General features: G+C 39.6%; 91 protein-coding genes and 3 tRNA genes. 46 read left to right on the top strand and 48 right to left on the bottom strand.

Features of this window, described 5'->3' with window-relative positions; translation table 11 throughout:
* Nucleotides 1-1,241: 1,241 nt before the first annotated feature.
* The 20 genes from ACXAG7_RS16465 to ACXAG7_RS16370 all read left to right on the top strand — a co-directional run bounded on the left by ACXAG7_RS16465 (nucleotide 1,242) and on the right by ACXAG7_RS16370 (nucleotide 27,694).
* A complete protein-coding gene (locus ACXAG7_RS16465) occupies nucleotides 1,242-2,159 on the top strand; it encodes an ABC transporter ATP-binding protein (RefSeq protein ID WP_476667489.1) in 918 nt (305 codons plus the stop codon).
* A gap of 15 nt (nucleotides 2,160-2,174) precedes the next feature.
* Nucleotides 2,175-4,361, top strand: a complete 2,187-nt coding sequence (locus tag ACXAG7_RS16460; RefSeq protein ID WP_476667488.1) for a redoxin family protein — start codon at nucleotides 2,175-2,177, stop codon at nucleotides 4,359-4,361.
* 621 nt (nucleotides 4,362-4,982) lie between these two features.
* On the top strand, nucleotides 4,983-6,767 hold the full coding sequence (locus tag ACXAG7_RS16455; protein ID WP_476667487.1) for a glycosyl hydrolase family 18 protein: 1,785 nt from the start codon (nucleotides 4,983-4,985) through the stop codon (nucleotides 6,765-6,767).
* A gap of 9 nt (nucleotides 6,768-6,776) precedes the next feature.
* Entirely contained in the window at nucleotides 6,777-7,106 is a 330-nt protein-coding gene (locus tag ACXAG7_RS16450) for a hypothetical protein (RefSeq protein WP_476667486.1), read from the top strand.
* 4 nt (nucleotides 7,107-7,110) lie between these two features.
* Complete coding sequence (locus tag ACXAG7_RS16445) at nucleotides 7,111-7,692, top strand: Pvc16 family protein (protein WP_408042705.1); 582 nt, start codon at nucleotides 7,111-7,113, stop codon at nucleotides 7,690-7,692.
* Nucleotides 7,693-7,695: 3 nt separating this feature from the next.
* Nucleotides 7,696-8,724: a hypothetical protein gene (locus tag ACXAG7_RS16440; protein WP_476667485.1), complete on the top strand. Its 1,029-nt coding sequence runs from the start codon at nucleotides 7,696-7,698 to the stop codon at nucleotides 8,722-8,724.
* Between the two features lie 20 nt (nucleotides 8,725-8,744).
* A complete protein-coding gene (locus tag ACXAG7_RS16435; RefSeq protein WP_408042707.1) occupies nucleotides 8,745-10,412 on the top strand; it encodes a phage tail sheath family protein in 1,668 nt (555 codons plus the stop codon).
* A 55-nt stretch (nucleotides 10,413-10,467) separates the two neighbouring features.
* Nucleotides 10,468-10,929: a phage tail protein gene (locus ACXAG7_RS16430; RefSeq protein WP_408042708.1), complete on the top strand. Its 462-nt coding sequence runs from the start codon at nucleotides 10,468-10,470 to the stop codon at nucleotides 10,927-10,929.
* Nucleotides 10,930-10,932: 3 nt separating this feature from the next.
* Complete coding sequence (locus tag ACXAG7_RS16425) at nucleotides 10,933-11,379, top strand: phage tail protein (RefSeq protein WP_408042709.1); 447 nt, start codon at nucleotides 10,933-10,935, stop codon at nucleotides 11,377-11,379.
* Between the two features lie 3 nt (nucleotides 11,380-11,382).
* On the top strand, nucleotides 11,383-11,541 hold the full coding sequence (locus tag ACXAG7_RS16420) for a DUF5908 family protein (RefSeq protein ID WP_408042710.1): 159 nt from the start codon (nucleotides 11,383-11,385) through the stop codon (nucleotides 11,539-11,541).
* The gene (locus ACXAG7_RS16415; RefSeq protein WP_408042711.1) at nucleotides 11,542-12,222 is read left to right on the top strand and encodes a CIS tube protein; all 681 of its coding nucleotides are present in this window, start codon (nucleotides 11,542-11,544) and stop codon (nucleotides 12,220-12,222) included.
* 7 nt (nucleotides 12,223-12,229) lie between these two features.
* The gene (gene vgrG / locus ACXAG7_RS16410; RefSeq protein ID WP_408042712.1) at nucleotides 12,230-14,023 is read left to right on the top strand and encodes a type VI secretion system tip protein VgrG; all 1,794 of its coding nucleotides are present in this window, start codon (nucleotides 12,230-12,232) and stop codon (nucleotides 14,021-14,023) included.
* 3 nt (nucleotides 14,024-14,026) lie between these two features.
* On the top strand, nucleotides 14,027-14,542 hold the full coding sequence (locus tag ACXAG7_RS16405; protein ID WP_476667484.1) for a GPW/gp25 family protein: 516 nt from the start codon (nucleotides 14,027-14,029) through the stop codon (nucleotides 14,540-14,542).
* Nucleotides 14,543-14,557: 15 nt separating this feature from the next.
* Complete coding sequence (locus ACXAG7_RS16400; RefSeq protein ID WP_476667483.1) at nucleotides 14,558-18,232, top strand: hypothetical protein; 3,675 nt, start codon at nucleotides 14,558-14,560, stop codon at nucleotides 18,230-18,232.
* On the top strand, nucleotides 18,222-18,977 hold the full coding sequence (locus ACXAG7_RS16395) for a hypothetical protein (protein ID WP_408042715.1): 756 nt from the start codon (nucleotides 18,222-18,224) through the stop codon (nucleotides 18,975-18,977). The genes ACXAG7_RS16400 and ACXAG7_RS16395 overlap by 11 nt, the downstream gene beginning before the upstream one ends.
* Before the next feature lie 8 nt (nucleotides 18,978-18,985).
* A complete protein-coding gene (locus ACXAG7_RS16390; RefSeq protein ID WP_476667482.1) occupies nucleotides 18,986-21,859 on the top strand; it encodes a hypothetical protein in 2,874 nt (957 codons plus the stop codon).
* Between the two features lie 5 nt (nucleotides 21,860-21,864).
* On the top strand, nucleotides 21,865-25,638 hold the full coding sequence (locus ACXAG7_RS16385; protein WP_476667481.1) for a contractile injection system tape measure protein: 3,774 nt from the start codon (nucleotides 21,865-21,867) through the stop codon (nucleotides 25,636-25,638).
* Nucleotides 25,626-26,975 carry an ATP-binding protein gene (locus ACXAG7_RS16380; protein WP_408042718.1) on the top strand — a complete coding sequence of 450 codons (1,350 nt, stop codon included), beginning with the start codon at nucleotides 25,626-25,628 and terminating at the stop codon, nucleotides 26,973-26,975. Before ACXAG7_RS16385 ends, ACXAG7_RS16380 begins: the two co-directional genes overlap by 13 nt.
* A gap of 15 nt (nucleotides 26,976-26,990) precedes the next feature.
* Complete coding sequence (locus tag ACXAG7_RS16375; protein WP_408042719.1) at nucleotides 26,991-27,380, top strand: DUF4280 domain-containing protein; 390 nt, start codon at nucleotides 26,991-26,993, stop codon at nucleotides 27,378-27,380.
* A 56-nt stretch (nucleotides 27,381-27,436) separates the two neighbouring features.
* Nucleotides 27,437-27,694 carry a hypothetical protein gene (locus ACXAG7_RS16370; protein WP_408042720.1) on the top strand — a complete coding sequence of 86 codons (258 nt, stop codon included), beginning with the start codon at nucleotides 27,437-27,439 and terminating at the stop codon, nucleotides 27,692-27,694.
* Nucleotides 27,695-27,732: 38 nt separating this feature from the next.
* Here the strand turns inward: ACXAG7_RS16370 and ACXAG7_RS16365 are convergent, their stop codons facing one another.
* The 4 genes from ACXAG7_RS16365 to ACXAG7_RS16350 form a co-directional block, all read right to left on the bottom strand.
* A complete protein-coding gene (locus tag ACXAG7_RS16365) occupies nucleotides 27,733-30,081 on the bottom strand; it encodes an eCIS core domain-containing protein (RefSeq protein WP_476667480.1) in 2,349 nt (782 codons plus the stop codon).
* Nucleotides 30,082-30,278: 197 nt separating this feature from the next.
* The gene (locus ACXAG7_RS16360; RefSeq protein WP_476667479.1) at nucleotides 30,279-32,621 is read right to left on the bottom strand and encodes an eCIS core domain-containing protein; all 2,343 of its coding nucleotides are present in this window, start codon (nucleotides 32,619-32,621) and stop codon (nucleotides 30,279-30,281) included.
* Nucleotides 32,622-32,755: 134 nt separating this feature from the next.
* Nucleotides 32,756-33,313, bottom strand: coding sequence for a hypothetical protein (locus tag ACXAG7_RS16355; protein WP_476667478.1), 558 nt, complete (start codon nucleotides 33,311-33,313; stop codon nucleotides 32,756-32,758).
* A gap of 179 nt (nucleotides 33,314-33,492) precedes the next feature.
* Nucleotides 33,493-33,566, bottom strand: a tRNA-Asp gene (locus ACXAG7_RS16350).
* Nucleotides 33,567-33,802: 236 nt separating this feature from the next.
* Between ACXAG7_RS16350 and ACXAG7_RS16345 the strand changes: the two genes are divergently transcribed.
* Together ACXAG7_RS16345 and ACXAG7_RS16340 are read left to right on the top strand one after the other, a co-directional pair.
* Nucleotides 33,803-34,381 (top strand): Crp/Fnr family transcriptional regulator, encoded by a 579-nt coding sequence (locus tag ACXAG7_RS16345; RefSeq protein WP_408042725.1) that lies wholly within the window; start codon nucleotides 33,803-33,805, stop codon nucleotides 34,379-34,381.
* Between the two features lie 103 nt (nucleotides 34,382-34,484).
* Nucleotides 34,485-34,904: a MoaF-related domain-containing protein gene (locus ACXAG7_RS16340; RefSeq protein ID WP_476667477.1), complete on the top strand. Its 420-nt coding sequence runs from the start codon at nucleotides 34,485-34,487 to the stop codon at nucleotides 34,902-34,904.
* A gap of 57 nt (nucleotides 34,905-34,961) precedes the next feature.
* On the opposite strand, the gene ACXAG7_RS16335 is transcribed toward ACXAG7_RS16340, so the two are convergent.
* The 5 genes from ACXAG7_RS16335 to trxA all read right to left on the bottom strand — a co-directional run bounded on the left by ACXAG7_RS16335 (nucleotide 34,962) and on the right by trxA (nucleotide 39,167).
* Nucleotides 34,962-35,035 (bottom strand) — tRNA-Asp (locus tag ACXAG7_RS16335).
* 80 nt (nucleotides 35,036-35,115) lie between these two features.
* A tRNA-Asp gene (locus ACXAG7_RS16330) sits at nucleotides 35,116-35,189 on the bottom strand.
* Between the two features lie 55 nt (nucleotides 35,190-35,244).
* A complete protein-coding gene (locus ACXAG7_RS16325; RefSeq protein ID WP_476667490.1) occupies nucleotides 35,245-36,168 on the bottom strand; it encodes a DUF58 domain-containing protein in 924 nt (307 codons plus the stop codon).
* Between the two features lie 57 nt (nucleotides 36,169-36,225).
* A complete protein-coding gene (locus ACXAG7_RS16320; protein ID WP_476667476.1) occupies nucleotides 36,226-38,763 on the bottom strand; it encodes a M1 family aminopeptidase in 2,538 nt (845 codons plus the stop codon).
* Between the two features lie 86 nt (nucleotides 38,764-38,849).
* Nucleotides 38,850-39,167 (bottom strand): thioredoxin, encoded by a 318-nt coding sequence (trxA, locus tag ACXAG7_RS16315; RefSeq protein ID WP_408042728.1) that lies wholly within the window; start codon nucleotides 39,165-39,167, stop codon nucleotides 38,850-38,852.
* A 297-nt stretch (nucleotides 39,168-39,464) separates the two neighbouring features.
* On the opposite strand from trxA, the gene metK reads away from it, so the two are divergent.
* Together metK and ACXAG7_RS16305 are read left to right on the top strand one after the other, a co-directional pair.
* On the top strand, nucleotides 39,465-40,718 hold the full coding sequence (metK, locus tag ACXAG7_RS16310) for a methionine adenosyltransferase (RefSeq protein WP_408042729.1): 1,254 nt from the start codon (nucleotides 39,465-39,467) through the stop codon (nucleotides 40,716-40,718).
* Nucleotides 40,719-42,091: 1,373 nt separating this feature from the next.
* Entirely contained in the window at nucleotides 42,092-42,457 is a 366-nt protein-coding gene (locus ACXAG7_RS16305; RefSeq protein WP_408042730.1) for a hypothetical protein, read from the top strand.
* Here the strand turns inward: ACXAG7_RS16305 and ACXAG7_RS16300 are convergent, their stop codons facing one another.
* Complete coding sequence (locus tag ACXAG7_RS16300) at nucleotides 42,458-43,435, bottom strand: polyprenyl synthetase family protein (protein ID WP_408042731.1); 978 nt, start codon at nucleotides 43,433-43,435, stop codon at nucleotides 42,458-42,460. It abuts the gene before it with no gap.
* A 64-nt stretch (nucleotides 43,436-43,499) separates the two neighbouring features.
* On the opposite strand from ACXAG7_RS16300, the gene ACXAG7_RS16295 reads away from it, so the two are divergent.
* The gene (locus ACXAG7_RS16295; protein ID WP_476667475.1) at nucleotides 43,500-44,015 is read left to right on the top strand and encodes a hypothetical protein; all 516 of its coding nucleotides are present in this window, start codon (nucleotides 43,500-43,502) and stop codon (nucleotides 44,013-44,015) included.
* A gap of 105 nt (nucleotides 44,016-44,120) precedes the next feature.
* Here the strand turns inward: ACXAG7_RS16295 and ACXAG7_RS16290 are convergent, their stop codons facing one another.
* From ACXAG7_RS16290 to ACXAG7_RS16240, 11 genes are all read right to left on the bottom strand, one after another.
* On the bottom strand, nucleotides 44,121-44,474 hold the full coding sequence (locus ACXAG7_RS16290) for a hypothetical protein (RefSeq protein WP_408042733.1): 354 nt from the start codon (nucleotides 44,472-44,474) through the stop codon (nucleotides 44,121-44,123).
* Nucleotides 44,475-45,512: 1,038 nt separating this feature from the next.
* Entirely contained in the window at nucleotides 45,513-47,174 is a 1,662-nt protein-coding gene (locus tag ACXAG7_RS16285; RefSeq protein ID WP_408042734.1) for a hypothetical protein, read from the bottom strand.
* Nucleotides 47,175-47,526: 352 nt separating this feature from the next.
* The gene (locus tag ACXAG7_RS16280; protein ID WP_476667474.1) at nucleotides 47,527-48,105 is read right to left on the bottom strand and encodes a hypothetical protein; all 579 of its coding nucleotides are present in this window, start codon (nucleotides 48,103-48,105) and stop codon (nucleotides 47,527-47,529) included.
* A 62-nt stretch (nucleotides 48,106-48,167) separates the two neighbouring features.
* Nucleotides 48,168-49,208, bottom strand: a complete 1,041-nt coding sequence (gene rlmN, locus ACXAG7_RS16275) for a dual-specificity RNA methyltransferase RlmN (RefSeq protein WP_408043124.1) — start codon at nucleotides 49,206-49,208, stop codon at nucleotides 48,168-48,170.
* Between the two features lie 100 nt (nucleotides 49,209-49,308).
* Nucleotides 49,309-50,358 (bottom strand): tRNA preQ1(34) S-adenosylmethionine ribosyltransferase-isomerase QueA, encoded by a 1,050-nt coding sequence (queA, locus tag ACXAG7_RS16270; RefSeq protein WP_408042736.1) that lies wholly within the window; start codon nucleotides 50,356-50,358, stop codon nucleotides 49,309-49,311.
* Nucleotides 50,359-50,430: 72 nt separating this feature from the next.
* Nucleotides 50,431-51,657, bottom strand: a complete 1,227-nt coding sequence (locus ACXAG7_RS16265) for a 3-phosphoshikimate 1-carboxyvinyltransferase (protein WP_476667473.1) — start codon at nucleotides 51,655-51,657, stop codon at nucleotides 50,431-50,433.
* Nucleotides 51,658-51,661: 4 nt separating this feature from the next.
* On the bottom strand, nucleotides 51,662-51,910 hold the full coding sequence (locus ACXAG7_RS16260; protein WP_476667472.1) for a hypothetical protein: 249 nt from the start codon (nucleotides 51,908-51,910) through the stop codon (nucleotides 51,662-51,664).
* Nucleotides 51,911-52,237 carry a nucleotide pyrophosphohydrolase gene (locus ACXAG7_RS16255; RefSeq protein WP_408042739.1) on the bottom strand — a complete coding sequence of 109 codons (327 nt, stop codon included), beginning with the start codon at nucleotides 52,235-52,237 and terminating at the stop codon, nucleotides 51,911-51,913.
* Between the two features lie 314 nt (nucleotides 52,238-52,551).
* Nucleotides 52,552-52,929, bottom strand: a complete 378-nt coding sequence (locus ACXAG7_RS16250) for a VOC family protein (protein WP_408042740.1) — start codon at nucleotides 52,927-52,929, stop codon at nucleotides 52,552-52,554.
* 48 nt (nucleotides 52,930-52,977) lie between these two features.
* Nucleotides 52,978-54,504 carry an MFS transporter gene (locus ACXAG7_RS16245; RefSeq protein WP_476667471.1) on the bottom strand — a complete coding sequence of 509 codons (1,527 nt, stop codon included), beginning with the start codon at nucleotides 54,502-54,504 and terminating at the stop codon, nucleotides 52,978-52,980.
* Between the two features lie 333 nt (nucleotides 54,505-54,837).
* Nucleotides 54,838-55,236, bottom strand: coding sequence for a rhodanese-like domain-containing protein (locus tag ACXAG7_RS16240; protein WP_476667470.1), 399 nt, complete (start codon nucleotides 55,234-55,236; stop codon nucleotides 54,838-54,840).
* Between the two features lie 126 nt (nucleotides 55,237-55,362).
* On the opposite strand from ACXAG7_RS16240, the gene ACXAG7_RS16235 reads away from it, so the two are divergent.
* The gene (locus ACXAG7_RS16235) at nucleotides 55,363-56,259 is read left to right on the top strand and encodes a LysR family transcriptional regulator (RefSeq protein ID WP_476667469.1); all 897 of its coding nucleotides are present in this window, start codon (nucleotides 55,363-55,365) and stop codon (nucleotides 56,257-56,259) included.
* A gap of 471 nt (nucleotides 56,260-56,730) precedes the next feature.
* Here the strand turns inward: ACXAG7_RS16235 and ACXAG7_RS16230 are convergent, their stop codons facing one another.
* Genes ACXAG7_RS16230 through ruvC form a run of 3 tightly spaced genes read right to left on the bottom strand, consistent with a single transcriptional unit; the run spans nucleotide 56,731 to nucleotide 59,212 of the window.
* On the bottom strand, nucleotides 56,731-57,480 hold the full coding sequence (locus ACXAG7_RS16230; protein WP_476667468.1) for a cyclase family protein: 750 nt from the start codon (nucleotides 57,478-57,480) through the stop codon (nucleotides 56,731-56,733).
* Nucleotides 57,481-57,493: 13 nt separating this feature from the next.
* A complete protein-coding gene (gene hemW, locus ACXAG7_RS16225) occupies nucleotides 57,494-58,630 on the bottom strand; it encodes a radical SAM family heme chaperone HemW (protein ID WP_476667467.1) in 1,137 nt (378 codons plus the stop codon).
* Between the two features lie 24 nt (nucleotides 58,631-58,654).
* Nucleotides 58,655-59,212: a crossover junction endodeoxyribonuclease RuvC gene (ruvC, locus tag ACXAG7_RS16220; protein ID WP_408042746.1), complete on the bottom strand. Its 558-nt coding sequence runs from the start codon at nucleotides 59,210-59,212 to the stop codon at nucleotides 58,655-58,657.
* 177 nt (nucleotides 59,213-59,389) lie between these two features.
* On the opposite strand from ruvC, the gene ACXAG7_RS16215 reads away from it, so the two are divergent.
* The 10 genes from ACXAG7_RS16215 to ACXAG7_RS16170 all read left to right on the top strand — a co-directional run bounded on the left by ACXAG7_RS16215 (nucleotide 59,390) and on the right by ACXAG7_RS16170 (nucleotide 75,344).
* Entirely contained in the window at nucleotides 59,390-59,875 is a 486-nt protein-coding gene (locus ACXAG7_RS16215) for a hypothetical protein (protein WP_408042747.1), read from the top strand.
* A 91-nt stretch (nucleotides 59,876-59,966) separates the two neighbouring features.
* Entirely contained in the window at nucleotides 59,967-61,703 is a 1,737-nt protein-coding gene (locus ACXAG7_RS16210) for an ATP-binding protein (RefSeq protein WP_476667466.1), read from the top strand.
* A complete protein-coding gene (locus ACXAG7_RS16205) occupies nucleotides 61,696-62,442 on the top strand; it encodes a LytR/AlgR family response regulator transcription factor (protein ID WP_408042749.1) in 747 nt (248 codons plus the stop codon). Before ACXAG7_RS16210 ends, ACXAG7_RS16205 begins: the two co-directional genes overlap by 8 nt.
* 539 nt (nucleotides 62,443-62,981) lie before the next feature.
* Nucleotides 62,982-63,374, top strand: coding sequence for a DUF1842 domain-containing protein (locus ACXAG7_RS16200; protein ID WP_408042750.1), 393 nt, complete (start codon nucleotides 62,982-62,984; stop codon nucleotides 63,372-63,374).
* A 127-nt stretch (nucleotides 63,375-63,501) separates the two neighbouring features.
* Entirely contained in the window at nucleotides 63,502-64,845 is a 1,344-nt protein-coding gene (locus ACXAG7_RS16195) for a sensor histidine kinase (RefSeq protein WP_476667465.1), read from the top strand.
* Nucleotides 64,842-65,582, top strand: a complete 741-nt coding sequence (locus ACXAG7_RS16190) for a LytR/AlgR family response regulator transcription factor (protein WP_476667464.1) — start codon at nucleotides 64,842-64,844, stop codon at nucleotides 65,580-65,582. The genes ACXAG7_RS16195 and ACXAG7_RS16190 overlap by 4 nt, the downstream gene beginning before the upstream one ends.
* 116 nt (nucleotides 65,583-65,698) lie before the next feature.
* On the top strand, nucleotides 65,699-72,589 hold the full coding sequence (locus ACXAG7_RS16185; protein WP_476667463.1) for an InlB B-repeat-containing protein: 6,891 nt from the start codon (nucleotides 65,699-65,701) through the stop codon (nucleotides 72,587-72,589).
* 273 nt (nucleotides 72,590-72,862) lie between these two features.
* Nucleotides 72,863-73,441, top strand: coding sequence for an AidA/PixA family protein (locus ACXAG7_RS16180; protein ID WP_476667462.1), 579 nt, complete (start codon nucleotides 72,863-72,865; stop codon nucleotides 73,439-73,441).
* 12 nt (nucleotides 73,442-73,453) lie between these two features.
* A complete protein-coding gene (locus ACXAG7_RS16175; RefSeq protein ID WP_476667461.1) occupies nucleotides 73,454-73,924 on the top strand; it encodes a hypothetical protein in 471 nt (156 codons plus the stop codon).
* 67 nt (nucleotides 73,925-73,991) lie between these two features.
* Entirely contained in the window at nucleotides 73,992-75,344 is a 1,353-nt protein-coding gene (locus ACXAG7_RS16170) for a beta-1,3-glucanase family protein (RefSeq protein WP_476667460.1), read from the top strand.
* A 49-nt stretch (nucleotides 75,345-75,393) separates the two neighbouring features.
* Here the strand turns inward: ACXAG7_RS16170 and ade are convergent, their stop codons facing one another.
* From ade to ACXAG7_RS16155, 3 genes are all read right to left on the bottom strand, one after another.
* Nucleotides 75,394-77,016 carry an adenine deaminase gene (gene ade / locus ACXAG7_RS16165; RefSeq protein WP_476667459.1) on the bottom strand — a complete coding sequence of 541 codons (1,623 nt, stop codon included), beginning with the start codon at nucleotides 77,014-77,016 and terminating at the stop codon, nucleotides 75,394-75,396.
* Nucleotides 77,017-77,095: 79 nt separating this feature from the next.
* Nucleotides 77,096-78,709 carry a phosphoenolpyruvate carboxykinase (ATP) gene (gene pckA, locus ACXAG7_RS16160; protein ID WP_408042758.1) on the bottom strand — a complete coding sequence of 538 codons (1,614 nt, stop codon included), beginning with the start codon at nucleotides 78,707-78,709 and terminating at the stop codon, nucleotides 77,096-77,098.
* Between the two features lie 81 nt (nucleotides 78,710-78,790).
* Nucleotides 78,791-79,177 (bottom strand): DUF423 domain-containing protein, encoded by a 387-nt coding sequence (locus ACXAG7_RS16155; RefSeq protein WP_408042759.1) that lies wholly within the window; start codon nucleotides 79,175-79,177, stop codon nucleotides 78,791-78,793.
* Between the two features lie 82 nt (nucleotides 79,178-79,259).
* Here ACXAG7_RS16155 and ACXAG7_RS16150 point away from each other — a divergent pair, with 82 nt between their 5' ends.
* Nucleotides 79,260-80,630 carry a saccharopine dehydrogenase family protein gene (locus ACXAG7_RS16150; RefSeq protein ID WP_408042760.1) on the top strand — a complete coding sequence of 457 codons (1,371 nt, stop codon included), beginning with the start codon at nucleotides 79,260-79,262 and terminating at the stop codon, nucleotides 80,628-80,630.
* 27 nt (nucleotides 80,631-80,657) lie between these two features.
* Here ACXAG7_RS16150 and ACXAG7_RS16145 read toward each other — a convergent pair whose 3' ends face one another.
* Both ACXAG7_RS16145 and ACXAG7_RS16140 read right to left on the bottom strand, forming a co-directional pair.
* Complete coding sequence (locus ACXAG7_RS16145; RefSeq protein ID WP_476667458.1) at nucleotides 80,658-81,377, bottom strand: tRNA1(Val) (adenine(37)-N6)-methyltransferase; 720 nt, start codon at nucleotides 81,375-81,377, stop codon at nucleotides 80,658-80,660.
* A complete protein-coding gene (locus tag ACXAG7_RS16140) occupies nucleotides 81,378-81,509 on the bottom strand; it encodes a hypothetical protein (protein ID WP_408042762.1) in 132 nt (43 codons plus the stop codon).
* Between the two features lie 283 nt (nucleotides 81,510-81,792).
* On the opposite strand from ACXAG7_RS16140, the gene ACXAG7_RS16135 reads away from it, so the two are divergent.
* The 3 genes from ACXAG7_RS16135 to ACXAG7_RS16125 are packed head-to-tail and all read left to right on the top strand — an operon-like array spanning nucleotide 81,793 to nucleotide 85,784.
* Nucleotides 81,793-82,308 (top strand): RNA polymerase sigma factor, encoded by a 516-nt coding sequence (locus ACXAG7_RS16135; RefSeq protein WP_408042763.1) that lies wholly within the window; start codon nucleotides 81,793-81,795, stop codon nucleotides 82,306-82,308.
* Between the two features lie 2 nt (nucleotides 82,309-82,310).
* Nucleotides 82,311-83,219, top strand: coding sequence for a FecR family protein (locus ACXAG7_RS16130; RefSeq protein WP_408042764.1), 909 nt, complete (start codon nucleotides 82,311-82,313; stop codon nucleotides 83,217-83,219).
* A gap of 3 nt (nucleotides 83,220-83,222) precedes the next feature.
* On the top strand, nucleotides 83,223-85,784 hold the full coding sequence (locus tag ACXAG7_RS16125; protein WP_476667457.1) for a TonB-dependent receptor: 2,562 nt from the start codon (nucleotides 83,223-83,225) through the stop codon (nucleotides 85,782-85,784).
* On the opposite strand, the gene mnmC2 is transcribed toward ACXAG7_RS16125, so the two are convergent.
* Genes mnmC2 through ACXAG7_RS16110 form a run of 3 tightly spaced genes read right to left on the bottom strand, consistent with a single transcriptional unit; the run spans nucleotide 85,781 to nucleotide 87,373 of the window.
* Nucleotides 85,781-86,446: a tRNA (5-methylaminomethyl-2-thiouridine)(34)-methyltransferase MnmC2 gene (gene mnmC2, locus ACXAG7_RS16120; RefSeq protein ID WP_476667456.1), complete on the bottom strand. Its 666-nt coding sequence runs from the start codon at nucleotides 86,444-86,446 to the stop codon at nucleotides 85,781-85,783. The genes ACXAG7_RS16125 and mnmC2 overlap by 4 nt on opposite strands.
* 1 nt (nucleotide 86,447) lies before the next feature.
* Nucleotides 86,448-86,870: a hypothetical protein gene (locus ACXAG7_RS16115; RefSeq protein WP_476667455.1), complete on the bottom strand. Its 423-nt coding sequence runs from the start codon at nucleotides 86,868-86,870 to the stop codon at nucleotides 86,448-86,450.
* Nucleotides 86,870-87,373 (bottom strand): DUF4920 domain-containing protein, encoded by a 504-nt coding sequence (locus ACXAG7_RS16110; protein WP_476667454.1) that lies wholly within the window; start codon nucleotides 87,371-87,373, stop codon nucleotides 86,870-86,872. The genes ACXAG7_RS16115 and ACXAG7_RS16110 overlap by 1 nt, the downstream gene beginning before the upstream one ends.
* 120 nt (nucleotides 87,374-87,493) lie before the next feature.
* Between ACXAG7_RS16110 and ACXAG7_RS16105 the strand changes: the two genes are divergently transcribed.
* Together ACXAG7_RS16105 and ACXAG7_RS16100 are read left to right on the top strand one after the other, a co-directional pair.
* Entirely contained in the window at nucleotides 87,494-88,543 is a 1,050-nt protein-coding gene (locus tag ACXAG7_RS16105) for a branched-chain amino acid aminotransferase (RefSeq protein ID WP_476667453.1), read from the top strand.
* Nucleotides 88,544-88,594: 51 nt separating this feature from the next.
* Nucleotides 88,595-89,422, top strand: a complete 828-nt coding sequence (locus ACXAG7_RS16100; RefSeq protein WP_476667452.1) for a TlpA family protein disulfide reductase — start codon at nucleotides 88,595-88,597, stop codon at nucleotides 89,420-89,422.
* A 10-nt stretch (nucleotides 89,423-89,432) separates the two neighbouring features.
* Here ACXAG7_RS16100 and ACXAG7_RS16095 read toward each other — a convergent pair whose 3' ends face one another.
* From ACXAG7_RS16095 to ACXAG7_RS16085, 3 genes are read right to left on the bottom strand one after another with little or no spacing between them, the layout of a single operon-like run.
* Nucleotides 89,433-89,819 (bottom strand): pyrophosphohydrolase domain-containing protein, encoded by a 387-nt coding sequence (locus tag ACXAG7_RS16095; RefSeq protein WP_408042771.1) that lies wholly within the window; start codon nucleotides 89,817-89,819, stop codon nucleotides 89,433-89,435.
* A 5-nt stretch (nucleotides 89,820-89,824) separates the two neighbouring features.
* The gene (locus ACXAG7_RS16090; protein ID WP_476667451.1) at nucleotides 89,825-90,517 is read right to left on the bottom strand and encodes an HAD family hydrolase; all 693 of its coding nucleotides are present in this window, start codon (nucleotides 90,515-90,517) and stop codon (nucleotides 89,825-89,827) included.
* Complete coding sequence (locus ACXAG7_RS16085; protein ID WP_476667450.1) at nucleotides 90,517-91,242, bottom strand: SDR family NAD(P)-dependent oxidoreductase; 726 nt, start codon at nucleotides 91,240-91,242, stop codon at nucleotides 90,517-90,519. Before ACXAG7_RS16085 ends, ACXAG7_RS16090 begins: the two co-directional genes overlap by 1 nt.
* Nucleotides 91,243-91,281: 39 nt before the next feature.
* Between ACXAG7_RS16085 and ACXAG7_RS16080 the strand changes: the two genes are divergently transcribed.
* Nucleotides 91,282-91,473 (top strand): hypothetical protein, encoded by a 192-nt coding sequence (locus ACXAG7_RS16080; RefSeq protein ID WP_408042774.1) that lies wholly within the window; start codon nucleotides 91,282-91,284, stop codon nucleotides 91,471-91,473.
* Here ACXAG7_RS16080 and ACXAG7_RS16075 read toward each other — a convergent pair.
* The 3 genes from ACXAG7_RS16075 to ACXAG7_RS16065 all read right to left on the bottom strand — a co-directional run bounded on the left by ACXAG7_RS16075 (nucleotide 91,470) and on the right by ACXAG7_RS16065 (nucleotide 95,118).
* Nucleotides 91,470-92,390 carry an ion channel gene (locus ACXAG7_RS16075; protein WP_476667449.1) on the bottom strand — a complete coding sequence of 307 codons (921 nt, stop codon included), beginning with the start codon at nucleotides 92,388-92,390 and terminating at the stop codon, nucleotides 91,470-91,472. The genes ACXAG7_RS16080 and ACXAG7_RS16075 overlap by 4 nt on opposite strands.
* 80 nt (nucleotides 92,391-92,470) lie before the next feature.
* Nucleotides 92,471-94,504, bottom strand: coding sequence for a dipeptidyl-peptidase 3 family protein (locus ACXAG7_RS16070; protein ID WP_476667448.1), 2,034 nt, complete (start codon nucleotides 94,502-94,504; stop codon nucleotides 92,471-92,473).
* Between the two features lie 50 nt (nucleotides 94,505-94,554).
* Nucleotides 94,555-95,118, bottom strand: a complete 564-nt coding sequence (locus ACXAG7_RS16065) for a DNA-3-methyladenine glycosylase I (RefSeq protein ID WP_476667447.1) — start codon at nucleotides 95,116-95,118, stop codon at nucleotides 94,555-94,557.
* Nucleotides 95,119-95,222: 104 nt separating this feature from the next.
* On the opposite strand from ACXAG7_RS16065, the gene ACXAG7_RS16060 reads away from it, so the two are divergent.
* The 3 genes from ACXAG7_RS16060 to ACXAG7_RS16050 all read left to right on the top strand — a co-directional run bounded on the left by ACXAG7_RS16060 (nucleotide 95,223) and on the right by ACXAG7_RS16050 (nucleotide 98,810).
* A complete protein-coding gene (locus tag ACXAG7_RS16060) occupies nucleotides 95,223-95,633 on the top strand; it encodes a DUF6146 family protein (protein WP_408042778.1) in 411 nt (136 codons plus the stop codon).
* A 48-nt stretch (nucleotides 95,634-95,681) separates the two neighbouring features.
* Nucleotides 95,682-97,427, top strand: a complete 1,746-nt coding sequence (gene sppA / locus ACXAG7_RS16055) for a signal peptide peptidase SppA (RefSeq protein ID WP_476667446.1) — start codon at nucleotides 95,682-95,684, stop codon at nucleotides 97,425-97,427.
* 318 nt (nucleotides 97,428-97,745) lie between these two features.
* Nucleotides 97,746-98,810: a DUF3179 domain-containing protein gene (locus ACXAG7_RS16050; protein ID WP_408042780.1), complete on the top strand. Its 1,065-nt coding sequence runs from the start codon at nucleotides 97,746-97,748 to the stop codon at nucleotides 98,808-98,810.
* 26 nt (nucleotides 98,811-98,836) lie between these two features.
* On the opposite strand, the gene ACXAG7_RS16045 is transcribed toward ACXAG7_RS16050, so the two are convergent.
* The 10 genes from ACXAG7_RS16045 to miaB form a co-directional block, all read right to left on the bottom strand.
* Nucleotides 98,837-101,251: a hypothetical protein gene (locus ACXAG7_RS16045; RefSeq protein ID WP_476667445.1), complete on the bottom strand. Its 2,415-nt coding sequence runs from the start codon at nucleotides 101,249-101,251 to the stop codon at nucleotides 98,837-98,839.
* A 132-nt stretch (nucleotides 101,252-101,383) separates the two neighbouring features.
* Nucleotides 101,384-103,843: a hypothetical protein gene (locus ACXAG7_RS16040; protein ID WP_476667444.1), complete on the bottom strand. Its 2,460-nt coding sequence runs from the start codon at nucleotides 103,841-103,843 to the stop codon at nucleotides 101,384-101,386.
* 179 nt (nucleotides 103,844-104,022) lie between these two features.
* Nucleotides 104,023-106,410: a hypothetical protein gene (locus ACXAG7_RS16035; RefSeq protein ID WP_476667443.1), complete on the bottom strand. Its 2,388-nt coding sequence runs from the start codon at nucleotides 106,408-106,410 to the stop codon at nucleotides 104,023-104,025.
* Between the two features lie 158 nt (nucleotides 106,411-106,568).
* Nucleotides 106,569-108,203, bottom strand: coding sequence for a chaperonin GroEL (gene groL, locus ACXAG7_RS16030; protein WP_476667442.1), 1,635 nt, complete (start codon nucleotides 108,201-108,203; stop codon nucleotides 106,569-106,571).
* A gap of 59 nt (nucleotides 108,204-108,262) precedes the next feature.
* A complete protein-coding gene (locus ACXAG7_RS16025; RefSeq protein WP_408042785.1) occupies nucleotides 108,263-108,538 on the bottom strand; it encodes a co-chaperone GroES in 276 nt (91 codons plus the stop codon).
* Between the two features lie 161 nt (nucleotides 108,539-108,699).
* Nucleotides 108,700-109,038, bottom strand: coding sequence for a preprotein translocase subunit SecG (gene secG, locus ACXAG7_RS16020; RefSeq protein WP_408042786.1), 339 nt, complete (start codon nucleotides 109,036-109,038; stop codon nucleotides 108,700-108,702).
* Nucleotides 109,038-109,766 (bottom strand): hypothetical protein, encoded by a 729-nt coding sequence (locus ACXAG7_RS16015; RefSeq protein WP_476667441.1) that lies wholly within the window; start codon nucleotides 109,764-109,766, stop codon nucleotides 109,038-109,040. The genes secG and ACXAG7_RS16015 overlap by 1 nt, the downstream gene beginning before the upstream one ends.
* An 8-nt stretch (nucleotides 109,767-109,774) precedes the next feature.
* A complete protein-coding gene (locus ACXAG7_RS16010; protein WP_476667440.1) occupies nucleotides 109,775-110,281 on the bottom strand; it encodes an LptE family protein in 507 nt (168 codons plus the stop codon).
* Nucleotides 110,282-110,287: 6 nt separating this feature from the next.
* Entirely contained in the window at nucleotides 110,288-111,517 is a 1,230-nt protein-coding gene (locus ACXAG7_RS16005) for a sigma-54 interaction domain-containing protein (protein WP_408042789.1), read from the bottom strand.
* A gap of 174 nt (nucleotides 111,518-111,691) precedes the next feature.
* Nucleotides 111,692-113,146, bottom strand: coding sequence for a tRNA (N6-isopentenyl adenosine(37)-C2)-methylthiotransferase MiaB (gene miaB / locus ACXAG7_RS16000; RefSeq protein WP_408042791.1), 1,455 nt, complete (start codon nucleotides 113,144-113,146; stop codon nucleotides 111,692-111,694).
* Nucleotides 113,147-113,200 lie beyond the last annotated feature (54 nt).

Genomic DNA, 113,200 nt, shown 5'->3' with positions numbered 1-113,200 from the left:
TCAAGTCCAAACAAGGAAATTACTGCGTACCGCTCGATTTCGAAATTCCATGCTTTTGTGCTTTCGCACCGCAATTACATTTCTTCACGCGCTATTTCTTAGTTTGCACAAATACTTGCCTTCATAAGGCTACAAGCCGAAGATATATCTGCTCCCGCTAAAAAACCTTTCTGGTGGTAATGATTAAAGAAATAGGAATTAATTTAAGAAATAATGTTAGATAGAATACAGCAGAGCTGTTGAGGTTTTGTTTGTTTTATAATTTGTATTGCTTAACAAAAAAAGTTCGTTTAAATACTATTATTTTCATTTTGTCTTAGATACAAAACGAAACAAAAAATCAAGTCCAAACAAGGAAATTACTGCGTACCGCTCGATTTCGAAATTCCATGCTTTTGTGCTTTCGCACCGCAATTACATTTCTTCACGCGTTATTTCTTAGTTTGTACAAATACTTACCTTCATAAGGCTACAAGCCGAAGATATATCTGCTCCCGCTAAAAAACCTTTCTAGTGGTAATGATTAAAGAAATAGGAATTAATTTAAGAAATAATGTTAGATAGAATACAGCAGAGATGTTGTGGTTTTGTTTGTTTTATAACTTGTATTGCTTAACATAAATAAAAGTTCGATTAAACACTATTATTTTCATTTTGTCTTCGATGCAAATCGAAACAAAAAATCAAGTCCAAACAAGGAAATTACTGCGTACCGCTCGATTTCGAAATTCCGTGCTATTGTGCTATCGCACCGCAATTCCATTTCTTCACTCGCTATTTCTTAGTTTGTACAAATACTTATCTTCATAAGGCAACAAGCCGAAGATATATCTGCTCCCACTAGAATCCTTTATGGTGGTAATGACTAAAGAAAAAGGAATTAATTTAAAAAATAATACAAGATAAAGTCACAGCAGAGATGTTGTGATTTCCTGTTTTTGGAAACGAGATGGTTGGTTGTATTTATTAGCATTGCGATTCAGTGAAAAGAAAATTGAATGTTGAGAGTCTTTCTTCGATGCTGCAGGTAAGCGTGAGGAACTCTTTTTTAGTGTAACAAGGAAAGCTATATCTACAAATCGAACAGCTCAAGGCAAAAAACCGATTCATATTCCAAAGGCACTTAGTACATGTCGAGTAAAATCAAGAGGTATTCGATCACTGCCCTTGTTTGGTCGATTATATTTTTTTGATTGATGATTCCATAGCACATTTGCTAGTGAATCCAGAAAAGATAAGTGATGAGTCAGCAGCCTATCGTTGAAATTAAAGACCTAAGTTTTACGTATCCAGGTGCGAAAAGCCCCGTGATCAAAAATGTAAGCATGCGTATCCCGCAAGGTGCTATTTATGGTTTTTTAGGAGTTAATGGTGCAGGGAAATCAACCATGATGCAATTACTAACGGCCAGTTTAATCCCTGAAAAATCAGTAGACTTACAGTTGTTCGGAACTCCCCTCGAGCAGCAAGTACCAGAAGTTTTCAAAAAAATGGGCTGCCTTATAGAGGCCCCAGCATTGTATACTCACCTTACTGCTCGCGAAAATTTACAGGTAGTAGCAAGCTTGAAAGACTCAGCGCCCACAGAGGTGGTAAGTGTCCTGCAGCGGGTAGGACTGGAGGCTAAAGCCGATCAAAAGGTCAGCGAATTTTCTATGGGTATGAAACAGCGGTTGGGAATTGCCATGGCTTTGTTAGGGAGTCCTGAGTTATTAATTCTCGACGAACCTCTCAATAGCCTAGATCCACAAGGGGTCATCGATATCAGAACACTGTTGCGTACCTTGAATGAGGAAGGTGTAACCATTGTGATCTCCAGTCATCTACTCGATGAAATAGAGAAGATATGTACTCATTTGGGCGTACTCGATAAAGGAGCATTAGTTTTTGAAGGATCATTAAACGAGCTACAGCGACAATTTCAGCAACATTTTGACCTGCGTATAGAAACGCAACCCTATGCGTATTGGTACCAATGGATATCCGAGCATTTTCCTGGAATTCCCGTGGAAATTGAAGCGTCAGCATTACTCGTTTCTCCCGCCTCTCAAGAGCAGCAAAATGCTTTACTCATAGCGCTGCTTAAAGCAGGTGCTGTCATAGAGAAACTGACGACACATAAAAGTTTAGAACACCTCTTTTTAAATCTCACGCAATAAGTAGCTACCACCATTATGAATGCAATTACTCAATTTTATAAGGCGTTACAAGCCGAAAAGATAAAAGTTAAAAGAACAGGAATCGTGCTGCTCGCCGTACTTATGGGAGCCTTGTCACCCATCATATTATTTGTATTTCGATGTATGGGCAGTACGAGGTTTATTCCTAAACAGCCACATAACCTGTTTGTGAACTACCTTGAAAACGCGTTGGAGATATTTGCTTATTATTTATTTCCCTTTGCAGTAATCTTGATAGCGAGCCGCTTGGCGTTTTTAGACCACAAGACAAACGGATGGCGCATGCTCGAAAGCTTACCGGTAAAACGCAGCTATTATTATACAGCCAAGTTTACGATACTCGTCTTGAACAATGCAATCATCGTTGCGTGTTTTTTATTGAGTAGTGTGCTCTCTGTATATCTGTTGGCATTACTGAATAAGGTACCTGTAGTAGGGCTATTAGAGTTACCCGTACTGTACGTGTGCGTCTTGTTTTTTAGACTGTGGCTGGGAAGCATATTTTTAGCAGCCTTTCAGTATGGATTGTCAGTGCGCTATTCAAATTTTTTATGGCCTTTGTGTATCGGACTTGTAGGTTTTGGGATAAATGCCTATTTAAATGAAGTGAATCTTGAAGTTAACTGGTTCCCCTATACCGGAATTGCCAATGTGTTTAACCATCCAGAGGGGAGTGCTATCGGACTTGTTTTGACTTATGTTGAATGGATTGCCCTGCTGTTAGGAGGGCTGGGAGTGTATTGGGGAGTATCCCTCTTTGTGGCGAAGTATCGATACACTAAAAAGCTACTAGTGCAAACAGTTGGTGTAATCGTAATGGGTGGCCTGGCGTATACAGTATTGGCCCAACCTAGATATATGGAGAAATATAAAACGACAGTTCTGAAAGGTAGTGTCGTTACAGATGTTCCAGTGACGAAAGTTTGGGTAGTGGAACCCTTCGTAAACGATACCGTTGCAACGATTCCCGTATTGAAGGGAACATTTTCTCATCAATTTAAAAAAGAGTTACCCTTGAGCCGTTATGAATTACACTTTGGTCATCGCCTGCGGGCCAAGTTGTATTTTGGTAGTGAGGATAGCTTGAATGTAAAGGTTTTGGGCAATCGTAATCACGTGAAATTGGCAGTGACAGGGACACGGTTGGCTGAAAATACCTGGAACGGACAAAGAAACTATATGACCTGGCTAGGGTATCGTTTAAAAGATACCGCAAACCTCATGGAACCTGATGAGTTTTTTAGATTGTTACGTTCAGAATGGTCACAGAACTCAGTATTATTGGAGAGGTACAAAACTCCTGATAACTTTAGACTTCGCAACGATTTTAAAGCCTTACAAACGACGTTATTCAAAGCTGAGTACGACGATAAAATTCAGGAATATCAACAGCGATACAAGCTTAAATACCCCAATAAAAATTTGGTGTTTCCAGCGGATTTAAAGAGCCTAAAAGAAGAATTGCCATACAGCAAAGCCATGCTGTTTTCGAGAAGGTATCGGGAGGTTATTAAAGAACAATTACTAAAAAGAGTAGCTGGAGATGAAGATCAGTTAACTAAGTTGATACAGGCTGTTGTCAGCATCAAAGACCGCGCTTTTAAGGAAGCTTACCTGTTTAAAATCTACAGTCAGCAGCTCAATGTGTCGAAAACGACCGATGACGTGGAGCAATGGTTAACCTCCGCTGCAAAAACCATCCATAATACAGTGTTCTTAGAACGATTGACAAATCAGGCTCAAGTGGTGAAGCGTTTAATGAAAGGAGAACCAGCACCCGACTTCAGGGCGGTTGATCGTCAGGGAAACCTTCGGAGCTTACAAGAATTCCAAGGACGTTATGTGCTGATAGATGTTTGGGCAAGTTGGTGTGGTCCTTGTAAACGCGATGCACCCTATTTTGAGAAATATGCAAAACGCTATCAGTCAAAAAAACTTGCTTTTCTTTCGTTGAGTGTTGACCGCAGTAAAACAGATTGGCTTTTAGAAGTTGCCGATAAACCCAAAGAAATCACTCAGTGGCGCGTGGAAAATAAAGATCAGTTCATGCGGCGTTACAACATACAGTCCATTCCGAGGTACTTACTAATAGACCCAAAAGGAAGGATTGTACACTTGCAGTTGCCCAAACCGACGAAGCCCGCATTTGAGTGGATACTCAAAAAGGAACTTGGAATTTGATAAAACAGCACAGCGTGTTTTCGCATTTAATTGGTGAAGACACGTTGTTTTTTGTCCCTTTTGGTTCTGTATGGTGCCTGAAGGAAATAAAATAATCAAAAACTTTTTTCGTTTCTTAAGGTCTAAATAGAGGTGCTGCATGTCTGGAAGCAAGATTCTTACCAAAAAAGAGGCTTGTTTGCTTACAAAAGCATCTAAAATAGAGGGAAATTATTAATAGTACTCCTAACATTGGTAAAGAACCAGTTTGAATTTTTAAGCAGAATGATCAATCTGGTTTACAAAACCAAAATAAAATGAAAATTTATTAATAGAATAATGTTAAAAGGAGAGGGGCGAAAGCTTTGGCCTTATCAAAAAATAAGTATATTTACCTCCAATTATAGATATATAGAATACCCCCGAAAGGATATCGAATACCTATTAAGCTTCAAAAAAGCCTAATAACTTTCCATATAATTCTCAATATCTATACACCTTAAATTAGCAGACATTTTAGCTCTAACCAACAGGTTAGAAGAAACTTGTGTCAATTTGCGATGAGTGGTCGCGAGTTGAGGGTGTATAGTAATGTCCATTTTTTAATGGCTTGAATTGTATAGTAAGTTAAATTGATTTGTAATGAGTTACAAAAGTGCTTTTTTAATGCTTGTCTTCTATTGGAGTGTCGCGATTTCTTCGCAGGCGAGAGTATGGGCTTCCATACCTTTTCAAGATACTCCCAAAGCAACCAAAAAGAAAACGGCAGTAGGCAAGTTTATCTATAGTATCTTTCACCATAACGACTCTGCAAAACAGGCTAGGAAATTTATACATCAGCATCACAAGTTGCTGAAAGACAAGCAATCTTCAACCTTCATTGAAACACTGAGTCCGGTAAAGGCCGTAGCCGCAAATACACCGCATAATTTTCAGTTAAAATACGAAGTATTGGGATGGTACCCTTATTGGGAAAAAGACTATTATAAAAAGCTGAATTTATCACTACTTACGACCGTAGCCTATTTTTCGTACGAGGTAAATCCGAAAACCGGAGACCCCATTAGTGTTCACGATTGGGAAACAACTCCATTTATTGATACGCTCAAAACCAAAGGGAAAAGAGTGTTGTTAACTGTTAGTAATTTTGGGTTGCACAACAATAAGCGCTTTCTAAAAAATACTTCGGCTACCGAAGTGTTGATTGCGAACTTGATTAAATTGCTTAAAAAGCGAGGGGCTCATGGAGTGTGTATCGACTTCGAAGGGGTGTCTAAAAATGAAAAAACAGCGTATACGAACTTTTTGTTAACCCTCTCTAATAGACTCAAACAAGCAGATAAAAATTATCAGATCTACATGACCGTTCCCAATGTCAATTGGAGTGATGCAATTGATTTTAAAGCAATCAATCAGGCTATTGATTGTTTTGTAATTATGGGCTATGATTATTACGGTAAAGAGAGTAAAGTAGCGGGTCCAGTGGCCCCTATGGCAAGTGCGAAAACGTGGGAGCCATTCAACTTGACAACGACGGTTGATTACTATACCAAAAACCTTCCGAGCACGAAAATTTTATTGGCCTTACCTACCTATGGAAGTTTGTGGGAAACCAAAGATCTGAACTTGCAATCGAAGGTGAAAAAGTTTTTGGGGAGCAGGACGTTTAGCTATATCAAAACAAATATTGAAAAAAATGAGGCGGTATATATAGAGCCTATTAGTAAAAGTGCTTACAGCGTATATGCCGTAAAGGGCAAAAAAACAACCTACCGACAGTGTTGGTTTGAAAATGCAACTAGCTATGAGTACAAAACTCAGTTGATAAAAGATAAAAAGCTGCGAGGTCTGGGAATTTGGGCCCTGGGCTATGCAAAAGGATACAGTGATTACTGGGATGTAATTGCGAAACAACTCGGAGGAGTTCCAACGGCAACGACGGCTGGTGGTGGTTTGGCCGCTGGTGGTTTTGCAGGTGTCGGTGGAGGTACTGGAAGCAATGGGTTGGCGAGTAATACAGCCAATGGGGTAAATGCCCAGCAGTCGCCAACGGTAGTTTCCGCTGTGGTAAACACTCTTGGACTCAGAGACCCTAATAGTAAAATAAACAGAGTCGAAAAGAAACTGGTAACCGTAACCAATTATAAAACCATACTGTTATACGTAATGTCATTCGTGATTTTCTTTGCCTGTGTCGGGTTTGTAATTGCCATGTTTTCTGCCAATACAAGAAATAATTTTTTCAATAATGCAGCTTTAAAGAAATACTATGCCGCAACGGTATTGGTTTTGTTGATTGTCGTGTTTCGCATGCAAAATTGGATTACAAATGGAAATGTGCATATGATTATTGGTTTTGTGACCGGAGCCTATGCTTTTTACTTGATCAATAAATACATAGAGGAAAAACAAAAGGATTTACCGTAAATGGAGAAAATGCAGTTAAATACCAAAAGCTTACAGCAGGATACTGGAAAGTTTAAGAAGATTTTAAAAATGGTTCAAAAGACTGTTTCTAAGGAGTTCTTATGGATACTTTTTGTCGTGATTTTGAGTATTCCGTTAGCCTTAATTGTGTCCTATATCATCAGTACCGATGCCAAATGGATCAATGCGCAAGTAGCGAAAGACTTTGAAGAAGTAGCGCAAATAATCAGTACCCAACACCCGCGATTTACGGTGGTGTTTGGCCTTTGTGCTGCCGGAATTTATTTTGCCAGAATGGTAGCGGCCGCGGTTAAAAATATGTTGGAGGATAAAAAATAGAAGTATGCTGGATAAGGTATTAGTGTTTATAAGTGATTTGTTGAATAAGGAACTAAAAATGGCCTTCGGATTAACCGACGATGTGGTTGTGGTAAGCAGTCTTATCAACCTCGACGGAACCATAACTCAAAACATAGAAAACAAAGTCATTTTATCGGTGATCAATCTTGAACAAGAACGCACCGTTAAAACGCAACAAGAATATTTGATGACAGGGTCAGGAGGGTTTAATAGAGTAAATCCACCAGTGTTTTTGAACATGTATTTGTTGGTGTCGGCCAATTATAATGCAGCCAATTATATCGAAGCTCTCAAGATGCTTTCAGCCGTGATCGGAATTTTTCAGACGTCAAAAGTCTTTACTCCAGAAAACAGCCCTGAACTCGACAATTCAATTGAACGATTGATTTTTGAAATATACAATGTGCCCATTCAGGAGTTGAGTCATTTATGGAGTGGTATCGGAGCAAAGTACGTGCCCTCAATGGTGTATAAAGTTCGCATGATAGGAATCCAAAAAGGACAAGTAAAAGGACAAGTGGCGGGTGTAGGACACTTACAGTCAAATACAAAAAAAAGTGAATAGTAAATGAGTAGTATGCAACAACATTGGTTTACACTGAGTTTGGCACATACCTATTTTGCCGAACAACAATGTCGAGTGTTTGAGGTAAAACCCACCCCGAGTACTCTCCGAATTTTAAAAAATTACGGAATACGCTTGCAAATGATAGGGAGCGTTATTCGCCTACACGCTGAGGTACGTCCTAATAGACAAGTATGGGAAGAACTCGCTACCGCGGAGGACCTCTATTTTCAATTGGTAAATACAGATCCAACTTTCGATAATTATACAGAGGTGGTACTTCCTAAAAAAGAAGATACGGTTGCTTATATGACCAATGCTGAGGTTAGCAATCGCCTTCACGAAGTAGATGCGACCATACCTACGTACAACCTGCCTATTTCTCCACTTCGTTTCGGAGTAGAGGTCGACAAAGATGGAGTGAATACCATACAACTAAAGCAGGGAGGACAGGTAGTGTACGAGGTAGTATCATTAAAAAAACAAGGAACGGCACGTGTTGATATTTCGGCGCTTGGGCAAGGGGTATACGAGTTGTGGGTTGACGAGGAAAAAAGACAACAATTTTTTGGAACCACCGATAGTCTAGAGTCCCAAGTATACGGATTGGTTCATATTAATATGAGAAATAGCGTAGAATCGTTAAAAGAAAATGCGATTCCAGAACTAAAAGTACAGTTTCAGGCACGAAAAACCTACCGGGAGTACGTCGTAGTGCTGTCTCCTGAAAAGATGATAGAAATTAAAAACATGGAAGTGGAGGGGACGAGTACCGAATTGTACGGTGAAATAGAAAAAAAAGAAATCATCGAAGGGCAAGGACTAACGGATGTCTTTAGGACTACCCAGCCCGTACCCCTCAGACAAAAGGCAACGGAGCATCCCGTACTAAAAATTCAGTACGTAAATCAATATTCAGATGTAATGTTGGATTTGGATATCAAACTGCCTGTGGCAGATGCTTCTATGGTGATCAATAGAAAGAAAAACAATGAGGATATTTATGTATCTCAAACAATAATTTATGTCTAACCTTTAAAAAAAAAAGACGAATGTCAGTAACAGAAATGAAAACGCCCGGAGTGTACATTCAAGAATTGGATGCATTTGGAAATGCGGTGGTACCTGTACCAACGGCGATTCCAGCATTTATTGGATACACGGCGAAAACCAGTTACAACGGTAAAAACCTGGTGAACAAAGCAGTGAGAATTACTTCATTGGCTGAGTTCAACGCGATTTTCGGAAGCCAGCCACCACAAATTCAATTTGGGGTAACGGTTGCCGGAGCACCTGCAGCGGATGCAAAGCCAGCACCAACCGACAATTCAAAGAAAAAAGGAGGAGATGCCCCTAAGGCAGACCCAGCAGCAGCAAAAGGACCTGCAGCCCCTGCCGATTTCCACATCGGAACAGATGCGTATTCCTTGGCGACAACAACGGTAAACTACCGCTTGTTTAGTGCTATCAAGTTTTTCTACGAAAATGGAGGAGGTACTTGTTATATCGTGTCTACAGGAGCGTATGATTACAGTGCAACGGCATTGACATCAACCAAGCCTTTTACCGATGCCTTAACGGTTTTAGAGAAAGAAACGGAACCAACCATGATTGTGATTCCAGACGCAGTAGAATTAGCCGATACTACGCAAACAGACCTGTCTAAAAAGTACGCTCTTTGCTATTCTTTGCAAAAGGACGCGATTAACCACTGTGGTGAATTAGCAACTCGTGTGGCAATTTTAGACGTACCAGGTGGGTACAGCGAGCCGTTGGTAGGAACTACTAGCGTGGAAGCTTTTAGAGATAATGTAGAGCCAATTTTACCGAAGTTTAACAGCTATGCGGCTACCTATTATCCTTGGTTACACACGACTATCAATCAGTTGACTGATATTTCTTATAAAAACATTGCACCTGCAAGTTATCCTGCAGTTAAAGCAATGCTCAACAAGGAATATCCTAATGTGATTGATCCAAAAACCAAAGCGAGTGTGCCAAATCCGATCAACAAATACATCGATGCGTTGTTTGGAGCGAAACCAGCAACCGATGAGGTAGCTCAAGGAAAGGCCGATACCGTACTTAAAAACTTAAGTGCTTCGTACAAGTTGTTATTAAATCACATGTTAGAGAAGTTAAACTTGATGGCACCGAGTGCTGCGATGGCCGGACTGTATACTGTTGTTGACAACAACGAAGGAGTATGGGTTGCCCCTGCAAACATCGGTGTTCAAGGAGTAATTTCTCCATCAATTAGAATCGATTTAAAAGGTCAGGAAGATCTCAATATGCCTTTAGACGGGAAGTCTATTTGTGCTATCCGTTCATTCCCAGGAAAGGGCGTGTTGGTTTGGGGAGCGAGAACCCTTGACGGAAACTCTAACGATTGGCGTTACATCAACGTACGTAGAACGTTGATTTACATTGAGCAATCGGTAAAAGAGGCTGCCAGTGCGTATGTCTTTGCTCCAAACGACGCAAAAACATGGGTGTCTGTAAAAAGTATGATTAGTAATTTCTTATTGGGCTTGTGGAACCAAGGAGGATTGGTTGGACCGAAACCAGCAGATGCCTTCTCTGTAACTGTAGGTTTGGGGAGTACCATGACCGGTGATGATATTTTGAATGGACGTATGATTGTCGCTGTAAAAGTGGCGGTATCGCATCCTGCAGAATTCATCGAAATTACCTTCCAACAAGAAATGCAGAAAGGATAAAAACTAGTAAATCGAATCTATAAAAGAATAAAATAACCACTAAAACATAACTATTATGGCAGATGACGGATCAGCACAAGGCTCAATATGGCCATTAACTAAATTTTATTTTACAGTTAGTTTAGGCTCTCAAGACAATACCGCTTCGTTTCAAGAAGTATCAGGTTTAGATACCGAAACACAAGTTGTAGAATACCGACATGGTGATAGTAAAACCTTTAGTACGATAAAAATGCCAGGATTGGCGAAATTTAGTAACGTAACACTTAAAAAAGGGGTGTTCGTGAAGGATAACAACTTCTGGAAATGGTATGATGCTATTAAAATGAATACCATTAAAAGAGAAACTGTAGTGATCAAATTATTAGATGAAAAAGGATCACCTACAATGACTTGGACATTAACCAATGCTTGGCCAACAAAAATTACCGCTACCGATTTAAAGTCGGAAGCAAATGAGGTGGCTATAGAAACCTTAGAATTGGCTCACGAAGGCTTGACTATTGCTAATAGTTAACATATGAGTGATTATCCAATACCTGGGTTTTATTTTAGACTCACATTTCCATTGGAATTAGGACTTGCCGATACTTCTTTTAAAGAAGTGTCAGGCATGTCCATGGAAATGGGAATAGAAGAAATCGAAGAAGGCGGGGAAAATCGGTACAAACACCGAGTACCTACCGGAGCTAAATATCAGAATTTGGTGTTGAAACGCGGAGTTACGTCGAGTATCTCTGCTTTGTCTTTATGGTGCCAAGCTACGATTGGTGGCGGTTTGAGCTCTTCTATTATTACCCAAACAGTGATCGTAAGTTTGTTGAATGAAAACAGTTTCCCGATAAAAAACTGGAGTTTTGTCAACGCTTGGCCTGTAAAATGGGAGTTTTCACCATTGAATTCCATGAATAATGAAATATTAATCGAGTCACTTGAATTGTCGTACGATTATTCCATAGTTATATAAAAGATGCCCATAGAAATAAGAGAATTAGTGATTAAGGTGAAGGTGGAAGAAAATAACACACAGCCTACCGAAGCCATCGATATGAATGCCTTGAAGGAAACGGTTGCTAATTTGTGTAAGAAAGAAGTAAAGAGACAGTTGCAAAAACTAAAAGAACGCTAGATGTCAAAAGATCTAATGACCATCACTGCGTATTCCGATAACGAATACTCAAGTCAAACCGGTGACAGTTGTACGGTGCAAATTAATCCTGCATCTTATTCCCACGAACACAGTATTGAATACAACAAGTTTCAGCCTGTGGGGTCGCCTGGTACCTCGGTTTGGTACAAAGGAACACCGCCCGAAAAAGTGTCGTTCGATATCTTTTTCGATGCTACAGGGGCAATCAGTTCAAGTAGTTTGAGTAGTTTGTTGTCAACCAATACACCAGTGGCCGATCAGATAGATAGCTTTAAAAGTACCTGTTTTACGTATAACGGAAGTATCCACGAACCCAATTACCTGCTCCTCTCTTGGGGAACCTTGGTGTTCAAGTGTAAGTTGGTGTCTATGAATATTTCCTATACCCTGTTTCAAAGTGATGGTACTCCCTTGCGAGCAAAGTTGAGCGTGGCTTTTGAAAGTGCTATCTCTGCTGATGATATCGCCGCGGAGGCCGACAATCAGTCCCCTGATTTAACCCATTATATCGAGGTAAAAGAAGGAGATACCTTACCCTTATTGTGTTATAAAATATACGGAGATAGTAGCTACTATACCGAAGTAGCATCGTATAACAAGTTGTTGAATTTTAGAAATTTGGTGCCGGGAACCAAATTGTATTTACCCCCCTTAAAGTAAAGAGTCCATGGCAAGCTCACCCATTATTAGCGGAAATAACCTCGTGTCTTTTACCATTACCTCAGAAGGAGCAGCAATCCCTGAGTCGTACGGTATTATGAGCGCGAGTATTACCCAAGAAATAGATTCGATTGCACAGGCTCAAATTACTGTTCGCGATGGAAACCCGTCGAAACAAATGTTTGAAATTGCCGATGCAACGACCTTCAAAATTGGAAATACCATTGAAATTGCACTGGGATATGCCAATGATACCACCACTATTTTTTCGGGAGAAGTAACCAAACAATCCATAAAAATAGACGAAGGTGGTACAACCTTTCAGGTTACCTGTAAAGACGCTTTGATAAAAGCAGTAAAAAGTAAAAGTAAGGTAGTCTTAACAGATTCCTTAGATAGCGACGCTATCAAACAGATTGCGGGGAATTTAGGAGTGAGTGTAGATATCACCGATACCACCGTAACGAAAGAAAAAATTATACAATATCAGGCCACGGATTGGGATTTTATAGTGAGCAGAGCACAGCGAAACGGAATGGCAGTTGTGACCGATAACGGTTCGTTGAGCATTAGTGAAATATCCGTGGACAGCGAAGCCGTACTCGAATTAGAATACGGTCGTGATATTATGGAGATGGACGTAGAATTAGAGGCTGAAGAACAGCTCAACTCCATCGCTTACAATTCTTGGTCTTTGTCTGATCAGGCTTCTGTGAGTTCAGATGCTACAGAACCCTCGGTAAATGATCAAGGAGATGTGTCCGAGTCTGATTTGGAAGAGGTAATCGATGTCGATGAAACAATTTATACCTCGGTACCCCTTACCCAAGATGAAACTCAAGAATTGTCAGATGCCATGCTTTTGAGGTTGCGCATGTCTAAGTTTCGTGGGAGCATTACCTTTCCGGGGTCGGCAGCAGTAAAACCCAATACCCTGATCACCTTAAAAGGTTTGGGAGAACTGATGGATGGAGACGCCTATGTATCTAGTGTACATCACAATATTACAGGAGGAAAGTGGATTACCGAAGTTCAAATAGGGGTTGTTCCTGAATTTCACAATCAGAAAGTAAAGAGTAATCCTTCGGAACCCCAAATTAAAGATACCTTAATTGATGTAAAAGGATTACAGGTGGGGATCGTACAAGATGTTTATGACGAAGATGGAGGTGAGTTTCGCGTGCAGGTAGAAATTCCTATGCTGAATGATACCACTGAATTTGTTTGGGCACGCTTGGCTTCCTTTTACGCGAGTAATTCCTTTGGAGCCTATTTTTATCCCGAAGTAAACGATGAGGTAATCCTCGGTTTTATCGATGGGAACCCTGCGTATCCGGTAGTGCTAGGAAGTATGTACAGTAGTGCCTTACCACCAGCCGAATCCTTACAGCCAGCTGATAGTAATAACAATCTAAAGGCCTTGTTTACCAGGAGTAATTTACAAATGCAGTTTGACGATGAAAATATTATCATGACTTTCCTAACACCCAACGGAAATACAATGGTGTTAAGTGATCAGGATGAGAGTATTACCATCACCGATCAAAATAGCAATCAAATACTAATGAATGGTGATGGAGTAACGATTACAAGTGCTTCTGCAATGACCATAAAAGCAACCGACGATATGACCATACAGGCCTCGTCTATAACCATGACTGCTGACAATGATATCAGTATCAGTGGTAATGGTATCACAGTTTCTGCTGATGATTCCTTGTCAATGAGCGGGTCGAGTAGTGCCGATTTGAGCAGTAGTGGTGATACGAGTATCAGCGGAAGTACGGTTAATTTAAACTAACATATGAAAGTAAATAATAAAGACACGGAAAAGCACAACCTATTTTTAGGTACCGGTTGGAGTTTTCCTCCAACTTTTCACAAAGAACGCTCTTTGGGCGTTGAAATGGTGTCTAATGAACGAGATATTCAACAATCGTTGCATATTTTGCTCAATACAAAACTCGGTGAACGCATTATGACACCGAGGTATGGGTGTGATATTTATACCTATTTGTTCGATACAATTTCGAATTCACGGGTACATGTGATCACCGAAATGATTCGTACCGCAATCCTCCGATATGAGCCTAGAATTAAACTGATCAAGGTATATGTCGATGAATCGGAGTATTTGGACGGAGTGATTAAGATAAATTTAGATTATAGAATTCCCCATACCAATAACCGCTTTAATTTGGTGTTCCCGTATTATAAAATTGAAGGGACGGATATTCCTAAATTGTTTAAGAAAACCCCAAAGCAACCTACGAGTTTGGCCGAATTAGTAGCGCTGCATAAATCGAAGAATAACCAGTAAGCTCATGGATAGCGAATGATGGAAAGAAGGAAAGGAACCATACAGCGTCGACGAGTTGAGAATCAGTTATTGAATCAGGAATTCAAAATTGATGAACGCTCCTTTGACGATTTGTTAGCGTATATAAGTGACTATGTAGCCTATATTAATTTTTATACCACCGAGAATGTAATCGATGGAAATTGGCGCAGCCTTATTGAGCAAGACCCACTTATCTATATCATAGGTATTGTCAAAGAGCCTATCAGCGACCTGCGTCTTGATGAACAAGACTCCGCAGTGGTAATCCCTGTGATGCTAAATTGGTACTACCGCATTGAAGGCTGGTACCAACAACTCTTGCATTTTGAAGAGCTCGTACTTGCCGATAAAATTAGGAATGTGTTGTACGATGTGTTGGAGCGTAAAAAAGACCTGTTACAAGCGGCGCTGGAAAACCAAGAGCGCAGTAGTGACGAAACCAGTTCTTTTGCTTCTACCTTGCAGTCCTATACCAATCCGGATGGACGTGGAACCGCTTTAGATTTGTCGGAAATGGTGCATACCTTCCGCAAAATGGTCATCTATATTCAAAATTTTACCAGTGCCTACGTAAAGGCGACATTGTTTGATAAAGATAACCATTTGCCTAACAATGCGATGTATATCGCATTTAGCATTTTAGTAAAGAAAATTCAAGATCAGCTCAATACCCTTGGGCAACGTCATCTCGACTTTTATTATAAAGAGGTGTTGAAACAGACTCCGAGTGAAGGTATTGAGACCAAATCAGTGGTTTGTTTTGATCTTATTCCTATATCAAAGGGGGCCTTGATTCCAGAAAAAACCCAACTTTCCGCGGGGAAACTGTTTGGTTGTAAAAAAAATACACTATTTGAAACGGTAAAACCACTGTTGGCAGTGCCTACGGTGATTGAAACGGTTCAGGCCTTCTATCTAAATCAAAGCCCGTTTATAAAAGTAGGAACTCAATACCCTACCATAGCAAATATTGTTAAAAATACCTTTGTCAGCAAAGGAAAACCGCAGGTAGTAGCGAACAGTTCGTTGTTCGGAGCTGATGAAAATTCAATCATAGATTCTGAAATCACAGAGAGCACCACCACGGATATCGGTTTTATGATCGGTTCCCAGGTGTTGTTTTTGGAGGAGGGCCGTCGCCAAATTACCTTGGTGTATCGCTTGGAAAAAGAATCGGCAAAGAACAGTTTGTGGAGGTTGCTACACGAAATGGAAGTCAATCAGGATTTGCCCATGGATATCGTATTTAACGATGTTTTTGAAAAGGCTTTTGACATCGCCTATACCTCGCAAAAAGGTTGGGTGGTACTCGACGATTATTACGTAACTTTTGAGGAAGCGACTGATGAATTTAGGTTGAAGTTTGTACTTGAAAACACAGCGCCCGCAGTAGGATTGTTAGCAGGGGAATCACAGTTTGATTGGCCCATGATTCGTGTGGTGCTCTCAGAGTATGCACCGATTTATGCCTATTCTTATTTGAAGGGAGTGCGTATTGAAGAGCTGCGAATTGATGTGACCGTAGAAGGCATGAAAAACTTATCAGTGTATTCCGATGTTGGAAAGCTACCCTTAACAAAATCCTTCCCAATTTTTGGAAAACACCCCGAAGTGGGGAACCACCTATTGATAGGGAAAAGTGAATTGTTTAAAAAGGAATTGGATGCTCTCGATATCCATATCGAATGGGAGCAAGTACCCGAGGATTACGGTGGATTTGAAACCTATTACCAAGGGTATTCTAAACCCTTTAGCAACAGTTCCTTTTTAGTGAATATCTCAGCCTTGTCCAATGGCTTTTGGATTCCTCAGCTAGAGCACGAGCGCGAAGTCACTACTTTGTTTAGTACCGTTCCGGCAAGAACTCCTGAAGGTTATGAAAGTATTTTACTGAGCAAACATCGTATTTTGAGTTTGCAAAACTTAGCCAAGTATCAGCTGAACAAAGATTTTCGCCTACGCGATCCATTGGTGTATGATATCCATGCCAATGACGGGTTTTTTAAATTGACTTTTTCAGCACCTCAAGAAGGTTTCGGAAAAGATTTGTACAAAGAAGACTATTTGCGCATTGCTACTTTTAATGCACAAAATAACGGACGAGAACCCTTGCCGAACAAGCCTTTTAATCCAAAGGTAAAGCAATTGACCTTGAGTTATCGAGCGAGCGACACGATCTATTTTAACAATTCTTTCGACGGTAGTTCTGATAATTTATTGGGCGCATACATACATATCACACCGTTTGGATTGCAGCAGACGGTGCAAGATAGCAAGGTGTTTAAAGACACGATGTTGTCTAATTTTGAAGGGGAAGGCTATTTGTATTTGAAATTGAAAAAAGTACAACCCGATACGACCATTACTTTGTTTTTTGATTTGGAAAGTAGTGTTGCCAGCCAGTGCGAAACCCCCAATAATATTCGTATCGAATACAAAAAACTCGATCAATGGGTGGCACTGCCCAAAAAGAATGTAGTATCAGACAGCACGGATCAGTTGAGTAAAGCCGGGATTGTGGAGTTATTAGTACCTCATTTTTCAACTGAATTTGCTTCTGATGAAATAGAATTCCGCTTTGTAGCGTTTCACGAAGCATTCCGCTATCCGGTGCTTAAAGGGATTTATCCCAATGCCGTTGAGGTCGTAGGGATTGATTCAGAAGAAACACATATAGGGAAAAAAGTACCTGCCGGAAGCATTCGAAAATTGACTGCTAAAATAGCCGACGTCAAAAAACTTACCCAGCCTCAAGATTCCTTTGGAGGAAAGTTGCCAACCAGTCCCGAACTTTTTTATACGGAAGTAAGCGAGCGATTGCGCCATAAGGATCGAGCTTTGACCATCTGGGATTACGAACATTTGATATTGCAGTACTTCCACGAAGTAATGGCTGTAAAGTGTACAAACTTAAACCAGTTTTTTAAGCCTCAAGCGGGAAAAGTGCGTTTAGTGGTGCTTTCCAACCAGTGGAAACACGATAAGCATCATTATTTTAATGTCAATGAATTGGCTATTATCCATGAATTTATTCGAAAAAAAGCCAATTCGTTTATCAAAATACACGTACAGAATCCAGTAGTAGAGTGGCTGTTGGTGACCTGTATCGTCACCTTTGAAGCAAATGAGCAAGGAGGTTATTTTATCAATGCACTCAATGAAGAACTCAATAAGTACCTCTGCCCAGTAACTCATGACGCAACGACCAATGTTGAAGGTATAGGGGGGACTGTAGTTCCGAGGATGCTCAAGAGTCACCTAGAAAATTTATCCTATATCCAGTCGGTACAAAAGCTGGAAATAGAACAAATAATAAAGAAGGGGATTGATAATTATTCTTTGAAAGTCCACAAAGAAAGTGAGGAAATAAAACCCACAACTCCCTGGTCCATGTTAGTGCCTAAATTGAGGCATAACATTTATTCATCAGCTATTTTAGAAGATGAAACGATTACCGAAATAGAAAGTCAAAATTTCCGTATTGGATTGGATTACATCATTGCCGATGATGCCGAAGAGCCTCAGGAAATTACGTTTTCACCCGATGAAGAAACTCCGCTGGAAGCATTTGATGAAACGGATGAAGAAGTGCGTGAAGAAGCCTTGACCACTATTTTGAATTTTAAATTAAACAAGCATTCAACCAAACAGAAAGACAGTGAAAATTAAGCTACTGAACAGACAAAGTTTAAAGGTATTGTTTACCGCTGGGGCAAGGCCTAAAGAGAGTAATTTCTTTAGCCTAATTGATTCTATGGTAAACAAGGTAGATGATGGTATTTCTAAAACCGAAGAAGACGGATTAATCCTATCTCCCGAAGGTAAAGAATCGGATCGCGTGATTAGCGTATATCAAAATGTAGAAGACGAACTACCCCAGTGGAGTGTATCCTTACAACAAAAAGAAGACCGTTCATTAAGTATAGAGGCGCCGGTGACTAAAAATGATCAAAAGACAGTCATGTCGTTTCAGAAGTCAGGTGAAGTCGGTATCGGTACGCAAAAGCCGCGTACAACACTTGAAGTTGCTGGAGTATTAGGAGCTGAAACTCGTGTCGGAACCTATAAAATAGGACAAGTTAAGGCCGATGGTGAATGGCATAGTATCGTCACTGATTTAGACGGATGTATGGCTTTCGAAATCATGGCTCAAGTGGGTAAGAAAAAAACCGGCCGCTATGCCCTAATGCATGCACATGCACTGAGTACTTTTGGTAAATCACATCATAAAATTCGAAAAACCCAAGCCCACTACGGATGGTTTTGGAATAAAATCGATATACGATTTACGGGGAGTACGTATAATTACAAGCTACAACTTCGTACCCGTTCGAATTACGGCCCCGGACATATGATTAACTATCACATCACCAAACTTTGGGATGCCAATATGGATGCCCTGTTTAACGAATAGTCAGCTGAATGAATAGAAGCACGAAAGGATATATAGCTAAAAAGAAACCGGGTACTAGTTTGTACGAAAATCTGCACCAAGAGGCCTTGGAGTTATTGCAAAAACTCAGTGGTGCGACTTGGACAGATTACAACGAGCACGATCCCGGAGTAACGCTCCTTGAAAACATTGCATATGCAATGACCGAGGTGGCTTATAAAATAGCATTGCCCATTGAAGATATTTTGCATTCTTCTAAGGGAGCAGCGCTAGCATCAGGTGATAATGGCCTGTTTGAAGCAGCGGATATCTTGACCACCAGCCCCGTAACCTTTGAAGATTATCGCAAGCTTTGGATCGATGAAATTCCGAATATTAAAAATGTTTGGATTTATCCCGTTGATAGTTACGAAAAGGAACTCGCCAATATTAAGGGCTTACTCCACGTTTATGTGGAAAAGTATGAATACCACGCCAATCGGAAAAATGAGCAGCGTGAAAATGAGGAGATCAAACAGCAAATGCGATCATTGTATCAGGCAAATAGAAATCTCTGTGAAGACCTATACGCGATTGAGGTGTATAAACCTTTATCTTTAGTCATGGATTTTCATATTACCTTGTCTGATTTAGTTGAGGGAGAGGAAGTGCTGGCGAGTATTATCCATAAAATAAACGATTATCTAGCACCCGAAGTTACCTATCGCTCCTTAGGTCAAATGCAAGAGCAAGGCTATGCTGTCAATACCATTTTTAACGGTCCGTCCTTAAATAATGGTTTTATTGAAGACGCCAGTTTAAAAGATCCTAAAAATTATATCAACATTCCAGAAATCATCAAGCTCATTTCTCGAATTCGTGGAGTGGTCAATATCAGTGATTTTAGCCTGAGCTTTTTAGATCCCGTGGCTAAGAAACAGCACGTAATCCGCGAGAGCCTGCGCATACCCAAAAACATGACGGCTCGGGTATTGTTTCCGAAAACGAATGAACAGTTAGTCTTTGAGAATTCAGGAGTGGTGTTTTACCCCGATTTAGTTCAAACTAAAAAGCAATTGTCCTTTATTCAGGCGTTGGATGCTAGCAAATTTAAAGCGGCTTCTCACGCCGATAATACGATTGATATCCCTACCGGAAGCGCCTTGGATATCGAGGAGTATTTTCCGATACGAAAGCAGTTGCCAGAATTGTACGGAGTAGGAGATCACGGAATTAGCCAAGGCGCGAGTCCTCTGCGGCAAGCGCAAGTACAACAGTTAAAGGCATACCTATTGCCCTTTGATCAGTTGTTGGTGAACTTTTTAGCACAATTGAATAAACTCTACACTTTGTACGATGTTCGCACTGAGGATAAACAAACGTATTTTACCAATACACTTCCAGATGTTGCTGAACTGACCGAATTGTTAATGCCTCAAACTACCGATATGGAGTTGGAGGAATTAGAGCGGTATTGGTCGGTGGTTACGCATGAATTGATGCGTTATTTTGACAGACATGCCTCGTCGCGTTTGCACGCCATTGCCGACCAGTTATTAGCGAGGTACAGTGAGGTATTTCAGGGATATGCACTGGAAAAAATTAACAAGGCTAGCTACCTTGGGTTAATACCTGAAGAGACGTACAAAAACCAAATACTCAAATCGAAAAGACAACTTGTTGCCGAGTACGGAACGCTGAGTTATCAGCGTGCTAAATCGTTTGATTATACTGCTATAAAAACAGCATTGGGCGATCAGGAACAGCGGTACTTAGCAGGGGTGTTTAAAAAAATAGCGATAGCAACGGGCATTGAGTCCTTCGAAATTAAGTCGTTTACCAAAACGGTTATGGACGCAGGGATCCACCTGCATGCCCCTACAGAAGAATTGGCTTTAAAAATTTCAGAAATAACCATCGATACTCCATTAGGTCAGGTCGAAATTGATGAGGTTTCTGTACAGTTTACACATATAGAATTACAGCGCGAATTGCGAGAAGGGATGCATTTTGTGGGAGGTGATGAAGGGGTGTTAAGTACAGTACTCAAGGAGGGTATCAATGTTGAAAATTACAGTATTCAACCCCATCCTCACAAAGAAGGTGCCTATTTGGTATTGCATAGAAGCCGGGTAGGAGCCTATCATGTTGTGCACATCGCCACGAGCAAAGAGGCAGCAGTATCTGCCGTGCATCAGGCCGTAGCATATTTGCTGGAATTAAATAAGAGGTCTGAAGGGTTTTGGATAGTCGAGCACCTTTGGCTATTGCCAGATTTTAAAGCGGAAACCTTTGGCTTTTGCATCGATTTTTCGAAAATCGTTGCCAGTTTTGACCTGGTCTTGAACCAGTATAAAAAAATGAATTTCGCTATGAGAGATGAGCAAATTTCAAAATTATTACACGGAATTCAAGAGGGAACCGTTCAGTTTGAAGGTCTGAAACGAGAGGGCGGTTATGCTTGTTTGGTATTAGACGAAGGAGGAGAGGAGTTGGCCATTTCAGAAAATGTATACCCATCAGTTCCGGCCTTAGAAGAAGCCATTGGAGGACTCGCTAGGGTGCTAAAGAGTACAACTGTCGAAACTGTTGAAGAACTCACGACTTGTTATGTGTATTACGGGGACGAAAAAGTTGATGAAACTTTTTTTTCGTTTACCATGAGTTGGGTACTTCCAGCTTGGCCTGTTCGTTTTCAAAATGATAATTTCCGCAAGGTTTTTGAACACACGGTGTACGAAAGTTTACCCATCCATATCGTATCAGAATTTCATTGGTTGACCTTTGAACGCCTGCAGGCTTTTGAAGAACTGTATTTTCAATGGTCCGATTTGTTTCAACTACAAAGCGAAGATCCCTCGGTTAAAGAGGCTAGGAATTTTTATGCGTTCGAATTGATTAAAATGTTACAAATGTTTGCTTAAAGCTGATGGAGGAAGAAGCGATACATATTATCCGACGACAGCGGTTTGAGCTCGAAATAGGAGATGCAGCTGAAGGACATGCGTATCAGTCGCGTGTCAGCCAGCTACAAGAACACAGCATTCAGCACGTGATACAACGCGTGTTGGATAAGTATCACTCTCCAAAATTTTTAGATGTCTACAATGAAATAGAACTCGATTTAGGCAGTATTTCAGCGGTGAATTTTGAACGTGAGTTAACGTATAAGTTAGAAGAGGCTCTGGCGAGCTTTTTCAAATCAAATGTCTTTGAAAACACACTGCTCAGAGGTACTCGGCAGCCTATACACAAAACACAAGTAGATCGCTTTATCTTTTTTCTGAAAAATGGGTATCTGCAATGGGATGTGCCTTCGGCTACCAACCCGGTGAGTTTATTAAAAGATGCCCTTCGAGATGATGCTGAAACTTTGATAGAGGTGCTGAAAGTAGAAGGAAAGAAAGAACGTATTCGAAAGCGTTTGATATCGCAGTTGCAAGATGAATCTCTAGAAGAAATTGTCATCGCAGTGAAAAGCGAAGAGGCTAGCTTTATCAACCAATCGAGAAGAGATATTATAGGATACCAACAGGAATATCGACTGGTGGAAACCAACCCGGGATATTTTCGCCAAGCTACCTGGGATATCGTGTTGGCCTATATTTTTACGGAGGTTTCTGGTTATGCCAATCAGAAGAACTTTTTGCAATACTTAATTAAGGAAGTTGCAGCGAAGTACAATTTGAGTTATGCGAGTTTATTGCAGAGTTTAGCGGCTGGAGTTCGTAAATCTCAACAAACAAACATCCCAAACTTCGGGAAGCTGGTTTTCCAGTTGGAAGAAGAATTACAGAAAACAACCATATCGACGACGACGAGTGCTAAAAGTTTGGTTAAAACAATAGGGTATTATTTACAGTACCAGTCCTTGCCCAGCAGCAGTAGCCTTTCGGAAGCGACTTTTTGGGCCCAGGTTTCTGAATTAGTACACAAAGATCCGCGGGCTTTTAAGACCGTGTTTTATAAATTTCTTCAAGAGGATAGCGATCATATAACCTTGGTATTGCAGCGCATTTCCAGACAATTATTACGAAAAATAGCAAGGGTGCTTCAAGAGCAGCAAGTACAGCGATTGTTTCAGTTTTTTGAAGAATTACAACAGTATTCACAGCAACTTTCTTTGCTGTCTAAAACGCTACTTGGGGTAGAAGAACAACTTGAGCGAATGAGTTGGGCTGTATTTGCTAAAGAGCAGCAATCCAAACAACCCTTGCTCGCTGCGTTCTTATGGGAATTGGTACAGGATTTTCGAATTGATGAAGATTTCGTGACGATTTTGGAGTTTTACGAACAAAAAAATACCACGAGTGTTCACAGGTGGTTACCTGATTTTATAAAATTACTTCGCAAGCAAAAGGGATTTGAACAACGCGTTCAAAAAACCGTATATAGGCCAGTTGTATTGGAGCTGTCGGAGCAGTTGTATGCGTATTACAAAGCCAAACACAATGTGAGTCAGTTTACATTCTATGAGCAGCTGTTAGCACAGCAATATACTACCTCGAGTTTGAAGTTTGCACGTGCATTTATAGAAGCGTCACGAAAATCGGGAGGAAGCACCGAACGCTTATTACTGCATTGGAGTCTGGAACGTTTGCACGAGCTGGAAAAGAAAGGGGCGGAAGTGGCAGCAGTTTTACAAGAGGTAAAGCGCCTATTGCGTTCCTTGGAGATAACGCCGGTTATGAAAACGGTATTGGAGCGTTTAATAGCCCACTATCCAACAAAGTATGAATCTAAGGGAAAGTTGGTACAAGATAAAAGTACCAATGTTATGTTGCACCTAATTCCCGAGGAAGCCTTTTTGAAATTACACCGTGAAATTGAACAGAGTTTTTATCAAAGATCTGAGGTTCATTTGTACCGTCACCTTCGAAATGTGATTCTCAGCTTTTATCAACAGCACGGGGTACGCTTGCAGTCGATTCGGGTTTTGTTAAATCAAGAAGCCTTTTTAAAACAGGCTAGTACATCGGTAATAGCCTTGATAGAACGCGTGATAGCTCATGAAGAAAAGTTAAAAAATCAAGTTACCAAGCCCTTGAATTACGCTTGGGATATGTTGGTGTTTTTTTCTGAGAAAGGAGGACTTCCTTGGTGGGCAAGAGCAAAGACTCGAGAAGCCTTGCAAACTTGTATGACGGCAATTTTGCAAGAACAACCAAAACAGTTTGTAAAGTTATTTAAAAAATCAAAGTTCCAAAAACAATGGATCGAGCATATGACCTCACAACAATTCCAGTTGTTTTTGTCCGAAATAACACCGATGAACTCAACGCTTATATCGGAGTTGTTTCTCAGTATTCAGGAGTTTGTGTTACGAGAGTTAGCTGGGCTGGTTCCCGTAACATCCACACTGTTGTTTGAGTTGAAAATAAAGCTGTTAAGCAGGTTGGCTAAAAATTCACAGGTGTCAATAGCTACTTTGGTGGATGAATTGTTAATAACTGTGTCTAATGTCCAAGGAATGAGTGTTTTGAAGCTCAGTCACTTATATGTGAGTTGGGTTGTTCAACAGCACGGGTTGTTATCTAACTTGCTGTCTAATAGTGGGTTTGAGTTGTTTTTGAATGCGAGTGAGCGTGCTTTTCATGATGGAAATGAAGGTTATCAACAGTTGTTAATAACGTTGTTAACAAGTGAAGGCGAGTGGGGAGTTGTTAACAATTCGCAGCGTTCTCAACAGTCTTTGGAACGTTTAATTCAATGGAAATCGGAGCGGAAAAAAGATTTTGAAGTATTGATAAGGCATAAGGAGTTTCGAGCATTTGCCATCAACAAGCTTGAGGTGACAGCGCAACATTCTTTGTTGTTAATACTTGTTGATGATCGGAGTAAAAAAGAGTTGGGCTATGTTTATGAGTTGTTTAGAGTGTTTCAGAAAGAGCTGTCTTCAAGTCACTACCAAAGTCTGTGGATGCGCTTTGTAACCTTAGTATTACAGAAGTTAAAGCTGGGACACAGCTCGACGTGGCAGGTAGCTGATTGGGCTTTGTTGCTACAGTCGAGTATGGAAGAATTACCGCGAGAACGCATGGGATGTTTATTGGAGGTTTCTGAGAAATTTGTTGATAAGTATGATTTTTTAAAGCGTTTGTCAAAGCAAATTGTTAATAACGTTAAGAAAAAACATCAGGAGTTGTTTGAGCGAACTACGGAAGCAGTCCCGGTAGTAATAGAAAAGGAAACCATAGAGGGGACAGTATTTGTCGAAAACGCAGGGATGGTGTTATTAGGACCTTATATACCCATGTTATTCGAGCGAATGGGCTTACTGGAAAACAGGGTCTTTAAAGATTACCAGTCCCAACAAAAAGGGATGTATGCATTGCAATATGCGGTACACGGAACAAACAGCCCCGAAGAGCAGGAGTTGCTACTCAATAAACTCGTTTGCGGGGTGCCACTTCAGGAACCTTTGGGGCCAGAAGTAATGTTGACTGTGGATGAAAAAACCTTAATTGATGGGATGTTGCAAGCTATTATTAGCCATTGGAGTATCATAGGAAATACTTCGGTAGAAGGTTTGAGGGTGTCCTTTTTAGCAAGAGAGGGAAGCCTAGTTGAGGAAGAAAAAAAGTTTGTATTAACGGTTGAAAAAAAGTCGTTTGATATGTTGATAGATCAAATTCCATGGACCATAGGTCAATTGCGATTGAATTGGATGGAAAAATATATAGAAGTATTATGGAGAACGTAATGGTGAAACCGCTGACCTTGGCTTTAGATATTGCCTGGTTAGAGTCGGTAATCGATGTCGGAATAGCATTGTATTTTAAAAATGAAAGTCCCTTTAAAGCTGTACAAGAATTGGAAGTTCCGGAAGTACCTGAAGAGGATACTTCGGGCTATGCCGCCATAGTGCGAAAATACGGCGTCAGATTTGAGGAGCGCTTGATATTGGTGATGACCATGGCACGTTATATAAAACCCCAAAGTTTGGATTTGTTTTTGCTTAAAAACAAAACTATTGATGCGGAGTTTTCGGAGTTTGGTGGAGTAAAAGATGCCAATCATCACGGTTTTATTCCCACCCTAGAAACCGTTTGTTTTTTACTAGGAGGAGCGGATGATGTACTTATTAGAATGAACTTTATGCGCGTGATTTACGATACTAGTTTACTGTACAAAGAAGGTGTGCTGGATGCTCATAAGTTCCCTGTTGAGTTGAAAGAACCTTTGCGTTTGTCAGAAGAGTACCTCAGTATGATTATTACGAATAAAAAGTACATACCGAAATACAATTCCAAATTTCCGGCAGAAGAGATCAGTACCAAATTGGAGTGGGATGATTTAATTTTGGAGTCGAGTATCAAAAGTCAATTGCAGGAAGTAAAGGCCTGGTTGCAGCACAGTGCGCTCATTTTAAACGAATGGAAACTCGACAAAACATTAAAGCCAGGATATCGCGTGTTGTTTTACGGTCCACCAGGGACAGGAAAGACTTTAGCGGCCTCTTTGTTGGGAAAGTCTATCGAGGCACCGGTATTTCGCGTAGATTTATCAGCGATAGTTTCGAAGTATATCGGTGAAACTGAAAAGAACCTCGGACAGTTGTTTGACACGGCAGCTTCGAAAGGATGGATTTTATTTTTTGACGAAGCTGATGCCTTGTTTAGTAAGCGTACGGATACGAGTTCGTCGAACGATCGACATGCCAATCAGGAAGTGGCATACTTACTGCAGCGCATTGAGAGTTTTGATGGTTTGGTGGTTTTAGCCACCAATTTACAGACAAATATTGACGAGGCTTTTTTACGTCGCTTTCAAAATACGATCAATTTTAGTAAACCGCGATACAGAGAGCGAAAGCTCTTGTGGCAGAAAATGATTGGAGAGGTGTTTGAAATAGAAGAAGGAATAGCGGTATTGGACAGTATTGCACAAAAATATGAGCTATCGGGAGGAGAGATGATCAATGTCGTCAGGTACTGTGCTATTAAGGCAGCGGAAAGTGGCGCAAAGCGAATTAGTCATAAACACATTATGACAGGAATAAAGCGGGAATACCAAAAATCAAATAAAACGTTTAACTAACTATAAATTATACACATGGCGAATTTAACTTGCAGCGGAGCGAGCATTTCTTGTTCGTACGGAACGGCGACTTCTAGTTTAACCATATTACCCATTAATGAAGTAAACACCGATAAGATGCCAGCGGCAACAGTCAACGATTTTATTCCGTTGTTAAATATTATGTCGTTTGGAGAGTGTTCTTCAGAAACGAATCCGGCCGTGATTGCGGCAACGGCAGCAGCTAGTGGAGTAAAAACTCCAGCACCTTGTGTGCCGGCAACCGTTTCACCCTGGTCACCGGGAATAGAAGATGTATTGATAAACGGAATGAATGCCCTTGACGATGGTAGTACTTGTGATTGTCTTTGGGCTGGTTCGATTTCTTTTAGCAATGCAGGAGAAGAAGATGTCGATATTTCTTAAGTATATTTAGACCATTAAAAACTAACAACTACAGAACCCTTTTATAATTATTGTATATGAAGAAAGTGATGGGAATCATATCCAAGATAACAGAAAATCACTATGTGAATTTACTGATATCAATAGGATTAATAGTCATAGGATTTGAAGAATTGTACAAGCAAGATGTGCTTCATATCGAAATTCATTGGAAGCACGGTATTAGCATCTATGCTATTTTAATGTGTATTCGAGCTATTTATAAAATCATCAAAGGCTTTGTGGAAGCTTATAACCGCTTAACAAAGAAAGAAACGCCTGTAAAAGCTTCTTAAAAGTAAAAAGGATCGTGTTTTTCACGATCCTTTTATTGTTAATGTATGGTATCCAAACCGAGGATATTGTTCGCAAAGTACATGTGGTATTCTGTACTTTTATCTTCTAGTTTTTGAATTCGTTTTTTCGCCAATCTTACTTGTCTACCGTCTCCAGCATTTGCTCGTAAGTGTTGGTCACAAGCTCTGTTTAAATCTTGTGCCATGGCATGTGGAGATGTTGAAGTATGTCGAATGCTTCCGTTGAGGAAATTGTAATCGTGAGCGATGGTATTGAATCCGCTTCTAAGGTAAGCATCTTTCATTTCAATTAAACTTCTAAAAATACGTTGGAAATTTGCAATCACAAATTCGCGTCCTGCATTGAGCTCATTGAACAATTGCAACTTGAGCTCATCAACATAGGCTGAGTACCCCATTTCTTCAACTCCTTTAATACCTGAAGGTATGCGTTCAAAGATGCGTTCTGCTTCAAAGTATAGTTTGGATTTAAGTTCATTATAACGAGCATCGTCAATCTCTTTTTGTAGACGAAGATTTCCTCTACCTCCACCAGCGTCAATATGTTGGTTATAGGTGAAAATAGCTTTTCTTGCAGGGTCTGCCATCATTTCTTTTCTCGCTCCTAAATACATGGTGCTTCCTCCTCCGTATTTTTTTCTCTCTGCCTCTGAGGCGTCATTATAACGACGCATAAAGTCGGCTTTGAAGTCAAAAAAGTCATATCGAGACATGGTATATTGGAAAAAGGCATCATCTTCTTCAAGTCGGTCACCGTGTAAGAAAAATTCCCAAGTATCATCAAATACATTCAGTCCTGAAGCGGCAAAACCTTCTATGGTTACAAAGTCGGTGTCATCGGCAAATATTTTGGTTGAAAAATGGGTGTGATCGTCCGAGTGACTATTCATGAAAAAGCGCATTGAAAACGGCATGGGAGTATCCATGTCTGTTGGTTTTCCCATGGTGGTACCTGCAACAATGTCACAACCTCTCGGAAGTAGTAGTTCACCTCTTCCTTGTTGGGCTAATTGCCTGTTTAAATGTCCCTTGTTTACGAGGTGGGTGCTCGATGTGTCAGGAATATGTTGTAAGAAATTTTGCATTTCACCGGTGGTTTCCATGACCTTTATAAGCAGAGGGTTTACGGATACAAAAGGAAAGGAGTTGGTAAATAGTTGTAAAGCCTGAGCCACATCCGTTTTGTTAGCACCACCTTTAAAATAACGATTGATCACCTGATAGACAAGGATGAATTCACCTTTAACACGTTCAATAGTATCATCTCCTTTATCCGTATATCCTAATTGCGAAAGGCTTTTGCGAATAAATTCCGTTTTCATTTTAAATTCATACACATTTTCTGCCGGTCCTGTATTCGTGGTGAATTCTTGGGTTTTGGCTTCCTTGTCGTATTGAGCTTCAAAATCTGCGTCAAAGGTTTCATTGTTATAAGAGTTTGTCGCATCAAGTTGCGTTCTGTATTGTTTTTTTGCAAGATTGTTTACCAAGGTGTTTCGTATACCCACATCTAAGGCATCCGTATCAATTGCGTTGTCTCCTTGAGTTTTGTGAATAGGCATAACCTTGTAGTACCTCTCGGCGGTATCGTTAAAGCTAATAGATCGAGCTCCTGCATTGGTAAAGCGCAGTAAACTTGCATCTAAATTGTTATTTAAGGCATCAATCATACCCGTATCTCGAATGTATAGCTCGTGGTTGGGGTATCCAAGTCCTACTAAAAAATGCCCGTTGTTAGATTTATTATAAACGGTCCCGGCATCGTCTTGAACTACGCTATAACGCTGAACAGGTTGGGCATTTGAACTGATGCTTTTACGTTGCAAGGGAGCATGAGTATCGGTTCTCATTTGTAGCGCCTTGGCTCCCATTACATCTGCTTCTCTTTCTAAGCCTGCATCATCATTGATAGGAGTTTTTCCTTTGAGCTGAGTGGTTGCTTTGACGCGGCCTTGCTTTTGTTGTACCACGTGCCAAGCTTCGTGAGCCAAGTGTTTTTCTTGCCCAGGAGCTAGGTGGATGTCAGTACCTTGAGCATACGCATGAGCTTGTAACTGGGCAGGTTTCGCCGAGTTGTAATGTACTCGAGTATCACTCATATCCAGTCCTGATAATTGTTCGATGCCAGATTTTAATTGATCGGGTAAGCCAGTATTGTTTATCTGACGTTGTATTGGTGCCGTTGGAATTTGGCGAGCCTTTAATTGCATAGCTCCCATTTTGGGGCTCGAATCAATAGATTCTTGAGTGTCTTGTTGACGTTGGTGAAACTGGTTGTTGCTTTGAAGCTGCACAGTTTGCGCTTGCTTTTTTGAAGGGGGAGCAACAGTGGGTTTCTGCGATTTGGATTCGCGTAATGAACTCATGTTAGCGTAGTTTTTGTTGTCGTAAATAATTGTTTGATAATGTTAAAACGCTTGTAGTACGCTAGGTAGTATACGAGGGGTTTTAACTTTTTGAAGATAAGTAGATTTTTCTAAAAGCGAAAAATCAAGGGGGACTTTTGTATGGAGAAGGCCAAAATAAAAACACCTCCCTAAAGGAAGGGAGGTGATGAAAATGCTTATACTATATGGTTGAGCCCTGTTAAATTATTGGCTAGATACAGGTCTAATTCTTGAAATTTTCTTTTAAGCTGGTTAACTTCGTTTTTGATAAGTGTGGCAGGTCCGTAACTGAGTTTGTTTTTACTGATACGGTTATTACAACCAGTAATCACATCGTCAGCTTTAGCATTAAAGCTCAAAGAACTGTCTTGTATGCTGTATTTTAAATAGTTTTTAGAATCTGCCAATTCGAGCAATCGGAATTCATGATAGCCCATTTTAGCCTTAACTAAGGTAGTAAGTGCTAACTGAAAACTATGGATGGTAGCATTTCTTCCACTATTTAGTACCCCCATCAACTCGGTGTTCATTCTGTTTTTTACCTCGGTATACGGAGTTTCGGTAACCGTTCTGTAACTAGCAGGAATTGCTTCGATAATCCTGTTAGCTTCATTGTACAAGAGCGGTTTTAAGCGGTTTAACTCTTCTAGATCTCTACGGGCTTTGGTTTTGAGCGTTTTTTGTCCTCCACCTGTGGCAATGTGTTCGTTGTAAAAGTCTACGGCTTTTTGGGCAGGATCGGCATCCATTTTTTTAAATACCCCTAATTGCATATAATCTCCTCCCGATCGATCATTCCTGCGTTCTTCCGTGAGGTTGTTGTAGGTATCCATATAGGGTTTCTTGAAATCGAAAAAGTCATAACGTGCCATGGTATAGTCATTAAAGGAATCGACCTCCGTTTCGCGATTTCCATGTAGGAAGAATTCCCATGTATCGTCAAAAATATTGAGTCCAGAGGCTGCAAATCCTTCGATAGTAACAAAGTCCGTATCATCGCCAAAGATCTTGGTAGAGAAGTGTTTGTGGTCATCTCCTTGTGAGCTGTTCATGATAAAACGCATCGAAAAAGGAGTAGGCGTATTTTCATCTGTAGCCTTCCCCATGGTGGTCCCAGCAACAATATCACATCCGCGGGGTAGCAGTAATTCTCCTTGGTCCATTTGAGAAAACTGATGATTTAAATGTCCTTTTTTGACTAAAAAATCGGTTGAGGTATCTGGGATTTTTGGCAAAAAGTCCAGCATTTCTCCTGTCTTATACATGATTTTCTCAATCATAGGGTCTACAGAGAGTATCGGAATTTCATTTTTGAAACTCACGAGAGAAGTATTGACGTCTTTTTTGGTTTTTCCCGTACCTTTCAAGTAACTATTGATAACCGCATAGGTTTTGATATAGGCTTTTTTCGTGTCTTGAATTACATCCGTTTCATCGTGCGTATAGCCCATCTGAGATAAGGACTTTCGAACAAATTCAGCCATCAGTTTAAAACTGTAGATATTCATCGATGAGCCTGGGTCGTTGGTAAACTCAGCTCGCTTGTTTATAAGGTCAAATTGGTCGTTAAATTCAGAGTCTTTGTATTCTTGATCGTCATTGAGATTGTCTTTGTATTGTTTTTTAGCCAAGTTGTTAATGAGCGTATCCTTGATTCCAGTTCCTAAAGAAGCCTCATCAATGCGGTTTGGACCAGCGGTTTTATGGCCTGGGTATACTTTTACGTAGTCTTTGGTTTCGTTGTTAATGGTGATTTGGTGGGTCCCTTTGTTGACAAATTTTATCAAACTGGCATCCAAACGATCGTTGAGTTGCGTAATCATGTCTTCGTTTTGGACGTATAAATCGTGGTTAGGGTAACCGATTCCCACTAAGAAATGCCCGTTGGCCGATTTATTAAAAACTTTTCCATGACTATCCTGAACAACGCTGTAGCGCTGTACGGGTTGGTTTGTGTTTGCGATACTTTTTTGTTGAACGGTAGTTTGTGATGACGCCGTTATATGTAAAGCTTTCGCGCCCATGATGTCAGCTTCGCGTTCTAGACCAGCATCGTCGTTAATCGGCGTTTTTCCTTTTAATTGCGTGGTCGCTTTTACGCGTCCTTGTTTTTGTTGTACCACGTGCCAAGCTTCGTGAGCTAGGTGCTTTTCCTGGCCAGGAGCCAAATGTATATCCGTACCTTGTGCATAGGCATGGGCTTGTAATTGAGCGGGTTTGGCCGAGTTGTAGTGTACTCGTGTATCGCTCATGTCCAGGCCTGATAATTGTTCAATACCAGATTTTAACTGATCGGGAAGTCCGGTGTTGTTTTCTCGACGCTGGACAGTACCCTGCTCAATTTGCTGTGCTTTGAGTTGTACAGCGTTCATGCGAGGGCTGGTAGCAATGGCATTCTCAGAGTCTTGAAGATTTTGATGTTGGGAATGCTGACTTTGCAGCTGTGCTGTTTGTTGTGATTTCTTTTCTTTTGAAGAGGCCGTTGCTGTTTGGCCTTTATTCGCTCTAATGGAACTCATAGTAGGGTTTTCATGTTTTTAGAATGCGTAATTCTCGGTTAGTTTGATTAGGTAAATATATTCTAAATGACTTAAAAAGTCTCACTTTTTTGTTTGAGAGTCTAAAAAAAACACGGTAACAGTACGAGGATGACTCAGTAAATGATACCGACCCCTAATCCTAACGAGAATTGATGTAAAAGAGTAGGGGAACTCGTGGACTGCAATGGGCTGTAATGTAGGTAGGGCGTAAAATAATATTGAAAAGGATAGGAGCTAAATATGGGAGCTTGAAACCCTGTACGGAAGTGCCCAAAATTGCTGCTCAGTTGGTTGGTGCCGATAAGGTAGCTGGCTTGGATATAATAGTTGACCAGTTGTTTTGAGTCAAAATAAAATCGTAGGGAAGTTCCTAAATGTAGGCCTGCATATGGAGGTTTGTGAAATTTTTGATAGTTTATAAATAGCCCTATGGCAGTGTGAGCATTCATTCGGTAATTGATACTAGTACTGGCTTCAACGCTGTAGTTGAAACCTGAAATTTTATCTAGTTTGCCGTTGGTAATGCTATTTGTTACATGACTAGAAGAAAGTTCAAGTGTACTAAACCATTGATTTTTAGGGAGTGTAATGCTGTCCTTGGAAATGGTGTTTCCAAGTAAGGAATTTACTGACAAAAGTAGGGCAGTAAGAAGTGGCTTGAATACTTGCATAGCGGTGATTTTGACACGGTGAAGGTATTCCTAAGTAGGACTCTGGACGCTTCGGATACTCAAATATACCAGGTGAATTGTTCGTTGCAGTGCGCTTTGTAAAAACAGCCAAGTACGATGTAAATTTCGGAGGGAGAACGCATAAAAAAAAAGCTTCTCAAAAAATGAGAAGCTTTTCGCGGTCTGGACGGGACTCGAACCCGCGACCCCATGCGTGACAGGCATGTATTCTAACCAGCTGAACTACCAGACCGTTGCGTTTAGCGGTTGCAAATATAAGGAATGTTTTCGGTTCTGAAGCAATATTTTTAGGCTAATTTTATAGAAAAATCTCTGTTTGTTTATATCTGTCTGAGGGTGAGTTTGTTTACTTTGAAGTTTTTTCTCAGTTAGAATAATGAGGAGTGTCCTGTATTGATTTTTGGCTTTTAAGGTGTGTAAGTTGTCGTTAGCTTGGTTATAAGTGACGTAATTTTGTACCTTGCTTTGATGTCAATAGAAATGTTAGAAAAACACCTTCGGGGTCACTTAGAATTTGAGCCTCGTGTTTTGCGTAAAATCGTATCGAAGTTTCAAGAGAAGAGACTGGCAAAAAAAGAACACTTTGTTCATGCTGGTCAAATCCCAAACTACGAGGGGTATATAACCAAAGGCTTGGTAAGGCAATACGTGCTGGATGAGTCGGGAAAAGAGAGCACCATGTACTTTGCTGTTGCAGATTGGTGGGTGAGTGATATTGATGGTTTTTTATACCAGAAACCGGCTACAACCTATATACAGGCTTTGGAGGATAGTGAGTTACTCGTGATTTCTAAGGAAGATAAAGCAGCTTTGTTTGAAGAGTTTTTGGAGATGGAAAAACTATTTCGAATAATGACCCAAAAATCGCATGCAGCTTTGCAGCAACGGATGGTAGCCAATTTGATAAAGACAGCTGAAGAGCGCTATGTGGATTATATAACCAAGTATCCCCATATTGCAAAGCGATTAACCAACGTACAGCTCGCATCTTATTTGGGAATTTCTCATGAGTTTTTAAGTAAGATTAAAAGCAAACAAGTACGATAGTGTTGATTTCTGCTCCTGATTATCTTTTTCAATTGTTGAACTAGTTCAATGTTTTTCCTCGATCAGCAAACTACTTTTGCAAAGAATTTAATAGTTAGCATCCATGAAAAAAATAATGAGTACGCTTTTATGTGCTGGAGTTCTAATGAGTTCTTGTGTATCAAAGCAGGAGGGAAAGGAATCGAAATCAGTACAAGAGCAAACGGTAAAACCGGTAATTTTGGTAGGAGAAACCTTGAAGTATAATTATGGTGAAGATGTTTACCTCGTTTCGTTTAGGTCAAAAACTAAACTGCATTGGAAATGTTTGGAAGGTAGTGAACAGGGGAAAGAGGCTACAGAAACCTACAAGCTACAGCAAATAGGTACTCATAGGGTATTTATCGCCTGGGTGGAAGCCGACGGTTTGGGTGTGAGTCAGGTACTCGATTTAAAAACTAATAAGGTATACAGTTACTTAAAAATTGATCAGGAATTGGTGGCTTTAGAAGGAATAATCACGAAACCGACTACAGGACAATAACGGATTGAAAAAACATATAAAATGAAAAAAGCTTCTCAAAAATGAGAAGCTTTTTTGCGGTCTGGACGGGACTCGAACCCGCGACCCCATGCGTGACAGGCATGTATTCTAACCAGCTGAACTACCAGACCGTTGCATTTAGCAAATGTAACTTTCGTCACAAAAAATTTAAAATAAAGAAATCGTTTAGAAATTTCTTTGTGAACTTTAGCGGTCTGGACGGGACTCGAACCCGCGACCCCATGCGTGACAGGCATGTATTCTAACCAGCTGAACTACCAGACCGTTGCGCTAAGCGGATGCAAATATATAACTTTATTTTAATTAAAAAAGCATTTTATTATAAAATTTTCCGTCTACTTATGAGATAGGAGGTTAAGATTTCGTTGTATCCTTGACGTATATCTACAGGGATGTAACTAATCTTGTATTGTAAGCATTTGTTTTTTAGTTTGTTGAAATAGTCGTTGATTAGGTTTTGATATTGTTCCTGAACATTTTCGGCGTATAAATTTATTTCCTCACCAGTTTCTACATCGACAAACTTTTTTGGGTTATTGTCAAAAGAGAAGTCCTTTTCCGTAGCACCGTCATAGGTATGAAACAAAATAACTTCGTGTTTGTTGTGTTTTAAATGTCGTAGTGCATCGAATAATTCCTCTTCACTTTTTTCTGTTTGAAACATATCCGTAAAGACAAATATCAAGGAACGTCGATGTATGTTTTCTGCAATTTCATGCAAGTATTCATAAGTATGGGTGGTAGAGGTTGTTGGTTGTGCGAGTAGCCCTTCTAATTGATGAAGTAACATTTTCCTATGTCGCTCACTACCTTTTTCGGGAGCGTAAAACTCGTACGAATCGGAGTAAACACTGAGCCCAACAGCATCTCGTTGCCTTTTTAATAATTCCATTAAACAGGCCGAAGCCACAGCAGAAAAACCTATTTTATTCAAGCTGTCTAAGCGTTGCTGCTTAACCTGAGGATAGTGCATGGAGGCAGAATTATCAATGATGATATGACAGCGTAAATTGGTTTCTTCTTCGTATTTTTTTGTGTATAGTTTTTCTGTTTTAGCAAAAAGCTTCCAGTCGATATGACGGGTACTTTCTCCTTTGTTGTAAAGTTTGTGCTCTGAAAACTCTACAGAAAATCCATGAAATGGACTTTTGTGCATCCCTGTGATAAACCCTTCTACTACTTGCTTGGCAAGTAGGTCTAGATTTTTAATTTCAGCGGATACGGAATGGTTTAACGAAATCATAGTAGCCAAAATAAAAAAAGGTTTAGCAATAGCCAAACCTTTTTGTTGATACTTGTATTAATGTGCTTGTATGCGGTGCAGATTATCACTGACCATAAGGAGTTTTTTGCGTAAACTAGGATTGAGGTCAGGGTGCGATCCAATAAATTTCTCGACTATTTGATGGGCTGCTTCTGAGCGGTAATTACCGATGCTGCCTGCTAACCATCGTTTCGGAAAGAAAATGTCTCCCGTACGTTGAACTTCTTCTAAAAGGTCCAAGCACAATTCTAGGTGCTTTATACTCGATTTTTGGCGTAAGGGGTGGTGAATATGATTTAAAGCCGTCACTACCCACGACTCTTTTTCTCTGTTACTGGCCTCTTGGAAAGATAGCATGAAGTTATCGCGTTCCTTCTCATCTTTTGATAAGGAAGGTAAGAGCCATTCGAATCGTTCTTTTCTGTCCTTATTGTGTATGCGTTCTTTTTGTGCTCGTAATATCTCCTCTGCTTTTGGATGTTCATAAATTGCCAAATTACAGGCAAGATTCATATAGTCCGGCGTAGTTAAGGTCAGGTTTTTAGGAGTGTAATCACCCTTCCATATGTTGTATAATACGGACTTCCCTTTATCGGTATGGCCGATGTTCACGAGTAGGTCATACAGAGTTTTTTGGATGTTTTTCGGTTTTTTTTCATCCATCAATTGTTGGACCGTAGTGGGGAGTGTGTCAAAGGTTTCACGTTCTTTTGGCGTTAGAAAATACCAATACAATTGGTTAATTCTGCCTGTGATGTAGTTTAATATTAACTCATTACGCTCTATTTTCAGTCCGTCAATATAGTACTTCAGTACCTCCGTGATGGCAATGTTTCCGTTGAGGGCATTTTCGTAGAGGTTGATATAGGCATATCCTCTTGCGGTATCGTCTTTTATCGATTTAGGTGCCTTTGTGTTCAAAGGAAACACACCATAGCCCAATCCGTTATAATTATAAATGATATTTTGAGGTTTCGGTAGTCCTATAGCGGCCTGTACTTTGGTTTCTTTAGCCAAAACACTGACGGGAATTTCATGGATGCTATCCTTGTAAACGAGTCCGATAGAAAACTGTTGCGGCCATAATTTTGGGGCTCCATCTTCAGATTTCTGGAATAACTGGAAAGATGTTATGTGCTCGTCTTTATATTCAATATTTTCTGAGAGTATGGGGCGGCTCGCTGAGTTTACCCATACATCACTCCATTGTGATACATTTTTCGGACTTATTTCATCGAAAATTCGGATGAGGTCATTCCAATCTGCATTTTCATTAGCGAAAGTTTTCATGTAGCGTTGAATCCCTTTCTTAAAATGCGCTTCACCAATAAAATGCTCTAATTGGCGCATCATTATGGGAGCTTTGTTATAGATAATTCTCCCGTACAAGGAACCGGCATTTTTCAAATTTTTTAATTTTTGTCTTATGGGGTGTGTTCCTTGGGTGCGATCTTCTGCATAGGCACTTGGATAGTGCGACATCATAAAATGTAAATCGTGGTTGGTATTTGGAAATACGGGGTTCATAATTTTATCAGCCATAAAATTGGCGAACACTTCTTTCATCCAAACATCGTCAAACCAGCGCATGGTTACCAGATTTCCGAACCACATATGTGAGGTTTCGTGGGCTATTAATTTTGCTCTGCGCAACTTTCTTGTTTCCGTGGCATCGGCGTTTAAAAACAATTGATTTTCTCGGTATTGAATGGCTCCAGTATGTTCCATACCACCGTATTGAAATGGTGGTATAGCGGCGAAATCCATTTTTTGAAATGGAAATTCGTATTGGGTATATGTACTTAAAAAATCAAGAGCTTGTTGATGGGTGTCAAAGATAGTTTTTGTACTTGCTGCTATTTTGGATTCATCGGTTTCTCGGTATAAAAAACGCATGGGGAAAGCACCGGGATTATAGGTGGTTTCTTGGAATTTTCCAGCGACAAATGAGAAGAGGTAGGTACTCATCAAATCTGTTTTTGTAAACTTGTGTTCAAGGCTATTACCTTCCATAATGGTGTACTCTTCCTTGGCTCCGCAGAGTACTTTCCAGTCAAAGGGGGCGGTAACATTTAACTGATAATGAGCCTTAATATCTGGTTGGTCAAAACAAGGAAATAGGGTACTTGCTCTGTCAGGTACTAGTAAAGTATATAGGAACTCTTGATTTCTGTTCAATGACAATTCACCTGCTTTGAATCCGATATTGATCATGTTTTCACCGAGGTCCAATGACTCTTTTGGAATGATGATGTGTTGGTTTTCATGAGCGATTGGTACGGGGCTACTGTTTACGACAAGTGCGTGAAGGAAAGAGGGTTTTTCATTAAAATCTAAAACGAGATCGCTGTTTAAGTTATTTACAGTACAGCTAATGGCAAGTGTAGCAGCTATGGGCGCTGTGCGGTCTTCTGGAATGGTAAAACTCAACTCATACAAAACATCGGACACCTGTTTTTTTCTGAGAATTGCTAGTTCATGAGAGACTCCTGATTCTATTTTTTTCCGTTTGGGTTTCGGGTTTTGGCAGGCCATCATCATTGCGATGAAGGAGATAAGGAGAAAATTTCGCATACGAGAAAGGTCAAGGTTCGTTGTTAAAAATAGCAAAAGGTTTGACCGTAGCCAAACCTTTTCAGAATATTATAAAAAATAGTTGCTTATAGCGCAGCATCAATTTTATCGGTATAGGCTTTTTTAGGAGCAGCACCAACTTGTTTGTCTACTACTTCTCCGTTTTTAAAGATCAATACGGTTGGGATGTTACGCACACCGTATTTTGCAGCGAATTCTTGGTTGTTGTCAACGTCAACTTTACCAACAACTGCTTTACCTTCGTACTCAGTGCTGATTTCATCAACGATAGGAGCTACCATTCTACAAGGTCCACACCAAGCTGCCCAAAAATCAACTAAAACAGGTTTGTCTGAGTTTAATACTACTTCTTGAAACGTAGCATCTGTAATTTCTAATGCCATATATCTTATATTTTATTGAGGTTAATTCTCGTTAAGTGTTTTATAGTACAAATGTACACAATTATTTTCCCAATACCGTTTTATAAAAATTAGTTTTTATTATCACAATATCAATTGTTTTTATTTGTTAAGGTTTTTCTAGTGTATAAAATTATCATTATTTTTGCCCTCTGAATTCGAGGAGAAATTTGTTCTGATTGCAACCTCATAAAAAAATGCTAAAGCAGTAGTTAGTACTTCTTTCGGCAGCAATCGGCCCAAGTTTCTTTAATTATAATAAATAAAAAGAAGCAAATTATGCCATATTTTTTTACCTCTGAAAGTGTTTCAGAAGGACATCCAGATAAAGTAGCGGATCAAATTTCAGATGCGCTTATCGATAACTTTTTAGCTTTTGACGCTGAGTCAAAGGTAGCTTGTGAAACGTTAGTTACAACTGGACAGGTGGTGTTGGCTGGTGAAGTGAAGTCTAATACGTACTTAGATGTTCAAAAGATTGCTCGTGACGTAATTAACAGAATTGGTTATACCAAAGGAGAATATATGTTTGACGGAAATTCATGTGGAGTGCTTTCGGCAATTCACGAACAGTCAGACGATATCAACCGTGGTGTTGATAGAAGTTCAAAAGAGGAACAGGGAGCAGGTGATCAGGGAATGATGTTTGGTTATGCAACCAAAGAGACTGAAAACTACATGCCTTTGGCTTTAGATTTATCGCATTTAATTTTAAAGGAGCTTGCGGTATTACGTAGAGAAAACGATGCGATTACTTACTTGCGTCCGGATGCAAAGAGTCAGGTTACTATTGAGTATTCAGACGATAATGTTCCGCAGCGTATTGAGGCGATTGTAGTGTCAACTCAGCACGATGATTTTGGTGATGACGAAGCGATGTTAGCCAAGATTCGCGAGGATATCGTAACGATTTTAATTCCTAGAGTAGTTGCTAAGTTACGTCCGGAAATTCAAGCTTTGTTTAACGATGAAATCAAGTACCACATTAATCCAACAGGAAAGTTTGTAATAGGTGGACCTCATGGAGATACAGGGTTAACTGGTCGAAAAATTATTGTAGATACTTACGGTGGAAAAGGAGCGCACGGAGGTGGAGCTTTTTCAGGAAAAGATCCGAGTAAGGTAGATCGTTCAGCTGCCTATGCTACGCGTCATATTGCAAAGAATTTAGTTGCTGCAGGTGTTGCTGATGAGGTATTGGTACAGGTATCTTATGCTATTGGAGTAGTAGAGCCAATGGGAATTTTTGTAGATACGTATGGAACGTCAAAAGTAGCCCTTAATGATGGTGCTATTGCTGAAAAGGTAGGTCAGATTTTTGACATGCGTCCTCATGCTATTGAGTCGCGATTAAAGTTACGTACTCCAATGTATAGTGAAACAGCTGCTTATGGTCATATGGGACGAACTAATGAAGTGGTAAGTAAAACATTTACACAACCAAATGGTGAGCAAAAAACCATGGAAGTGGAGTTGTTTACTTGGGAGAAGTTAGATTATGTTGATCAGGTAAAAGAGGCTTTCGGATTATAATTTGAAAGTTAGTATAAAAATACAAAGGCCCTCGATATTTCGAGGGCTTTTTTGTTGCTTTTGGGGTTGATAGCTGTTTTGCTACATGGGGAATTTTATGATTGTTTTTAGCTAAAACATTTGGTTTAGCTTCTGTTTTTTTTAAGGATTTGTAATAAATATTGGAATCCAAGAGGCTACCTCGACATAGAGAAAAAGATTGTGACGTATAATAGTATGATTGAAGAGGTAGCCATTACATGGATTTTACAATTAGTGCGTACTATTTTGTGACTTGTTTATAATTTGATAAAGGACTATTGTTTTGTGGATAGGACCTTCAATCCAGTTTACTAATGAACGTAATTTGGATAGAAATGTGGTTATTGCATTGCATTACTTCCATATCCTAACAACAGTATTTTTTTATGATCACTGTAGTTATCTCATTAACTACAATACAACCTACTGACTGAGATAATTTTGGATCCTCATGTTTGCTGTTGTTTCCTAAATGTCCTATTTAGGGGGGTCTTTTTGGGACTCTGATTTTTTAGCTGTCGTATTTAGGGATCACTTTTTTGGGGGGCTATTTTCTAACTATCATGTTTATGGAATACCATTTTTTACTATTATTGCCTAGCTGGCCTATTATGAAATCACTTTTTAGGGGTTGTTCTTTCCTCGCTACCGTATTTTGGATCCCTTTTATGGGGTGCGAGGAGAAGAACCTATTGTTTAGTGGCCTCCATGTATATTTTGTCTTGAAAACATATTTCGCTTTCCATGGCATTGTGTATTTTAAGCCTAATTAGCTTTCTGTGCTGACGTTGCTTTCCATGCTACTGTGTCTTTTATGTTTTGTCTTCCACACTCACTTTGCCCTCTGCGCTGACTTTGTCTTCCAAGCTTATTTTGTTTTCCATGCTTATTTTGTTTTCCATGCTACTGTGTCATTCAAGTATGTTTTGTTTTCCAAGCTTATTTTGCTATCCATGCTATTGTGTCTTTCAAGTATATTTTGCCTTCCACACTCACTTAACCTTCCATGCTGACTTTATCTTCCAAGCTTATTTTGCTTTCCATGCTCATTGTACCAAGCACGCTCATAGTGTCTTCTAGGCCCATTAGGAGTTAATTTGGACTCCTATTTTCTTCGCTCCTTAGTTTTCTTCATCCTTTTTTCTTTGCCCTTTATTTTTTTCGCTCATTATTTTCTTCACCCTTTTTTTCGTCCTTTATTTTGCTCCTTTTTGCTCCTTTTTGCTCCTTTTTGCTCCTTTTTGCTCCTTCTTGCCGCTATTTTCGCCGGGTATTGTAAAGGTGGATAAAAAAGTGTATTCATACAAAATGGATGTTCGGGAATGGGGGATAAAATGAATAAACGGGAGATTATGACGAATAAACGGAAAACTGCGTTTTTTTATGCGCATATTCCCTTTTTCACTGGAAACTGGGGACTTACCTTTGTAAAAAAGAAAGAAAAAATGGAAGAAATAATTTTTAGGGCTTTACAAGGGGAGCATCGATACAGCACTATAGACAACTTTATTCAGAGGTTTTTACAATCGGACACGGAGGGGCGATTCAACTATGAAATGGTAAAAGAGAGTCTTATAAAATTGGTATTGTATCGCTTTATAAAAATAGAGCCAGAAGCGCAACATGACTGTATTATAAAGCGTACAAATTTTTACCAAGCTTTAGACTTAGGTGGGGTGTCTACCTGGTTAGCCTATCGACGTTCGGAGCGTTGTTAACTAGATTTTTCGTTCCACCACATAGTCGATCATTTTCAACAATGAAGACTTATAATCAGAATCTGGAAAATTATTCAAGATAGCGATTGCTTTGTTCTTATAATCGTGCATTTTATTAGTGGTATATTCGAGTCCACCGTTTGCTTTTACGAAGGCGATGACTTCTTTTACGCGTTTTTTATTCTTATTGTGTTTCTTAACAGAATTAATCAGCCAATTCTTATCCTTTTCTGATACGGTATTGAGTGTATAGATTAGTGGCAAGGTCATTTTTTGTTCCTTGATATCTATTCCTGTAGGCTTACCAATTTTCTCTTCGGTATAATCGAACAAATCATCTTTTATTTGAAAAGCGATACCGATATACTCACCAAATTTTCTCATTTGCTGCACTACTTCATTACTAGCTCCTACAGAGGCGGCACCGATACCGCAGCAAGCTGCAATTAAGGTTGCTGTTTTTTGTCGAATAATCTCAAAATAGACTTCTTCTGTGATATCTAATTTTCTAGCCTTTTCAATCTGTAGTAGTTCACCTTCACTCATTTCTCTCACAGCAATAGAAATGAGTTTTAAGATATCAAAATCTTCGTTATCGATCGACAATAAAAGGCCTTTTGACAATAAAAAATCACCTACTAGTACGGCAATCTTATTTTTCCAGAGGGCATTGATAGAGAAAAAGCCTCTTCGGCGGTTACTATCGTCTACCACATCGTCGTGTACTAGGGTTGCTGTATGAATGAGTTCTACAACGGAAGCTCCGCGATAGGTACGCTCATCGAAGCCACCTTCAGAAACCATTTTCGCAACTAAAAATACGAACATGGGACGCATTTGTTTTCCTTTTCTTCGTACGATATAAAAGGTTATACGATTCAATAAGGGGACTTTAGACAACATGGCATCTTTGAATTTAGATTCAAAGAGTTCCATTTCTTTGGCGATGGGAAGTTTTATTTGCTCTACTGGCTTCATAATAGGTTGACAAAAATACGAATACTTTTGAGATTCTTATCTTTGAAAACTAAACAAAATTCCAATGAAACAGATTTTTCTTTTTTTGTGCTTGTTCGTATTTGTGCTGGCCAGTTACGGTCAGGATGCTCTAGTGTTTCCAGATGATTTTTTGGGAATCTATAAAGGGCAGTTGGAAATCACTACTCCTCGGGGGAAACAAAAAATACCCATGGAATTTCATTTACAAGTAACAGACTCATCAGCTGTTTATAACTATGTGTTGGTGTACAATGGTAAACCGAGAAATTACTCTTTAAAAGTTTTAGATAAAGAAAAAAAAGTATTCGAGATAGACGAAAATAATGGTATCGTACTACCTGTGAAATTTGTTGATAATACGCTGTATAGTTTTTTTGAGGTTCAGGGGAATTTTTTAAGTTCTCGCTTGGCTTTTCAGGGAACACAATTAGAATTTGAAATTCTATTCACAGCGATGAAGAACAAAGTTACCACTGGGAAAGGAACAAAAGAGATTCCTTTTGTTTACGGCTATCCTATCAATGTGGTACAGCGAGCCTTGTTAAGGCGACAAAAATAAACAATGACTACAAGAACTGTTATCGATTATAAGGGATAGGTTTGGGCTTATAATTAAGTGATAGCTTAGTGGAGGCTACATGTCTTGCCTATTGGTGGACTATGGCTACAGTTCTTCAGCAATGTAATGGTTTCCTGATTTGTATAAAAGCAATTTTTTACCGCCGTCTAGCTGCTTTTGTACGCATTTGGCGAAACTGATTCCTGACCCTTCACAGAGGATATCCCCTGGAGCCATTTTTGAAGAAAATCCATATTCAAAACCATTGAATTCTTTTGACGAAAGGCTGCCATTGTCATTTTGATCGAGTTCAAAAACATTGGCATCGTTGAGTTTCGCGATTACTTTAGAAATACTGGCTAATGGGACCTCCGAGGGTACTTCTTCTTGACAGCTTATGGTAACTAATAAAAAAGAGATAAACGCGACGGTTACTGTAAATAAGGTTGATTTTTTCATGATGTATTTTTTTTTGTGAATTGAATATCCGATGACGATGGCGAGTCTTTAGTGCTACCGAGCTGTTGACGTATAGCTCCCATACTGTTTTAAAGTCAGTCTACTAGTATACTTTGGCAACTTGTTACCGGTTAACTATGTCATTTCAACCATTTATTGCTGGCGTATTGCCGAACCTTAGCTACTTATGCCCGGTTTACTGAGGTACTTGAATTGTTGATGACTTAGGAAACATGCGAACTACGCTGTTTATAACTGTTTTAAGTCGGGCTTCTAACGCTAGTTAAATGTTAGAATCTAGCCTTGGTCTAAGGGTATAGCCTAATACTAGTTAAATACCATGGCCTAATTTCAGTCGATTGTTAGAACATAGCTCAAGTCAAATGCTATGGCCCAATTCCAGTCAATTGTTAGAACATAACCCAGGTCAAATGCTATGGCCCAATTTCAGTTTAATACTATCACCCAACACCGTTCTACTGCTGTGGCCCAATTCTAGTCAAATGTTAAAACCTAGCCCAGGTCTACTGCTATGACCCAATTCCAGTCAATTGTTAGAACCTAGCCTTGGTTTAATGGTATAGCCTAATACTAGTTAAATAACATGGCTCAATTCCAGTTTAACGTTATCACCCAACACCGGTCTACTGTTGTGGCCCAATTCCAGTTTAACGTTATCACCCAACACCGGTCTACTGTTATGGCCCAATTCCGGTTTAATATTATCACCTAGCACTATTTCAATACTATGGCCTAATTTTAGTCAATTTTTAGGACCTAGCCTTGGTTTAACGCTATCGCCTCGGGTATGAACGAAGGTAAGAAAAATCTGTACCTGAATTAGAGTGTATGTTATTGAATGCTTGTATTAAGAGATAGGTGGGCGTTTGAATGGTTTGGTAGTAATTACAGCAGTACGTTGAATCTAAAAATAGGAATAGATATACAGATATTTATAATACAGGCAAGCACCTTGTAAAAACAAGGTGCTTGTAAAGTACTCAAAAAATACGGATACTTACTTGAGTATGTTGTGAATTAGTATTTTACCTTAAACTTTGATCCACCCCATTTACCGCCGTATTTTGCTCCAGACTCGATTTCGATATCTACTGAGTTTACCACGTTCCACTTCACTTTAAATCCGATACCGTACGAACGAGAATCTCCCTTATTAGAAAAGGCAAAAACGAGCTTATCTAACTTAGTATTTGAAGGAATATCAAAAGTACGACGGGCTATTGCTAAGCGCTTTACGGTTACTGTTTCACCAAATACGCTATAGGCCAATGGTGTGATCTTTTTTGTTTGAGGATCTTGACCAACGAAGGCGATTCCACCTGTTTGGTTTTTATCGAGCTTGATAAAATTCTTCTTCAAAGCATCAGCTGCCATTTTCAACAGTTTGGCGTTTGTTAACTTCACGACCTCTTTACCCATTACATTGATTACGATGGCTTTATTTACCTTTTGTCCAAAGAGGTTTTTTAAATTGACATCGATGTCCAAAAATGGTTTGTTTTGAGCTTTTGCAGGGGTAAGCATAGAACCATTATTACCTGATTGAATTAACTCTTCAAAAGTAGGTTGGTAATTTTTGGTCGTCTTGTTATCTATGTCATACACATTAGAAATGTATTGAATGGTCGACTTAGGTTTGCTTGTAAAGAAGGCAGTAATTTGATTGTAAATTTTGATGACATCTTTTTCTTTGGTATAGAAAAGAGGTACTTCAAACGTTCTTTCTTTTACCTTTAAAACTACTTTTTTGTTCTTTAAATACACGATGTCAGCATCGCGATCAGAGAACCATCCTAACCATGTTTTTTGCTTGAATTTCGCCTGTGCATAAACGTCGGTGAAAAAGTAGAAATCTTCAGCTGCGAATACTGTTCTCAGCTTTTTCTTGCTGTTAAATTTGTACTCACAAGCATAAGATTTTCCGAAGATATTATCAATCCAACCGTCCTTAGTATTTACACATACGTTGTAATGTTCGGTACTTGGGGGAGTCGTTGAAGAGGCTGTAGAGCTTCCGCCTCCTGTATACGATCCGCCACCACCGCCATTACCACAATCGTAATAGGATAATTCTTCGATTCTAATATCATTAGGACCACCGTTGCCACAATCGTCAATAGGGACAATTTTATATTCTGGTAAATTGGCTCTGTTAGGAACGTAATGACCAATTGCAGTTTTGTTGGCCACTAAACGTTGGTTTAACGGAAGCTGTTTTAAAAGTTCACGGTTCTTTTTGTCGGTAAAATAGAGTCCTTGATCCGTGTACTTGTAAATTTTATCACCTACCTGGATTTCTCCTTCTTCGTTTAACAAATTGGCAAACACATCGTTGACAATAAGGTCTTCTTTCGGATAGGTTTTACTGTTTCTACCGGCCAAACGCTCTTGTTTTTTGTAATGTAAGGCCTCTAATCGTTCTTCACTAACGTATCCCGATGGACGCAGTGGTAAAAAACCTTTGTCGTAGTATTTTTCAAATACCTCATTAGGGTCTTTTAGTTCTTTCAACTCTTCATAGGCGGCGGTCATTTCTAATGGAGAATTGAAGCTGATAAGTTTTTCTTTTTCATCGAATTTTAGCTCGACTTCCTGTTCATAGCTCGCTTGAGGTTTTACCCCTTCTTCCTTACATGACATAAGGAACGCTATCATAGCAATTGCTGCTAGTTTTTTCATGTTAAAACAATTTAAATTTATTGATGGCAAAACTAGCTCCCACTATTGATTTAAGGGTAAAGAATGAGCCTGCGTCGTGTTGGATTTATAAATTGAATAGTGGGTACTATACGGGATTTATGAATTGTGTAGTTCAGAAATCGATTTTAATGCGTTGTTTTTTAATTTCTTTGGTGTCTTTATGAGGTTGAAATGAAAATGTAGTACAAACTTTAAACAAAAATGGACGGGGCAATTTTTACAGCTCTTTAAGTTTACAAAGGAGGGTCGTTAAAGGCAAAATAGCGAGGTTGGTGAACAAAAAAAGCGCTCCTTTTTTCAGGAGCGCTCTAGTTTTTTACAAAACTTTTATCTAAAACAAAACGTAGGAAAATTCTAAGCCTATGGCCGGGTGAATTTTACCTAGTTGAAAATGAAAATCGTAGGCATAGCCAATACCGGCGTATACGTTAAATAGCCAGTTTCCGCCTAAACTTCGTTGTAGTCCCCAATGTACTTCGGTAATTAAGGTGTTGTTCGCCGGTTTTTTTTGATCACTATCATCGCGTTGTGCAGTGGTAAGTAAGCTTTGTAAAGCCAAGTAATTTCCGGAATTGTAAGCTATGTTTTTTCCGGCTTTTAGGCGTTTCTCTCTGTTGTAAACGTACTTGGCTTTTGTGCGAAAACGCAGTGGAGGGAAAGATTCAAATGAGAGGGCAGCACCGAGCTCTTTGGAATTTAAGAGTGTGGGGCGCACGTAGTTCCCAGCACCAATACCGATACCTCCTTCTAGTGAGAACGCATCGCTAATGGGCAGCTCATAGCTCGCTTCAAAAGCGAGGATTTGATAACTGATTTTGAATTGTTTTTGGAGCTTAGCGCTCGTTGTTTCTTGTCCCCAAGAGGTAAGTGCTGTGCAAAGCAAGCACATGCTTAAGATGACTTTTTTCATACTGAAATTTTTAAAATTGCGAATATAAAATAAGTCTAGTCGGGAATTACTATTTTTTTGGGTTATGATTTATTTGCTAATTGTCCACAGGCCGCGTCGATATCTTTACCTCTTGATCTACGTACATTTACGACGATGTCGTTCATTTCTAAATTAGAAATATAATTGTTGAGCGCACGTTCAGAAGCTTGTTGGAATTCTCCATCGTCGATAGGATTGTATTCGATGAGATTTACCTTACAAGGAATGTGCTTACAAAATTGAATCAACGCATCGATATCTTCTTTGCGATCGTTAATTCCATTCCACACTACGTATTCATAAGTCACCTTTCGCTTGGTTTTTTCGTACCAATATTTGAGTGAATCTGCTAAGTCGTGTAAGGGAAAGGTACTGTTAAAAGGCATGATGCTGGTTCGGACTTCATCGATTGCTGAGTGCAGTGAAACAGCGAGGTTAAAGCGAACTTCATCGTCAGCCATTTTCTTAATCATTTTAGGTACCCCAGAAGTCGATAAGGTAATTCTTCTGGCGGCCATCCCCAGCCCTTCAGGAGAGGTGATTTTATCAATAGCTTTGATAACGTTTTTGTAATTCATCAACGGTTCTCCCATTCCCATAAACACGATGTTTGAGAGCTTGTGGTTGTGATAATGACGGCTTTGTTTGTCAATGGCAACCACCTGATCGTAAATTTCGTCAGCGTTTAAATTACGCATGCGTTTCAAGCGTGCAGTAGCACAAAATTTACAATCCAAACTACAACCTACCTGGCTCGATACACAGGCTGTTGTACGGGTTTCTGTCGGGATTAGTACCGACTCAACAATCAATCCATCGTGAAGTTTAATGGCATTTTTAATCGTACCATCATTACTGCGTTGCATGGTGTCAACTTCAATGTGGTTGATCACGAAATTCTCATCCAACATCTGACGCGTAGCTTTTGACAAGTTAGTCATGTCATCAAAACTGTGTGCAGCTTTGTGCCATAACCACTCGTAAACTTGATTTCCTCGGAAAGCTTTGTCGTTGTTCCCGACAAAAAAATCACGTAATTGGTCTTTACTTAAGGCGCGTATATCTTTCTTATTGCTCAACAGTATAAAGGAATTAATTAAAAACTTAGAATTGCAAAGGTACTATAAAAAAACTGGTAATCAGTAGTTGATTACCAGTTGTAATTGTATGTCGTATAGTTTGTTAGATGATTAACATCGCGTCACCATACGAGTAGAATTTGTATTTTTCTTTAACGGCTTCCTCATAGGCTTCCATAATGAAATCGTGACCAGCAAATGCTGACACCATCATTAATAAAGTAGATTTTGGCGTGTGGAAGTTTGTAACCATACAGTTAGCAATGCTAAAGTCATAAGGAGGGAAAATGAATTTGTTAGTCCATCCGTTGTATGGGTTTAAGCGCTTGCTAGCAGATACCGATGACTCTACAGTACGCATAACAGTAGTACCAATGGCACATACTTTACGTTTTTGATCAATGGCGTTGTTTACAATATCAACACTGTTTTGAGGAATGATAATTTGCTCCGAATCCATTTTGTGTTTCGATAAATCTTCTACCTCTACAGGGTTAAAGGTACCTAAACCTACGTGTAAGGTCATCTCGGCAAAATCTACACCTTTGATTTCTAAACGTTTCATTAAGTGCTTAGAAAAGTGAAGTCCAGCAGTTGGGGCAGCAACGGCTCCTTCGTGCTTAGCAAAAATAGTTTGGTATCTACTTTCATCTTCTGGTTCTACCTCGCGTTTGATGTATTTTGGCAACGGAGTTTCTCCTAATAAGATTAATTTCTTGCGGAATTCTTCGTAAGATCCATCAAACAAAAAACGAAGCGTTCTACCTCTTGAAGTAGTGTTGTCAATAACTTCAGCAACTAGGCTATCGTCTTCACCGAAAAATAATTTGTTTCCAATTCTGATTTTACGAGCCGGGTCAACCAATACATCCCATAAACGATTTTCAGCGTTTAATTCACGAAGTAAAAATACTTCAATGCGAGCACCTGTTTTTTCCTTGTTACCGTACATACGAGCAGGGAAAACTTTTGTGTTGTTCAACATCATTACATCGCCCTCATCGAAATAATTGATCAAGTCTTTAAAGAGCTTGTGTTCAATTGTTTGCTTTTCGCGGTTTAAAACCATTAAGCGCGCTTCATCTCTGTGCTCTGAAGGATATTCTGCCAACAATTCTTGTGGCAAGTCAAAATCAAAATTTGATAACTTCATATGTGTAATTTTCTAAACGAGGGCAAATATACGATATCGCCCTAGGGGTTGTCAAGCTATTCCGCTTTTATTTTAGTGTTCTTGAATATGCATTCCTATTTTTTTCATATCGTTCCAAAAGTTTCGAAACGATTTAGTGACTACTTCGGCTTCCAATACAGTAAGTGAAGTTTTGAGTGCTAGGGGAGCAAAAGCCATGGCCATACGATGGTCGTTATAGGTAGCAATTGCTACATCAGCTTTAATTTGCCCACTTGCCTTTAGGTGCAAACTGTCATTCGTCACATGAATATCAGCGCCCAGTTTGGTAAGCTCTTCACGCAAGGCCTCTAAACGGTCGGTTTCTTTAATTTTTAAGGTATGTAAACCGGTTAGTTCACAGGCAATTCCTAATCCAAAACAGCTAACAGCAATGGTTTGAGCAATGTCTGGAGCATTTTTTAAATCGAGGACAAGGGGCGTGTTTTTACCCATGTCGGTTTTTGTCAAAATAACGCGATGCTCTTCAAATACTGTGGTCACTCCAAAATGCTGGTAGATACTGGCAAGGCAACTGTCTCCTTGTAAACTCGTTTCATTGTAGGCACTTAGGCTAACGGTTGAGTTGAGTTCACTCAAGGCAATAAGTGAATAGAAATAAGAAGCTGAACTCCAGTCAGATTCTACCACGAGTTGTTTGTCGTCGGTTTGTTGTAAAGGTTTGATATGGATAAATTGGCCTTCAAACGCAGCGTCAATACCGAGTTGGTGGAGGAGCGCTAAGGTCATGTTAATATACGGTACTGAAGTGATGGCTCCCAATAATTCAATGGTCAAGCCAGCCGGTAAACTCGGCGCAATGAGCATCAATGCAGAGATGTATTGACTACTGACATTTCCGTTGATGGCAACGGTACTTTTGTCGAGTTTTGCTCCAGTGATCTTTAAGGGAGGATACCCTTCTTTTTCAATATATTCTATTTGAGCCCCCATTTGGCGTAGCGCATCCACTAGAATTTTAATCGGGCGGTTGTGCATTCGTTCAGAGCCTTGCAGAATTTTTGTCTGACCTTCTTGCGTAGCAAAAAATGCCGTTAAAAATCGCATGGCAGTTCCAGCATGACCGATATCGGCTACGAGATCATTGCCCTTCAAAGCCGCTTGTAAGTGATGTGTATCGTCAGAGTCTGAAAGGTTATCGATAGCTAAATTAGCATAAAGCTGTTGCAAAATCAATAGGCGATTTGATTCACTTTTTGATCCTGAAATTTGGATGTCTGCGTGAATGTTACTCGACGTGGTGTGTAAATCTAAATTCATAGTACTAAGCCATTTTTTTGTTGGTGATCCAAATACTGTAGAAAAAACTAACGACTATTTTCATTGCCCAAAAGCGTTTCCATTTACCGTCCGCAAAGTTGAACTCGTATACAGCTTGAAAATCTCCCGAGAAAATATCGCTGGCATTGTTGAGGATGAGCGTGATGATTACCACGACCAAAAGAAAAGGAAGGGCTACTTTCCCAACATTTTTCCAAAATTCTAGTTTTTTAACGTTTTTTGCTAGGCTCATTTATTTTAGTTTTTCGTTGTTGTGATGACGATCGTGATCGCGTTTTGTTTTTAGGTCGAGTTTTTTGTCAAAAGCCTCTTGTAGGTTTACTCCCGTTTGATTGGCCAAACAAAGTACCACAAATACGACGTCGGCTAACTCTTCACCGAGATCTTTTGATTTATCGCTTTCCTTTTCACTTTGCTCACCGTAACGACGCGCTATAATTCGAGCAACCTCGCCAACTTCTTCTGTTAATTGGGCCATGTTTGTCAATTCGTTAAAATAGCGAACTCCGTGATTTTTAATCCATTCGTCAACCTGTTTTTGAGCGTCTTGTATGTTCATTTTAGTACTTTTTATAGTTTTTTAGGCCTTGCGCTAGGCAGTTTTGTGCTTTGCGGACCTTGTTGTTGTTATTGTGTTTAGTATTGCTTTTTATGATACTTCGGAAGTAAGGGCCTATTCTTTAATTTGCTGTACTTTGACCTTAGGATGTTGAAAAAAGTAAATTACCAACAGCGATGATTGCATTACAAATTAAAAGGTATAAAAGCGCCTGTCGTTACCGGTCGTACTCTGTGAAAAGCAGGTGAACTTATTATTTTCTTTTTCGCTTGTTCATAGCTAATGATTTTAGCAAATATAAAAACTTGCAGTCCTTAATTGATTCTCCAAGGAGGATTTTTTCTGTTTTTCCCAGCCTTGTAAAGAATGAGTTGATTTCCATCCGGATCTTTTAAATGTGCTTCTTGCCAAAGCCAAGGTTGGTCGGTGGGGAGCAATTGAAATACAATCCCTTTCGAACGTAAATTACTGACGGTGGCGTCTAAATTTTCAACCTCAAAATACAAGGTAATTCCCTTTCCTTGAGGGAGGGATGTTTCGTGGTGTATAGAAAAGGTACTATCTCCTTTTGGCAATTCGAAGCGCGCATAACGAGGAAGGGCATCAACGATGAGCAAGAAACCGAGTTTCTGGTAAAAGGAAACTGCATTGGCTAGATTGCTTGACGGTATGGTAACTTGATTTAAATTCATGAGTATACAAAAAAGAGTCACGGCAAAACGTACCGTGACTTAGTGGTTTTATTTGACGGCGATTTTTATTTGATTGCCGTCAGGATCTGTGAGTTGTGCTTCGTTTTCACTTGCTGAGGTGCTGTGCGCGATGTTGTTCTTTTCGGCCAAAGCGAGTAATTTTTGCAGCTTTTTCTTTGAAGTCGCCACGCTTATTTGTTCAGTTTGTTGGACATTCATTACTTTCTGAATAGTAACTTCCTGTCTGCCATTTGCCGACCTTAACGACGTAACCTCAGGAGTTGTTTTTCCGAATACTTCGAAGCCTAAATCTTGATAAAAGGCAATAGATTTCTTCATATTAACCGTGGAAATATGAAAGAGTTGATTGAATTTTTTTTCATTTTTCAAAACCCATAATAAGGCAATTAAGGCCAACACTCCCAATCCTGAAAGGATGCTCATAATATTCCAAGTACTGTCGAATCCGATCTCTTTTACTAGTTGCATTCCCGTATTATGACCAAAAATATGTGAGGCAGAGAAGGCAATACTATAGTAAGCCATATACTCTCCTTGTTTTCCTTTTTTCGCACGTTCAATGACGAAGGCATTCGAGAAAGGGAAGGCAATCATTTCTCCTATGGTCATAAACAGCATTCCAATAACGAGGACCCCTGACCAAGTTGTGAGGTTCAGAACCACAAAACTCAATCCTACCAGCACGAGTCCAAATAAGATAAGTGCTGTTTTCGAGTACGAGCTTTTTTCGAGCCAACTAATCAGCGGCATCTCAAGTAGAAATATAATAAAACCATTCATTCCCATTAAGATTCCAATAGAGAGTTCTGTGAGCTGATGCCCGTCTCTGTAGTACAGCGGCATGGTTGAGAAGTACTGCAGAAAGATAAACCCAAACATAAACATTGCGAAAAAGAAGATCCAAAAGGGACGATCTTTATAAACAGATACCGGATTTTCAATAACTACTTCATCCGTAACTTTGGCTTTCTTCGGGTGTAATACATTGATCATTAATAGGGTGGCGAGTAAACAGGTAATTCCGTCTACCCAAAACAATCCTTGATAGCCAATTGAGGCAATGATAAGCCCTCCGATGGCAGGGCCGGCTGTAAATCCTAAATTAATAGCCAAGCGGATTAAGGTTACCGAACGCGTTTTGTTTTCTGGTTTACTATAGGCGTTTAGAGCGACAAACATGGCCGGTCTAAAGGTGTCCGCCACGAGCATAACAGCGAAGATTCCGATGATGAATCCCATATAGGTGTCGATGTACTGAAGTAGGACAAATAAGAGTCCTGTTAATAGTAAACTTACCTTCATTACTTTAAAGGAACCGATGCTGTCAGTAAGCTTTCCTCCGATGTACGATCCTGCTACAGAACCTAGTCCGAACGCAGTCATAATCCAACCTACTTGATGTAGGGTAAAGCCGAGGCTTTTGGTCAAGTACAGTGACAAAAATGGAATTACCATAGTCCCTGCACGGTTAATGAGTGTAATGAGCGCCAGCCACCAAACCTCTCTAGAGAGGCCCTCAAAGGTCTTGCGATAGTTGTTTAGTAGATTTTTCATAGTACTTGTTTTGGTTGATTTTAGAGTGATATAAAAATAAAAAGTCCGACTGTGAAGTCGGACTTTTATATATTGTTATATTTTATGTTGATATAATTATAATACATAAATAGCCCGAGTGTCTCTGTATTTTACAGACCACTTACATTGCTTATATGTATAAAAAATTGTCATTTCGTATTTAATTGAAGTTCAAAGTTATAAAAAAAAGGATGCGGTCGACAAAAAACATTTGACAATTTATTGTTTAGAGTTGTTTTAAATAACAGTGCATTTTTAGACACACCACGATACGTGAACTGACTGTACCAATGGCAATTCGTTGGTAGCGCTTTAGCAACCACAGCGAATACTTGTAGCTTCCGCATCAGTTGAAAGTTCAGTAGTCGTTGGATAACCGTCGCGTTTCCACCAGTCAAGACCTCCGATGAGTTCTTTTACTTGAAAACCTAAAAGGGAGAGCTGTAACGCTCCTTTTGTCGAAGCATTGCATCCAATACCATCACAATAGCAGACATAGGTTTTGCTAGGGTCTAGTTCGTTACACGTAGTACTATTCATAGATCGATGTGGAAGGTTAATGGCTTTTGGGAGGTGTTCTTGTGCATAGAATTCTGGTTTTCTGGTGTCTACAATGACGATTTCAGAGGCTGTTTGCAAGCTGTCAAATAAGTCGGAAGAGTCAATTTCAAATTTGAGTTTTTGACGGTAGTATAACTGTTGTTCGTTCATGATAGTTTTTTTTACAAAGCTCTGCAGATGAGACCGATTAAGAAAGCTAGTTCGTTGAGTATATTGCAGCTTAGGTTGAAATATATTCACAGTATTCCTGTGGTAATTTGTACTAACTTTGAAAATATGGAATTGAAGTATTTACGACTGATAAAAACGATAGCAGAGGAGGGGAATTTAGCTAATTCATCTAAAAAATTATTCCTCACTCAATCTGCACTGAGTCACCAATTGCGAGAACTCGAAACGCGATTACAGTGTAAAGTATTTGCGAGGAGACGCAATTTATGGGAATTGACAGAAGAAGGACAGGTATTGTATACAACGGCCTGTGAAGTAGTAGAACGCATAGATGTAGGATTGGCGGAGGTGAGAAATTTACAGTCAGGAGCTTCGGGTACAATTCGGTTTAGTACTGAGTGTTATTCGTTTTATAAGGGGATTCCAGCTTTTGTTCAGCTGATGAAACTCGTACATCCCACGGTGGAGGTTCAGTTGTCTTTAGAGGCAACGCATCATCCCATTCCTAAGTTATTAGGAAAAGAGATAGACATGGCGTTGGTGACCGATTGGTCTGAACAAATCAACTTAAAAAGTGAAGTCGTGTACGAAGATGAATTGTACCTACTCATGCACAGAGAACACGTTTTAAGTAACAAAGAGTATGTCGTACCACTCGATTTGTTGCATACAGAAATATTGATTCATTCCTATCCGCTGAGTTCGGTAGCCTTATTCAAGCATTTTTTGGAGCCTGCCGGGGTAGTGCCTATTAATATCACCGCAATTCCATTAACCGAAATAGCATTGGAGCTGGTGATGGCAAATAAGGGAGTAATGTGTTTGCCGAAATGGTGTTTAGAGAATTTTACAGCTTCCGCCGAGTTGCTATTTAAGAAAATGGGAGTACAAGGAACTAAGCGAACGCATTATTTGGTGTATAGGGCCGAAGATGACCACAAGCGATATATCAAAGATTTTGTTACGGGGTATCGAGAATTTGTAGGAGCGTTGGGAGGTTGATTACAAGACTAGTGGTGTCATTCGATGAATCGAGTAGAATTGCTGTTTTTTTTGGTATGAGTTTTGCATTGTTTTGATTAGGAGGGAACTAGTAATCTTACTTTTGTAGGTTCTAAATGTCTCTCAAAAGGTATTTTTTTCCACTGACCGATACTTATGGTCGATTGAGCTAATATCAGCACCAAAAACGAGAAGTCGGAAGTATCTTTGAAGTGTAAATGAAACATAAAGTAAACAACGCCGAACAGATAAGTTGTCCCTAAAAAGAAACATGTACACCGAGAAAAAGAAAAAATGATTGCTGTGAAAAGAGTGCCGAAAAGAAGTAATGAAACATAAAGTAAACAGCGCCGAATAGATATGCTGTCCCTAAAAAGAAACACGACTTCCAACTTTCAAAAATACACATCGTATTCCTTATGTCACGGTATGAATAGGTATTGTTTAGACTGCACTGTTACTGCTTAATGGTTAGAGCATTGCATACAAAGTCGGTTTACTAGGTGTCGCATCGTTTTCAAAGGGAGCCACCATCAAATTTAACAAATACTTACCATCCACAATGTGGTCATCCACAAAGATAAACTCCGTAATTGTAGCGTCTAACCGAGGGCTGTTTGCCGTATTCCAAAAGGCGTTATGAGCTAGTAATTTTCCTTCGTCTTTCTCTTTGTCAACTGATGGCAAATCGATTAACAAATGTTTAATGCCTTTGTTTTTTATATACTCAGCAGCTTCTACTGCTAGGTAGGGAGGATTGGTATTGGAATACCGAGTTGATTTTTTTGACTCCGAATTGGGAAGTGTTCTGATAACGAGTGCTTCTCCGTCAAATAGGGCAATTTTTTCAGCTATGGTTTCTTTGGTAATTACGCGATCACCATTTTCCATCAAACTCGGGATTACAGAAATTACAGCACTAACAAAAAAGTACTTATTGAGATGCTCGTTGATCGAATAGAACTCGCGAGTAATATGACCTAAACATTCTGTATGTGTGATATGCGCATGTGGATTGAACTGGATATTATTAAAATTAACATCAGCACCTTGGGCAACACTTCCTGTCCATTCTCCTAGTGTTACGGGAGTTATTTCCGGGTCCTCGACATACCAGGCATTAATTCCCGGAGCTTTTGGGTCAACGGAAATAGAGAGGTCTAAAGGTTTGGATAAATCTACGGTAAAGGATTGTGTTCGGTGCTCTATGCTTGCTTTCATGTGCTAAATGTACTTAAATTCTAAATAAATCACTAGCGATTCCATCGGCTAGAAATTTTCCTTGGTGGGTGGTTTTTAGAATGATGTCGTTTTCGGTTTGTAAGAATTCTAAGACCCCTTGTTGTACAAATCGAGTAGCTTCGTTTTGTAGTAGTTTCACATAGTTGTTTCCAAAGTCATGGCTGACCTTGTTTAACGATATACCCCAAATGGTTCGCAGCCCAGTCATCAGGTATTCATTATAGCGATCTCGGGTTTCTAAAAATTCAATTTCAGCAGGGAGCTCATCTTTTTCTAGAGCTTTGATGTACTTGGCATTATTGGCGATGTTCCAGCTTCTATGGGTGGTGTTAAAAGAATGTGCTGAAGGACCAATCCCGAGGTATTTTTTGCCCTGCCAATAACTTGTATTGTGCTTTGAAAAGTAACCGGGTTTACCAAAGTTGGAAATTTCGTAATGAACAAATCCTTGTGCTTCGGTTTCGGCAACGAGTATGTCAAAGTGTTGCTTGGCAAGCGTCTCATCAATTTCTTTGTATTTCCCTTTTTTAATAAGGTGCTCCAGTTTCGTTTTAGGTTCTACGGTAAGCGCATACGACGAAATGTGTTGAATTCCGAAATCAAAGGTACGCTGCAAGGAGCTGCGCCAGTCAGCTTCGGACATGGTTGGTATCCCGTAAATAAGGTCAATGGTAATATTGTCAAAGAGTTTCGTAGCCAAGGTTAAGCACTGTTGAGCTTCCTGAGCATTGTGTGCTCTGTTCATCAAGGCGAGGTCCGCTTCGTTATACGATTGCACCCCGATGCTCAAGCGATTGATGCCAGAGGCAGCTAATTCGGCTAATACGACTTCTGTAAGGTCATCAGGATTCGCTTCTAAGGTAATTTCGGGATCTCCAATTACTTGATAATTGGAATATATGGTACGCAGCAATGCGTCGATTTCTCCAGTCGACAGCAAGCTGGGAGTACCACCTCCAAAGTAAATAGTTTCGACCACTTCGTTGTCAAATTCACCTTTTCGAATTTCGAGTTCTTTATGAAGGCATGCTAACAGGGCATCTTTCTTTTTTAAAGAAGTAGAAAAGTGAAAATCACAATAGAAACAGGCTTGTTTGCAAAAGGGAATATGTATATAAATACCAGCCATAAATGATGAACTTAGAAAACGGAACTATTTAGATCCAATTTTATTCGGATTTTGTTTTATAAATGATGCCCATCCCGAGTAATTTTTACCTCCTATTTTTTGTCCAGAATTATAAAAATGACACACGGCGGCAGCCAATCCATCGGTAGCATCCAAATTTTTGGGGAGCGTTTTTAAATTTAAGAGTGATTTGAGCATTAAGGCTACCTGTTCTTTACTGGCGTTCCCATTTCCTGTAATAGCCATTTTAATTTTTTTCGGTAGGTATTCTGTAACGGGTACCTGTCTGGCGAGTCCGGCGGCCATGGCAACTCCTTGCGCTCTACCTAGTTTGAGCATCGATTGTACGTTTTTACCAAAGAAAGGAGCTTCGAGGGCCATTTCGTCTGGGTGATACGTGTCAATGAGTTCTGTAGTGCGTTCGAAAATCAGCTTGAGCTTGATGTAAGGGTCCTTGTATTTATTCAACAACAATTCATTCATTTGAACAAATTCCATTTTTTTTCCAACGACCTTTATAATCCCAAATCCCATAATGGTTGTTCCCGGATCTACGCCTAGTATTATTTTTTCTGTCTTCAAATTCTTAAGTACTGTAATTGCAAAATTACGTATTAATACTGATAGTTTTTTATTCTTGAATTTTGAAACCTCATACTAGTATTATCGGGCTTCATTCCAAAATTTATCTGCAGATTAGAATATTGTCTTTAATTTACGGAAGAATAACATAAACATTAACATAAAACATAAACTAGTATGGAAGCTGTAAAAACGAATAAAGTAGCTACTCAGGTACCTGGGAAATTTTTGACTTTTGTAAAGGCTACGAAGGGCGCTGAGGTAAAATTTGCTATTTCAACACAAAGATTAGATAAGAGACCTTTGAGTCCGATGGTTTTAGGTACCTATAATAGCGAATGCCAAATAGTGATTTCGGCAGTTGTATTTGTACCCAAAACCTATGTTGAGGCTAAACAGAAAAAAGACCCGAATTGGGATGGATCCATAGAATTTCAGGTAAATGTTGGTGAGCTGTCGAATACAGAAGGATTGGAGTTTCATATCGCTTACGACAATTCGCCTGGTTCGTTCAACGACTACTACGCCTACAATGTCAATTTTTCGACGGTGGAAGCCTATAAAGTTGAAAACAGAGAGGTCGAAGTGATTTTTTACGATGAAGATCCAGAAGGTTCTCGCGGAACGGTAACCACAGTAAAAGATCCGATGGGAGGTTCTTAAGAGAAAAGGATATTTTTAAATTGAAGAAGGTAGGATTTTTTTTCCTGCCTTTTTTCCGTTAAAAATATGTAATTTGCTTAAAACTTATTTTATGGAAAAAAGTTTTAGGCTGTTTTTTGGATTGTTGTTTTTTGCGATGGCTGTTTTTGGTCAGGATAAAAAATCGAAGACAAATTTTGAACTGGCAATAGACCAGCATACTCAAAAGTTTGACTCGAACCCCAGGTTTTTTAAGATAAAAGAGTTCTGTTTTGAAAATGAATGGGATTCGGTTTTGGTGTATTCGTCAAAAATATTAGCGAATCCTGTGAGTCAAGCAATAAAAAATCACACACATTTTCTGCGTGGCTATGCTTTTTTTAAAAAAAATCTAACGAAACAAGCTATCCGAGAGTTTGATGCCATTTATCTACCCTTTGTTTTTGAATTGAATGTTTCTATGTTAAAAGGGACCATAGCTTTAAAGAATAAGCAAATTCAGGAAGCGATCGGTTACTTCGAAAAATTGGAAAACGTGCGTGCTGCTGATTTGTTGGGGATAGAAAGAGATTTTGTTTTGTACAATTTGAGTATTTGCTATATGTATTTAAAAGATTACAAGACCTCGGAAAAATATTTATTGCAAAACATAGCCTCTGTGGAAAAGGGAAAAGATACCTTGGGCATGATTGAGTCGTATGGAAATATCGCGAATTTGTACTACGAGCAATACAAAGATGATTTGGCAATTCCCTATTTCAGAAAAGCCTACGGATTGGCTTTGAAAACTAGTAATTCAAAGTTTAAAGCAAGTACCGCAAGAAACATGGCAGTGGTGGAAGAAAATAGAAAGGATTTTGCCAAAGCCTTGTTGTATAAAAAACAAGAAGCTCGTTGGAAAGATTCAGTGAATGATCAGAATAAGATTTGGGAGGTGGCTCAAGTAGAAAAGGAGTTTGCAGTGAAGCAAAAGCAAAAGGAAGTTCAGCTACTTCAGGCTGAGAATAAGGCTAAGATAGCGGAGCGAAATGGTTTTTTGTATTCGTTGTTAGCCGTTATCTCCTTACTCTTAACGGGTGTGTATTTTTACCGAGAAAAAGTGAAAAGCGCAGCCATCATTTCTAAACAGAATGAGCAACTCGATACCATGAATGCGACCAAAGACAAATTATTTTCCATAGTAAGTCATGATTTACGCGCTTCTGTAAATGCTTTAAAGCGCAGTAACGAAACGCTACAAATCAGTTTAGAGAATGAAGAACTAACAGCGGTGAAGTCACAGTTAGATACGAATGGTGCAATTGTAAATGGTGCCTATGGTTTATTGGACAATCTGTTAAACTGGGCACTGCTGCAAACCAAGCAAGGCTATTTTAACCCGAGTAAATTACCGCTAGCTCGAATTGTTGAGCACGTCGTTTTCAATTACGAAGCCATCTGTAAGGCTAAAGGACTTGCCATTCGCGTTAGCATTCCGCGAAAACTCAATGTGAAAGCAGACCAAGAATCGTTAAAAGTAGTACTGCGTAATTTATTGGATAATGCCATAAAATTTACTGATTCAGGAGGGAGTATTCATATTTATTCGGAAGAGCTTACGCCTGAATATGGGACTTTTATCGTTGAGGATACCGGTGTGGGGATGCGTGAAGATTTGCGTTTACAACTGTTGTCAGGTGAAGAACTACTGTTAAAAAAAGAACACGAATCAAAAATCGGTACGGGCTTAGGAATGCAACTCTGTAAATCGATGATTGCTAAAAATGGAGGTATTTTTGATATTCAAAGTACGGTAGGGATCGGAACTAAAATGATTGTATCTTTACCCTTAAACAATACCGATGGATAAAGTTAGAGTTTTTATTATTGAAGATACTCCTGCCGAAAGCGATGGTTTAATCAGCATGCTTGAGCGCAATAATTATGAAATTGCAGGGGTGGCGAGGAATTTTAAGCAAGCGTTGGAATTGTATTACAGCGTCCAAGTAGATGTCGTAATCATCGATATATTTTTAGACGGTGTTCCGGATGGTATTGCTTTTGCCGAAACAATTACGACCATTCCTCAAGCTACCAAGCCTTTCGTCTTTCTTACGAGTTCGACAGATCGTGAATTATTTGAACGTGCAAAACTGACCAAACCTTATAGCTATTTGTTAAAGCCATTTAATGAGTTAGAGGTACTGTATGCCGTGGAAATGGCTATGGAAAAATTTTATGAGCAGCAGGATGTGTTTATGGGCGATGATGAAGATACAGTTATCAGCGAAGAGTATTTATTCATCAAAAAAGGACGCAGCTTAAAAAAGGTTCACGTTTCTGAGATCATTTATATAGAGGTCGAAGAAAAATACTGTAATATTATTACTGAAAAAGAACGCTTTGTCATTTTGATTTCCCTGACAAAGATTTTGAACTTATTGGATAATGAACTGTTTTACAGAACCCATCGAAATTTTATCGTTAATGTCGATAAAATCTTAGAAATAGTACCCGCTGATAATTTGATTTTAGTTTCGGGGAACCACAAGGTAACCCTTAGTGATAAATACAAAGACTTCATAAAAAAAATGCGAACCTTGAAATAGGCGTGAATTTCGATAACAGCGTTGTGGTGCTTCTCGAATTTTCTTTATTAATGACAAGTAATACCGCTCTGGTACCATTTTTTATTGCTACTTGACAACCGCAACTTACCTTTGTTAAAACGCTATATGTTAAATACACGGCGTAAATTCAAGTATATCTACACAAACCAGTACGGATGTTCTTTAGTACACAACCTGACTAACTCTGAGGAATTTGTCAGCGTGTTTTAAAGAGTTCTGCTGTGTTGTGAATAATATGAAGACTATGCTTTTGGAGTATTAAGGGATTTTTATTAAAAAACCTTATATACCACTAGTTTATGTTAGGGAAAAGGCCTCTGTATAGGGGCCTTTTTTAGTGAGTGTACTCCTTTTTTTATTCCATTAAATCCGCGTCTTGTTCCATTTTTATTCAAAAGCCTCTGGAATGCAGCTACCTTTAATTTTCAGAAAATGAGGTGGAGCAGTACCCACTGAAAAAAACGAGGCGGCATCCGAAAAGCCATACGAGTAGGAAATCAAATTAACCAAACATTAGTATGTCAACAACAACCGAAACACCCGTAGAAATTAAATCGTTAAGAGGAATTTTAGGAAGTGAAGTAAATTTTAATGCACCGTACGTGAAGTTTAACTTAACTACTGGAGCTACTCCGCACGAAGTACATGGAACAGTCCATATTTATATGGATCCACCAGGGAACAAACCTTATGTAGGAATGGTAAGTGGTAAGGTGTATGCAACAGGCTATAAACCCTATGTGCAGATCGTAACCTTAGAGGGACTCATTCCATCGAGAGATATTTATACTCCGTTGAATTTCCCATTTACCGCCTATATGGATTTAGAAGCCGATGGTAAAGGGGTAGGTGGATTTACCTTCCAAGGGAGAAAATTAGAGCAATTACCAGTAACCTATCAAGAATCGTAAGACATTTGTCAAGAATTTTTGATGTTTTAGCAAGTGAAAAGGACTTTTTAGAAAGTCCTTTTTTCTTTTTAGCAGTTGAAGTAGGTGCTATTTAAAAAGAATAAGGTATTTCGCAGTAACTATTTGGTTGCAAACAAAGCTAGTTGTGCCAGAGGCTACTGTAGAGCTGTGGGTGCACAAAGCTGTTGAGAAATTTGAATTGATGGGGATAAAGCAATTTTGGCATACCGTAGTGAACATCGGGGTTTACGATACACACAAGCAAGAACACAAAAAGGTAAAACTTTTAAATTCGTTTTGCTTGACCTGGATGATTTCTATTGGCGTGTTTATGATTTTCGATCCTTTTTATTCACAGAATTTATATCGAAGTATTCCCTTGCATATATGGTCGTTGGCTACCATAGGTGGCGTTTTGTACTTGCAAAAAATTAGGTGTTACACGGCAGCAAGAGTGTTGTTTATTAGTACCTTGATTGTGGTGACCTTTGTATTTGCAAACTTTATCGAGCCTTCTCGTATGATGGAGAATTTTTATTTTGTGTACCCTTTAGTAGGCCTGATACTTATTGACAACCGCAAAATAACGATCGGAATTTTAGTACTCTGTTGGTTGTTGTATTACCTGCCCTATAAAATAATCCCCGGAATCTATCCCATAGAAATTTTTAATCCTGTTTTATTGTTAACCATATTTGTCGGTTGCTATGTGATTTTGAATTATTCGCAATCCTTAAATAGGGCTAATGAGTTGAAATTGTCAAAAGCAAATGAGCTTGTTCAGGAGCAAAAAACCGCTTTAGAGGAAGCTTATAAGGACTTGGAGGAACGAAAACAAGCAGAGTTGGCTCATTATCAGTTAAAATCGTTAAAAGCGCAGATGAACCCACATTTTATGTTCAATGCAATGAATTCAATACAGAATTTGGTGTTAAAAGGGAGTAAGTTAGAGGCTTATGATTACCTGACAAAGTTTTCTTCATTGATTCGCGAAAACCTGAATATGAGTGAAAAGAGTTTTGTGTATCTGGAGGAAGAATTGGCGTTGTTGCAGAAATATCTAGAATTGGAAAGGCTGCGGTTTCGAGAAAATTTCGAGTATCAGATAGTTGGTACCGAAGCAATGCCAGTATTAAAAATTCCATCCATGATTATTCAACCCTTTGTTGAGAATGCCATCAAGCACGGTCTCTTGCACAAAGATCGCGGTTTGAGAAGGGTGAAGCTCTGTTTTCAGTTAAAGAGCGACTATTTTGAATGTAGTATCGAAGATAACGGGGTGGGGCTCACTGCAGCAAAGGAAATAAAAATGGCCAACGGCATGGAATCTCAGTCGTTCTCAACCAAAGCAATAAAAGAGCGTTTGGATCTTTTAAAGGAGTATTACCAAACCGATATCGGGTTTCATTACGCGCCCATAGACCAAGGTACTAAAGTTGTTTTAAGAATCCCATATACGATAGAATTATGAAAGAGTTACGCGCTGTGCTAGTCGATGATGAAATTAACGCTCGTGAAAATTTACAGTATTTGCTCGAAGCATTTTGTAAAGAAGTAACTGTGGTTGCTGAGGCAGCCACCGTAGAAACAGCGGTAGTACAAATTCAAAAGCATCAACCAGACGTCGTTTTTTTAGATATCGAAATGCCTAGACAAAATGGATTCCAACTGCTCGATGCCTTTGAGTCTATAAATTTTGAAGTCGTTTTTATAACGGCTTATGACCAGCATGCGGTTCGCGCTTTTCAAGTGGCAGCAGTGGATTATTTGTTAAAACCTATCGATATTGACTTGCTAAAAAAAGCCGTAGAGAAAGTAAAAGAACGAAGAGGACTTCAGAAAACCAATACTGGGGTCGACCTGTTGAAGCAGCAAAAAAAGCAAGTAGATAAAATAGCGATTCCTTATAAAAGCGATTACGTAATTGTCAGAGTAGAAGACATACTTTGTATTGAAGCAGATCGCATGTATTCGATCATACATACCATTGATAATAAACGCTATGTAGCAGCTAAAAAACTCAACTATTACGAGACCTTATTTGCCGATGCGGAGTTCTTTGTTCGCGTGCATCGCTCTTGGGGAATTAATACCAATCACATACTCAGTTATTCTAAAAAAGAACGAAAAGTGGCGCTGTATTGCCAAAAACATATTCCCGTAAGTAAGGGCTATAAAGAACAGTTTGAAGAAGTGTTTATGTATTAGCTCTGTGGGCTTTTCGTTAGGAAGCTAAAACCGTACATTCGGAAGTTAAACCGATAATATCAGCTGTAATTACTATTCTTTTGCAGGAGAATAAACTTCTTAATTTACAGAATATTATGGTTAGAAAACTACTACTTTTTTGTGTGCTCTTCACCTTAGGGGTGCGGGCGCAAATACCTACTAATGGACTGCTGAATAGCTATGAGTTCACGAATGGTGCTTTAATGGGGCTAGGAAAAGTTGGGTCAAATGCAGTATTTGTGAATGATCGACTAGGACAAGCCAATAATGCAATTGCTCTTAATGGAGATCGATTGGTTAGAGGAGACGTAAGTTATGGAGCAAATCAGGCTACCATAAGTTTTTGGATTAAAACAACGACCAATACAGGAACTGTACAAACAATTTACGACGATGCTAACGGCAGAAATTCTGTGGCGGATAATCACAATTGGTCTGGGCATTATATCTTTTTACAATCTGGAAAGGTGGGGTATGTCGTTCAGCAATTGTATCAGTCATCCACTGTAGGGAATGGCGGTCGTGTGGGAATTAAAAAAGTTGGAGGTCCCGTTATTGCTGATGGTAATTGGCATCACGTGGCTTTAAAGTTTCGACAAACCATTACAGGTACCGGACAGTATATCGCAGGTAGAGAAGTCCGATCGTATAAAACCTATGGATATTTGTTTGTTGACGGAACACAGGTGACTAGTTCTTATGATGCAAGAGGGAGTGAATACGGTTATAAAACCAATGGAAATTGGCATACCGTAGGGAATGTGACGATTGCTAGCAATAGAAGTAATAATTTACCTGGAGCCAATCGTTATACAGAAGTAATCGATGATATTCGCTTGTATAACAGGGAGCTATCGAGTACTGAAATTTTAAATATGGCTCGTTTTAATAGTACGTGTTTCGTACTGCCGTTAAATACGATGAGTATTGCTAATATCGGAACTACTTCGGCTCAAGTACAATTGAGTCCAGCAGGTGTTTACGATGTAGCTTATCACAAAAAGGGAGCGGCTTTTAGTACTGCAACGATTTTGACAGCACAAAATGCAGGAGCAATTTCAATGTCAAATTTAGATCCGTATACGGAGTATCAAGTTTATGTGAAAAAGAATCAAAGTTGCCAAAATTGGTCTGATGCGAAACTTTTTAAGACTGCTCGTCCGAACGTGCCGTATTTCGTAAATGCCAATGCAACAGGAGATGGAAGTGGAACCTCATGGGCCAATGCGTACACCAGTCTTCAAGCGGCTTTAAGCGCTGCTAGTACAAGTACAGTGGCGAACCCTCAAATTTGGGTGGCGAAAGGGCGTTATACGCCTGCAGCAACTAGCCGAAATACTGCTTTTACTCTTAATAAATCTGGACTTCGAATTTACGGTGGTTTCGCAGGAAACGAAGCGACCTTAACGGCTCGTAATACGGAAGTATTGCACAGTACGAATGCAACGATTTTAAGTGGTGATTTACTAGGGAATGATAATGCTACCGTTTCCTTTAACAATGCCTCACGTGCAGATAACAGTTATCGAGTGGTAAATGTAACTGCGAATGATGTGTTGATTGATGGTGTCATTATTTCTGGTGGATATGCAGATGCAGCTACAGGGGTATACCGATATGGAGCAGGACTATCTACAGAGGCAAACATTAATAAGTTTGAAATAACAAGAGTGTTGGTAAAAGATAATGTAGCCTATTGGGCAGCAGGATTGAACTTGTTTGGACAATCAAGTTCGCCTATTAGCTTCGTGATAGATCGCTGTGTTTTTGATAATAATTTAACTTCCAATGCAGCATCAGGACTTTATGTGGTGCCTGCTGCAAATACGCAGATCAATGTGCAGTTGACAAATTCCTTGTTTAAAAATAATGCAACCAAAGACAATGGTTCAAGAAAAGGAAAAGGGGTAAGTACTGCTTGGTTTAGAGCCTATAATTCCGGATCTTCTCTGAATACCACCATCGTTAATAATACATTTGTTAATAATAGCAATGCCGGTTCAGGAACCTCTGATTTTGCAACGTTGGGAATGAGTAGGCAGTCAGGAACCTTCAGCGGATTAGTACTTGCCAATAATATATTTTGGAATAACACAAATAAGACTGGAGCTACTGCAGTGTCGATAGGAAAAGCTGGAGATGCGAACCTGGCAAATGCACTAGCAGTGTCGAATAGTATTGATGAAGATAATTTTTCAAACATTACTAGTAAAACAAACACCTTTGATTCTAATCCATTGTTTGTAGATGCTGCAAATGACGATTTTAGAGTGCAAGCTTGTTCAAAGGCGGTGAATGGTGGAGATACTTCCAAACTGCCGGCTGGAGTAACTGTTGATTTGTCAGAAAATCAGCGCGTTGCAAATACTACCGTTGACATGGGAGCTTATGAGCAAACCAGTGTAGCTGTTTGTAAGGAGTTGACCCTAAATATCGTCGGGAACGGTGTTGTTAAGCACGGCGGAGCAGTGGTTAATTCGGGAGATACCTTTTCTGAAACGACAGTACTTTCCTTAGTGCCTGAGGCAGCATCGGGGTATCAGTTTGAGAAATGGACAGGAGCGGCTGTTGGAAATGCAAATCCCTTGTCGTTGTTGATGGATGCTGATAAAACGATTACCGTGACATTTAAGCAAACAATCACACCTATTTATGTAGATGTAAACGCCACCGGAGCGAACAACGGTTCGTCATGGGCCAATGCATACAGGAGTTTAACTTCAGCACTAGCCAATGTAACTGCACAGCGCAAAGTTATTTGGATGGCTGACGGTGTGTATAAAACAGGAGGAAACACCAATTCTTCTTTTTTCGTAAACTTAGAAGGGGTTGAAATTTACGGTGGTTTTAATGGTACGGAAACGAGTATAGCACAACGAAATTTTTATACGAATAAGACTATTTTAAGTGGTGATCGCAATGGGAATGACAGTGGAGCATTAGTGTTTAATAACAGTACGCGTTACGACAATAATCGCGCGATAATGAAAGTCACTAATAGCAATGTTATCATTGACGGGATCACGATCAAAGATGCGAATGCAGCAGTGCTAAATACCCATGGTGGCTCAGGAGGAGGTGCCATCACAATTTATGGTACGGTTAGTAATTTTACTTTGAGAAACTCGATACTTACCAATAACGTAAGTGATAAATCAGGACCTGTGGCCGGAGTTTTTTCAGTCGATACCAACATACGAATTGAGAATTGTACATTCTACAACAACTTAAGTGGTTATGGAACTTTGTATTTAGTTGAAAATGGAGCCAATAAAACAGCGAATTTCGAGGTAGTAAATTCCGCTTTTTATAAGAATAGAACTCAAAATGTACATTTACAATCTGGATTTACTGGAAGTTCTGTTTGGTTGCGTGCCAGCGCTGCAGGAACCACGGTAACGTCAAAACTTATCAATTGTACCTTCGCAAATAATACCGATGTAGGTACACGTGCAGCTACGGAGAAAGGAAGCGTTGCCTTGAGTAGAAGAGCAGATGGAACAAGTACCCATAACGCAGTATTAGATAATTGTATTATTTATGGGAACGTAGGTGCTGGAAATGCAACCACTGCTGATATTAATGCAGGACATACCATAGCAATTAATCAATTACTTGTGAGTAATTCAACAGGTGAAGGAAATTTTGCAGGAATTCCTGCCGGAAACTTAACGAGTACAAATAATACAGATCCGTTGTTTGTGAACCCCGGTGCAAATGATTTTAGTTTGCAAGCGAGCTCTCCGGCAAAAGATTCTGGAGCAAATGCAAAAGTTCAAGCGACGATGGTTACTGATATCGCTGGGAAATTACGTATTCACAACGGTACTGTTGACAGAGGAGCTTATGAAAATGGTTCAACGAATTACCAGCCTAGAAACTTGGTGATTAATGCTGTTGGAGGAACAGTAGCATCCAACCCTGGAAATGCAGGAGGAGTGTATCAGGACGGTACGGTAGTTAATTTGACCGCGACACCGGCTTCGGGCTATCAGTTTGATGGTTGGTCAGGGGCTGCTACAGGAACGAATGCAACCGTGAACATAACCATGGATGCCGATAAGACGGTAACGGCACTGTTTAGTAAAATACAAAGAACATTGACCATCACTGCGGTTAATGGAACGGTAACGAGCAATCCAACTCCTAATGGAGGTACGTATAATGACGGTGTTCAAGTGAGTTTGACCGCTACACCAGTAGCGGGTTACCAGTTTGATGGTTGGTCAGGGGCAGCAAGCGGAACCAATACTACAGTAAGTGTAACGATGGATGCTAATAAGGCGGTAACAGCGCTTTTCAGTAAAATTCAACGCAGTCTGATTATCAATGCCACCAACGGTACTGTAAGTACCAATCCAAATCCAACCAATGGAAAATATAATGATGGAACAGTAGTGAGTTTAACCGCTACACCAGCAGCGGGTTATCAGTTTGATGGCTGGTCGGGAGCTGTAACAGGAACCAATGCAACGGTAAGTGTAACGATGGATGCCGACAAGACGGTAACAGCGTTGTTTAGTAAAATCCAACGTAGCTTAACTATCAATGCCACCAACGGTACTGTAAGTACGAATCCGAATCCAACCAATGGGAAATACGATCATGGAACAGTAGTGAGTTTAACGGCTACACCAGCAGCAGGCTATCAGTTTGATGGTTGGTCAGGAGCTGTAACAGGAACCAATGCAACGGTAAGTGTTACCATGAATGCAGACAAAACGGTAACGGCGTTGTTTAGTAAAATCCAACGTAGTTTAACCATCAATGCAACCAACGGAACGGTGAGTTCGAATCCGAATCCAACCAATGGGAAATACGATCATGGAACAGTAGTGAGCTTAACGGCTACACCAGCAGCAGGCTATCAGTTTGACGGTTGGTCAGGAGCTGCAACAGGAACGAATGCTACGGTTAGTGTAACCATGGATGCCGACAAGACGGTAACAGCGTTATTTAGTAAAATTCAACGCACACTAACCATCAATGCGACCAACGGTACCGTAAGTACGAATCCGAATCCAACCAATGGGAAATACGCTCATGGAACGGTGGTAAGTTTAACGGCAACACCAGCAGCAGGCTATCAGTTTGACGGTTGGTCAGGAGCTGCAACAGGAACCAATGCAACGGTGAGTGTAACGATGGATGCCGACAAGACGGTAACAGCGTTGTTTAGTAAAATCCAACGTAGCTTAATCATCAATGCGACCAACGGAACGGTAAGTACGAATCCAAATCCAACCAATGGGAAATACGATCATGGTACAGTAGTGAGTTTAACGGCTACACCAGCAGCAGGCTATCAGTTTGACGGTTGGTCGGGAGCTGCAACAGGAACCAATGCAACGGTGAGTGTAACGATGGATGCCGACAAAACGGTAACAGCGTTGTTTAGTAAAATCCAACGTAGCTTAACCATCAATGCAACCAACGGAACGGTGAGTACGAATCCGAATCCAACCAATGGGAAATACGCTCATGGAACAGTAGTGAGTTTAACGGCTACACCAGCAGCAGGGTATCAATTTGACGGTTGGTCAGGAGCGGCAACAGGAACGAATGCTACGGTTAGTGTAACCATGGATGCCGACAAGACGGTAACAGCGTTATTTAGTAAAATTCAACGCACACTAACCATCAATGCGACCAATGGAACGGTGAGTACAAATCCGAATCCAACCAATGGGAAGTACGATACCGGAACGGTGGTGAGTTTAACAGCTACACCAGCTGTAGGGTATCAGTTTGATGGCTGGTCAGGAGCTGCAACAGGAACTAGTACAACGGTAAGTGTAACGATGGATGCTGACAAGACGGTAACGGCGTTGTTTAGTAAAATCCAGCGCAGTTTAACTATTAATGCAACCAACGGGTCGGTGAGTACGAATCCGAATCCAACCAATGGGAAATACGCTCATGGTACAGTGGTGAGTTTAACGGCTACACCAGCGGCAGGGTATCAATTTGACGGTTGGTCAGGAGCTGCGACAGGAACGAATGCTACGGTTAGTGTAACCATGGATGCCGACAAGACAGTGACAGCGATGTTCAGTAAAATTCAACGTACTTTAACTATCAATGCAACAAATGGAACTGTAAGTACGAATCCAAATCCAACCAACGGAAAATACGCAGACGGAGTGGTGGTAAGTTTGACAGCTACACCAGCGGCAGGGTATCAATTTGATGGTTGGTCAGGAGCTGCAACAGGAACGAACGCTACCGTAAGTGTAACGATGGATGCCGATAAAACGGTAACGGCGATGTTCAGTAAAATTCAACGCACTTTAACTGTTAATGCTACGAACGGAACGGTGAGTACGAATCCAAATCCAACCAATGGGAAATACGCTCATGGAACAGTAGTAAGTTTGACGGCTACACCAGCAGCAGGATATCAATTTGATGGCTGGTCAGGAGCTGCAAGTGGTAGCAATACAACGGTAAGTATAACGATGGATGCCGACAAGACGGTAACAGCGTTGTTTAGTAAAATTCAACGTACACTAACCATCAATGCAACTAATGGAACCGTAAGTACCAATCCGAATCCAGTAAATGGAACCTATGCTAACGGAGCAGTAGTAGTACTAACACCAACTCCAGCCAATGGTTACAGTTTTGTACGTTGGGTTTATGGTGTTACAGGAAGTAGTAGTACGCAAACGAGTACCAGTGCAACCTTAAGCATTACTATGAATGCAAATATGACAGTAACTGCTGAATTTGATACTACGGCGAGTATTGATGATGAAACGGTATTGAAAAACTTTGAAGTGTATCCGAATCCGGCAGTTGAAATTGTTCGACTTAAGCTGAATGGAAGGGTAGCACGAGTGGAAGTTTTTGATCTAAAAGGACAGAGAATTAAGCTGTCAAAAGCTAAGGAAATTCAAGTTGGTGACCTCGCTGTTGGAGTGTATATGGTGAAAGTTACAACTGAAGATGGAAAGCAAGGAGTAAAGCGATTCATAAAGAAATAGAAACTTTCAAACATTAAAGGTTCGATATTAAAAACTCTCAAGACATAGTTCTTGGGAGTTTTTTTATACCCAATTTTTCCTGTTTTATAGAAAATAAGTACCGCTTTATGCCTATTTGAATCTTGGCTATGGAAGTAAAAAGTACTTTAGCTAGTGGTTGATCGAACGTGTTTTTTCAACGTTTTAGCTAACTAATGAGTGGAGTTGTACCACTGTAATAAACTAGGCGGAATCCGAAAAGCCTATGAGTAGGAATCTATTAACTAAACTATTATGGGAAATGTAATTAATATTTTAACAGTCATTGATGTCGAAACGATATTGGCAAATAATGTGACGCCAGGAACCGCAGAGAATCCAACCTCTTTAGGTGCTTGGACAAGTTCAGATGCCTATGTGTATATGATTACTGCAAAAGGCTTTATCGATACGGATTCGAAAGGAAGAGCAGGCTCAGAATTAACTATTGACGCTGAAGTTAAGGATGTTATTCGTTGGGAATTGACCTGTCCTGGCTCTGGATTAAACCACGATGCTATCATTGCGGATGTAAAAATTGGGAGTGAGAACGTTCCAAATGCAATCACTAAGCCGGAAGGAAAGGTTGTAAATAGGCACGTATACGTGGAAGCAGGAAGTCCGGGGTATCAGGTAATTCAACAAACAGACTTTGTAGCCACGATCTTGAAGGAAGCGTACATTCAATACACTATCACTTTTCAAATCATGGATAACAAAGGAAATAGCCTAGGGTTTTATTTCTGGGATCCTTTTATAAAAGTACTGGATACGAATGCTTATGAGCAGGCTAAAGAAGCTTTTCTAGACAAGAGAAATGTAGCAACCGTTTAAAACGTCGAAATTATGTCAACAAATGTTTTTCAAGTATCGTCAGTAAGTCAAAACGATCCAAAGGCCAATGATGGGAGCGCGTTGTATTGTGTTGTTAAGGAGGTAAAAGGAGCTACACTCCGTGAATCGGATAGTTTTCCGGTTGGCACAGAAGTACATTTACCAACACCACCAGGGCAATCGAGTTCCGGACCCACACCGAATTGGTTCATGATTCCAACAGGAGCCATGGAAGCTGTAATCTTAACAATGGAAGTGTTTTGTCCTACGAATGCGAAGTATCCTAAAACCACCATTACCATTAAAGCTGCTGACGTTTTGAAATGGGCTGAAATTCCAAAAGAACAGCGCAAAAATCAAATTTACGCAGAGGGAGCCGATGGAATATTCGGATATGCAACAAGCGGACGATTAGGCCCCATTTACACCATTACAGCCGGTGTTTTTGATCCTAAAGTTTCTGAGCATACTTATACTGTATAACCTACAGCAAAGCCTTTTTAGGCTTTGCTTTTTATAAATACCTAACCATAACATAAACGAAATTACCATGAGTGTATTAACCTTAAAATTTACCAACGAAAGTCAATTACCAGATTCAGAAGTCTACTTCGGATTCGTATCCGGGAGTACTACTGATAGCTTTGAAATCAGCTATATTCCAGATGTCTTGGCGCCAGTTCAAGAGGCAGTAAAGCCATTAAATACCGCAAAAGGACCTGGAAACTGGTACCGCTATGATCAATTGAAAAACGGAGTAGAAATCACCCATTTTAGCGGGAGAATCTATGTGAGTTACGGTCAAACATGGGAGGTGTTAGATGCGTATTACGAGCCAGCGCAAAATGTAACCGATGCCAATTTTTTCTTGCGTTACGATAAAATGGAGTTGACTTTTAATGGAAAAACAACTGATGTGGCCGATTTGACTTCTATCGATTATTGGAGTATTCCTATGAAGTTGGAGACTTCGATAGATGGCATACCTGTGGCCTCTGATCAAGGAATTAAAAACGGAGTAGATTCTTTGGATATCTACAAAGCTTTGCGAAATTTAACACTGAACACACCTTCTGGTTTAGCCCAAGCGAAACCCGCGTTGGTACCAGGGAGTTTCCAACAGCATAAAGATCAAAAAGGAAAGGGATTTGCTCGAATTATAGGGCCGTCATCATACCCAGCTTTAAATGGAATTCCGGAAATTCCATACCACGTGTTCGATAGTTATTTAGCATTTTTATACGAACATTTCGGAGGTGAGCAAGCGCTTCCGATTTCTGGGGTAACCATTCCTGGTTTAGGAAATGGTGTCATGGCATTCATCAAAGGACATTTTGCAGGCGTAGGGCCGAATGTGCCACCTACAGGTCCGCAAAGTGCTCAGGAATATGATCTTAAAGCAACGATAACAAAAGAAACTGCAGGTTATGTTGTTAGTTTGTCTGGAACCGTGGGAAGCGATTCCGTTAAGATGGTTTTTACCCAAGCGGAATTGACTAATCCAGCGGGGATTTACGGAGCAAATGCTCAATTTACACTTGAAGTAAATGGCGTTTCTAAGGGAACCATAGCACCTGCCAATGATGTGTATGGTTGGGTGTCAGGCGATTTGTTAGCCGGATTTAACATCGGAGCGTTAGGATCGATTGTTCAAATTTCCAATGAATATGTCGGAGCGATGAAAAGTAGTGACTGGTTTCAAAAAATTCCAAATACAGAACTTTTTGGAGCACTGCAATCAAATGCTGCGTTTTACAATCAATACGCAGCTGCATTGCAATCGAAATCGGATGCTTATAATTTTGCCTATTCAGATCGTTTTGATGCTGTCCAAATTTCTTTAAATCCAGAAAAAGTGAATACGCTGGAGTTGACGGTAATGAACGTAACGACAGAGGGATAATAGCATAAAAGAAAAAAACAGATGAATTTACTTCATCTGTTTTTTCATATTATTTTACCTCAACAGAGGTAAACTTAAAACTACCTCCGTCAAACAATCCTTTGTCGGAGAGTTTTAAGGCGGGGATTACCAGCAAGGCCATAAATGACAAGGTCATATACGGAGCCCTGAGGGTACTTCCTAATTCTTTAGCTAAGTTGTCAAGAGCGGCATAGGCCTTACCTATTTCGGCGGCAGGTTGATCACTCATAATTCCGGCAACCGGTAAAGGCACTACTTCAGTAAGTTCGTCAGTAACGGCGCAAATTCCTCCCTTGTTTTCAATGAGGGTGTTTACCGCTTTTGCGATCATTTCATCTGTGGCACCCACAGCAATAATATTGTGTGAGTCGTGCCCAACAGAACTGGCAATAGCCCCTGATTTTAAACCAAAGTTTTTAATAAAAGCAATGGCAGGAGTAGCGTTCTTATAACGATTAACCACTGTCATTTTTAAAATGTCTTCGCTGGTGTTTGAAACTAAGTTTCCGTCTTTATGCAGGGCTTTGGCAATAACCTCATTGGTGACGAGTTCTCCGTCTAGCGCCTCGATGACGCGTATGGTATCGGCGGCAGAATGGAAACTGAAGTCTTCAGTTGTCTTGAAGTCGGTATTAAAGTTATTCAATACATCGAAAGGAACGGATGCTACAAAAGAAGCGCCTTTCTCTGCTACTAAAGCACCATCGATATAGGTAGCCAATACGTTGAACTCTTTCAGATTGTCAACGATGATAAAGTCGGCTTGATCTCCTTCTCGCAGTAGTCCAACATCTAAATTATAATGCTCTACAGGGTTTACACAAGCTGCTCTCAGTACCTTAAATACATCAATTCCCTTGGCTACTGCACGAGCACAGAGTTCGTTGAGGTGCCCTAAGAGTAGGTCATCGGGATGTTTGTCATCCGAACAGAACATCATATTTTCGTAGTGTTCCGGCAATAGGTCAATCAAGGCTTCAAAATTCTTGGCAGCACTTCCTTCTCGAATGATGACTTTCATTCCTTTTTGAAGTTTTTCTAGTGCTTCGTCATAAGTAAAACACTCGTGATCGGTATAGATTCCAGCATTGATATACGTACTCAAATCATCTCCGCGCAGTCCTGGAGCATGGCCATCAACGGGTTTGTTGTAGTGTTTTGCCCAGGCAATTTTTTTCATTACCTCTTCATCTTGATAAATAACACCAGGGTAATTCATCATCTCTGCTAAATATTTAATATCGGGATTTGCCAACATTTTTTTGATGTCGTCAGAGTCGATAATGGCACCTGCGCTTTCAAAAGAAGTGGCAGGAACGCATGACGGGGCACCGAAATTAAACTTTAAAGGTACTTTTTTACCGTTTTCTATCATAAAGTCTACTCCAGGTACGCCGAGGACATTGGCAATTTCGTGTGGATCGGAAACGGTAGCTACGGTTCCGTGGACCACAGCTATTTTTGCAAATTCTGACGGGACTAGCATCGAGCTTTCAATGTGGATATGTGCATCGACAAAACCGGGAATGATAAATCCTTCCTCATCGTGGTCAACTGCTCGTATTGAAGTAATGCGCCCATTGGCTACAGTGACTTCTCCTTTAAACATGGTATTGTTAAAAATATCAACAATAGTTCCTTTTATAGTCATCTAAATAGTTTAGGTTATGGTAAAAAATTGGGGCATGAATATAAAAAAAGCATCCTAATTAGGATGCTTTTTAAAGAATTTATTTTTCGATCACAGGAGGTCCTCCTGCTAAGATTTCGTCATTTGCGTATTCTTCGAATTTTTTGAAGTTTGCTCTAAATGAATCTGCTAATTTGTGGGCAGTTTCGTAGTAACCTTCATCATTGTTCCAAGCTTGACGTTGACTCAACAATTCACTTGGTACTCCAGGACATTGTCTTGGTTGTGCCAAACCGAATACAGAGTGAATATGGTAATTTTCGTGGGTAATTTCAGTAGGTAAGCCTCCTGATAACGCCGCGTTGATCATGGCACGAGTGTACTTTAACTTCATGCGATCACCAACACCGTAAGGTCCTGCGAACCATCCGGTATTTACTAACCAAACATTAACTCCTGTTTCTTTCATCTTTTCGCTTAACATCTCTGCATAGCGGGTTGGGTGTAATGGCATAAATGGAGCACCAAAACACGCAGAGAAGCTAGGAAGAGGTTCTGTAACTCCGGCTTCTGTACCTGCTACCTTAGCCGTATATCCTGAAATAAAGTGATATGCAGCTTGCCCAGGTGTTAATTTTGAGATTGGAGGCAGTACTCCAAATGCATCTGCTGTTAAGAAGAAAATATTCTTTGGGTTACTTCCAGTTGAAGGAACTCTAATGTTTTCAATATGGTGAATAGGGTAGCTCACACGTGTATTTTGTGTAATACTCGTGTTTTCGAAATCTACTTTACCAGCTTCGTCCATTACGATGTTTTCTAAAATAGCACCGCGTTTGATCGCTCCGTAAATTTCTGGCTCCTTTTCTTGTGACAAATCGATTACCTTAGCGTAACAACCACCTTCAAAATTGAATACGTTGTTCTCAGCGGTCCAACCATGCTCATCATCACCGATCAAACTTCTAGTAGGATCTGTAGACAAGGTTGTTTTTCCAGTTCCTGATAAACCGAAAAAGATCGCTGTGTCTCCTTCACTTCCTACGTTAGCAGAACAGTGCATTGGTAAGGTATTTTTGAATACTGGTAAAATAAAGTTCAACGCAGAGAAAATACCTTTTTTAATCTCTCCAGTATACCCAGTACCTCCAATTAAGGCTACTTTTCTACTGAAATTTAAAATGGCAAAATTGTGTTGACGAGTCCCATCTACAGCAGGGTCAGCCATAAATCCAGGAGCGTTGATAACAGTCCATTCTGGGCTGAAACCTTTTAATTCTTCCTCCGTTGGACGTAAGAACATGTTGTATGCGAACATGTTACTCCAAGGATATTCGTTAACTACTCGTATGTTTAATTTATAGTTTTCATCGGCACAAGCGTAGCTGTCTCTCACAAAAACTTCTTTTTCTGAAAGATAGGCAGTCACTTTGTCGTAAAGCTTATCGAATTTTTCTGAATCAAATGGGATGTTGATATCTCCCCACCAGATTTCATCTTTAGTTACATCGTCTTTAACAATAAAACGATCCATTGGAGAACGACCAGTGAATTCACCAGTATTTACTGCTAATGCTCCAAAGCTAGAGTTTTTTCCTTGTCCTTTTTCAACGGTAATGTCGTGTAACTCGTCTGAAGTCAACTGATAACGAACGGTAGCATTATTTACTCCTAAATATTCTATCGAAATCGTTTTCGCATCAAGATTTGTCATCTTAAATTATTTTAGTTGTGTTTTATTTTCGACAAAAATAGTTCTTTTTGTTAAAACAAGTAGAACCTACCTGATTTTTATTCAGGAATCCTTGTTGATAACTTTTTTGGAAAGGTAATAGGTTGTAAATAACCATCCTACGATTAATAGGCTCCCTCCCAAAGGTGTAATGAACCAAATTTGTTTTGCCGGAACCCCCGCTAATTGAATCAAATAAATCGATCCTGAAAAGAAAAGTATTCCTACTATTACTAAGATACTAATAATTTTCTTTTGTTGCGCGTTGAAAATCGAGTTTGCGTTGACAAATAGTAAAAATAAAGCGTGATACATTTGGTAGGTAACCGCAGTTTCAAAACTGTCCAAGGCTTCAGGACTGAGCGTTTTTTTTAAGGCATGCGCTCCAAAAGCCCCTAAAATTACCGCCGTAGCTCCTAGGATACTAGCTGTTGTTAAATTTTTATACATATTTAAAGTTTTTGTTTAAAATTAAACTTTTTTACCGATATTGCTATCCGAAAATTAACAACGACAAAAGTACAGCATAGCGATGAGAAATATATTGATAATTGGAGCCGGAAGGTCGAGTTCTTCTTTGATAAAGTATTTATTGGAAAAATCTAGAACAGCAGACTTACACATCTGTATTGGAGATGTATCAAAGGAAGCAGCAGCTCAAAAAATTCAAGGGTATGAAAATGCTTCGGCAATTGAATTGGACGTGTTTATTAAGGAAGCAAGAGAGGCGGCGATTCAGCAGGCCGATGTTGTGATTTCAATGTTGCCAGCGCGTTTTCATATTGAGGTGGCCAAAGATTGTGTCCGCTTTGGAAAGCACATGGTAACAGCTTCTTATATTTCTGATGAAATGAAGGCACTGGATGAAGCAGCGAAAGAGAAAGGATTGGTTTTTATGAATGAGATCGGGTTGGATCCGGGAATCGACCATATGAGTGCTATGCAAATCATCGACCGAATTAAAGAGGACGGTGGTAATATGTTATTATTCGAATCGTTTTGTGGAGGTTTAGTTGCACCTGAAAGCGATACCAATTTGTGGAATTACAAGTTTACTTGGAATCCGAGAAATGTGGTATTAGCAGGACAAGGAGGTGCCTCGATGTTCATACAAGAAGGAACTTACAAGTACATTCCCTATCACAAACTTTTCAGAAGAACTGAGTTTTTGACCATCAACGGTAGCGGTAAGTTTGAGGCTTATGCCAATAGAGATTCATTGAAATACCGCAGTATTTACGGATTGGAAGACATCAAAACCATGTACCGTGGAACCGTGCGTAAAGTAGGCTTTTCTAGAGCATGGAATGTATTTGTGCAATTAGGAATGACCGACGATACGTACACGATAGAAAACTCAGAACATTTGAGTTACCGCGATTTCACCAATTTGTTTTTAGCGTATTCGCCAAGTGATTCCGTAGAATTGAAGTTCAGATCGTATTTAAAGATAGACCAAGACGATCTTATGTGGGAAAAATTCTTAGAGCTCGATTTGTTCAATGCCTCGAAAAAAGTAGGCTTAAAGAATGCGACTCCTGCTCAGATTTTGCAGAAAATATTGATGGATTCTTGGACGTTAGAGTCTGACGACAAGGATATGATTGTAATGCACCACATCTTTGGGTATGAAAAAGACGGGACCAAGCATCAAATAGAAAGTAGCATGGTTATCAAAGGAGATGATCAGACCTATACCGCCATGGCAAAAACAGTAGGATTACCTGTGGCTATGGCCGCTTTGGCAATTCTGGACGGGAAAATCAAAACTCCAGGGGTACAACTGCCAATTAGAAAGGAAGTATACGAGCCTATATTAAAAGAGTTAGAAGAGTACGGAATACTCTTTCACGAAAAGGAAGTCCCGTATTTAGGGTATAATCCAGAAAGTGTAAAAGGATAAAAAAAAGCTGAGCATTTGCTCAGCTTTTTACATTTTTAAGTAAAAGTCTTTGGTTAAGGCGATGTAATCTTCTGTGTATTGATGACGTGCCTTTTCGATAACTAAGGTGGTTATTTCAGGACTAGCTTCTTCAAAGCTAAATGCGAGCATACTGCGTTTTATCTCGCTGTTGGCCGTACCTTGCACACGACAAATACGCTGTGGATACAGTCCGAGTGTTGCTGCTGTATCGACAAAGTTTGATTCTTCTTTAAACGGAATAATCGTGTTGAAAACACCCGTATCAGCTAAAATTTTGGCGACACCTGTTAACAGTTGCTCAAAGCTAAGCGAACTCGTGAAACGCGCTTTATTTCTGGCCTCGTCGTCGGTTTTATAGTCGTCTGTATAAAAAGGAGGGTTGGAAACGATCAATTCGTAAGTTTCTTCATCTTCACTCATCTCCACTGCGAAGTCTTCAAAAGGGGCGTGGTAACAAAACAGGCGATCTCCCCAATCTGAACGTTCAAAATTTTCAACAGCCTGTTCGTAGGCATTTTCATCTAATTCGACGGCGTCTATAGTATTGGCATTGCATCGCTGTGCTAACATGAGTGCAATGATACCGGTACCTGCTCCTATATCCAACACCGTATCTGGGTAGTGCGACACAGAACTCCAGGCTCCCAACAATACGCCATCGGTACCTATTTTCATAGCAGTTTGGTCTTGAAGTACACTAAACTGTTTAAATTTAAATTCACTCATCTACAATATTTTGGTGATAATCTTTTCGGCATTAAACCACAAATAAATAACGACAACTAGCAGTACTACTAGGTAAAGACCCTTTTTAGGATTGGCCTTTTTTCGACGTCCATATCTTCTTTTAAACTCCATAATTCTCCTCGTTTGAGATTCGAAAGTAACCATAAGTTTGAAAAAAATAAAAAAAAATAAAAAAAGTGTAGGGTTATTTCTCTTTGACGCGTATTAAGTATGTAGAGTGCATATTTCAAAAGCAGGTGGGAGTCACAATTTCATTGCTAACAGAGCGTCTAATCCCTTGGTTTGACTTAATTAATGCTTTTAATTTTTAGGTGTGCTGTGGTAAATGAAATTGTTGTCCTACCTTAGTAATGATGAACAGTAAACTGTCGAATAAATAGTACTTTCGTAACCTATGGTGAGTAAAAATCAGTCAGTATGTAATCCTTCAGTTTTTGAAGGTATTTATAAAGAACACGTCGGTTCCTTGAGGAACTACCTATACTATAAATGTGGTGATGCGGATTTAGCAGAAGATCTCGTACAGGATTCCTTTATGAAAATTTGGAGGGATTGTGCTAAAATTGTACCCAAAACGGTTAAGGCGTTGCTCTATAAAATGTCGTACAATGCATTGATGAGTGTTTTTTCTCATAAAAAGGTGGTACTTGCTCATGAAAAGTTAGCCAACCCAGCGAGTATTACTCATGAAGACCCCGAGTTTATTATGGAAGAAAAAGAGTTTTTAGTAAAATTACAACGAGCAATAACAGAATTGCCAGATAAAGATAGAGAGGTTTTTCTGATGAACAGAATAGATAAAAAGAAGTATAAAGAAATTGCCGAGATTTTGGAAATTTCAATCAAAACGGTAGAGAAACGCATGAGTAGTGCTTTGAGGGCACTCCGCATGAAAATCGAACATATATAACCATGGATAACCAGGCATTTGAAAGTTTATTAGCAAAGTGGTTGAATGAGACCATCACTCAGGAGGAACGCATTCAATTAGAAAAGCATAAAGATTTCGCGAGTTATGCGAAAATTGCAAAATACACAGCTGAATTTTATGTGCCGGGGAATTCAGAGGATGTTTTGTACGATAAGTTTCTAGCCAAGGCAAGCAAGGAGAAGAAGAATACAGTTAGGTCTATACGACCTCTAGTTTGGTTATCGGGGTTAGCGGCGAGTATCGTTGCACTCATAGGCTTATTTCAGTTGTTTTCTGGGGGGAATGTGCATTTTGAAACGAGTTATGGAGAGCAGCTTGACTTGTGGTTACCCGATAGTTCCAAAGTAGTATTGAATTCAAAATCAACCTTGACGTTTAAGGGAAATTCTTGGGATAAAACACGTCGTGTAAAACTGGTAGGAGAAGGCTTTTTTAAAGTAAAAAAAGGTAGTAGCTTTGCCGTTGAAACACCACAAGGTACAGTGCGCGTGTTAGGAACTGCTTTTACAGTAAATGCCTACGATGAAATGCTGGAAGTGGTTTGTTTTGAAGGAGTGGTGCAGGTAGAACGAAATGGAGAAATACATTTGTTGAAAAAAGGAGCTGCCTTGCGTCAAATAGGGAATGACGCATTTGAGAATTGGCAGATTCAGCAACAAAGTCCTAGTTGGAGACACGGAGAGAAGACGTTTAACAATATTCCTTTGAAGTTTGTTTTGCAGAGCTTGGAGTACAGTTTTAATAAAAAAATGAAAGCGTCGAATCTCGATTTAGAGAAGCGTTTTACTGGAAGTTACCACACTACTGATTTAACTTTAGCATTGACAACCATAGCAGATGCAATGAATTTAAAGTTTAAAATAACTAAGGGGGAAGTGTTGTTTTACTAGTGTATGAAGAAATTATTTTGGACGTGTATTTGTTTGTGTTACGTGGTTGTAGCACAAGGACAAGTGGTTGATATTTCGAAAAAACCATTAAAAGAATTACTACATAAAATAGAGTCGCACCACGGTGTTAAGTTCTCTTTCGCAGAAAAACTTATTGAGAAAAAAGCCTGTCCGGCCTTTGATTGCCACAAACCGGTTAGTGAGTTTGTCGATTTATTGGAGGGAGCTATAGGACTGTACGTCAATAAAATTAATGATCGCTACTATACCATAGTCGACCGATCGAGAAAGCGAATTGAAGTCAATGGAGTTGTCAGAGACCACCTGTTTAACGCTCCTATGGAAGGAACAACAGTGCAATCACAGGAGCAACCCAACCGAGGCGTAGTTACGCATAAAGACGGTCGTTTTAATTTTTCGAGAATAAGCTTGTCAGACACCTTAATGGTGTCTTTTTCCGGTTATAAACCGTTGCGAATTGCAGCAGCAAAGTTTTACAAACAACCGACCGTTTCTATAGTGCTATTTGAGCAATCCAATTTGTTAGAGGAGGTGGTGGTAAAAAACTACTTGAGTACACAAAGCTTAAAAACTAGTGACGGGGCGATAGTGATGCGTCCTAATAGTCAGGGGGTATTACCCGCTTCTTTGGACGGTGATGTGTTGCAGAGCACACAGCAAATTCCAGGAGTTCAAAGTCCGGTAGAGTCGGCTTCGGGAATTCACGTTCGCGGTGGAACACCCGACCAAAACTTAATTTTATTCGACGGCATTAAATTGTATAATACAGCGCACTTTTTTGGTGCAATATCAGCATTTAATCCGGCAGTAATTGACCGAGTTATCGTGTACAAAAATGCATCAAATGTTGCCTATGGTAACCATATAGCAGGAGTTGTAGATATGAGCACTTCAAATGTTGTGCCCGCTGCAATTGGAGGAAGCGTCGGAATGAGTATGACTGCGGCCGATGCAACATTGCGAGTACCCATCGGAAAGAAAGTAGGACTCCAAATGGCATTCCGTCGATCACTAGCCGATTTTGTGGAAACGCCTACCATGAACAACATCGCAACTAAAGTATTTCAAAACACTAGTATCGCTAAGGGTAAAAAATTGGCAGAGGAACCTTATGTAACCTCAGAAGATGATTTTGATTTTATCGATGCAACGGTAAAATTGAATTACCAGCCCAATGAGCGAAATCACTTGAGTTTTCAACAAATTTTTATTCAAAATAACCTTACCTATACCTTGGAGAATAGCAATTTAGCCGATGTGAAAAGCGATGAGCTCAACGTGAAGAACTTAGGTTTGGGGGCTCAGTGGAATTCCGATTGGGGCAATGGATGGTCACATCATTTAAATGCTTATTTATCGAGCTATTTATTAAAGTATGACGGGAATAAGCAGCGTGAAAACTTGGTGTACGATTTCACTAAAAAAGACAATACAGTTGAAGAGGTTAGTGCAGAGCTAATGTTTCGTAAAATATGGAATGATCACAATAGCTTTCGTTTTGGTTACCAGTATAGTTATGATGATATCTATTTTAGCTTGCGCAAGAAGAACTCCGTGGTTTTTGCACAGAACAATACAGAAAGTCGACAGTATGCTGCAGTGCACAGTGCCATCGGGGAGTATCGCTGGAAGTTTGGGAAGAAGACTTCTGTTCATGCTGGACTCCGAACGAGTTATATTCCGAGATTTGACAAATGGCTGATAGAACCGCGTTTGTATACTCAGGTGGCTTTGCATAAGAATTTCTGGTTACACGCTTCGGCTGAATTAAAACAACAGTACACGAGTAAAATTGTGGAGTTTTTTACCGCCGATTTTGGATTGGAAAATAAGTTGTGGGCATTGTCAGATATGAATCAAATACCCATCTTACAAAGTAGGCAATATACCCTAGGGGCTACTTTGAATTATCAAGGCTGGTACCTAGATGTCGGTACGTACTACAAGACAATTAGTGGGTTGACTTCATTAACCTCTGGCTTTAACAATTATAGTAGAGGAATATTTAACGGTTCGGCAGTGAGCAAAGGACTTGATGTGATGCTTAAAAAACAATGGAGTAAAAAGTTGAGTACACGGGCTACCTACGCTTTTGGGAATACTGCCTTAACTTTTGATGGTTTTAATAATAACGAGGTGTTTAACGGGAGTTTCAATATCTCAAATGCGTTGTACATCGCACAGCATTTCACGAGTGACCATTGGGATGTTGCTTTAGGGTGGAACTTTAGATCAGGGCTTCCTTTTAGTTCTCTGATAGAGTTAAATCCGAATAACGGAGTTGTACTAAACCAATACAACAATGCAAACCTACCTGATTATCACCGCTTGGATATATCGGCAACGTATAAGTTTCACCTATCAAAAAAGCACAAGATCTCATCGAAGGTAGGTCTGTCTTTTTTAAATGTCTATAACAGAAAAAATATTTTAAAACGCACTTTTGATGTCGCCTATGATAATTCTTATCAGGCTACTTTACAAACGCTTGATACCTATTCATTGTCGTTCACGCCGAATGTTATTTGGCGCATTGAGTTTTAAATAGGTTTTCGAGCTCGTAGCATTTCTCTTTTCCCCGGAGGACCAGGTAGGCGTTCTACTTCAAAGCCGACAGCGAGCATGGCTCTTCTAACACTACCTTTTGCGGCATAGGTAACCAATATACCTCCTGAGCGAAGGGCTTTAAACATGGCAGCAAAAATTTCTTCTGTCCATAATTCCGGTTGTACTCGCGCGCCAAAAGCATCGAAATAAACGAGGTCGTAAGCCTCTGAATCGTCGATGTCACTAAAAAACTTTTCTTGTTTGGTCAGTAAAAATTGCGGTGTTATCTCCTGTTGACTTTCCCAAGGACTGCTGTGGATATTGCTAAATACAGCACGGTAATTTTCGGCTTTTAATTCGGATAGATAGTTGAGTTTTTCAATTTCTTCTGTCGCTACTGGATAGGCTTCAACACCGGTGTATTTTATGTGTAACGAGCTATCGAGACTACTCAAATAGGTGATAAAACAGTTGAGTCCTGTACCAAATCCGATTTCGAGTATGGCTATTTCTGAAGAAGATAGTTCCTGTAATCCCTGTTTGATAAATACGTGATAGGCTTCTTGGATGGCACCGTGTTTGGAGTGGTACTGTTCGTTCCATTCCGGAAGGTGTATCGTGGTCGAACCGTCGTCGGTAATGATGATTTCTCGCTTCAAATTACTGTTTTATTAGGAGTTTTTTAATTCTCGGAATTGGACCTCTACACGTGGTTTGATGACAGGCTATACAACTTTGAATCGCTTTGTTGAATTGCGCTTTTCGATCGGTAGGTAGGGTGTCAAATACACGACGCATTTCTCGAATGTAGTTGGCGGCAAAGGCATTAAATGCTGCGGTTCTATCTGTAGGATCTGTAAGTGTTGCAGTGTGAATGCTCAAGTAGCGCTCCGGAAAAATGGTCAAAGGCTTATTGTCTTCTATCTTTTCCTTAATTCCGGCATTCATATGGTACATAGTATTCATCAGAGCAGCCATTTCTGACTGCTCGTACATGATGAATTCCTTTTCTTTTTGAGGGCTAGAAGCACGTTTGCACTGGATACAGCAAAGTGCTGTCACGATGACAAATAGGTACCTCATTACTTTTTTAGTCGTACGCCATCGGCTAAGAAGGCGTAGGTGTATTTAGGTTCTGTGATCGCTGCAATTTCTTCTTCCGACTTTCCAGCATCTTTGGCGTAGTGTTGTAATTCAGCAACTGGGGTTACTGTTACAAAGGCCTTCCCGTGTACTATAACTTCGCTCTTTGCTGAATTTAAAGGCATGAAAAATCCGTAATCCTTAAAGTTAACCATCGATTCTTTTTCTTCACCAAGGTCGAGTTTCATCCAACATCCTTTCTTTTGACAAACGTCATTAATAGTTGAAGTAAAGCTCACGGCAATCGTGTCTCCACTTTGTAGGTTTTCAAATTTAGCACGCATGTTCTCTTTGGTTAACGGAGCGTTTGCAGTGAATTCCTCACCAAAACTAACATAGGCAGTTTCTGCCGGTTTTGGAGTGGTCGTCGCTTCCTTTTTTTCGCTATTACAAGAAGCTAAAAAACTAGCCATTAGGATGCTAGCTAGGAATAGTTTTTTCATAATCAGTTGTTTAAGTAGTATGAATTAACAAAGATAGAGATATTTGTTTGATTCTTAAAGGAAGTCGCATTTGTAAACTAGGTTTTTGTAACTTTGTGAAAAGTAAAAACAACACACCATATGGATATTAATATCACCCCAGTAAAAACCTCTAAAATTAAAGATATCGATTTTAGTAATTTGGCATTCGGACATGTATTTACAGACCACATGTTGGTATGTAACTACAAGAATGGAGCTTGGGAAGCGCCTGAAATTATGCCATATGGACCGCTTTCTTTTGAACCTTCGGCACGAGTATTTCATTACGGACAAGCAGTGTTTGAAGGGATGAAAGCCTATAAAGATGAAGCAGGTGATTTGTTTTTATTCCGTCCAGACGAGAGTGTAAAGCGATTGAATAAATCGAGCGAGCGTTTGGCGATTCCGGCTTTACCAGAGGAGATTTTCCACAAAGGTTTGGCTGAGTTGTTACACTTAGAAAACGAATGGATAAAGCCAGGGAAAGGAAATTCGCTGTACATCCGTCCGTTCGTAATTGCTACAGAAGGGGCTATTGCAGCATCTCCAGCTCAGGAGTACAAATTTATTATTATCTGTTCTCCCGCCCAGGCGTATTACGCAGGGGAAGTACGCGTGTTAATCGCAGAGAAATTTAGTAGATCTGCCGATGGAGGTGTGGGGTATGCTAAAGCTGCAGGGAATTACGCCGCGCAGTTTTATCCGACATCCTTAGCCCATAAAGAAGGGTATCAGCAAATTATTTGGACCGATGCGAATACTCATGAATACCTTGAAGAAGCCGGTACTATGAACATATTTTTCCGCATAGGAGATACGCTTATTACAGCACCTACCAATGATAGAATTCTGGACGGTATTACCCGAAAGTCTATTGTACAGTTAGCGCAGGATGAAGGAGTCAATATGGAAGTTCGAGATATCAGTGTAAAGGAACTTAAAGAGGCAGCAAGGTCAGGAGCTCTTAAGGAAATTTTTGGATCGGGAACAGCTGCTGTTGTTAACCCTATTAAAGGATTTAAGCACGGTGATGAAGTGTTTGAATTGTCTGAAGTTACCGACAGTTTTGCAGCGCGTTTTAAAGATAAATTACTCAATATTCAATACAATATCGAAGCAGATCCTTACGGATGGCGTGTGAAAATTTAGCTTTTGAAATTAATTCATTAAATTTATAAGTAATTGTAAAGTTACTAGGAAATGAAAAATGTTGTATTTGCCGTGCTTGCCATCTTGGTAGGTTTCGGGATAAGTATTTGGGTCATTGCTCCTTATTTAAGCGATGCCCCGACTAAAGAAAACGTAGCAGCTTCTGAAGAGAAGAGTGATGATAAAGAGGGGTTGGTGAAGGATATTACTGCTTGGAGAGAGTACAGCAAAACCCATGTAGATTTGATGAGCAGTTTTCGCCCGTTAGACGATGCAGGGGCTGAGATTTCGAAAAGCATGTTTTTGAATTTATTGAAGTCCGGAATTTATATGCCCGTGCACTTAACAACGGAAAAGGAACTAACCTTTCAGTTACAAAGACTTCCAAAGACAACCGCTCCTAAGGTAGTAAAGAAGATTAAAAGTGATGCTATCATTGCTAATCATTACCTTTCGATGGAAGGCAGAAAACTTCCCGAGTATACTTTTGTGGATTTACAAGGTAAAGGATTTAATAAAGAAGATACGCAAGGGAAACTACTGGTATTAAAATGCTGGTTTATTACTTGTAAAGTTTGTGTGGAGGAATTCCCGGAACTCAACGAATTGGTAGACGCGTACCGCGGTCAAGATGTGGCATTTGTGAGTTTGGCTTTTGATGAAAAAGAAAAACTTCAGACTTTTTTGGCACGAAAAGAGTTTAAATACGCAACCATTCCGCTTCAAAAGAAATACATGTCCAAAAAACTGAAAGTAAAGCAGTATCCTACGCATCTCATTGTGGCCGAGGATGGAACCATATTAAAAATGGTTAACAACGTAAAAACCTTGCGAAAAGAGTTGGAGAGGATACTACCTTTACATAGCGCTGCCAATTGAGGCACTGCCTTTATTCCGATAAAATCTTATCGATATTTGGCTTAAAATAGTTAGGCCCTTTTAAAACCTTACCGTCTTCGCGGTAGATAGGCTTTCCATCTTCGCCGAGCTTGCTCATATTACTGCGTTGGATTTCGTTAAAAACGGCTTCAATTTTGTCGTGCATTCCATGCTCGATGATAGTTCCGCAGAGGATGTACAACATGTCTCCCAAGGCATCGGCAATTTCGGTGAGATCCTCGTTTTTTGCCGCTTCTAAATACTCCTCATTTTCTTCTTTCATAAGTTCGTAACGCAATTGGAGACGATCGGTTCCAATTGCAGCGGTGGGAGTAGGTTTAATTCCGAGTCCAAAGGCTTCGTGAAAGGCCTTTACGGCTTTTAGTTTGTTTTCCATTTATATCAATGAGTTGTTTCGATTTCTAAAAGTTGTTCTAACTGCTCTAAATTAAAATCTTTCCAATCTGGAAGTATAATTTGCGCACCATGAGCGGTGAGATCGGCTTGATTTTTTAGGTTGACGCCTACGAAATGGATGTTTAAGTTACGCGCAGTTTTTAAATCCCATAGCCCATCTCCAAATGAGATGATTTCATCAAATTGAGCGATCTGGTAGTAATCTTTTGCTTTTTCAATGGCGTTGCGAACGATTTCTTCCCGTGTAAAATGTGCGTTGGAATGCGCCAAAACTTCTACAGGATAGCTGATATTACTCTGTGTAAGTTTGAGGTGTGCAAGGGCACCTACCGATCCTGTTGCAAAGCAAACGGCATAGGAGCTGTTTTGTTGGATAGCGTTGATAAGGGCAGCGGCACCTTTGATTTCAGTAGTGTCAGGATAACTTAAAAAGTGCTCAGTCATCACCTCTTCAAATTCAGACATGAATTCCATTTGAAAGGGTTTTTGATGAGTTTTTTCATAATTAGCACTGAAGACATAGCTATCCGTAGCATTGGCATACGTGCGCCAATCGGTATTGATGTCGGTGATCCCAAAATGATTCATACCACAGATAAGCGAATTCGTATGTTTTACTTCACTATTGGTTAGGGTGTCGTCAATATCAAACACCATTAGTTTGTTTTTTACAGGCATTAGGTAGCGAGTTTAAGTAGTTTAGCGGGGACAATTTTTAAGACCCAAGCTATGAGAATCCATCTTTTCGAGATATAGGCAACCCGTCTCTTTTTGTTGATGGCCGTATAAATTTGTCGGCTGGCTTTGTCCAGTGGTGTCAGCCAAAAGATACCATCACCCAGCGCCATGGCGGTGTCAACAAAGCCGGGACGTATATCTGTAATTGTTATGTTTTTAGAGGTTTTTGTTTTGAGGTACAAGCTTTCTAGATAGGCTTTTTGGTAAGCTTTGGAAGCGAAGTAGCCCGGAGCAAATCGATTTCCTCGTATAGAGGCGATGGACGAGATTCCGACTAACTGGCCCATCCCTTGTTTGCGAAAGAGGTTATAGGCCAATCCGTACAATTTGGTCACACCGAGCACGTTGGTGTCAATGGTGTTCTTTTCCTTATCCCAGTCAAGTTTTGAGTTCGTATAACCAACACCGGACGATTGTATGATTAAGTCAATGGTTCCTAATTCACTTGCCAATTTGTTAAAGCTGTCTTCTAAGGAAGCTATTTCTCGGATATCGTTTTGGGCAATAATTGTTTGGTCCGGATAGGCTTGCTGAAGTTCTAGTAAGCATTCTTTTCTACGACCTGTGATGGCTACCCTGTATCCGTCGGCGAGTAGTAGTTCTGCAAGTTTTTTTCCAATTCCGGAAGTAGCACCGAAAACTATTGCCGTTTTAGTTTGTTTCATACTAAAATCATTCTTTAACTTTGCTAAAAATACAATTTTATGTTTACTCCGGGTCGAATTATTTTTGCCAGTTTATTTGTCGTAGTTTTTGTAGCAGCCATGATAATCAGTTATAAGAAAGATGCTAAAAGCAATAAAAAGCACTATCAAAATGGAGCTGTATACGTGGCAATCGCAATTGTGGTAACTATTTTGTTTTTATTCCTATTCAAATACATCAATAAACACTAAGCCATAGGTTCTATATCACTTAGGGTATCGTGATCTAACAAGGTATACCCCTCTGGTGAAAAACTCGACGATGGGCGGTATTTGACATCCGTTACCAAATCGTCAAAACTATAGGAACTTGCTTGGTATACCGTTTGTCCAAACGATTCTTCGTGGTATTTCAGGAGGATATAGATTTCTGCATCTAAAGATTGTAGTGCCGCTGTGTTGTAAGTATACAGTGGACTTGTGGAGTCTATTTCGTGTACAATGGTCCAAACGGTTGGTAAGTACATGATTTTGTCGCGTTCGAGTTGTAGGCGATAATAGGTGCGTTGATACTGATCGTTCTCATCTTTGATATTTAGCGAAAGGGTTACCGAGATTTCTGGTTCTATCATTACAGTTTTACGACTATTCATAAGCCGAAACATCAGCGCTTTTCCTTCTTTAAAATCGCGTACGATAAGATTGTCGCTAAATCGAATTGCCGCTTTCGCTTTGGAGAAACGACCGTACAATAATCCTGTAATAAACGAAAAACACAGCAAGCCTATCATAGCCTCAAAGGCAGCGATGATGTTAGCTGTTATCCCTTGCGGTGCAATGCCTCCGTATCCTACAGTAGTAAGCGTCTGTGCACTAAAAAAGAATCCGTTCAGGAAGTCGTCGAGTAGGTTCCCTCGTGAAGGAGTGATTTCTTCTATACCTATCGAGGTGTATATGGCTCCAAAAAATAAATTGAGGATGACGTAGCCTAGTAATACGAAAAAGAAAAATTTATACCATGAAAGTTCGATAAAAAAGGTATACAAGTCATCGACATTGAATTTCTTGTTTAAATGGATGACATTAGAGCTACCGTCTTTGTTCATGACCCCTCTGATGTTTTTTTGTGATTTGTGACCAAAACCTGGGTCTTTTGCCTTTTTTATCATGATTCGCCTATTTGTTGGGATAAAAATAAAAAAAAACCGACTCTTTTAAGAATCGGTTTTTGTGGTCTATTTATAGTGGCTTACTTCGTTAAAAAACTGTAGTTTTTAGCGTAGTTATTCATTTGTTCTTCAAAACTTCCTGGGTAGCTCACTTGGATGTCAACCAATTCTCCAGCCTCGTTTCGTTGAGGAGTAAGTACTGGGTTTACAAATCCTCCATAAGCTGGCGATTTAAATTTACTGCTTCTATCCAATACTTCCTTGTGAAGTTTTTGGTCAACCTTTACACCATAGCCTTCAACGAGTGCCTTAGCAGCTTCAAAATCACCTTCTGATTTGATGCGCTGTGTTTCTTTGAGTAGGCGACCGAAAATTTCGCGTAATTTGGTATAGTCATTTACAACAAAATAAGTTTTCCCTTCTTTGGTTACTTTTTCAATAACCTTGTCGGCTTTACCTTGTTCATAGGCCCAAGCAGATACCCACTGACGGTTTACCATGTGGTCTTCTTCGATGTCGTCTCCTAAGTTAATTCGGATAAGTTGGGTTACCAATCCGTTTCGGATGTATCCGTCGTACGCCGCTTTACCAACTTTTTCCCAATTATCCACTAATCCTAATTCTTGGAGTTTTGGGTCTAGTAAAAAGTACAAACCAACTAAATCTGCTCTTCCTTCTTCCATAGTAGAGGCGTAGTTCTTTAGTGTTTCTTTTGGCTGTCCTACTCCAGGGTTAATTTTTCCTGAGGCGTGTCCGATTACCTCGTGTAATGCGGTGTGTAACTTATCGGCGAGTTTACCATAGGCAAGTTCGAGGTCAATTTCTTCTTGGTCATGGGCAAATTCTTGGAGTTTTCCACTTCCTCCTGCATTGTTGTACGAATGAATGATGTTTCCTAAAGAAACCGATTTTGACCCGTGAACTTGACGAATCCAGTTGTTGTTCGGTAAATTAACCCCAATCGGTGTGCTTGGTGAAGCGTCTCCGGCTTCTCCAGCAACATTGACGGTTTTATAACTCACTCCAACTACATTTTCTTTTTTATGTGCTGGGTCTAACGGTGAATTGTCTTCAAACCACTGAGCATTGTCTGACAATACCTTCATCTTTTTCGACATGTCAAAGTCTTTTATCTGAACGATGGTTTCGTAAGAACCGCGATAGCCTTTAGGATCGTTGTATACTTCGATAAATCCGTTAATCCAGTCAATATTTCCTTCTGTAGAGGCTACCCAAGCAATGGCGTATTGATCCCAAACATCGAGGCTTCCTGTTTTGTAGTATTCAATAAGTAATTCGAGTGCTTTTGCTTGTTTGTCATTTTCGGCAACACCGTGGGCTTTTTCAAGCCAAAAAATAATCTTGTCGATAGCACTACCGTACAATCCACCTGATTTCCATACTTTTTCTACGAGCTTGCCATTTTCTCGCACGAGTGTCGAGTTTAAACCAGCTTCTATAGGCTGTTTTGAGTCCTTTCCTTTGTAGGCTGTGGCGTAGAATTCATCGACGTCTTTGTTGGTGATGTCAGGACCGTAGAAGTTAATAGCAGAGGCCAATACATTGTCAACTCCTGCCTTCTTATTTACTTTCTTGGTGTCTTTGTCATTAAAGATAACCTCGAATGCTTCTTCGTTAAGCGTCGTGTTTGTTTCCGTTAACAATTGACGTAAGTACTCTCTAGAAAACTCAGGAGTTAACTTGTCATTTGAATAATGGTGGTGAATACCGTTAGAGAACCACACGCGTTTTAGGTAGGTGGTAAACGCTTTAAAGTCTTCTGAATTACGGTCTCCTTTAAAATCGTTATTGATTTTTTCTAAGGCTTGACGGATGGCCAAATTGTGACGGTAATTTTGATCCCACATAATATCGCGCCCAGCAAGTCCTGCCTGTGTGAGGTAATATACAAGTTGCTTTTCTTTCAGTGTCAAAGCATCAAAACCAGGTATCTGATAGCGCAATACTTGAACGTCAGCAAACTTTTCTACAAAATATTCAAATTTTTTAGCCGGTTTCTCCGGTGCTTGTTTGGCTGTTTTTTGGGTGTCTACATTACATGAAGACAATACTCCAACCGCTGCAGCAGCGCATAGTAGCCTCGTTAATTTCATAGTTAGATTTGTTTAAATTGGGTTTATCTAATTCCGTAAAATTACAAAAATTATACTTCGTGGTAGCGAAAACAATCAGTTGTGTGGTCATTGACCATACCGGTAGCCTGCATATGCGCATAGACCACCGTTGATCCGACAAATTTAAAGCCTCTTTTTTTGAGGTCTTTAGAGAGTGCGTCGGAGATTTCGGTGGTGGCCGGAACATCTTTAGTAGTTGCAAAGGAGTTTTTAATCGGACTTCCTTGAACAAAATCCCACATGTATTTTGAAAAAGACCCGAATTCGCGTTGGATGTCCATGAATGCTTTGGCATTGCTAACAGTGGCTTTTATTTTGAGTTTGTTACGTATGATACCAGGGTTTTCAATGAGTTCTTGAAACTTGTCGTCGTCGTACTTTGCTATTTTTTGATAGTCAAAGTTATCGAAAGCGGCTCTGAAGTTTTCTCTTTTTTTAAGTACGGTAATCCAGCTGAGGCCGGCTTGAAAAGTTTCGAGTATCAAGAATTCGAAGAGTTTGTCATCGTCGTATACTGGAACTCCCCATTCTGTGTCGTGATAAGTAATATACAATGGGTCATCACTGACCCATGCACAGCGATTTTTGGTCATGGTTTTCTTGGCTTTTAGAGTTTAAAAATACTGTTAAATGCCTGAAAAAACATGGGGAACTCGATTATTTTTCGGAAATTAGGCTAAAGGTTAAAGTTGAGTGTATGAGTTATTTAGTTAGAAGTGTTTTGGGGGTGTGTTTGGGAGTTGGACTACTATGGGCCTGTGAAACTCCACGCAAAGCCATGACGAGTGCTAAAGAAGAACAACCCGTGGTGATTGCCAATGACAGTTTGGAATACGAAATTATTATCATAGATGTCGGATTTACAGGGTATTTGAATAGTATTGCAAAACCAGAAGGGTATCATTCACAAACCTATTTAGAAATAAAAAACAGGCAGTATGTTGCCGTGTGGAATGCACGAGTGGATAATGCTAGTATCTACGACCCCAATATTTATGAAAACAGGATTGATTACGATCCCCATGTCGATTACGGTTATGACGTGAATTACAAACTCTTTAATTATTTCGAATTTGCACAGTTGAAGTATCGCATGAGTTTGCGTTAAGTAACTGGCAAAAAAATTATATTTGCAGCTCTAAAATAATCGGTCGATATGAAGTTTTTAAGAAATTTAGTAGCCTCAATACTGGGGTTTTTTATAGCGCTTTTTTTATTGTTTATGTTTTTTGTATTCATCGGGGCACTGGTAGGCTCGGACGATGAAGTTCGCGTAAAACCCAAAACCGTACTTAGCTTGGATTTGAGTATGCCTGTAAAAGATTACGCTCCAAAAGATAACAGCCCGTTGGCAACTGTGTTAGAGTTAACCGAATCCAATGTTGGTTTAAACGCGTTGTTAAATGCTATAGAGAATGCAAAAACGGATGCCAATATTGAAGGAATCAGCATTCAGAGTACTTTTGTGAATGCCGGATTTGCGCAAACGCAGGCCATTAGAAAGAAATTAAAGGAATTTAAAGAGAGTGGAAAGTTTGTAGTTGCGTATAATGATTTCTACAGTCAAAAAAGTTATTATTTGAGTTCTGTAGCCGATAGTGTGTTTTTGAATCCAGTAGGAGCCATCGATTTTAAAGGACTTTCAACGGAAATTTTGTATTACAAAGATTTTGAAGATGCCTATGGCGTTCAAATGGAAGTAATCCGTCACGGAAAGTACAAAAGTGCCGTGGAACCATTTTTGAGTAATGAAATGAGTGAGGCTAATAGAGAACAAACGACCTCATTTTTGAAGTCTATTTGGGGAGAAGTCGTATCGGATATTTCGACGAGTAGAAAAATTAGTGAGTCAAAATTGAATACCATTGCAAACGATGCTTTAGGGAGAAATGCGACCCTAGCTAATGAACACCAATTGATTGATGGAATCATCTACGAAGATGAGTATAAAAAACGATTAAAATCAAGGGTGGATGGTGACTATGAGTCGTTGAGTATTATTGATTATATGAGCACTGGAAAAGGACGTATTGCTACTTTTAGCCCTGATAAGGTTGCTGTGATTTTTGCACAGGGGTCTATAATTTACGGTGAAGGGAACGAACAAATGATCGGACAAGGGCTCATCAATAAGGCATTGAAAAAAGCCAGAGAAAATAAGAAGGTTAAGGCAGTGGTACTGCGTGTAAACTCTCCAGGAGGAAGTGCTCTCGCATCGGAATTGATTTGGAGAGAAATCGAGTTGACCAAAAAGGAAAAGCCCGTAGTAGTATCTATGGGGAACTACGCCGCTTCTGGTGGCTATTACATTGCGTGTAATGCATCAAAAATCATTGCAGAGCCCACTACGATAACCGGATCTATCGGTGTGTTTGGGATGCTGCCAAACATGCACAAACTCGCTGGTAAGTTAGGAATTAATGCCGAGCAGGTGAGTACCAATACTAGTCCTAGTTACAGCGTTTTTGAACCTATGGATGAAAAGTTTTACAAAGTAACACAGGAAGGAGTTGAACAAATTTATGAGACTTTTGTAACTCGAGTAGCCAATGGTAGAAACATGACCTATAAAGAAGTCGACGCAATTGCACAAGGTCGTGTATGGTCGGGTAAAGAAGCAGTAGCAGTAGGTTTAGTTGATCGTTTAGGAGGTTTAGGTGATGCGATACAAACAGCCGCGGAGTTGGCAAATATTGACACGTATAGCATTCGCAACTATCCGTCGTACGACAGAGACCTGAAATCGAAATTGAAGCTTTCTCCTTTTGCTAAAGCTTCCCAAGAAGAGGCAGTCAAGGAGTTGATAGGTGAGGAGGGGATGGTATTGTACCAGACGTTGAAAGAAATGAAAGCACTCAAAGGAATTCAAGCGCGAATGCCTTTTGTAATCGATATAAAATAATAGAGCTACGACCTAAATAGCATTAAACACCTTCCAATTTTGGAAGGTGTTTTGGGTTTAAGTGTTAAAATTTGTAAGGAAGTGTTGTTGAATCGACTAACATTCAGTTGGTTATTGTTGTTTGCCGTTTTTGTGTTCTCTGAATAGGTGCAAAAGCAACGGGTAACTACTTAGTTGAACCAGAACTGCAAAGCTAGATTGAACAGGCTGTGTTTTATTTTGCAGTAGGGAACTACACAGTGTAGACTGTGGTATTCAATTTCTTGAGATTGTCAATTAGGGGCTTTTGATCAATCTGCTTAATTCAAAACACGACAAATGAAAATACTATGCAGAATGCTGGTTGTTGCTGCCTTGATTACTTCGTGCGCAGCTGAGCCTATTGTTAATTCAGGAAACTCCGTTCAAGGAGCGGGAGCGGGAGTTATCTGGTCTATTCCCAAAGATAAAATAGTCGATGGAGGTGTAGGCGAAGATGGGATTCCTTCACTAGATGATCCGAAGTATTATAATTTTAACGATGTTACGTACATAGGAAATAATGAACTCGTAATAGGAGTGGTGATTGATGGTCAGGCACGTGCTTATCCGCATAAAATATTAGACTGGCATGAAATCGTCAATGACGATTTTGGCAAGTCGCAAAAAACAGTTTCCTATTGTCCATTAACAGGAACTGCTATGGGCTGGGAACGCGAAATTTCTGGACATGTATTAGATTTTGGTGTTTCTGGTTTGTTGTACAATGCAAATCTGATACTGTACGATAGACAAACGAAAAGTCGATGGAGTCAATTGTCGCGGAAGTGTGTTAATGGCGAATTGCTAGATACAGAAGCGGTCAGTTTTCCTGTGCTAGAAACCACTTGGGGGATGTGGAAACGAATGTACCCCAATACCATTGTACTATCCGATATACAAGGTTACAATTTTGATTATTCATTTTATCCCTACGGTTCTTATCGTTGGAATAATAATTACTTTATTTTTCCCGTAGATAATTTGGACACACGTCTTGGTGCAAAAGAACGCGTGCTCGTGCTTTATTACAAACAAATAGCTAGGGTGTACCGTTTTGAAAGTTTTGGAGGTGGAAAAGTAGTGAAACAACAGTTTTTTGAGAAGCATCACTTAATTGCGGGAACACCTGAGGTTATGGTAGCCTATGAGTTGGCGGAAGATCAACTGCATTTGGAATTTGAATTGATGCACTTTGGCCGCGCATTTTTAAAGGACAATGAAGGCAATACTTGGTCGTTGGGAGGAGTTGCATTGAGCGGACCAAGAAAAGGCCAAAAACTAGTTTTGGCCTCATCCTATATGTCCTATTGGTTTGCGGTGCCTCCGTTTTTTAATTGGACCACCATTATTGACGTATTATAAATTTGACTTTATTACACGGAGTTAAACTACGGTAAGGTGAGAACTACCTTTTTAGAAATTAGGATTCCAGATTCTGAAATTCCTTGGAGGTGTATTTCAAAATGCTCCTGAAGTTTAGGGTCGAAAGAGTAACTAATTTTTTGATTCTTTGATAAGTGTACCTCTGGTTCCCAGTGTACGGCACCAAAATGTTGAAATTCATTGCTCAAATACGATTTGAATTCAGGGCTGTAGTATTGCTTTACCTTGGCAAAACCACTTTTGGCAACAACAGATCTATCGCGGTAGTTGCGTTTTTTTGCTAATTGTTCAGGAGTTTTACTGTAAATATAGACATGTGCTCTACTTCGCATATCCAAAACAGGACCAAAGAAAATTTCGTCAGCTTCATCCAAATACATCGAGCCTATAATACTGACATCGCGAGATATTTCTACGTCGTCTAAAAACACGCGAACAGGAGTAAAGAGTCCATCTTGTCCTTCAGTAGCAATGTCAGGAGAGGTCGTTTCTGGGTCCGCATTTTTTGGATTTTTAGGGGTCAGGCTCATACGGTTGTGCATCATTCCTCTGGGTTTGAGTTGTAGTAAACCATCATTGCTATGGCGTTTGAATCCTTTGAAGAGAATGAATTCTAAAACCGTTTCACCTGGGCCAATTACGAGCCTGTCTACTTTTTGATATTTGAGCATGCCCCCTCCATTATGGTATCCAGGATCGTTGTTGGTAGTTCGTTTTTTAGAAATCGTTACCTCGTCTAAAACTTCGTGTTTTTTAAACACCTTTTCTAGGTTGTTCAATTTGTAGTTGAGTGTTACAGTGGCTGATTCTTCTGGAAGTTTTACTTGAGATTCAGCTAAAAAGCAGTCCGAAAATTGTAAAATAGGAGTAATAGCTTTGTAACCCTGCTTCTTTTTTAAAGCAAAGGTCATTTTCGCGTTTTTAGTGATGAACGACTTTGGAAATTTGATTTGATTATCTGTTACAGGGAGCTCTCTAAGCAAACTTCCATCGTCTGAAAAAACGAGTACTTTGCTGTTGTTCGGTAACTGTTGGTTGAATTTTCCAGTAATATCAATTCCATTTTCAAAGGCAAAAACCGTACTGGGAGGACTGTTAAAAATATGATCCCAGTTGTATTTACTCCAGCCTTGGGTGAGTAGGAGTAAATCTAAATCTCTCAGTTTTTTAGGATTGGTATTTTTAAAGTAGTATTCACTGTTTTGTATCGCTCCTTTGACATAGGGGCTTAGGACAAAACTCGAAAAAATGTCCTGTTTAGGGCGGTTCCCTTTATGTCCTTTAGGCAAGATACTCGCACTTAAAAACAGACGTTCATTGAGTGGGTTTTGGATTTGGAGGGCCAAACTGTCTTTGGGATGTTGGTTTAGGCTAAGCTCTAAAGTTTTGCTCTTTTGGCTTTCTTTGTGCACGTATACCAAGCGTTCCATTACCGGGGTGTTTTTTTCATTAAATACTGTTACAATATGGATGCCTGGATGCATTTTTTCCTTTTCTACCAGTAGTGCATATTGCAAGTCTTTACCGTTAAACGTAAATTCCTGTTGTTGAAATTGTCGGGTATTGTGTATCAGTAACGTGTAGGATTTTCCTTTGAGTAAGGGGAGTGAGTTTTTGTTGGTTTTTACGGTTACTGTTAGTCGATTGCTATTCGAATTGACTACGCGAATACCGATGCCTCGTTCTTGAATAATAGGATTTTCTTGAGTGAGTACAATTCCGCTTTCGAGTTGAACTTCAAAGAGGTATTTTTTACCACTTCTCATAAATAAAACGGCATTTCCTAAACCAAAATTGTTGGTGCTAAACTCTTTAATAACTAAACCTTTTTCGTCTTTGATAAGTCCTTTAGCGATTTTCAGGCCTTTATTATTTTGATCTTTGACCAAAATACCGATGTTATTGAAGTTGTTGGCAAGTAGATGTCCACCTTCCGGAAATATTTTAAATTCATAAAACTGTTTTTGCCCGAGTTTAGTGGCGGTTTTTGGGGCTTGTATATTATTGATTATGTTGATTTCTTGAAGATAGGAATGATCTTCTTCAAAATTTCGCATCCAATTGGTAGAGGCCTTGATAAAATAGGTAGCTTTTTGCAGGGTAGAGTCTACAGCGATACTACCGCTTCCCATACCATTTTTTAAAGCAACTAGCTGTTGTTGTTGCAATACTCCTTCCTTGTCGTAAAGCGATATGTAGAGGTTGGAACTTGTTTTGTGTAATTTTTGTGAATTTTGCTCTAGCAAATAGGCTTTAAACCAAATCTCTTCTCCTTTAAAGAAACTCGTTTTGTTGAGGTGGAGAAATGGAATTTCTCGCGTGTTTTCAAAATAATTGTTGTAAGCCTCCGAAAGCGTTGATTTTTGTGCAACGGATTGCAGTCCCATAAGCAGGATTCCAAAGAATAGAATTTTTTTCATAGTAACTTCAAATTAGTTGTAGGTAAGATACAAAAAATAGGTCAATTTGGATGTGGATTCGATCGAAAACTGTTAGTTTACAGTACTTAAATAGCTACCCGAGAAATCGGGTAGCTACCTGTTATAAGTGTTTTAAAAGTTTCTTTTAGGAGCGATATGTAGTTTTTGTGAAAAGAGTTGACCACTTTCAGAAATCCCCTCAATAAATATGAGAAATTCTTGTTGTAGCTTTCCGTCAAAATGCAAATGTTGACTTCCCTTAGCAGAGATTTGGGTTTCAGGTTGCCAATAAATGGCGCCGAAATGTTGAAATTCAGGACTCGTATAGGAGTTAAATTCAGGACTGTAATACTCTTTAATTTTTTCAAAACCTTTGTCAATAGTGATACTCGCATTACGACGATGAATTTTGCGTAGTTGGTTAAGGGGTTTTCTGTATAAGTAAATATGTTCAAGGCTTCGTAGTTCATAAACTCGGCCGTAGAATATTTCGTCAATCTCATCGAGATATATAGATTCTAACATCCAACTATTCTCTGTAATTTCTATGTTGTCTAAAAAAATACGAACTTGATAGGAGTTGGTGTTTTCACTGGCTAAATCTGGTGAGGCAATAACATCATCACTAGCTACGCTATTTCTTCTGTGGGTTAATTGGTTTCCCGCACCGAAGTTAGTGCTATTGGAAAAAGAGCTATTTTGAAGTGTTCCTCTATTTCCAGCTCTAGCCTGTAAAACTATATTTTCTTCATTGTTATACGTGGTGCGATAACCTTGGTAATTTAAGTAGTTTAATACGGTCTCTCCTGAGCTTTTCGAAAGTTGGTCCGTCTTTTTTCTAGTTAAAAGTCCAGGGCTGGTATAAGCAGGTTGGTGTTTGGATTTTACTTTTTTGGTAACGGTAACCTCGTCAAGTATTTCTGTAGCTTTGAAGGTCCTTTCCATATCGGGTAGTTGGTAAGCTAGTTTGTAGCGTTTTTGTTGAGGGATATTTGTCAATTGATCATTGGCTAAGCTACTTTTACCAAACTGCAATACGGGAGTAACCGGTTTGAATCCTTTTTTAGTTTTTATCGCGAATGACATTTGCGAGTGTTTAGTGACAAAGGTCATTGGAAGTAGAAATTGGTTGTTAACCACCGTAGTTTGTGTCATTACTTTGCCGTCATCGGAATAGACGAGTAAAAGACTGTTGTCTGGGATGGAAGTGTTGAAGAATCCACGGATGTCAATACCATTCTCAAAGTGAAAGTTGGAGGTTGGCGGATTATTGAATATTTGATGCCAACGATATTTACTCCAGCCCTGAGTCAGCATTAACAAGTCTAAATTTTTTAGTTTTTGATGATCAGGATTTTTCAGGTAATCAGCTGCCTGTTGCAGATTTCCACGCAAGTAAGGACGCAGTAAAAAATTAGTAATTATGGAATTTGTTGGGTTGTAGGCTTTTGTCTTTAACGGCAGTATGCTAGTACTGAAATGCACCTTTTCATTTAGTGGGTTTTGAATGCTTAGCGCAATCGAATCGCTGTGGATCTCGGACTTCAGAATTAATTCATGACTAATTTGACTGCGGTAGTTAAATATACTTCGCTCGAGCAATGGGCGGTTCTCTTCGTCAAAGACAGTGATAATTGAAACACCATTAGGTAGTTGATTTTTAGGAACTAGTAAGGTGTACTGTTTGTTTTTAAGATTAAAAGTAAAAGGCTGTGATCGATATGCTCGAGTGTTGTGAATGAGAATTGTATACGTCTTTTTGTCTAACAGTGGTAAAGAGGCTTCGTTGGTTTTAACGGTAATATTGATATTGTCTTTATGACTGTTAACAACACGTATACCGATACCTAGGGGTTGAGGAGCTACGAGTTCCTCTTTGAGTATTATACCATTTTTTAGATGAGCCTCAAAATAGAGCTTTTCATCGCGTTCGATTGCAATCACAGTACTGCCGAGACCAAATTCGTTCGTATTGAATTCTTTAATAATTTTGCCTGCAGCGTTTTTAATAAATCCCTCTTCAATAGCAACTCCCATATTATTTTGATCTTTTAGGAGTATTCCCACATTATTCTGGATATTGGCTACGAGTTGTCCTCCTTCTGGTAACAGTTTGAATTCGTAATAGTCATTTTGATCTTTGGCAAGGGCAGTGCTTGATTTTTCACTGGAGTTTATGAGGGTGATTTCTTGAGAATAAGAAGTATCGTCACCGAAGTTTCGCATCCAATTGGTACTTGCTTTCAGATAGTATTTATCAGCAGTCAAGGTTGAGTCTAAGGCAATACTGCCCTGTCCCATACCATTTTTCAAAGCAACGAGTTGCTGACGTTGTAGTTTTCCTGTGCTGTCAAATAGAGAAACGTAGAGGTTGGTGCTTGTAGGATGAAGCTTTTCGGAGTTTTGTTCGAGTACATAGGCTTTGAACCAGAGTTCTTCGCCGTTGAAAAAAGTAGTTTTGTTTAGATGAAGATGTGGGATTTCTCGAGTGTTTTGGAAATAGGAATCATAGGCTTCGTGAAGGTTTTGATTCGTTTGTGCATTTGTCATGGTAGCAATTCCAAGACTCAATGCGAATAGAAGTTTTTTCATAGTTTTACAAAGTGTTTAAATTGGAATAAAGTTGTGGTTATGTCAATTTATTTTAGCCCTAGTTCGATTGGTTTCGTTGTGGTGTGTAACTATTTTGACACCTAAAAAGAGCTACCTCCCCTTCATAGGTAGCCCTTGTAAACAAATAAATATAATTGAGAATAAGTGAGGGGTGTTGGTTAAATAGCGAATTTTTGGTAAATGAGTTTTCCTGATTCCGATATTCCCTGTACCTGAATAATCATAGATTCCTGTAACTTTGAGTCAATAGTAAACTCTTTGTTAGTAGCTTTATCGATATGCAATTCTGGCGACCAATGGATAACACCGTACTTTTGAAATTCGTCGCTCATATACGAAGAGAATTGAGGAGTGTAAAACTCCTTCGCTTTAGCAAATCCTCTTTGGATAATCAGACTGTTTTTTCTGTTTTTTACACGAGTCAATTGCTCTGGTGACTTTCTGTAGATATACACTTGTACACTACCGTTCATTCCGATGTTTGCCGAACTGCGATTACCGTAATAGATTTCGTCAATTTCATCTAAATAGGTGGTCTCTAACAACCAAGTTCCGTCTATTTCTACATTGTCGATAAAAAAACGAAAGGGACGATTGAGACCTTGTTGATTTCTTTGAGAGAGATCAGGGCTCCCGCTAGTACCTAAAGCATCGTATGGAGCAATCACTTGCCCATTGACAACACCGATACTGTTGTCTTCGTTCGAATCTGTTCTGCGAATTCTGAATCCTTTATAGTTTAAGAAGTCCAATACGGTTTCCCCCGAACCAACAATCCCATTGCTCACTTTGTTTCGTTTCAAGAAACTTTGATTGACAAAATTAGGGAGCTCTTTTTCTTCTTTTTTGGCACGTACGAGTACTTCGTCAAGTACTTCATAGTCTTTAAAGACATCGTTGATATTAGCGGTAAAACTGGTTGTGGCATAGGGGTTTGTTTCGAGGTGTTTAGGAGCGAGACGCTCAGGTAAGACACTTTTAGAAAATTGCAAAACTGGTAGTACCGCTTTAAATTTTTTCTTTCCTTTTAAGGCAAAGTTTATACGTGTGTTTTTTAATAAATACGTTTCAGCCAATTCAAACTGATTGTTTTTAACCGTGGTTTGCGTGATAAAACGATTGTCGTGTGAGTAAACTAATAAGCTTTGATTGTCAGCGATATCCTTGTTAAAGCTACCTTTGATACGCAGTCCGTTCTCAAAAGGAAATTGTGTTTTTGGTGGCGCGTTGAAAATTTCATTCCAATCGTACTTACTCCAACCCTGAGTGATGAGTAATAAATCCAAATCGCGTAGCTTTTTACTTGACCCATTGGTAAAATAGTAATCCGGGTTTTGTATTTGTCCTTTGATATAGGGCTTTAAAAGAAAGCTACTTATGATCGAGTTTTTGGGTTTATTTCCAATGTGATTACTCGGTAAAATACTCGCACTGAGATACAGTTTTTCTTTCAGTGGGTTGGTGACGTTTATCTTTAATGAATCCCCGTCTTTAACAGTGGTATTGACCGCAATGTTTTTAATCAAAGAATTCTTGTTTACAAAGACCAATCGCTCTAGTAAAGGTCTATTTTTTTCGTTAAAAACAGTGATGATGTTGATTCCAGCAGGCAATTCCGATTTGTTAACCAATAAGCTGTATCGATATTTCTCTTTTTTGAATGTAAAAGGTTGCTTTTTAAAGGCTCTGGTATTGTGGATAAGAATGGTGTATTCCTTGTGTTCCAGGTCGGCTAAGGACTCCTTGTTGGTTTTGACGGTAACGGTAAGTACTTTTGAATTGCTGTTCGTCACTCGTAAATTTACCCCTTGTAGTTGCGCGGGAGCAGTGCGCTGTGTCAGGATATTGCCATCGCTTAAATGAGCTTCAAAAGTGTACTGTGCAGCATTTTTGATGAATAGGACGCTGTTTCCTAGACCGAATTGATTGGTGCTAAATGTTTTGATTATATGACCGTCTTGATCTTTGATGATACCTTTCTGAATAACGACTCCACGATTATTTTTGTCTTTGACCACCAAACCGAGGTTGTTAATGGTGTTTGCCAGTAAGTGACCGCCTTCGGGAAGGATTTGAAATTCGTATTGCTTAGCAGTTGACTTGGCGGCTAAATCACGACGTTTCTCAGAACTCAAGATGTCAACTTTTTGAACAAAAGCGCAGTCCTCACGAAAGTTTTTCATCCAATTGGTAGCGGCCTTTAGGTAATAGGTTTTTCCTTTGAAGCTGGTATCTATTTTAAAGCTTCCTTTTCCGAGTCCGTTTTTTAAGGCGATTAGTTGCTGACTTTTTAAAACACCCCTCTCATCGAATAGCGATACGTAGAGGTTGGAACTTGTTTTGTGTAGTTTTTGAGAATTTTGCTCCAGCATATACGCCTTGAACCAAATTTCTTCACCGGGAAAAAAACTCGTTTTGTTGAGGTGTAAAAAAGGAATTTCTCGTGTATTTTCGAAGTACCTGTGATAGGAGTCTTCAATGGAGCTCTTCTGCGCGTTCGCGATGAAAGTAAACCCCAATAGCAACAGGGTAATGTATTTTTTCATAGTAATTTATTTGTAATTTTTATGAAAAAATTATCAAAGATTGTGCCGAAATACTAATTTTATGTTAAGGAATAGTGTTTTTTATTGTGTGATTATATGTAAAACGGCGTAATTCCTAGGAATTACGCCGTTTTGTGAAATATTAAAATGTTTTAGAATTACATCATTCCAGGCATTCCACCACCCATTGGAGGCATAGCTGCTGCTGGATTTTCTTCTTTGATATCTACTAAAGCACATTCTGTTGTCAAGATCATTCCAGAAACAGAAGCTGCGTTTTCTAAAGCCACACGTGTTACTTTTTTAGGATCGATAATCCCTGCGTCTAGCATATCTACATAGGCTTCTGATTTTGCATCGTATCCGAAATCTTTGTCTCCTTCCAATACTTTGTTGATTACTACAGATCCTTCTCCTCCCGCATTTTCTACGATAGTACGCAAAGGAGCTTCGATAGCTTTATTTACGATCTGGATTCCAGTAGTTTCATCTAAGTTGTCGGTAGTTAATGATTCCAATACTTTTTTAGCTCTTACTAAAGCTACACCACCTCCGGCAACGATACCTTCTTCTACAGCAGCTCTCGTTGCGTGAAGCGCATCGTCAACGCGGTCTTTCTTTTCTTTCATCTCTACTTCCGAAGCAGCTCCTACGTATAATACAGCAACTCCACCAGCTAATTTAGCCAAACGCTCTTGTAATTTCTCGCGATCGTAATCAGAAGTAGTCGTTTCGATTTGCGCTTTGATTTGATTAACGCGTGCTTTGATCTGAGCTTCTTCACCGGTACCATTTACAATAGTTGTATTGTCTTTGTCAATGGTTACAGTTTCAGCAGTTCCTAATAAGTCTAAGGTTGCATTTTCAAGAGAGAATCCTCTTTCTTCTGAAATTACAGTTCCTCCTGTTAAAATTGCGATATCTTCTAACATTGCTTTTCTACGATCTCCAAATCCTGGTGCTTTTACAGCAGCAATTTTCAATCCTCCACGCAATTTGTTAACTACTAATGTAGCCAATGCTTGTCCGTCTACATCTTCAGCGATGATTAATAACGGTTTTCCTGATTGTGCTACTGGCTCTAGTATAGGAAGAATTTCTTGTAAGTTAGAAATCTTTTTGTCGAATAATAAAATATACGGATTGTCTAAATCAGCAATCATTTTATCAGCATCCGTTACGAAGTAAGGAGATAAGTATCCTCTGTCGAATTGCATCCCTTCTACTACGTCAACATAAGTGTCTGTTCCTTTAGCTTCTTCTACAGTAATAACCCCTTCTTTACCAACTTTTCCGAAAGCTTCAGAAATTAAGTTACCGATAAAAGCGTCGTTATTTGCAGAAATAGAAGCTACTTGTTGGATTTTTTCTGAGCTGTCACCAACTTCTTTTGACTGTTTAGCCAAATCATCAGTGATAGCAGTTACAGCTTTGTCGATTCCTCTTTTTAAATCCATTGGATTTGCTCCAGCTGCTACGTTTTTCAATCCTTCTTTAACGATAGCTTGCGCTAATACAGTAGCGGTAGTAGTTCCGTCACCTGCTAAATCATTGGTTTTAGAAGCTACTTCTTTTACCATTTGTGCTCCCATGTTTTCAAGAGCATCTTCTAATTCAACTTCTTTTGCTACAGAAACTCCGTCTTTCGTTACGTGCGGAGCTCCAAAAGATTTAGAGATGATTACGTTTCTACCTTTAGGTCCTAAGGTTACTTTTACTGCATTTGCTAAAGCATCCACACCGCGTTTTAATCCTTCGCGCGCGTCTACGTCAAATTTTATATCTTTTGCCATGGTTTTTCGTTTGAAATTCTATGAATAGAATCGGTTATTAGTTTGAATTGTTTGTCGGATTAGATGATTGCGAAAATATCACTTTCACGCATGATCAAGTAATCTTTTCCTTCGTGTTTAAGTTCTGTTCCGGCGTACTTTCCGTATAAAACGGTATCGCCAACTGTCACTGTTAAAGGCTCGTCTTTCGTACCGTTACCAACGGCAACTACAGTACCTTTCTGAGGCTTTTCCTTAGCATTATCTGGAATGATGATTCCCGATGCTGTGGTCGTTTCTGCTGCAGCTGGTTCTACGAGAACTCTGTCTGCCAAAGGCTTAATAGTTAATCCCATTTTATAGATGTTTTTTAATTTTAAATTTAGATATTTTTAGAATGTCAGAAACTGTGCCACGGCGGTGATGCTGACACAATTTCAAGAATAATAGGGTGTCGAGAAACAAAAAATGCCAACGTGTCATTACGTCGGCATTTTTTTCAGTATGTTGAAGTGTATTATTTTACACTGTCTTGTTGCGTAGTGGTAGTCGCTGGAGTTTGTGCCGGCGCTGTTTGAACACCTTCTAAGGTATTCTCTAATTGCGGAGCGTTTGCTGTCGTTTCTCTAGGAATAGCGAAGTTCGCCATCAAGATCAACGCAAACATAGCAATGGCTAAGGTCCAAGTTGTATTGTCTAAAAAGGAATTTGTGTTTTGAACTCCTCCGATATTTTGCGCACCTCCACCAAATGAAGAAGACAATCCTCCTCCTTTAGGGTTTTGAACCATTACAATTAAGATTAAAGCTATCGCAATTATTAAAATTAAAATTAATACTAAATTATATGTAGTCATTATTTATTGTTTTGTAAAATTTTGATCTTTTTAACTTGGTCTGCAAAGAAACCACTTTTTTCTGGATATTTCAAACTTAATATTTTATAAGCCTGAATAGCACTGTCATATTTCTTTTGTGCCAGGTAAACTTTTGCTAAGGTTTCCGTGGCAAGCTGGTTGTTTTGTTTGTTTTCTGCGACTTTAAAATCACCGGTGTTGTGTTTGCTAGGACGGCTGATTTTAGGACTGGTTTCTATAAATCGATCGATTATTTTTTCCTGTTCCGTTTTCTCTTTAGGAATTTTCACCACAGGTTTGCGCTGAATGGGCTTGCTCTGCGTTAACTCGAGCCATTGATTAAAAGAAAAGGAATCGTTTTGGGTGAACCGCAACGGCTGGTCAATACCCAATTCTTCAATTGCTTTTTTGACTGCTGGTTGACTTCCTTTGAGCAAGCGTTCCTTCAAGGGCTTTTTAGCAGCGACTTCTTTGTCTTTTGTTTGCGCACTAAAGTCAGTAGCCGTAATCAAATCGAATAAAACTGATCGGTCAACAGTATAGGCCGCTGTACGTTTAATTTCCTGATTAAATTTGTAGCTCTCTTTGGTTTGCAACAGTTTTAAGTACAGGGCACGTGCAGGTTGGAAATACGGGTATTTCTCAATGATTTCCTTGAGTGTACTAGCATCTTCTTCTCGAAAGGAAGAGGCTTTGATCAGATTTGATATGTAATTAGGTGTTAACACGATTGCTGTTACCAGTTGGCCACCGAGGCATTAAAAATATCTTGTGTAATTCTCGTTAAAATTTCTTCAAGTGCTGTGTCCAAAAGTCCACCGACTAATTGCTGTGAAGCACCGTAGTCATAGTAGAATGAAAACTGTTTTTCGAAACTGTCTTTTTCCTTTAAATTGTTTGTAAAACGAACGTTGACTACGATGGTCAAACGGTTTTGAGCAGCCGTTTGATTGGCCGTGGCACTCATCGGTGTGATTCTGTAGTCTACAATTTCTCCTTCGAAGAGCAATTCACCACCATTATTAACCAAGGTCAGATTGGTTTGACGGGTAAACAAATCTTGGAAATCTTGAGTGAAGCGTTGACTCAACGTCGGCTCTATGATAGGAGCCTGATTGGGGAAAAAGTTAATTTGTACGGTCTTGGCATTTCCCGTGTCTGCTCCTGAAAATCCGTAAACACCGCAAGAAACTACGGTGAGCACTGTACAGAGTACGAGTAAGTATTTGATAACTATTTTCATTTTTTTTTAAAGGTTGTACTGTTTTATTTTTCGGTAAAGTGTGCGTTCAGAAATTCCGAGTTCTTTGGCCGCTAATTTGCGCTTACCATTATTTTTTTCCAACGATTTTTTAATCATTTCCACCTCTTTTTCTTGAAGCGATAAATTTTCATCTTCCTCGATGGTCTCAATATAATCAAAAGTAGTGTGGTTAGATGTAGTTTCAGGTATTTGTACTACTTCTACCTCAGGTTGTGCAGCAGGAGCTTCTTGATAAATACGCTGTATTAAACGATGGTTGTTTTCTTGTACCTCGGCTGAATTTCCTTCTTTTAGCAGGTCTAAGGTCAACTTTTTTAAATCGTTGATATCGTTGCGCATGTCAAAGAGTATTTTATACATAATGTCGCGTTCACTCGCAAAGTCGTTTTGTGAACTCTGCGTGCTCCCCACTACGGCAGGTAAATTTCCTCGTAAGTTAGGCAAGTATTGTACCAGTTTGTCAGGTGTTATTAAACGATTTTCTTCCACCACAGAAATTTGTTCTGCGATATTTCGCAATTGTCGTATGTTTCCTGGAAAATTATAGGTCAATAACATTTTTACCGCATTTTCATCCAATCGGATAGTAGGCATTCGATATTTCTGGGCAAAATCAGCAGCAAATTTTCGGAACAGTAAATGGATGTCCTCTCCGCGTTCTCGCAAGGGAGGGAGTGGTATTTCAATCGTACTTAAACGGTAGTATAAGTCTTCCCTGAATTTTTCTTTGGCAATGGCCTCGTGCATATTTACATTGGTAGCAGCAACGATGCGGACATTGGTTTTTTGAACTTGAGAAGATCCTACTTTAATAAACTCACCGTTTTCCAACACGCGCAACAAACGTACCTGAGTTGTCAACGGTAGTTCTCCTACTTCGTCTAAAAATATGGTACCGCCGTCGGCCACTTCAAAATAGCCCTTACGCGTAGTAGTAGCTCCAGTAAAAGCTCCTTTTTCATGTCCGAACAATTCACTGTCTATGGTTCCTTCCGGAATTGCTCCACAGTTCACAGCAATGTACTTCGCGTGTTTGCGATGTGATAGGGCGTGTATAATTTTAGGGATACTCTCTTTCCCAACCCCACTTTCACCAACTACAAGTACGGAAATATCAGTCGGAGCTACTCGAATAGCCTTCTCAATAGCTCGGTTGAGCTGTAAGTCGTTCCCGATAATGCCGAAGCGCTGTTTTACTGCTTGAAGTGATTCCATAGTTACTTAGTACTTAAATTCTGCTGTATACGATAATATATGAGTTGCTTTTGTTTTACGTGCGCTTGCATCGCTATTGTCACCTTCGTTTTTTGAACATGCACTCAGTAGCACTAAGCCTAGTAATAAGGCTTGTGTAATTTTCTTTTTCATAGTAATTTTTAAGTTGAATTATTAATTGTTCTCCGAATAATCCACAGCAGTTCCGATCAAGGTGGTAGAGGTACAACTTTCAATTTTTACATTGACAAAATCGCCCATCTTATAATGTTCCTTAGGGAATACTACTACAGTATTCTGAGTGTTTCTTCCTTTCCAGTGTTGGTCTGATTTTTTAGAAGTTCCTTCAATAAGTACTTCCTGAACTTTGCCTACGTGCTCTTGAGCTCTGAACAAACTGTGTTCTTGCTGTAAGTTGATAATCTCCTGAAGACGTCTCTTCTTAATCGCCAACGGAATATCGTCTTCCATCTTTTTGGCAGCCAAGGTACCTGGACGTTCAGAATAGGCAAACATAAATCCAAAACTGTATTTTACCTGACGCATTAAGTCGAGTGTGTCGAGGTGGTCTTCTTCTGATTCTCCACAGAAACCGGCAATCATGTCTTGACTCAGGTTCATTTCAGGAATGATCTCGTAAATGTTTTTCACCAACTCTAAGTATTCTTCACGGGTGTGTAAACGATTCATTGCTTTTAACATGGCATTACTACCACTCTGGATAGGCAAGTGAATGTATTTACAAATATTTTGATGTTTGGCCATTACTCGAATAACGTCTAAAGTCATGTCTTGAGGATTGGACGTCGAGAATCTAAAACGCATTTTTGGAAATTCGGTCGCACACATGTCTAATAACTGTGCAAAGTCAACAGCCGTAGCTTGCGCCATTTCAGAAGCTTTTTTGAAATCTTTCTTCAATCCACCTCCGTACCATAAATACGAATCTACGTTTTGACCTAAGAGGGTAATCTCTTTAAAATTCTTTTCGTGCATCGAACGAATTTCTTCGATGATACTCTTCGGGTCTCTACTTCGTTCACGTCCACGTGTGAAAGGTACCACACAGAAGGTACACATGTTATCACAACCACGGGTAATCGAAACAAATGCCGACACTCCATTGGAGTTCAAACGCACAGGCGAAACATCGGCGTAGGTCTCTTCTTTTGACAAGATAACATTAACAGCGTCGCGACCTGCATCAACTTCTTCTATTAAGTTCGGTAAATCTCTGTAGGCATCTGGCCCAACAACGAGGTCTACAATTTTCTCTTCTTCTAAAAATTTAGCTTTTAATCGCTCTGCCATACACCCTAAAACTCCAACTTTCATTTTTGGGTTTTTTCGTTTGGCATGATTGTATTTTTGCAGTCTGTTGCGAACAGTTTGCTCCGCTTTTTCACGTATAGAACAGGTGTTCACCAAAACCAAATCGGCCTCGTTTATATCTCCAGTAGTATTGAAACCTTGCTCTGCTAAAATCGAAGCGACGATTTCACTGTCGTTCATATTCATTTGACAACCGTAACTCTCTATAAAGAGTTTTTTAGAATTGCCTTCCTTTTGCTCTGTTAATAACGGTTTTCCTTGAATTTTTTCGTCAATAACTTTCTCTACGTGTTCCATAAAATCCTAATATCGTGATGAAAAATAGACTGCAAAGATACAACCAAAATGTAT

The organism is Tenacibaculum sp. AWR4_210, from assembly GCF_056160945.1.
Note: the sequence above shows the minus strand (reverse complement) of the source record. Positions and strands in the feature narration are given on the sequence as shown.

What these genes read in the sequence shown, in the direction of transcription:
- ACXAG7_RS16465 (WP_476667489.1), top strand. Translation starts at nt 1,242, where the DNA reads ATGAGTCAGCAGCCTATCGTTGAAATTAAAGACCTAAGTTTTACGTAT.
- ACXAG7_RS16460 (WP_476667488.1), top strand. Translation starts at nt 2,175, where the DNA reads ATGAATGCAATTACTCAATTTTATAAGGCGTTACAAGCCGAAAAGATA.
- ACXAG7_RS16455 (WP_476667487.1), top strand. Translation starts at nt 4,983, where the DNA reads ATGAGTTACAAAAGTGCTTTTTTAATGCTTGTCTTCTATTGGAGTGTC.
- ACXAG7_RS16450 (WP_476667486.1), top strand. Translation starts at nt 6,777, where the DNA reads ATGCAGTTAAATACCAAAAGCTTACAGCAGGATACTGGAAAGTTTAAG.
- ACXAG7_RS16445 (WP_408042705.1), top strand. Translation starts at nt 7,111, where the DNA reads ATGCTGGATAAGGTATTAGTGTTTATAAGTGATTTGTTGAATAAGGAA.
- ACXAG7_RS16440 (WP_476667485.1), top strand. Translation starts at nt 7,696, where the DNA reads ATGAGTAGTATGCAACAACATTGGTTTACACTGAGTTTGGCACATACC.
- ACXAG7_RS16435 (WP_408042707.1), top strand. Translation starts at nt 8,745, where the DNA reads ATGTCAGTAACAGAAATGAAAACGCCCGGAGTGTACATTCAAGAATTG.
- ACXAG7_RS16430 (WP_408042708.1), top strand. Translation starts at nt 10,468, where the DNA reads ATGGCAGATGACGGATCAGCACAAGGCTCAATATGGCCATTAACTAAA.
- ACXAG7_RS16425 (WP_408042709.1), top strand. Translation starts at nt 10,933, where the DNA reads ATGAGTGATTATCCAATACCTGGGTTTTATTTTAGACTCACATTTCCA.
- ACXAG7_RS16420 (WP_408042710.1), top strand. Translation starts at nt 11,383, where the DNA reads ATGCCCATAGAAATAAGAGAATTAGTGATTAAGGTGAAGGTGGAAGAA.
- ACXAG7_RS16415 (WP_408042711.1), top strand. Translation starts at nt 11,542, where the DNA reads ATGTCAAAAGATCTAATGACCATCACTGCGTATTCCGATAACGAATAC.
- vgrG (WP_408042712.1), top strand. Translation starts at nt 12,230, where the DNA reads ATGGCAAGCTCACCCATTATTAGCGGAAATAACCTCGTGTCTTTTACC.
- ACXAG7_RS16405 (WP_476667484.1), top strand. Translation starts at nt 14,027, where the DNA reads ATGAAAGTAAATAATAAAGACACGGAAAAGCACAACCTATTTTTAGGT.
- ACXAG7_RS16400 (WP_476667483.1), top strand. Translation starts at nt 14,558, where the DNA reads ATGATGGAAAGAAGGAAAGGAACCATACAGCGTCGACGAGTTGAGAAT.
- ACXAG7_RS16390 (WP_476667482.1), top strand. Translation starts at nt 18,986, where the DNA reads ATGAATAGAAGCACGAAAGGATATATAGCTAAAAAGAAACCGGGTACT.
- ACXAG7_RS16385 (WP_476667481.1), top strand. Translation starts at nt 21,865, where the DNA reads ATGGAGGAAGAAGCGATACATATTATCCGACGACAGCGGTTTGAGCTC.
- ACXAG7_RS16380 (WP_408042718.1), top strand. Translation starts at nt 25,626, where the DNA reads ATGGAGAACGTAATGGTGAAACCGCTGACCTTGGCTTTAGATATTGCC.
- ACXAG7_RS16375 (WP_408042719.1), top strand. Translation starts at nt 26,991, where the DNA reads ATGGCGAATTTAACTTGCAGCGGAGCGAGCATTTCTTGTTCGTACGGA.
- ACXAG7_RS16370 (WP_408042720.1), top strand. Translation starts at nt 27,437, where the DNA reads ATGAAGAAAGTGATGGGAATCATATCCAAGATAACAGAAAATCACTAT.
- ACXAG7_RS16365 (WP_476667480.1), bottom strand. Translation starts at nt 30,081, where the DNA reads ATGAGTTCATTACGCGAATCCAAATCGCAGAAACCCACTGTTGCTCCC.
- ACXAG7_RS16360 (WP_476667479.1), bottom strand. Translation starts at nt 32,621, where the DNA reads ATGAGTTCCATTAGAGCGAATAAAGGCCAAACAGCAACGGCCTCTTCA.
- ACXAG7_RS16355 (WP_476667478.1), bottom strand. Translation starts at nt 33,313, where the DNA reads ATGCAAGTATTCAAGCCACTTCTTACTGCCCTACTTTTGTCAGTAAAT.
- ACXAG7_RS16345 (WP_408042725.1), top strand. Translation starts at nt 33,803, where the DNA reads ATGTCAATAGAAATGTTAGAAAAACACCTTCGGGGTCACTTAGAATTT.
- ACXAG7_RS16340 (WP_476667477.1), top strand. Translation starts at nt 34,485, where the DNA reads ATGAAAAAAATAATGAGTACGCTTTTATGTGCTGGAGTTCTAATGAGT.
- ACXAG7_RS16325 (WP_476667490.1), bottom strand. Translation starts at nt 36,168, where the DNA reads ATGATTTCGTTAAACCATTCCGTATCCGCTGAAATTAAAAATCTAGAC.
- ACXAG7_RS16320 (WP_476667476.1), bottom strand. Translation starts at nt 38,763, where the DNA reads ATGCGAAATTTTCTCCTTATCTCCTTCATCGCAATGATGATGGCCTGC.
- trxA (WP_408042728.1), bottom strand. Translation starts at nt 39,167, where the DNA reads ATGGCATTAGAAATTACAGATGCTACGTTTCAAGAAGTAGTATTAAAC.
- metK (WP_408042729.1), top strand. Translation starts at nt 39,465, where the DNA reads ATGCCATATTTTTTTACCTCTGAAAGTGTTTCAGAAGGACATCCAGAT.
- ACXAG7_RS16305 (WP_408042730.1), top strand. Translation starts at nt 42,092, where the DNA reads ATGACGAATAAACGGAAAACTGCGTTTTTTTATGCGCATATTCCCTTT.
- ACXAG7_RS16300 (WP_408042731.1), bottom strand. Translation starts at nt 43,435, where the DNA reads ATGAAGCCAGTAGAGCAAATAAAACTTCCCATCGCCAAAGAAATGGAA.
- ACXAG7_RS16295 (WP_476667475.1), top strand. Translation starts at nt 43,500, where the DNA reads ATGAAACAGATTTTTCTTTTTTTGTGCTTGTTCGTATTTGTGCTGGCC.
- ACXAG7_RS16290 (WP_408042733.1), bottom strand. Translation starts at nt 44,474, where the DNA reads ATGAAAAAATCAACCTTATTTACAGTAACCGTCGCGTTTATCTCTTTT.
- ACXAG7_RS16285 (WP_408042734.1), bottom strand. Translation starts at nt 47,174, where the DNA reads ATGAAAAAACTAGCAGCAATTGCTATGATAGCGTTCCTTATGTCATGT.
- ACXAG7_RS16280 (WP_476667474.1), bottom strand. Translation starts at nt 48,105, where the DNA reads ATGAAAAAAGTCATCTTAAGCATGTGCTTGCTTTGCACAGCACTTACC.
- queA (WP_408042736.1), bottom strand. Translation starts at nt 50,358, where the DNA reads ATGAAGTTATCAAATTTTGATTTTGACTTGCCACAAGAATTGTTGGCA.
- ACXAG7_RS16265 (WP_476667473.1), bottom strand. Translation starts at nt 51,657, where the DNA reads ATGAATTTAGATTTACACACCACGTCGAGTAACATTCACGCAGACATC.
- ACXAG7_RS16260 (WP_476667472.1), bottom strand. Translation starts at nt 51,910, where the DNA reads ATGAGCCTAGCAAAAAACGTTAAAAAACTAGAATTTTGGAAAAATGTT.
- ACXAG7_RS16255 (WP_408042739.1), bottom strand. Translation starts at nt 52,237, where the DNA reads ATGAACATACAAGACGCTCAAAAACAGGTTGACGAATGGATTAAAAAT.
- ACXAG7_RS16250 (WP_408042740.1), bottom strand. Translation starts at nt 52,929, where the DNA reads ATGAATTTAAATCAAGTTACCATACCGTCAAGCAATCTAGCCAATGCA.
- ACXAG7_RS16245 (WP_476667471.1), bottom strand. Translation starts at nt 54,504, where the DNA reads ATGAAAAATCTACTAAACAACTATCGCAAGACCTTTGAGGGCCTCTCT.
- ACXAG7_RS16240 (WP_476667470.1), bottom strand. Translation starts at nt 55,236, where the DNA reads ATGAACGAACAACAGTTATACTACCGTCAAAAACTCAAATTTGAAATT.
- ACXAG7_RS16235 (WP_476667469.1), top strand. Translation starts at nt 55,363, where the DNA reads ATGGAATTGAAGTATTTACGACTGATAAAAACGATAGCAGAGGAGGGG.
- ACXAG7_RS16230 (WP_476667468.1), bottom strand. Translation starts at nt 57,480, where the DNA reads ATGAAAGCAAGCATAGAGCACCGAACACAATCCTTTACCGTAGATTTA.
- hemW (WP_476667467.1), bottom strand. Translation starts at nt 58,630, where the DNA reads ATGGCTGGTATTTATATACATATTCCCTTTTGCAAACAAGCCTGTTTC.
- ACXAG7_RS16215 (WP_408042747.1), top strand. Translation starts at nt 59,390, where the DNA reads ATGGAAGCTGTAAAAACGAATAAAGTAGCTACTCAGGTACCTGGGAAA.
- ACXAG7_RS16210 (WP_476667466.1), top strand. Translation starts at nt 59,967, where the DNA reads ATGGAAAAAAGTTTTAGGCTGTTTTTTGGATTGTTGTTTTTTGCGATG.
- ACXAG7_RS16205 (WP_408042749.1), top strand. Translation starts at nt 61,696, where the DNA reads ATGGATAAAGTTAGAGTTTTTATTATTGAAGATACTCCTGCCGAAAGC.
- ACXAG7_RS16200 (WP_408042750.1), top strand. Translation starts at nt 62,982, where the DNA reads ATGTCAACAACAACCGAAACACCCGTAGAAATTAAATCGTTAAGAGGA.
- ACXAG7_RS16190 (WP_476667464.1), top strand. Translation starts at nt 64,842, where the DNA reads ATGAAAGAGTTACGCGCTGTGCTAGTCGATGATGAAATTAACGCTCGT.
- ACXAG7_RS16185 (WP_476667463.1), top strand. Translation starts at nt 65,699, where the DNA reads ATGGTTAGAAAACTACTACTTTTTTGTGTGCTCTTCACCTTAGGGGTG.
- ACXAG7_RS16180 (WP_476667462.1), top strand. Translation starts at nt 72,863, where the DNA reads ATGGGAAATGTAATTAATATTTTAACAGTCATTGATGTCGAAACGATA.
- ACXAG7_RS16175 (WP_476667461.1), top strand. Translation starts at nt 73,454, where the DNA reads ATGTCAACAAATGTTTTTCAAGTATCGTCAGTAAGTCAAAACGATCCA.
- ACXAG7_RS16170 (WP_476667460.1), top strand. Translation starts at nt 73,992, where the DNA reads ATGAGTGTATTAACCTTAAAATTTACCAACGAAAGTCAATTACCAGAT.
- ade (WP_476667459.1), bottom strand. Translation starts at nt 77,016, where the DNA reads ATGACTATAAAAGGAACTATTGTTGATATTTTTAACAATACCATGTTT.
- pckA (WP_408042758.1), bottom strand. Translation starts at nt 78,709, where the DNA reads ATGACAAATCTTGATGCGAAAACGATTTCGATAGAATATTTAGGAGTA.
- ACXAG7_RS16155 (WP_408042759.1), bottom strand. Translation starts at nt 79,177, where the DNA reads ATGTATAAAAATTTAACAACAGCTAGTATCCTAGGAGCTACGGCGGTA.
- ACXAG7_RS16150 (WP_408042760.1), top strand. Translation starts at nt 79,260, where the DNA reads ATGAGAAATATATTGATAATTGGAGCCGGAAGGTCGAGTTCTTCTTTG.
- ACXAG7_RS16145 (WP_476667458.1), bottom strand. Translation starts at nt 81,377, where the DNA reads ATGAGTGAATTTAAATTTAAACAGTTTAGTGTACTTCAAGACCAAACT.
- ACXAG7_RS16140 (WP_408042762.1), bottom strand. Translation starts at nt 81,509, where the DNA reads ATGGAGTTTAAAAGAAGATATGGACGTCGAAAAAAGGCCAATCCTAAA.
- ACXAG7_RS16135 (WP_408042763.1), top strand. Translation starts at nt 81,793, where the DNA reads ATGGTGAGTAAAAATCAGTCAGTATGTAATCCTTCAGTTTTTGAAGGT.
- ACXAG7_RS16130 (WP_408042764.1), top strand. Translation starts at nt 82,311, where the DNA reads ATGGATAACCAGGCATTTGAAAGTTTATTAGCAAAGTGGTTGAATGAG.
- ACXAG7_RS16125 (WP_476667457.1), top strand. Translation starts at nt 83,223, where the DNA reads ATGAAGAAATTATTTTGGACGTGTATTTGTTTGTGTTACGTGGTTGTA.
- ACXAG7_RS16115 (WP_476667455.1), bottom strand. Translation starts at nt 86,870, where the DNA reads ATGAGGTACCTATTTGTCATCGTGACAGCACTTTGCTGTATCCAGTGC.
- ACXAG7_RS16110 (WP_476667454.1), bottom strand. Translation starts at nt 87,373, where the DNA reads ATGAAAAAACTATTCCTAGCTAGCATCCTAATGGCTAGTTTTTTAGCT.
- ACXAG7_RS16105 (WP_476667453.1), top strand. Translation starts at nt 87,494, where the DNA reads ATGGATATTAATATCACCCCAGTAAAAACCTCTAAAATTAAAGATATC.
- ACXAG7_RS16100 (WP_476667452.1), top strand. Translation starts at nt 88,595, where the DNA reads ATGAAAAATGTTGTATTTGCCGTGCTTGCCATCTTGGTAGGTTTCGGG.
- ACXAG7_RS16095 (WP_408042771.1), bottom strand. Translation starts at nt 89,819, where the DNA reads ATGGAAAACAAACTAAAAGCCGTAAAGGCCTTTCACGAAGCCTTTGGA.
- ACXAG7_RS16090 (WP_476667451.1), bottom strand. Translation starts at nt 90,517, where the DNA reads ATGCCTGTAAAAAACAAACTAATGGTGTTTGATATTGACGACACCCTA.
- ACXAG7_RS16085 (WP_476667450.1), bottom strand. Translation starts at nt 91,242, where the DNA reads ATGAAACAAACTAAAACGGCAATAGTTTTCGGTGCTACTTCCGGAATT.
- ACXAG7_RS16080 (WP_408042774.1), top strand. Translation starts at nt 91,282, where the DNA reads ATGTTTACTCCGGGTCGAATTATTTTTGCCAGTTTATTTGTCGTAGTT.
- ACXAG7_RS16075 (WP_476667449.1), bottom strand. Translation starts at nt 92,390, where the DNA reads ATGATAAAAAAGGCAAAAGACCCAGGTTTTGGTCACAAATCACAAAAA.
- ACXAG7_RS16070 (WP_476667448.1), bottom strand. Translation starts at nt 94,504, where the DNA reads ATGAAATTAACGAGGCTACTATGCGCTGCTGCAGCGGTTGGAGTATTG.
- ACXAG7_RS16065 (WP_476667447.1), bottom strand. Translation starts at nt 95,118, where the DNA reads ATGACCAAAAATCGCTGTGCATGGGTCAGTGATGACCCATTGTATATT.
- ACXAG7_RS16060 (WP_408042778.1), top strand. Translation starts at nt 95,223, where the DNA reads ATGAGTTATTTAGTTAGAAGTGTTTTGGGGGTGTGTTTGGGAGTTGGA.
- sppA (WP_476667446.1), top strand. Translation starts at nt 95,682, where the DNA reads ATGAAGTTTTTAAGAAATTTAGTAGCCTCAATACTGGGGTTTTTTATA.
- ACXAG7_RS16050 (WP_408042780.1), top strand. Translation starts at nt 97,746, where the DNA reads ATGAAAATACTATGCAGAATGCTGGTTGTTGCTGCCTTGATTACTTCG.
- ACXAG7_RS16045 (WP_476667445.1), bottom strand. Translation starts at nt 101,251, where the DNA reads ATGAAAAAAATTCTATTCTTTGGAATCCTGCTTATGGGACTGCAATCC.
- ACXAG7_RS16040 (WP_476667444.1), bottom strand. Translation starts at nt 103,843, where the DNA reads ATGAAAAAACTTCTATTCGCATTGAGTCTTGGAATTGCTACCATGACA.
- ACXAG7_RS16035 (WP_476667443.1), bottom strand. Translation starts at nt 106,410, where the DNA reads ATGAAAAAATACATTACCCTGTTGCTATTGGGGTTTACTTTCATCGCG.
- groL (WP_476667442.1), bottom strand. Translation starts at nt 108,203, where the DNA reads ATGGCAAAAGATATAAAATTTGACGTAGACGCGCGCGAAGGATTAAAA.
- ACXAG7_RS16025 (WP_408042785.1), bottom strand. Translation starts at nt 108,538, where the DNA reads ATGGGATTAACTATTAAGCCTTTGGCAGACAGAGTTCTCGTAGAACCA.
- secG (WP_408042786.1), bottom strand. Translation starts at nt 109,038, where the DNA reads ATGACTACATATAATTTAGTATTAATTTTAATTTTAATAATTGCGATA.
- ACXAG7_RS16010 (WP_476667440.1), bottom strand. Translation starts at nt 110,281, where the DNA reads ATGAAAATAGTTATCAAATACTTACTCGTACTCTGTACAGTGCTCACC.
- ACXAG7_RS16005 (WP_408042789.1), bottom strand. Translation starts at nt 111,517, where the DNA reads ATGGAATCACTTCAAGCAGTAAAACAGCGCTTCGGCATTATCGGGAAC.
- miaB (WP_408042791.1), bottom strand. Translation starts at nt 113,146, where the DNA reads ATGGAACACGTAGAGAAAGTTATTGACGAAAAAATTCAAGGAAAACCG.